General features: G+C 35.7%; 122 protein-coding genes and 2 pseudogenes (2 of these 124 only partly in view). 114 read left to right on the top strand and 10 right to left on the bottom strand.

Annotation, left to right across the window (positions count from 1 at the left end; genetic code table 11):
* From yqiS to B2C77_RS10745, 9 genes are all read left to right on the top strand, one after another.
* Positions 1-895, top strand: the 3' portion of a protein-coding gene (gene yqiS / locus B2C77_RS10705) for a phosphate butyryltransferase (protein ID WP_077703594.1). The gene continues 32 nt to the left of window position 1, outside the view; 895 of the gene's 927 nt are visible here — the last part of the coding sequence; its start codon lies off the left edge, out of view; it ends in the stop codon at positions 893-895.
* A complete protein-coding gene (locus B2C77_RS10710; RefSeq protein WP_077703595.1) occupies positions 895-1,989 on the top strand; it encodes a Leu/Phe/Val dehydrogenase in 1,095 nt (364 codons plus the stop codon). The genes yqiS and B2C77_RS10710 overlap by 1 nt, the downstream gene beginning before the upstream one ends.
* Positions 1,990-2,076: 87 nt before the next feature.
* Complete coding sequence (gene buk / locus B2C77_RS10715) at positions 2,077-3,165, top strand: butyrate kinase (protein ID WP_077703596.1); 1,089 nt, start codon at positions 2,077-2,079, stop codon at positions 3,163-3,165.
* A 14-nt stretch (positions 3,166-3,179) separates the two neighbouring features.
* On the top strand, positions 3,180-4,601 hold the full coding sequence (gene lpdA, locus B2C77_RS10720) for a dihydrolipoyl dehydrogenase (RefSeq protein ID WP_077703597.1): 1,422 nt from the start codon (positions 3,180-3,182) through the stop codon (positions 4,599-4,601).
* A 24-nt stretch (positions 4,602-4,625) separates the two neighbouring features.
* Positions 4,626-5,618 carry a thiamine pyrophosphate-dependent dehydrogenase E1 component subunit alpha gene (locus B2C77_RS10725; protein ID WP_077703598.1) on the top strand — a complete coding sequence of 331 codons (993 nt, stop codon included), beginning with the start codon at positions 4,626-4,628 and terminating at the stop codon, positions 5,616-5,618.
* Positions 5,619-5,633: 15 nt separating this feature from the next.
* A complete protein-coding gene (locus B2C77_RS10730) occupies positions 5,634-6,617 on the top strand; it encodes an alpha-ketoacid dehydrogenase subunit beta (RefSeq protein ID WP_077703599.1) in 984 nt (327 codons plus the stop codon).
* Between the two features lie 22 nt (positions 6,618-6,639).
* On the top strand, positions 6,640-7,899 hold the full coding sequence (locus B2C77_RS10735; protein ID WP_077703600.1) for a dihydrolipoamide acetyltransferase family protein: 1,260 nt from the start codon (positions 6,640-6,642) through the stop codon (positions 7,897-7,899).
* Positions 7,900-8,230: 331 nt separating this feature from the next.
* On the top strand, positions 8,231-8,662 hold the full coding sequence (locus B2C77_RS10740; RefSeq protein ID WP_077703601.1) for a BrxA/BrxB family bacilliredoxin: 432 nt from the start codon (positions 8,231-8,233) through the stop codon (positions 8,660-8,662).
* Between the two features lie 144 nt (positions 8,663-8,806).
* Positions 8,807-9,784 (top strand): aromatic acid exporter family protein, encoded by a 978-nt coding sequence (locus tag B2C77_RS10745; protein ID WP_077703602.1) that lies wholly within the window; start codon positions 8,807-8,809, stop codon positions 9,782-9,784.
* 230 nt (positions 9,785-10,014) lie between these two features.
* Here the strand turns inward: B2C77_RS10745 and prli42 are convergent, their stop codons facing one another.
* The gene (gene prli42, locus B2C77_RS21425) at positions 10,015-10,122 is read right to left on the bottom strand and encodes a stressosome-associated protein Prli42 (protein ID WP_116277013.1); all 108 of its coding nucleotides are present in this window, start codon (positions 10,120-10,122) and stop codon (positions 10,015-10,017) included.
* A gap of 452 nt (positions 10,123-10,574) precedes the next feature.
* Between prli42 and mce the strand changes: the two genes are divergently transcribed.
* The 9 genes and pseudogenes from mce to B2C77_RS10770 all read left to right on the top strand — a co-directional run bounded on the left by mce (position 10,575) and on the right by B2C77_RS10770 (position 15,422).
* A complete protein-coding gene (mce, locus tag B2C77_RS10750; RefSeq protein WP_077703603.1) occupies positions 10,575-11,015 on the top strand; it encodes a methylmalonyl-CoA epimerase in 441 nt (146 codons plus the stop codon).
* A gap of 217 nt (positions 11,016-11,232) precedes the next feature.
* Positions 11,233-11,307, top strand: a complete 75-nt coding sequence (locus tag B2C77_RS22080) for a hypothetical protein (protein WP_254844038.1) — start codon at positions 11,233-11,235, stop codon at positions 11,305-11,307.
* 56 nt (positions 11,308-11,363) lie between these two features.
* Entirely contained in the window at positions 11,364-11,672 is a 309-nt protein-coding gene (locus tag B2C77_RS22085) for a carboxyl transferase domain-containing protein (RefSeq protein ID WP_254844039.1), read from the top strand.
* Positions 11,669-11,818, top strand: coding sequence for a hypothetical protein (locus tag B2C77_RS22090; protein ID WP_254843967.1), 150 nt, complete (start codon positions 11,669-11,671; stop codon positions 11,816-11,818). The genes B2C77_RS22085 and B2C77_RS22090 overlap by 4 nt, the downstream gene beginning before the upstream one ends.
* Positions 11,819-11,832: 14 nt before the next feature.
* Positions 11,833-12,048: a carboxyl transferase domain-containing protein gene (locus B2C77_RS22095; RefSeq protein WP_254843968.1), complete on the top strand. Its 216-nt coding sequence runs from the start codon at positions 11,833-11,835 to the stop codon at positions 12,046-12,048.
* 179 nt (positions 12,049-12,227) lie between these two features.
* Positions 12,228-12,386: pseudogene (locus B2C77_RS22100) on the top strand (carboxyl transferase domain-containing protein); the annotation flags it as partial.
* A gap of 123 nt (positions 12,387-12,509) precedes the next feature.
* Positions 12,510-13,631: a M20/M25/M40 family metallo-hydrolase gene (locus B2C77_RS10760; protein ID WP_077703604.1), complete on the top strand. Its 1,122-nt coding sequence runs from the start codon at positions 12,510-12,512 to the stop codon at positions 13,629-13,631.
* Positions 13,632-13,705: 74 nt separating this feature from the next.
* Complete coding sequence (locus B2C77_RS10765; protein ID WP_077703605.1) at positions 13,706-14,968, top strand: DNA polymerase IV; 1,263 nt, start codon at positions 13,706-13,708, stop codon at positions 14,966-14,968.
* Positions 14,969-15,113: 145 nt separating this feature from the next.
* Positions 15,114-15,422 (top strand): hypothetical protein, encoded by a 309-nt coding sequence (locus B2C77_RS10770; RefSeq protein ID WP_077703606.1) that lies wholly within the window; start codon positions 15,114-15,116, stop codon positions 15,420-15,422.
* Positions 15,423-15,601: 179 nt separating this feature from the next.
* Here the strand turns inward: B2C77_RS10770 and B2C77_RS10775 are convergent, their stop codons facing one another.
* The 3 genes from B2C77_RS10775 to B2C77_RS10785 all read right to left on the bottom strand — a co-directional run bounded on the left by B2C77_RS10775 (position 15,602) and on the right by B2C77_RS10785 (position 18,935).
* Positions 15,602-16,912: an aldehyde dehydrogenase gene (locus B2C77_RS10775; RefSeq protein ID WP_414930275.1), complete on the bottom strand. Its 1,311-nt coding sequence runs from the start codon at positions 16,910-16,912 to the stop codon at positions 15,602-15,604.
* Between the two features lie 73 nt (positions 16,913-16,985).
* Complete coding sequence (rnz, locus tag B2C77_RS10780) at positions 16,986-17,903, bottom strand: ribonuclease Z (RefSeq protein ID WP_077703608.1); 918 nt, start codon at positions 17,901-17,903, stop codon at positions 16,986-16,988.
* A gap of 294 nt (positions 17,904-18,197) precedes the next feature.
* Positions 18,198-18,935 carry a glycerophosphodiester phosphodiesterase gene (locus tag B2C77_RS10785; protein WP_077703609.1) on the bottom strand — a complete coding sequence of 246 codons (738 nt, stop codon included), beginning with the start codon at positions 18,933-18,935 and terminating at the stop codon, positions 18,198-18,200.
* Positions 18,936-19,587: 652 nt separating this feature from the next.
* Between B2C77_RS10785 and B2C77_RS10790 the strand changes: the two genes are divergently transcribed.
* The 3 genes from B2C77_RS10790 to B2C77_RS10800 are packed head-to-tail and all read left to right on the top strand — an operon-like array spanning position 19,588 to position 21,687.
* Positions 19,588-20,571 carry an MBL fold metallo-hydrolase gene (locus B2C77_RS10790; RefSeq protein WP_077703610.1) on the top strand — a complete coding sequence of 328 codons (984 nt, stop codon included), beginning with the start codon at positions 19,588-19,590 and terminating at the stop codon, positions 20,569-20,571.
* The gene (locus B2C77_RS10795; protein WP_331805253.1) at positions 20,564-21,346 is read left to right on the top strand and encodes an SDR family NAD(P)-dependent oxidoreductase; all 783 of its coding nucleotides are present in this window, start codon (positions 20,564-20,566) and stop codon (positions 21,344-21,346) included. The genes B2C77_RS10790 and B2C77_RS10795 overlap by 8 nt, the downstream gene beginning before the upstream one ends.
* An 11-nt stretch (positions 21,347-21,357) precedes the next feature.
* Entirely contained in the window at positions 21,358-21,687 is a 330-nt protein-coding gene (locus tag B2C77_RS10800) for an iron-sulfur cluster biosynthesis family protein (RefSeq protein WP_077703612.1), read from the top strand.
* Positions 21,688-21,902: 215 nt separating this feature from the next.
* Here the strand turns inward: B2C77_RS10800 and B2C77_RS10805 are convergent, their stop codons facing one another.
* Positions 21,903-22,820: an aldo/keto reductase gene (locus B2C77_RS10805; RefSeq protein ID WP_077703613.1), complete on the bottom strand. Its 918-nt coding sequence runs from the start codon at positions 22,818-22,820 to the stop codon at positions 21,903-21,905.
* Positions 22,821-23,085: 265 nt separating this feature from the next.
* Between B2C77_RS10805 and B2C77_RS10810 the strand changes: the two genes are divergently transcribed.
* The 21 genes from B2C77_RS10810 (at position 23,086) to B2C77_RS10905 (ending at position 41,209) form a co-directional block, all read left to right on the top strand.
* Positions 23,086-23,631: an NUDIX hydrolase gene (locus B2C77_RS10810; protein ID WP_077703614.1), complete on the top strand. Its 546-nt coding sequence runs from the start codon at positions 23,086-23,088 to the stop codon at positions 23,629-23,631.
* On the top strand, positions 23,632-24,795 hold the full coding sequence (locus B2C77_RS10815) for an endonuclease Q family protein (protein WP_077703615.1): 1,164 nt from the start codon (positions 23,632-23,634) through the stop codon (positions 24,793-24,795).
* A gap of 209 nt (positions 24,796-25,004) precedes the next feature.
* Positions 25,005-25,640, top strand: coding sequence for a stage II sporulation protein M (gene spoIIM / locus B2C77_RS10820; protein ID WP_077703616.1), 636 nt, complete (start codon positions 25,005-25,007; stop codon positions 25,638-25,640).
* A 112-nt stretch (positions 25,641-25,752) separates the two neighbouring features.
* The gene (fur, locus tag B2C77_RS10825) at positions 25,753-26,211 is read left to right on the top strand and encodes a ferric iron uptake transcriptional regulator (protein ID WP_073004277.1); all 459 of its coding nucleotides are present in this window, start codon (positions 25,753-25,755) and stop codon (positions 26,209-26,211) included.
* Between the two features lie 392 nt (positions 26,212-26,603).
* Entirely contained in the window at positions 26,604-26,810 is a 207-nt protein-coding gene (locus tag B2C77_RS10830; protein ID WP_077703617.1) for a DUF4227 family protein, read from the top strand.
* A 4-nt stretch (positions 26,811-26,814) separates the two neighbouring features.
* Positions 26,815-27,708, top strand: coding sequence for a site-specific tyrosine recombinase XerD (gene xerD, locus B2C77_RS10835; protein WP_077703618.1), 894 nt, complete (start codon positions 26,815-26,817; stop codon positions 27,706-27,708).
* A gap of 93 nt (positions 27,709-27,801) precedes the next feature.
* A complete protein-coding gene (gene deoB / locus B2C77_RS10840) occupies positions 27,802-28,977 on the top strand; it encodes a phosphopentomutase (RefSeq protein WP_101933897.1) in 1,176 nt (391 codons plus the stop codon).
* 22 nt (positions 28,978-28,999) lie between these two features.
* Positions 29,000-29,830 carry a purine-nucleoside phosphorylase gene (locus tag B2C77_RS10845; protein WP_077703620.1) on the top strand — a complete coding sequence of 277 codons (831 nt, stop codon included), beginning with the start codon at positions 29,000-29,002 and terminating at the stop codon, positions 29,828-29,830.
* Between the two features lie 5 nt (positions 29,831-29,835).
* Complete coding sequence (locus B2C77_RS10850) at positions 29,836-31,143, top strand: pyrimidine-nucleoside phosphorylase (protein WP_077703621.1); 1,308 nt, start codon at positions 29,836-29,838, stop codon at positions 31,141-31,143.
* A 466-nt stretch (positions 31,144-31,609) separates the two neighbouring features.
* Positions 31,610-32,785 (top strand): D-alanyl-D-alanine carboxypeptidase family protein, encoded by a 1,176-nt coding sequence (locus tag B2C77_RS10855; RefSeq protein WP_077703622.1) that lies wholly within the window; start codon positions 31,610-31,612, stop codon positions 32,783-32,785.
* A 112-nt stretch (positions 32,786-32,897) separates the two neighbouring features.
* A complete protein-coding gene (gene spoIIAA, locus B2C77_RS10860; protein WP_073004264.1) occupies positions 32,898-33,251 on the top strand; it encodes an anti-sigma F factor antagonist in 354 nt (117 codons plus the stop codon).
* Complete coding sequence (spoIIAB, locus tag B2C77_RS10865) at positions 33,248-33,691, top strand: anti-sigma F factor (protein WP_073004262.1); 444 nt, start codon at positions 33,248-33,250, stop codon at positions 33,689-33,691. Before spoIIAA ends, spoIIAB begins: the two co-directional genes overlap by 4 nt.
* 12 nt (positions 33,692-33,703) lie before the next feature.
* Entirely contained in the window at positions 33,704-34,459 is a 756-nt protein-coding gene (sigF, locus tag B2C77_RS10870; RefSeq protein WP_077703623.1) for an RNA polymerase sporulation sigma factor SigF, read from the top strand.
* 72 nt (positions 34,460-34,531) lie between these two features.
* On the top strand, positions 34,532-34,699 hold the full coding sequence (locus B2C77_RS21675) for a hypothetical protein (protein ID WP_176087317.1): 168 nt from the start codon (positions 34,532-34,534) through the stop codon (positions 34,697-34,699).
* Between the two features lie 61 nt (positions 34,700-34,760).
* Complete coding sequence (locus B2C77_RS10875; protein ID WP_077703624.1) at positions 34,761-35,423, top strand: stage V sporulation protein AA; 663 nt, start codon at positions 34,761-34,763, stop codon at positions 35,421-35,423.
* Positions 35,395-35,823, top strand: coding sequence for a stage V sporulation protein AB (locus B2C77_RS10880; protein ID WP_077703625.1), 429 nt, complete (start codon positions 35,395-35,397; stop codon positions 35,821-35,823). Before B2C77_RS10875 ends, B2C77_RS10880 begins: the two co-directional genes overlap by 29 nt.
* A 188-nt stretch (positions 35,824-36,011) precedes the next feature.
* Positions 36,012-37,487 (top strand): spore germination protein, encoded by a 1,476-nt coding sequence (locus tag B2C77_RS10885; RefSeq protein ID WP_077703626.1) that lies wholly within the window; start codon positions 36,012-36,014, stop codon positions 37,485-37,487.
* A gap of 315 nt (positions 37,488-37,802) precedes the next feature.
* A complete protein-coding gene (lysA, locus tag B2C77_RS10890) occupies positions 37,803-39,110 on the top strand; it encodes a diaminopimelate decarboxylase (protein WP_077703627.1) in 1,308 nt (435 codons plus the stop codon).
* Positions 39,111-39,183: 73 nt separating this feature from the next.
* Entirely contained in the window at positions 39,184-39,621 is a 438-nt protein-coding gene (locus B2C77_RS10895) for a peptidylprolyl isomerase (protein WP_077703628.1), read from the top strand.
* Between the two features lie 312 nt (positions 39,622-39,933).
* On the top strand, positions 39,934-40,389 hold the full coding sequence (locus B2C77_RS10900) for a site-2 protease family protein (protein ID WP_077703629.1): 456 nt from the start codon (positions 39,934-39,936) through the stop codon (positions 40,387-40,389).
* A 454-nt stretch (positions 40,390-40,843) separates the two neighbouring features.
* Positions 40,844-41,209 (top strand): GNAT family N-acetyltransferase, encoded by a 366-nt coding sequence (locus tag B2C77_RS10905; protein WP_077703630.1) that lies wholly within the window; start codon positions 40,844-40,846, stop codon positions 41,207-41,209.
* A gap of 78 nt (positions 41,210-41,287) precedes the next feature.
* Here B2C77_RS10905 and B2C77_RS10910 read toward each other — a convergent pair whose 3' ends face one another.
* Entirely contained in the window at positions 41,288-41,377 is a 90-nt protein-coding gene (locus B2C77_RS10910; protein WP_021291215.1) for a YjcZ family sporulation protein, read from the bottom strand.
* A 141-nt stretch (positions 41,378-41,518) separates the two neighbouring features.
* Here B2C77_RS10910 and B2C77_RS10915 point away from each other — a divergent pair, with 141 nt between their 5' ends.
* From B2C77_RS10915 to B2C77_RS10975, 13 genes are all read left to right on the top strand, one after another.
* Positions 41,519-42,253: a segregation/condensation protein A gene (locus tag B2C77_RS10915; protein ID WP_077703631.1), complete on the top strand. Its 735-nt coding sequence runs from the start codon at positions 41,519-41,521 to the stop codon at positions 42,251-42,253.
* 2 nt (positions 42,254-42,255) lie between these two features.
* The gene (gene scpB, locus B2C77_RS10920; protein ID WP_077703632.1) at positions 42,256-42,846 is read left to right on the top strand and encodes an SMC-Scp complex subunit ScpB; all 591 of its coding nucleotides are present in this window, start codon (positions 42,256-42,258) and stop codon (positions 42,844-42,846) included.
* Between the two features lie 222 nt (positions 42,847-43,068).
* Positions 43,069-44,178: a D-alanyl-D-alanine carboxypeptidase family protein gene (locus tag B2C77_RS10925; protein ID WP_077703633.1), complete on the top strand. Its 1,110-nt coding sequence runs from the start codon at positions 43,069-43,071 to the stop codon at positions 44,176-44,178.
* A complete protein-coding gene (locus B2C77_RS10930; protein WP_077703634.1) occupies positions 44,172-44,762 on the top strand; it encodes a nucleoside recognition domain-containing protein in 591 nt (196 codons plus the stop codon). Before B2C77_RS10925 ends, B2C77_RS10930 begins: the two co-directional genes overlap by 7 nt.
* Complete coding sequence (locus B2C77_RS10935; protein ID WP_077703635.1) at positions 44,762-45,292, top strand: spore maturation protein; 531 nt, start codon at positions 44,762-44,764, stop codon at positions 45,290-45,292. Before B2C77_RS10930 ends, B2C77_RS10935 begins: the two co-directional genes overlap by 1 nt.
* A 408-nt stretch (positions 45,293-45,700) precedes the next feature.
* Entirely contained in the window at positions 45,701-46,438 is a 738-nt protein-coding gene (locus B2C77_RS10940) for a pseudouridine synthase (protein ID WP_077703636.1), read from the top strand.
* A gap of 61 nt (positions 46,439-46,499) precedes the next feature.
* Positions 46,500-47,072 carry a thiol-disulfide oxidoreductase ResA gene (resA, locus tag B2C77_RS10945; protein ID WP_077706888.1) on the top strand — a complete coding sequence of 191 codons (573 nt, stop codon included), beginning with the start codon at positions 46,500-46,502 and terminating at the stop codon, positions 47,070-47,072.
* Between the two features lie 31 nt (positions 47,073-47,103).
* Positions 47,104-48,747, top strand: a complete 1,644-nt coding sequence (gene resB / locus B2C77_RS10950; protein ID WP_077703637.1) for a cytochrome c biogenesis ResB family protein — start codon at positions 47,104-47,106, stop codon at positions 48,745-48,747.
* 171 nt (positions 48,748-48,918) lie between these two features.
* Positions 48,919-50,109 carry a c-type cytochrome biogenesis protein CcsB gene (gene ccsB, locus B2C77_RS10955; protein WP_077703638.1) on the top strand — a complete coding sequence of 397 codons (1,191 nt, stop codon included), beginning with the start codon at positions 48,919-48,921 and terminating at the stop codon, positions 50,107-50,109.
* Positions 50,110-50,310: 201 nt separating this feature from the next.
* The gene (locus tag B2C77_RS10960; RefSeq protein WP_073004232.1) at positions 50,311-51,027 is read left to right on the top strand and encodes a response regulator transcription factor; all 717 of its coding nucleotides are present in this window, start codon (positions 50,311-50,313) and stop codon (positions 51,025-51,027) included.
* Entirely contained in the window at positions 51,027-52,784 is a 1,758-nt protein-coding gene (locus tag B2C77_RS10965; protein WP_077703639.1) for an ATP-binding protein, read from the top strand. Before B2C77_RS10960 ends, B2C77_RS10965 begins: the two co-directional genes overlap by 1 nt.
* 172 nt (positions 52,785-52,956) lie before the next feature.
* Positions 52,957-53,391: a DUF4430 domain-containing protein gene (locus B2C77_RS10970; RefSeq protein WP_077703640.1), complete on the top strand. Its 435-nt coding sequence runs from the start codon at positions 52,957-52,959 to the stop codon at positions 53,389-53,391.
* Between the two features lie 8 nt (positions 53,392-53,399).
* Complete coding sequence (locus tag B2C77_RS10975) at positions 53,400-53,942, top strand: DUF6580 family putative transport protein (RefSeq protein ID WP_077703641.1); 543 nt, start codon at positions 53,400-53,402, stop codon at positions 53,940-53,942.
* A 49-nt stretch (positions 53,943-53,991) separates the two neighbouring features.
* Here the strand turns inward: B2C77_RS10975 and ltrA are convergent, their stop codons facing one another.
* Positions 53,992-55,380 carry a group II intron reverse transcriptase/maturase gene (gene ltrA, locus B2C77_RS10980; protein ID WP_077701832.1) on the bottom strand — a complete coding sequence of 463 codons (1,389 nt, stop codon included), beginning with the start codon at positions 55,378-55,380 and terminating at the stop codon, positions 53,992-53,994.
* A 526-nt stretch (positions 55,381-55,906) separates the two neighbouring features.
* Positions 55,907-56,131: a ferredoxin gene (locus B2C77_RS10985; RefSeq protein ID WP_077703642.1), complete on the bottom strand. Its 225-nt coding sequence runs from the start codon at positions 56,129-56,131 to the stop codon at positions 55,907-55,909.
* A gap of 267 nt (positions 56,132-56,398) precedes the next feature.
* On the opposite strand from B2C77_RS10985, the gene B2C77_RS10990 reads away from it, so the two are divergent.
* From B2C77_RS10990 to B2C77_RS11215, 46 genes and pseudogenes are all read left to right on the top strand, one after another.
* Entirely contained in the window at positions 56,399-57,445 is a 1,047-nt protein-coding gene (locus B2C77_RS10990) for a YpbB family protein (protein ID WP_141130716.1), read from the top strand.
* Position 57,446: 1 nt separating this feature from the next.
* Entirely contained in the window at positions 57,447-59,000 is a 1,554-nt protein-coding gene (locus B2C77_RS10995; RefSeq protein WP_101933900.1) for a RecQ family ATP-dependent DNA helicase, read from the top strand.
* Positions 58,987-59,571 (top strand): CPBP family intramembrane glutamic endopeptidase, encoded by a 585-nt coding sequence (locus B2C77_RS11000; protein ID WP_077703645.1) that lies wholly within the window; start codon positions 58,987-58,989, stop codon positions 59,569-59,571. Before B2C77_RS10995 ends, B2C77_RS11000 begins: the two co-directional genes overlap by 14 nt.
* Positions 59,568-59,927 (top strand): hypothetical protein, encoded by a 360-nt coding sequence (locus B2C77_RS11005; RefSeq protein WP_077703646.1) that lies wholly within the window; start codon positions 59,568-59,570, stop codon positions 59,925-59,927. The genes B2C77_RS11000 and B2C77_RS11005 overlap by 4 nt, the downstream gene beginning before the upstream one ends.
* A 203-nt stretch (positions 59,928-60,130) precedes the next feature.
* Positions 60,131-60,709 carry a genetic competence negative regulator gene (locus B2C77_RS11010; protein ID WP_077703647.1) on the top strand — a complete coding sequence of 193 codons (579 nt, stop codon included), beginning with the start codon at positions 60,131-60,133 and terminating at the stop codon, positions 60,707-60,709.
* A 429-nt stretch (positions 60,710-61,138) separates the two neighbouring features.
* Positions 61,139-62,419: a Glu/Leu/Phe/Val family dehydrogenase gene (locus B2C77_RS11015; RefSeq protein WP_077703648.1), complete on the top strand. Its 1,281-nt coding sequence runs from the start codon at positions 61,139-61,141 to the stop codon at positions 62,417-62,419.
* Positions 62,420-62,650: 231 nt separating this feature from the next.
* Positions 62,651-63,616 carry a YpdA family putative bacillithiol disulfide reductase gene (locus B2C77_RS11020; RefSeq protein ID WP_077703649.1) on the top strand — a complete coding sequence of 322 codons (966 nt, stop codon included), beginning with the start codon at positions 62,651-62,653 and terminating at the stop codon, positions 63,614-63,616.
* A gap of 193 nt (positions 63,617-63,809) precedes the next feature.
* Positions 63,810-64,784 (top strand): asparaginase, encoded by a 975-nt coding sequence (locus B2C77_RS11025; protein WP_254843969.1) that lies wholly within the window; start codon positions 63,810-63,812, stop codon positions 64,782-64,784.
* A 171-nt stretch (positions 64,785-64,955) separates the two neighbouring features.
* The gene (gene prsW / locus B2C77_RS11030) at positions 64,956-65,645 is read left to right on the top strand and encodes a glutamic-type intramembrane protease PrsW (RefSeq protein ID WP_073004202.1); all 690 of its coding nucleotides are present in this window, start codon (positions 64,956-64,958) and stop codon (positions 65,643-65,645) included.
* Between the two features lie 178 nt (positions 65,646-65,823).
* Entirely contained in the window at positions 65,824-66,657 is an 834-nt protein-coding gene (sleB, locus tag B2C77_RS11035; protein WP_101933902.1) for a spore cortex-lytic enzyme, read from the top strand.
* A 16-nt stretch (positions 66,658-66,673) separates the two neighbouring features.
* Positions 66,674-68,014, top strand: coding sequence for a germination protein YpeB (gene ypeB, locus B2C77_RS11040; protein ID WP_077703651.1), 1,341 nt, complete (start codon positions 66,674-66,676; stop codon positions 68,012-68,014).
* Between the two features lie 120 nt (positions 68,015-68,134).
* Complete coding sequence (locus tag B2C77_RS11045; protein WP_176087318.1) at positions 68,135-68,806, top strand: flagellar brake protein; 672 nt, start codon at positions 68,135-68,137, stop codon at positions 68,804-68,806.
* A gap of 281 nt (positions 68,807-69,087) precedes the next feature.
* Entirely contained in the window at positions 69,088-69,756 is a 669-nt protein-coding gene (gene cmk / locus B2C77_RS11050; protein ID WP_077703653.1) for a (d)CMP kinase, read from the top strand.
* A gap of 17 nt (positions 69,757-69,773) precedes the next feature.
* The gene (locus tag B2C77_RS11055) at positions 69,774-70,358 is read left to right on the top strand and encodes a lysophospholipid acyltransferase family protein (protein ID WP_077703654.1); all 585 of its coding nucleotides are present in this window, start codon (positions 69,774-69,776) and stop codon (positions 70,356-70,358) included.
* A gap of 162 nt (positions 70,359-70,520) precedes the next feature.
* Entirely contained in the window at positions 70,521-71,657 is a 1,137-nt protein-coding gene (gene rpsA / locus B2C77_RS11060; protein WP_077703655.1) for a 30S ribosomal protein S1, read from the top strand.
* Between the two features lie 384 nt (positions 71,658-72,041).
* Complete coding sequence (locus B2C77_RS11065; RefSeq protein ID WP_077703656.1) at positions 72,042-72,926, top strand: YIEGIA family protein; 885 nt, start codon at positions 72,042-72,044, stop codon at positions 72,924-72,926.
* Between the two features lie 92 nt (positions 72,927-73,018).
* Entirely contained in the window at positions 73,019-73,204 is a 186-nt protein-coding gene (locus B2C77_RS11070) for a capping complex subunit for YIEGIA (protein ID WP_073004188.1), read from the top strand.
* 414 nt (positions 73,205-73,618) lie between these two features.
* The gene (gene der, locus B2C77_RS11075; RefSeq protein WP_077703657.1) at positions 73,619-74,929 is read left to right on the top strand and encodes a ribosome biogenesis GTPase Der; all 1,311 of its coding nucleotides are present in this window, start codon (positions 73,619-73,621) and stop codon (positions 74,927-74,929) included.
* A 13-nt stretch (positions 74,930-74,942) separates the two neighbouring features.
* Positions 74,943-75,980 carry an NAD(P)H-dependent glycerol-3-phosphate dehydrogenase gene (locus B2C77_RS11080; protein WP_077703658.1) on the top strand — a complete coding sequence of 346 codons (1,038 nt, stop codon included), beginning with the start codon at positions 74,943-74,945 and terminating at the stop codon, positions 75,978-75,980.
* Positions 75,981-76,041: 61 nt separating this feature from the next.
* On the top strand, positions 76,042-76,302 hold the full coding sequence (locus B2C77_RS11085) for a stage VI sporulation protein F (RefSeq protein WP_073004182.1): 261 nt from the start codon (positions 76,042-76,044) through the stop codon (positions 76,300-76,302).
* Positions 76,303-76,533: 231 nt separating this feature from the next.
* Entirely contained in the window at positions 76,534-76,731 is a 198-nt protein-coding gene (locus B2C77_RS11090; protein ID WP_077703659.1) for a DUF2768 domain-containing protein, read from the top strand.
* A gap of 17 nt (positions 76,732-76,748) precedes the next feature.
* Positions 76,749-77,477 carry a YphF family lipoprotein gene (locus B2C77_RS11095; RefSeq protein ID WP_077703660.1) on the top strand — a complete coding sequence of 243 codons (729 nt, stop codon included), beginning with the start codon at positions 76,749-76,751 and terminating at the stop codon, positions 77,475-77,477.
* A 304-nt stretch (positions 77,478-77,781) separates the two neighbouring features.
* A complete protein-coding gene (gene spoIVA / locus B2C77_RS11100) occupies positions 77,782-79,260 on the top strand; it encodes a stage IV sporulation protein A (protein ID WP_073004177.1) in 1,479 nt (492 codons plus the stop codon).
* A 591-nt stretch (positions 79,261-79,851) separates the two neighbouring features.
* Positions 79,852-80,124, top strand: a complete 273-nt coding sequence (locus B2C77_RS11105) for an HU family DNA-binding protein (protein WP_077703661.1) — start codon at positions 79,852-79,854, stop codon at positions 80,122-80,124.
* Between the two features lie 189 nt (positions 80,125-80,313).
* Positions 80,314-80,538, top strand: coding sequence for a trp RNA-binding attenuation protein MtrB (gene mtrB, locus B2C77_RS11110; protein WP_077703662.1), 225 nt, complete (start codon positions 80,314-80,316; stop codon positions 80,536-80,538).
* A 246-nt stretch (positions 80,539-80,784) separates the two neighbouring features.
* Positions 80,785-81,561 carry a heptaprenyl diphosphate synthase component 1 gene (locus B2C77_RS11115; protein WP_077703663.1) on the top strand — a complete coding sequence of 259 codons (777 nt, stop codon included), beginning with the start codon at positions 80,785-80,787 and terminating at the stop codon, positions 81,559-81,561.
* Positions 81,562-81,564: 3 nt separating this feature from the next.
* Positions 81,565-82,281 carry a demethylmenaquinone methyltransferase gene (locus B2C77_RS11120; RefSeq protein ID WP_077703664.1) on the top strand — a complete coding sequence of 239 codons (717 nt, stop codon included), beginning with the start codon at positions 81,565-81,567 and terminating at the stop codon, positions 82,279-82,281.
* A gap of 26 nt (positions 82,282-82,307) precedes the next feature.
* Positions 82,308-83,279 (top strand): heptaprenyl diphosphate synthase component II, encoded by a 972-nt coding sequence (hepT, locus tag B2C77_RS11125; protein WP_077703665.1) that lies wholly within the window; start codon positions 82,308-82,310, stop codon positions 83,277-83,279.
* Between the two features lie 73 nt (positions 83,280-83,352).
* Complete coding sequence (gene ndk / locus B2C77_RS11130) at positions 83,353-83,799, top strand: nucleoside-diphosphate kinase (protein ID WP_077703666.1); 447 nt, start codon at positions 83,353-83,355, stop codon at positions 83,797-83,799.
* A gap of 139 nt (positions 83,800-83,938) precedes the next feature.
* Positions 83,939-84,712, top strand: coding sequence for a CheR family methyltransferase (locus B2C77_RS11135; protein WP_101933904.1), 774 nt, complete (start codon positions 83,939-83,941; stop codon positions 84,710-84,712).
* A gap of 323 nt (positions 84,713-85,035) precedes the next feature.
* A complete protein-coding gene (aroC, locus tag B2C77_RS11140) occupies positions 85,036-86,205 on the top strand; it encodes a chorismate synthase (protein ID WP_077703667.1) in 1,170 nt (389 codons plus the stop codon).
* Positions 86,206-87,279: a 3-dehydroquinate synthase gene (gene aroB, locus B2C77_RS11145; RefSeq protein WP_077703668.1), complete on the top strand. Its 1,074-nt coding sequence runs from the start codon at positions 86,206-86,208 to the stop codon at positions 87,277-87,279. It abuts the gene before it with no gap.
* Positions 87,276-87,656, top strand: coding sequence for a chorismate mutase (gene aroH, locus B2C77_RS11150; RefSeq protein ID WP_073004162.1), 381 nt, complete (start codon positions 87,276-87,278; stop codon positions 87,654-87,656). Before aroB ends, aroH begins: the two co-directional genes overlap by 4 nt.
* Positions 87,657-87,658: 2 nt before the next feature.
* On the top strand, positions 87,659-88,750 hold the full coding sequence (hisC, locus tag B2C77_RS11155; RefSeq protein WP_077703669.1) for a histidinol-phosphate transaminase: 1,092 nt from the start codon (positions 87,659-87,661) through the stop codon (positions 88,748-88,750).
* Between the two features lie 12 nt (positions 88,751-88,762).
* Positions 88,763-89,863 (top strand): prephenate dehydrogenase, encoded by a 1,101-nt coding sequence (locus B2C77_RS11160; RefSeq protein WP_077703670.1) that lies wholly within the window; start codon positions 88,763-88,765, stop codon positions 89,861-89,863.
* 24 nt (positions 89,864-89,887) lie between these two features.
* Positions 89,888-91,177, top strand: a complete 1,290-nt coding sequence (gene aroA / locus B2C77_RS11165) for a 3-phosphoshikimate 1-carboxyvinyltransferase (protein WP_077703671.1) — start codon at positions 89,888-89,890, stop codon at positions 91,175-91,177.
* Positions 91,178-91,626: 449 nt separating this feature from the next.
* Positions 91,627-92,895, top strand: coding sequence for a tetratricopeptide repeat protein (locus tag B2C77_RS11170; protein ID WP_077703672.1), 1,269 nt, complete (start codon positions 91,627-91,629; stop codon positions 92,893-92,895).
* A gap of 102 nt (positions 92,896-92,997) precedes the next feature.
* On the top strand, positions 92,998-93,570 hold the full coding sequence (locus B2C77_RS11175; protein WP_077706890.1) for a ReoY family proteolytic degradation factor: 573 nt from the start codon (positions 92,998-93,000) through the stop codon (positions 93,568-93,570).
* Positions 93,571-93,654: 84 nt separating this feature from the next.
* Positions 93,655-94,113, top strand: coding sequence for a DUF2487 family protein (locus tag B2C77_RS11180; RefSeq protein WP_077703673.1), 459 nt, complete (start codon positions 93,655-93,657; stop codon positions 94,111-94,113).
* 133 nt (positions 94,114-94,246) lie between these two features.
* Positions 94,247-94,759 carry a QcrA and Rieske domain-containing protein gene (locus B2C77_RS11185; RefSeq protein WP_077703674.1) on the top strand — a complete coding sequence of 171 codons (513 nt, stop codon included), beginning with the start codon at positions 94,247-94,249 and terminating at the stop codon, positions 94,757-94,759.
* A gap of 6 nt (positions 94,760-94,765) precedes the next feature.
* Positions 94,766-95,440, top strand: coding sequence for a menaquinol-cytochrome c reductase cytochrome b subunit (qcrB, locus tag B2C77_RS11190; RefSeq protein ID WP_077703675.1), 675 nt, complete (start codon positions 94,766-94,768; stop codon positions 95,438-95,440).
* 15 nt (positions 95,441-95,455) lie between these two features.
* Positions 95,456-96,238, top strand: coding sequence for a menaquinol-cytochrome c reductase cytochrome b/c subunit (locus B2C77_RS11195; RefSeq protein WP_077703676.1), 783 nt, complete (start codon positions 95,456-95,458; stop codon positions 96,236-96,238).
* Positions 96,239-96,423: 185 nt separating this feature from the next.
* Complete coding sequence (gene lhaT, locus B2C77_RS11200) at positions 96,424-97,014, top strand: lipoprotein heptaprenylglyceryl N-acetyltransferase LhaT (protein WP_077703677.1); 591 nt, start codon at positions 96,424-96,426, stop codon at positions 97,012-97,014.
* Between the two features lie 137 nt (positions 97,015-97,151).
* Complete coding sequence (locus B2C77_RS11205) at positions 97,152-97,415, top strand: sporulation protein YpjB (protein ID WP_237342729.1); 264 nt, start codon at positions 97,152-97,154, stop codon at positions 97,413-97,415.
* Positions 97,416-97,459: 44 nt separating this feature from the next.
* On the top strand, positions 97,460-98,146 hold the full coding sequence (locus B2C77_RS11210; RefSeq protein WP_077703679.1) for a zinc metallopeptidase: 687 nt from the start codon (positions 97,460-97,462) through the stop codon (positions 98,144-98,146).
* Positions 98,147-98,330: 184 nt separating this feature from the next.
* Positions 98,331-99,548, top strand: a pseudogene (locus tag B2C77_RS11215) (ISL3 family transposase).
* A gap of 126 nt (positions 99,549-99,674) precedes the next feature.
* On the opposite strand, the gene B2C77_RS11220 reads toward B2C77_RS11215, so the two are convergent.
* Both B2C77_RS11220 and B2C77_RS11225 read right to left on the bottom strand, forming a co-directional pair.
* Positions 99,675-100,544, bottom strand: coding sequence for a YitT family protein (locus B2C77_RS11220; protein ID WP_077703680.1), 870 nt, complete (start codon positions 100,542-100,544; stop codon positions 99,675-99,677).
* Between the two features lie 444 nt (positions 100,545-100,988).
* Positions 100,989-102,182, bottom strand: a complete 1,194-nt coding sequence (locus B2C77_RS11225) for an IS256 family transposase (RefSeq protein WP_077701822.1) — start codon at positions 102,180-102,182, stop codon at positions 100,989-100,991.
* A 322-nt stretch (positions 102,183-102,504) separates the two neighbouring features.
* On the opposite strand from B2C77_RS11225, the gene B2C77_RS11230 reads away from it, so the two are divergent.
* The 13 genes from B2C77_RS11230 to nth form a co-directional block, all read left to right on the top strand.
* Positions 102,505-102,849 carry a nucleotide pyrophosphohydrolase gene (locus B2C77_RS11230; RefSeq protein ID WP_077703681.1) on the top strand — a complete coding sequence of 115 codons (345 nt, stop codon included), beginning with the start codon at positions 102,505-102,507 and terminating at the stop codon, positions 102,847-102,849.
* Positions 102,850-102,863: 14 nt separating this feature from the next.
* Positions 102,864-103,661, top strand: coding sequence for a 4-hydroxy-tetrahydrodipicolinate reductase (gene dapB, locus B2C77_RS11235; protein ID WP_077703682.1), 798 nt, complete (start codon positions 102,864-102,866; stop codon positions 103,659-103,661).
* A 14-nt stretch (positions 103,662-103,675) separates the two neighbouring features.
* Complete coding sequence (gene mgsA, locus B2C77_RS11240) at positions 103,676-104,095, top strand: methylglyoxal synthase (RefSeq protein ID WP_077703683.1); 420 nt, start codon at positions 103,676-103,678, stop codon at positions 104,093-104,095.
* A complete protein-coding gene (gene bshA, locus B2C77_RS11245; RefSeq protein ID WP_077703684.1) occupies positions 104,092-105,219 on the top strand; it encodes an N-acetyl-alpha-D-glucosaminyl L-malate synthase BshA in 1,128 nt (375 codons plus the stop codon). Before mgsA ends, bshA begins: the two co-directional genes overlap by 4 nt.
* A gap of 15 nt (positions 105,220-105,234) precedes the next feature.
* Positions 105,235-106,437: a CCA tRNA nucleotidyltransferase gene (locus B2C77_RS11250; protein ID WP_077703685.1), complete on the top strand. Its 1,203-nt coding sequence runs from the start codon at positions 105,235-105,237 to the stop codon at positions 106,435-106,437.
* A complete protein-coding gene (locus tag B2C77_RS11255) occupies positions 106,413-107,417 on the top strand; it encodes a biotin--[acetyl-CoA-carboxylase] ligase (RefSeq protein WP_077703686.1) in 1,005 nt (334 codons plus the stop codon). The genes B2C77_RS11250 and B2C77_RS11255 overlap by 25 nt, the downstream gene beginning before the upstream one ends.
* A 35-nt stretch (positions 107,418-107,452) precedes the next feature.
* Entirely contained in the window at positions 107,453-110,248 is a 2,796-nt protein-coding gene (gene dinG, locus B2C77_RS11260; RefSeq protein ID WP_077703687.1) for an ATP-dependent DNA helicase DinG, read from the top strand.
* A 345-nt stretch (positions 110,249-110,593) separates the two neighbouring features.
* Positions 110,594-110,761 carry a YpmA family protein gene (locus B2C77_RS11265; protein ID WP_073004117.1) on the top strand — a complete coding sequence of 56 codons (168 nt, stop codon included), beginning with the start codon at positions 110,594-110,596 and terminating at the stop codon, positions 110,759-110,761.
* Positions 110,724-111,257 (top strand): cell wall elongation regulator TseB-like domain-containing protein, encoded by a 534-nt coding sequence (locus tag B2C77_RS11270; RefSeq protein ID WP_141130717.1) that lies wholly within the window; start codon positions 110,724-110,726, stop codon positions 111,255-111,257. Before B2C77_RS11265 ends, B2C77_RS11270 begins: the two co-directional genes overlap by 38 nt.
* A gap of 14 nt (positions 111,258-111,271) precedes the next feature.
* Positions 111,272-112,459 carry a pyridoxal phosphate-dependent aminotransferase gene (locus tag B2C77_RS11275; RefSeq protein WP_077703689.1) on the top strand — a complete coding sequence of 396 codons (1,188 nt, stop codon included), beginning with the start codon at positions 111,272-111,274 and terminating at the stop codon, positions 112,457-112,459.
* Positions 112,460-112,530: 71 nt separating this feature from the next.
* On the top strand, positions 112,531-113,823 hold the full coding sequence (gene asnS, locus B2C77_RS11280) for an asparagine--tRNA ligase (protein ID WP_077703690.1): 1,293 nt from the start codon (positions 112,531-112,533) through the stop codon (positions 113,821-113,823).
* A 213-nt stretch (positions 113,824-114,036) separates the two neighbouring features.
* A complete protein-coding gene (locus B2C77_RS11285; protein WP_176087319.1) occupies positions 114,037-114,744 on the top strand; it encodes a DnaD domain-containing protein in 708 nt (235 codons plus the stop codon).
* A 2-nt stretch (positions 114,745-114,746) separates the two neighbouring features.
* A protein-coding gene (gene nth / locus B2C77_RS11290; RefSeq protein ID WP_077703691.1) for an endonuclease III crosses the window boundary here: on the top strand, positions 114,747-115,343 show its 5' portion. 66 nt of this gene lie beyond the right edge of the window; the window shows 597 of its 663 coding nt (coding positions 1-597); it begins with the start codon at positions 114,747-114,749; the stop codon falls past the right edge of the window.

Below are 115,343 nucleotides of genomic sequence, written 5' to 3' on the forward strand. Positions count from 1 at the left end.
TAAAAATAAAGAAGGAAATATTGTTTCCATTGCAAATGCTGAAGATGAAGGTATATTACAAGTTGTAAAAATAGCTCTTGAAGAAAATCTTTGCCAATTTTTACTTGTTGGAGATGAAGAGAAAATCAAGGAAAAAGCAAAACGAATAGGGCTACATTTATCCAATTATAAAGAAAAAGTCTCTATTCAACATGCAGCCGATTTAATTGCGATTGCACATTTAAGCGTTAAAGCAGTAAGCCGAAAGCAAGCGGATATATTAATGAAAGGAAACATCTCAACAAAAGATGTTTTGCAAGCAGTTCTTGATAAAGAGTATGGATTGCGAACTGGAAAAATTTTATCACACACTGCAGTCTTTGAAGTTCCAAGTCAAGAAAAACTTGTGATATTAACAGATGCAGCAATGAATATTGCTCCAGATATGCAACAAAAAGTGACTATTATTGAAAATGCAGTACAAGTTGCACAAAGTATTGGGATAGAGGTACCAAAAGTAGCTGCTCTAGCGCCGGTAGAGAAAGTGAATCTTAGCATGCAGTCTACGATGGATGCTGCTATACTCACGCAAATGCAACGAAGAGGGCAAATAAAAAACTGTTTTATTGATGGACCTTTAGCATTTGATAATGCTGTTTCAGAGCGAGCAGCAGCTCAAAAAGGTATTTCATCAGAAGTTGCAGGAAATGCAGATATTCTTCTCGCCCCCTCCATTGAAGTGGGCAATGCTTTATATAAATCATTTATTTATTATGCACAAGCAAAAGTAGCTGCCCTTATTTGCGGAGCTAAAGCACCGATTATTTTAACGTCACGAGCAGATACTGTTGAAAACAAATTATATTCGCTATCACTAGCGATTATGACAACTAATCCAAATAGGAGGAGATCTTAATGGAACTATTTCGCTACATGGAACAAGATGATTATGAACAAGTCGTTTTTTGTCAAGATAAGAATTCTGGGTTGAAAGCAATTATTGTCATCCACGATACAACTTTAGGCCCTGCTTTAGGTGGAACAAGAATGTGGACCTATGAAACAGAAGCGGATGCTCTTGAAGATGCGCTTCGTTTAGCTAAAGGAATGACTTATAAGAATGCTGCAGCCGGACTAAACTTAGGTGGCGGGAAAACGGTTATCATTGGTGATCCGAAACAAGATAAAAACCCTGAAATGTTTCGTGCTTTTGGTCGTTATATCCAAGGTTTGAATGGAAGGTATATTACAGCAGAGGATGTAGGTACAACCGTGCAAGATATGGATACCATCCATATGGAAACCGATTTTGTGACGGGCATCTCACCTGAATCAGGGTCTTCCGGAAACCCTTCTCCAGTAACTGGTTATGGTGTATATAAAGGCATGAAAGCTGCTGTTAAAGAAGCATTTGGTGATGATTCTTTAACAGGAAAGACAGTTGCAGTTCAAGGTATAGGTAATGTCGCTTATGCTCTTTGTGAACATCTACATAAAGAAGGAGCTAATTTAGTAGTAACAGATATTAATGAACAAGCTGTGCAAAGAGCAGTAGAAGCTTTCAATGCAAAAGCAGTTAAACCGGATGCAATTTATGATGTGGATTGTGATATTTATGCACCTTGTGCACTTGGAGCCACGATAAATGATGACACTATTCCAAGAATAAAAGCAAAAGTTATTGCTGGATCAGCTAATAATCAATTGAAAGAGTCACGACATGGTGATATGATTCACAAGCAAGGGGTTGTTTATGCACCAGACTATGTCATTAACTCTGGCGGAGTTATTAATGTTGCTGATGAATTACAAGGATATAATTACGATCGGGCTATGAAGAAGGTAGAAACTATATATGACAGCTTGCTAAAAGTATTTGCCATCGCTAGACGAGATAATATACCTACTTACTTAGCTGCAAATCGAATGGCTGAAGAAAGAATTAAATCTGAAAATCGTTCTAGGAGTCAATTTTTGTTAAATGGTCATCATATTTTAAGTAGAAGATAAATAGAAGCCATTCGTGTTTGCTTTTGCACGGATGGCTACAAAGTAAAAAGCTATTTGCAAACCACAAATTGTGGAGGGGGATATGTATTGCAAGAAATCTTTAGAACGCTTGTTATCAATCCAGGTTCTACATCAACGAAGATAGGTGTGTTTGATAATGAGGGATGCGTTTTTGAAACAACTATTCGCCATTCTGTTGATGAATTACAGGGGTTTATATCTATTAGTGAACAAAAATCCTTTCGTAAAAATGTAATATTAGAACAACTTGATTATGAAGGGATTAGTGTTTCTAAATTGGATGCTGTTTGTGCAAGAGGTGGATTAATTCGACCAATTGCAGGCGGAACATATGAAGTAAATGGAGCGATGATTATTGATTTAGAAAGAGGGTATAACGGGCATCATGCCTCCAACTTAGGTGGTATCATCGCAAATGAAATTGCTTCTTCCCTTCATATACCAGCATATATTGTAGATCCCGTCGTAGTAGACGAACTTGCTGAAATAGCCCGTTTTTCTGGTATACCTGAACTTCCTAGAAAAAGTATTTTTCACGCACTTAATCAAAAAGCCGTTGCTAGACGAGTAGCTAAACAACTTGGTGGCGTATACGAGAAAATGAATTTTATTGTGACACATATGGGTGGCGGTATTACGGTAGGTTCCCATCATCATGGTAGAGTAATTGATGTTAACAATGGTTTACATGGAGAAGGTCCTTTTTCTCCAGAGAGAGCAGGTACTGTTCCTGTTGGTGACTTAGTATCGATGTGCTTTTCAGGCCAATATTACTTAGAAGAAATCATGCGTAAAATTGTTGGTAACGGCGGGTTAATGGGCTATTTACTAACAAGTGATGCAATGGAAGTTGAACGACGAATTTCTCAGGGAGATTCGTATGCTAAAAAAGTATATGAAGCAATGGCTTATCAAGTCGCTAAAGAAATTGCTGCTTTAAGTGCTGTATTAAAAGGGAATGTAGATGCCATTGTATTAACAGGTGGCCTTGCTCATGGTAAGACCTTTACAGATATGATTGTGGAGCGTGTAGACTGGATAGCCGATACAATTGTTTATCCTGGTGAGGATGAATTACAGGCATTAAACGAAGGGGCGTTGCGTGTTTTACGTGGAGAAGAACAAGCAAAGATTTATGATAATAAAACTGGATAAAAGGAGTGAATGGATTGGCAACAGAATATGATTTAGTTGTACTTGGAGGAGGAACTGGCGGTTATGTAGCAGCTATTCGCGCTTCCCAACTTGGAATGAAAGTAGCTGTTGTAGAAAAGCGAGAACTAGGTGGCACTTGTTTACATCGTGGTTGTATTCCTTCAAAATCATTTTTACGAAGTGCTGAAGTATATAGACAAACGAAACAGGCAGCTTTTTATGGAATAGAAACCGAAGCAGCTACATTGAAGTTTCCTTTAGTACAAGAACGAAAACAAAAAATCGTTGACCAGTTGCATCAAGGTGTCAAGGGATTAATGAAGAAAGGGAAAATTGATACGTATTATGGCCATGGTCGTATTTTAGGACCAAGTATTTTTTCACCTATGGCTGGAACGATATCGATTGAACATGGGGACGGGCAAGAAAATACCATGCTAATTCCTAAAAATGTGTTAGTTGCTACAGGTTCGGAACCGAAAACTTTACCGGGGTTAAAAGTAGACCACTCGTTTGTAATGACTTCTGATGAAGCGTTGAATTTAACAGAATTGCCCAATTCGATCCTTATTGTTGGCGGAGGTGTAATTGGTATTGAATGGGCATCGATGTTGGCGGATTTTGATGTAAATGTTACCGTTATTGAATACGCGAAGCAAATATTACCTACAGAAGATGAAGCAGTTGCTAAAGAAGTACAAAAATTATTAAAGAAAAAAGGCGTAACCTTTGTAACAGAAGCAAAAGTATTGGCAGATACCGTTGATAAAGGAGAGCTAGTTCGTTTAGAAGCTGAAATTAATGGGGAAAAGCAGTCATTTCAAGCAGAGAAAATACTTGTCTCTGTTGGACGTAAAGCGAATATAACAAATATTGGTTTAGAAAATACCGATATTGTTGTGGACGAAGATGTTATTCAAACAAATGCATTTTATCAAACGAAAGAATCGCATATATATGCAATTGGTGACGTAATTGGTGGCATGCAATTAGCTCATGTTGCTTCACATGAAGGAATGGTTGCTGTAGAACATATGGCAGACCAATCGCCATTGCCAATTAATTATTTGCAAGTTCCTACTTGTATTTACTCCAATCCTGAAGTAGCTCGTGTTGGCTTAACAGAGCAACAAGCAATAGAAAAAGGGTATGACGTGAAGGTTGGTACGTTTCCTTTTCAGGCAGTTGGTAAAGCGCTCGTTTACGGAGAAACAGATGGATTTGTAAAAATAGTTGCTGATAAACAAAATGATGATTTATTAGGGGTTCATATGGTTGGCCCACATGTGACCGATATGATTTCTGAAGCGGGGTTAGCTAAAGTGCTGGATGCTACTCCTTGGGAAATTGCTCATGCTATTCATCCACACCCTACTTTGTCGGAAGTTATTGGTGAGGCTGCGCTTGCGGTAGATGGAAAACAAATACACGGATAAGGATTTTAAAGGAGGGGACGTTGTATGTCAAAAAAAGACTATAAAGCTTTAGGGCTTACTGAAGAGCAAGTTTTAGATATTTATCGCACCATGTTGCTTGCTCGAAAAATAGATGAAAGAATGTGGTTACTTAATCGCGCTGGGAAAATTCCTTTTGTTATTTCTTGTCAAGGACAGGAGGCAGCCCAAGTTGGAGCCGCTTTTGCCTTAAACCGGGAAAAAGATTATGTGGCTCCATATTATCGAGACATGGGAGTGGTGTTGGCGTTTGGTATGACAACAACGGATTTAATGCTATCTGGTTTTGCTAAAGCGGAAGATCCAAATTCTGGTGGAAGACAAATGCCTGGGCATTTTGGTCAAAAGAAAAATCGTATACTAACGGGTTCTTCACCTGTAACGACACAACTTCCACATGCAGTTGGCGTTGCACTTGCTGCAAAAATGAAGCATGACCCCGTTGTTTCGTTTGTAACATTAGGAGAAGGTTCATCCAACCAAGGTGACTTCCATGAAGGGTTGAATTTTGCAGGTGTACATAAGCTTCCTGTTATTACAATGGTAGAAAATAATAAATATGCCATCTCCGTCCCACTGGAAAAGCAAATTGCGAGTAAGACCGTAGCTGAACGAGCACAATCATACGGAATGCCGGGAATTACTGTGGATGGGAATGATCCCTTAGCAGTTTATGATGCTGTCAAACAAGCGCATGAACGAGCGTTGCAGGGAGAAGGACCAACATTAATAGAAGCTGTTTCTTATCGGTTAACTGCTCACTCTAGTGATGATGATGATCGACTATATCGAGAAAGTGATGAAGTAGAGGAAGCAAAGAAAAAAGATGCGATTATTACATTTGCGAAGTATTTAAAGGATGTTGGCGTATTAACAGATGAAATTGAGAAAGAAATGAATGAAGTCATTCAACAAGAAGTAAATGATGCTACAGATTACGCAGAAAATGCTGCTTACGCAAAACCAGAAGAAACATTAAAATTTGTATATGAAGAGTAAGGAGGGGGAAATACAATGCCAGTAATGTCCTATATTCAAGCAATAACCACTGCTTTACGAGAAGAAATGCAACGAGATGAAAACGTGTTTGTCTTAGGAGAAGATGTTGGAAAAAAAGGCGGAGTTTTTCGTGCCACGGATGGACTGTATGAAACATTTGGAGAAGCTCGAGTTTTGGATACGCCACTTGCAGAATCAGCTATTGCCGGAGTTGGCATAGGAGCAGCGATGTATGGCATACGCCCTGTAGCAGAAATGCAGTTTGCAGACTTCATTATGCCAGCAGTAAATCAAATTATTTCTGAAGCAGCTAAAATACGCTATCGCTCTAATAATGATTGGCATGCGCCAATAACGATTCGCGCTCCGTATGGTGGTGGAGTCCATGGCGCTTTATATCACTCCCAATCCGTAGAGGCTGTATTTGCTAATCAACCAGGCTTGAAAATTGTTATGCCATCCACACCTTATGATGTGAAGGGATTACTTAAGTCAGCAATACGCGATAATGATCCAGTGCTCTTTTTTGAACATAAACGCGCATACCGCTTATTAAAAGAGGAGGTACCAGAAGACGATTATGTACTTCCTATTGGAAAAGCAGATATTAAGAGGGAGGGGTCTGACATTACCGTCATTACATACGGTCTTTGTGTCCATTTTGCTTTACAAGCAGCAGAAAAAATAGCAGAAGATGGAATTAGTGCACATGTGTTAGATTTACGAACCGTATATCCTTTGGATCAAGCGGCTATTATTGAAGCTGCAAAGAAAACTGGTAAAGTGCTATTAATTACAGAAGACAATAAAGAAGGCAGTATTATTGGTGAAGTTGCAGCGATCATTGCTGAAAATTGTTTATTTGATTTAGATGCTCCTGTACAACGGCTAGCAGGTCCTGACGTTCCATCCATGCCATATGCACCGACGATGGAAAAGTTCTTTATGATAAATCCTGATAAAGTAGAAAAAGCCATGCGTGAATTAGCGGAATTTTAAATAGCTGATAGGAGGATAAATAATGGCAATAGAAAAAATTAATATGCCCCAGTTAGGTGAGAGTGTAACGGAAGGCACCATCAGTTCTTGGCTCGTACAGGCTGGGGATGAAGTAAACAAATATGATCCGATTGCTGAGGTTCTAACAGATAAAGTAAATGCTGAAGTCCCATCTTCTTATAGTGGAAAGATTAAAGAAATAGTTGCTCAAGAAGGCGACACAATTGAAGTTGGAGAACTAATGTGTTATATCGACACTGGTGATGAACCAGGATCAAAACAGGAACAGCGTAGTAGTTCACCTACTGAAGCTGTTGAACATAAAGAAACGGAAGCTAGTTCAGATCAATCTATGAAAAAACGCTATTCTCCTGCTGTGCTACGTTTAGCTCAAGAACACGATATTGATTTGGAACAAGTGACAGGTTCAGGGAAAGCAGGAAGAATCACTAGAAAAGATGTGGAGAAGATTATTGCGTCTGGTAAAATTCCTGAACCAAGTAAAGTTGCATTTCAAACGGAAGAACAAGTGTCACCAAAGGAAGTTAAACCATTGAATAAATCGGTATCTGGAACTTATCCTGGCGATGTAGAAATTCCTGTTACTGGAGTACGCAAAGTAATTGCACAAAATATGGTACGTTCTACACAAGAAATACCGCATGCTTGGATGACGGTGGAAGTAGATGTGACGGATTTAGTAACTTACAGAAACAAGGTTAAAGACACGTTTAAAACAAGAGAAGGTTACGGACTAACTTTTTTCGCCTTTTTTGTCAAAGCTGTAGCTCAAGCTTTAAAAGAATTCCCGCAATTAAATAGTACGTGGGCGGAAGATAAGATTATTCAACGTAAGGATGTTAATATTTCGATCGCTGTAGCAAAAGAGCAAGAATTGTTTGTTCCAGTGATCCATCATGCTGATGATAAAAGCATTAAAGGCATTGCAAAACAAATTCACGAATTAGCTGTTAAGGCGCGAACGGGAAAACTAACTGCTGATGATATGAAAGGTGGGACTTTTACTGTTAATAATACGGGGTCATTTGGTTCCATTCATTCTATGGGTGTAATTAACCATCCACAAGCAGCTATTTTACAAGTGGAGTCCATAGTAAAACGTCCAGTAATTGTTAATGATATGTTTGCTGCTAGAAACATGGTGAATTTATCTTTATCTCTGGATCATAGGATATTAGATGGATTGATTTGCGGTCAATTTTTAGCTCGAGTAAAAGCTATATTAGAACAAATGAACGAACATACTATGAATGTCTATTAGCGCAAAACTTAAAGCCTATAAAGGCATTTCGTATAATTTTTCTTCAATCAATGGGGCTTTGGTCCCTCAAAAAAGGTTAATCATCCATAGGTAGGCCCAAGACCTCTTACGAAAAAGGGAATTAGGTGCTGTTATCTTGCTCTCCTCTTACTGAAGTAGGGGTCTTGTTATATGCGGGATAAAGCAATATTTAACTGTATGTAACAGGATGGCAATTATAACTATATCTTGGTATAGCATACGTTCAAATGTGTTTTATTGAAATATTCCTTTAATGCTGTTATTCTAACAACAAGGTTAAGTATCATTATAATAAGGGGTTTGATTGGTAATGGATTTTAATATATTTATGAATGATGTTGTAAATGCTGCAAGAGAAGATATAAGAGAAGCAGGGTATGAAGAGCTCACAACACCAGAGGCTGTTGATGAGGCGTTGTCTCGAAAAGGAACAACCCTCGTTATGGTTAATTCCGTATGCGGTTGTGCAGGAGGTATTGCTAGACCTGCGGCTGCAAATGCAGTTCATTATGATAAACGACCTGACCATTTAGTAACCGTATTTGCAGGTCAGGATAAAGAAGCTACGGAAAGGGCAAGAACATATTTTGAAGGATATTCACCATCTTCTCCTTCCTTTGCGTTCCTGAAGGATGGGAAAATAGTAACGATGTTGGAGCGTCATGATATTGAAGGTCATAATGCTATTGATGTAATTGGCAACTTGCAACAAATTTTTGAACAACATTGTGAAGAAGTTTAAACGAAATTATGAGAAAAAGGGCTGTCGCTATATAATAGGTCAGCCCATTTTTTCGTATCCTTCAAAATAGTTTCGTTCTTGTTCTTTCCTCAATGAAGTAAAACTCTTACTTAGAAAGGAATTAATTTTAAAGGAGAATGACGTTTGAAGATTGGGTATCGAACAATTAAAACAGCTATCGGAACTCCAATTGCTATATGGGTTGCGCAATTGTTAGGTGTAACAAACTTTGTTTCCGCTGGTATTTTAACCATTTTATGTATTCAGCCATCAAGAAAACAATCCTTCTTAAGTGCATGGAACAGATTCTTGGCTTGTATTATCGCATCTGTTTTTTCCATCATTTTCTTTTATTATATTGGTTATCACCCATTAGTTCTTGGACTATTGTTTTTGATTTTTATTCCAATAACTGTAATTTTTAATATTACGCAAGGTATAGCTACCAGCTCCGTTATCATCTTAAATTTATATGGAGCAAATTATTTAGATATAAACTTTTTAGTGGATCAATTTCTATTAATTGTTATAGGCATTGGAACTGGGCTCGTAATGAATCTATATATGCCAAGTTTAGACCGGAAATTAAAGGAGAAACAACAAGACTTAGAGGAAAATTTTCAATTTGTTTTATATGAAATTGCTCTCTATGTACGGAATAAAAATATTGATTGGGATGGAAAAGAAATTAAGAGAATCGGAGAAATTCTGGACGAGACAAACGATTTAGTCGAACGGGATAAGGAAAATCATCTATTACGAAGCAAACATATTTATCGAGACTATTTCAAAATGCGCACACGTCAATTTGAATTATTACAAAGGATGCTACCATTAGTTACAAGGCTACCAAAAAAGGACACTATTTCGGAAAAAATAGCTGATTTTTTTGAGGATTTGTCAAAGGCTGTCCATCCTGGAAACACAGCAATTATCTATCTAGAACGATTAGAAAATCTACGCAAAGAGTTTGATGAGGAAGAACTTCCTTGTTCCAAAGAGGAATTTGAGACAAGGGCAAACCTCTTCCGTTTGTTGCATGATATTGAAGATTATTTGATTGTGAAGATGAAATATAAAGAAAGTGATGTTGTTAAAAAAAAGAAGCAATTGGAAACTTAAGGTTTAATAGCAGCAAGTGTTATAATATCGTTTACAATTTTTGATTTTAATATCTTACAGAAAGCATTAACGAATGTTCACACTTCATGGTAAACGATACTTTGAATGTCTTATGTGCAACTCCTTATTAGATTTAGTCTCTATTTTTAGCTAAGAAAGGAAGAAATATAATGAAAAATAACAAAGACCTCCTTTACAGAGGGGGTCTTTGTATATTAATTAATAGAATCTTATATAAACATCATAAGTCCTGTTGTTATAGTGGAGAGAAGCATCGCTATAATCATAATATAGACAACAATTTTTGTTCTGCGTTGACGCTTAGATTGTCGGGACATTTGTGATCCTCCTTACAATTTGAAATTCTATTTATACTGAACATAAGGTTCCGTAAGATTTCCACTACAAAATTTTCAATATTTCTAAAATACAGTGGATTTAAATAAATCCATTCAACAATGGAAACAAACTTATTTACTATAATAGGTGTCCATATTATAATTTTCATGTTTATTTACTTTATTTTACCTTGAAATAGATGTTTGGACAAGTATTGTAAAATAATTTTCTACAATGTGTCATACTGAAAATATTATCCCTGCTTTCTGTTAATCATTTGTTTTTCCTAAGCATGTATTATAAAGTAAATCTTTTTGAGTATTTTAGGAAATAGTCAAAAGTACGGTAACCCTAAAATTTGTATTTTTCAATAGTGGAATTAAAAACGTGGTCTGTATAAGGAAAATGATAAATATGCATGATAGAAACGAAAAATTAGAGGAGGAAGATCATGTCTGAATATTTATCTAAGCCAAAACAAATTGCGCATATTGGCATTGCTGTACGTTCAATTAACAATGTATTACCTTTTTATACACAAATATTAGGATTACAAGTTACAAGGCGTGAATTATTAGAAAGGGAGCTCGTTTCCATTGCCTTTTTACCTATTGGAGAAAGCTACTTAGAATTGATGGAACCATTGAGTCAAAAGTCTACTATTTTTCAGTTTATTGAGAGATATGGTGAAGGCGTTCATCATGTGGCATTGGGTGTTAACCAACTATCTAATCGTATACAAAAATGCAAACAGCACCACATTCCTTTAGTGGATGATTACCCAAGGAAGGGAGCGTGGGATAACTACGTCGCATTTATACACCCTAAAGCAGCAAACGGCGTTTTGTTTGAACTTTGTGAAAGGAGGACAACCACAAAAGGATATGTATGATAAGTTGAACGAGTTGTTGAAAAACGACGCCAGATGAAATTAGGGGTGGGAAACAAACAACATGAAAAAGGAAAACTAGCAGCCCGTGAACATATTGCTTATTTGTTGAATTATATCTGTTCAAAAAACAATGTGCGACGTCCATGCAGACTAAGAAAGTGTATATGGTGACGGAGTAGTAACAGGTTATGGTAAAATAAATAGAGAGCCTGTTTACATTTATGCACAACATTTTACTGTAATGGATGGAACACTTGGGGAGATGCATGGTAAAAAATTGCTGCCCTGTTAGAATTAGCTGGTCAAAATGATCCAATCCTTGGTTTAATTGAATCAGGGGGAGCGTACATTCAAGAAGGTGTAGCTGCTTTAAATGGTTATGGTCAAGTTTTTTGTAGAAATGTTCGATATTCAGGTGTTATTCCACAAAATTCCGTCATCTTAGGCCCAAGCGCAGGTAGAACTGTCTATTCACCAGCAATAACAGATTTTGTTATTATGGTGCAAGGTACATCACATTGTTTATTACAGGACCGAAAATTATGGAGCAAGTTACGGGAGAAAAGGTTACTCAATAACAACTTGGTGGAGCATATATTTACAATTCCAAAAGTAGGAGTGCAAACTTCCTTGCTAAAACCAAAAAAGAAGCATTGAATATAGTACGCCAACTCTTTTTTTATCTTCCTACAGATGATGACGATCCTAAGACACCGTATTACTATGAATTAGGTAAAGAAAGTGATTTAATAAAATTAGGCTCTGGTCACATCAAAACGCCTTACGGTATGAAACAATTGTAGATGAAACTAGTTTTTTGGAAGTACATGCATATTTTTTTAGAAACATCGTAGTTAGTTTTACGACTATTGCAGGAATAAAGGTTGGCCTCGTTGCCAATCAACCTAAATATGTAGCTAGAAGTCTGGATTTAGATACCAGCAATAAAGCTGCTCGGTTTATTCGTTTTTATGATGCATTCCAAATTTCGCTTGTGACATTTGTAGATGAAACTGTTTTTTTCCTGGAGTAAAACAAGAGCATGATGGTAGTATTAGACATGGGGCAAAATTATCATAATTATGCCGAAGCAACAGTACCCAAAATCACTGTTAGTATACGGAAAACTTATGGGGCACATATGTTGCTTTAAATAGTAAATCTTTTGGTGCAGATATGGTCTATGCATAGCCAAATGCTGAAATAGCAGTGATGGGTGCAGAAGGTGCGGTGTCTATCTTATATGCTAAGGAACTTGCACAAAGTAAAGACCCATTGTCACTTATGAACGAAAAAATCTCTACATACAAAAAAAGATTTGCGACACCTTATGAAGCGGCAGAAGTAGGTTTAGTAGATGATGTGATTGACCCAAGAGAAACCCAAAGTAAAATTATTCAAGCTTTGGAGATACTAAACATAAGCAAGAATCATTTCCAGTTAAAAACATGGAAATATCCCACTATGAAGAGACAAATAAAAAGGATGATTAAAATGGTGAATGAGAAGCGTTTAGTTGAAGAATTTTTAGAACTTGTACAAACTGATTCAGAAACAGGCAACGAAGGAAAAATTGCATCTGTTTTAAAAAGTAAATTTGAAGCACTAGGTATTGAAGTCATGGAAGATGATAGCAAATCTACGACAGGTCATGGTGCAGGAAACCTAATCTGTAATTGGAAAGGGGATATTGCTAACGCTGAGACCATTTACTTTACTTCTCATATGGATACAGTTGTACCTGGTGAAAAGATTAAACCAGTCATCAAAGAAGGATGGATTACTTCAGATGGCACAACTATTTTAGGTGCTGATGATAAAGTTGGTTTGGCTGCGATTCTTGAAACAGTTCGCGTCTTTAATGAACAAAAAATAAGTCATGGTGACATTCAATTTATAATAACAGTTGGCGAAGAATCTGGATTAGTAGGAGCAAAAGCTTTAAATACCTCTTTATTACAAGCAAATTATGGATATGCATTAGACAGTAACGGTAATGTGGGAGATATTATAGTGGCTGCACCAACGCAAGCGAAGCTCCATGCAACTATAAAAGGTAAAACAGCTCATGCGGGTGTAGCACCAGAAAAAGGGATATCTGCAATTACGTTAGCGGCAAAAGCAATTGCTAAAATGCCATTAGGAAGAATTGATGAGGAAACAACTGCAAACATAGGTCGTTTTGAAGGCGGAAAGCAAACAAATATTGTAGTAGACCATGTAGAAATTTTAGCAGAGGCTAGATCTCTCGTTCCAGAAAAGATGGAAGCGCAAGTTCAGAAAATGAAAGAAGCTTTTGAACAAACGGCAAAAGAACTTGGTGGAGAAGCAGAAGTTATTGTTAAAGTGATGTACCCTGGTTTTAAGCAAAAAGCTGGAGATAAAGTGGTAGAAGTAGCTAGAAAAGCTGCTCAAACGCTTGGAATCGAAAGTCAATTACTTCAAAGTGGTGGAGGTAGCGATGCCAATGTCATTTCAGGGTATGGTATACCAACAGTTAATTTAGCTGTCGGATATGAAGAAATTCATACGACGAATGAACGGATGAAAGTAGAAGACTTGGTGAAAGTTACAGAACTCGTGATAGCAATTATTCAGGAAGCAGCTAAAAATTAAAGCGAACTCCCCTCTAAGAACTATACTTGGAGGGGATAATAGTATAGTATTTACTTCATAAGGGAGTAATCAGAATGAATAAGGGTACCGAGAAACAAAGAAGAATTATTTTCCATGTCGATATGAATAGCTTTTATGCTTCCGTGGAGATGGCTTATGATCCTAGCCTTAAAGGAAAGCCGTTAGCTATTGCTGGTAATCCTGAGGAAAGAAAAGGGATCGTGGTGACGAGTAGTTATGAAGCTCGAGCCAAAGGAGTTAAAACAACAATGAACGTATGGCAAGCAAAAAAATTATGTCCTGATTTGCTTGTAATGCGACCTAATTTTTCACGGTATCGAGCAGCTTCTAAGGCGGTATTTAAAATATTTTCTGAGTATACTACAATCGTACAGCCTGTATCTATTGATGAAGGTTTTATGGATGTTACAGAAATTGCAAAGGATATTCACGCTGTTGATCTAGCTCAAGAAATACAACAACGAATATTGAGGGAACTTGATTTACCAAGTAGTATTGGCATTGCGCCTAATAAATTTCTAGCTAAAATGGCTTCAGATATGAAAAAACCTTTAGGTTTAACCGTGCTAAGAAAGCGCGAATTACCTACTAAATTGTGGCCGATGCCAGTTGGAGAAATGTATGGGGTTGGCGAAAAAACTGCTACTAAGTTAAATAAAGCAGGCATTTATACTATTGGAGATTTAGCAAAAAAGGATGTATATCATTTAAAACAATTCCTTGGAATAAATGGTGAGCGATTACAAAACAGGGCAAATGGTGTAGATAAGCGTCCTGTCGATCCAAATGCAATATATGATTTTAAAAGTATCGGTAACTCTAAAACACTTCCTTCTGACACTACGGATGACGAAGAAATATATACTTTACTAAAAGAATTAGCGAATAAAGTAGAACAGAGAATGAAACGAAAAAAAACCGTAGGAAAGAGTGTACAGTTAACGATTCGTTATCATGATCGGCGCACGATTACTCGTAGTAAAAAGCTACGTTATTATGTACATGGTGCAAAAGATATTTTAACAGAGGTATATGACCTGCTACAAAAACATTGGAATATGGAACCTATTCGTTTGCTAGGAATAACGATAGCTGACTTAGAAGAAGGGCAACAAATTGCAAAACAGTTGGATTTATTTACGTATCAAAATGAGGCAGGAAAAGAGAAATTATACGATGCAATTGATTATTTGACCAGTAAATACGGTAAAAACCCGTTTATTCATATAGAAGATATTGACTCCATAGATGCACAGCAACCAACAACAAGCTTTCAAAAAGATTTTCTAGACGATTATAAAAACGACAGAAATTAATAGTGATAGCCATATTAAAAAAGATATATGTTCAAGGAGGGCATCCCTCCTCTTTTGAAAGGTAATTGCGATAAAAATATTCTATATAAGAAAAGAGTGTTTCATTAACTTATTGTATTTCGAATTCGAGAGGGGGAGAGGAAAAGTGAATAAAAAGTGGAGCGTGTTGACCTATTTTACACTTTCCGTTATCGGGCTTATGCTTATTTACTTTATCGGTTCTTATTATTTAATACATACTAGCTCACATTCATCTGCGGAAGTGGTAGACAAATACGTCAAAAACAATAACTATTTTATTTCGGTTGAAATAGAAGAGAATCAAATCATTGATATAATAGTAGAAAGCAAATCAACATGGGATTTAATAAAGGAGAAAGCAAACTATCAAATCACTTACTCTTGGTATGGTAATGAAGTTCCTAAATTGCATGATATTGCAAACTATTCGTAAACCAATATTAATTTACGATATTAATATTATGTAAACAAATAAGACTGAAGATCATTCAGGGGAGGAGAAGCACCCCTCCTGAATACAAGTTCACTACATGAAATCAATCCCTCATAAATAAACATGAGGATTGTTGGAGTGTTTATTCACTTGCACAATGAAAATCTAATTTTATACGCTTATTTCATGATTTTTTTCAAAATGCTATCGGATATTTTTCCGCCTGGATAACGAAACGGTACATCAAATTTGGTGGATTGTTTCATAATGCTTTTTTTATGAGAAAATGTATCAAAACTGAACTTACCGTGATAAGCTCCCATTCCGCTCTCACCAACGCCACCAAAAGGAAGATGTGGATTCGCCAAATGCAGAACGGTATCATTAATACTACCACCACCAAAAGATAAGTATTGCATGATTTGCTGCTGTGTGTGCCCATTTTCTCCAAAATAATATAAAGCTAATGGTTTTTCTTGTTTACGTATGACGCTCACTGCCTCTTCAATTTCTTCAAACGTTAATATAGGCAAAATAGGGCCAAAAATCTCTTCTTGCATCACAGAATCTTCCCACGTGATTTTATCTAGAAGGGTTGGTTCTATTTTTAATGTTAGCGGATCCGTCGCACCGCCGTGTAAAATGGAACCGTTAGCAAGGAATTTAGATAGGCGATTAAAATGTTTTTCATTAATTATTCGGATATAGTCTTTATTATTTAATGGGGTCCGTCCATAGAAACTGCGAATATATTTTTTCATGGATTTAATTAATTTAAATTTTACTTTCTCATGTACATACAAATAATCTGGAGCTACACAAGTTTGTCCTGCGTTGGTAAATTTCCCCCATGCAATTCTTTTAGCTGCTAGGTTAATATTTGCGTCTTTATCAACAATGACAGGGCTTTTACCACCAAGTTCTAATGTAACAGGTGTTAGATGCTTACTCGCTTTCTGCATTATAATTCTACCGATAGCGGTACTTCCTGTGAAAAAAATGTAATCAAAGCGTTGTTGCAATAATTCTTGAGCAGTCTCCTTTTCACCTTCTACAACTGTTAAGAAAGAAGGGTCAAAATAATTATCAATCATTTTTCTTAATAATGCTGATGTTGCTTTTGCTTCTTCCGAAGGCTTAATGATGACACAGTTTCCTGCGGCTAAAGCACCGATTGCAGGAGCCAGAGCTAGTTGTAATGGATAATTCCAAGGTGAAATTACTAAACAAACACCGAATGGCTCCTTCAATATATAATTTTTTGTACCTTTATGCGTAATTGGTGCAGCTACTTTAATTGGTTCCATCCAATTTTGTAATTGTTTTAGAGTATGATCAATCTCCATATATAAAAAGCCTAATTCAGTTGTTAATGTTTCATGTTTGGATTTATTTAAGTCTGCTTTTAATGCTTGATAGATACTTGCTTCATTTTCCTTTAACATTGATTTTACTTTTTGTAATTGTTGCTTACGAACGCTATAATCCATCGTGTTTCCATTTAAAAAAAACGTACGTTGATCAGCAACAAGCTGTGGTATGTCGATCAATGAAAGCACTCCTTTATGTAATGGTAAACTTTGAAAAATCATTAGCCAATTCTGTATTAGGAAATATTTCTCGGGCTTCCTGTAAAAGTTGCTCGTTTTCTTTTTGTTGATACCTTGACGAAATATGTGTAATTATTAGACGTTTACAATTGCTTTCCTTGGCTAATTGAGCAGCCTGTAACGTTGTGGAATGATAGTAACGGTGGGCAAGGTTTTGCTTGTCTTTGCCAAATGTCGCTTCATGAATAAGTAAATCTGCATGATTAGCAAGCTTTCTGTGAAGCTTAGAAAACCTTGTATCACCGATTACAGATATAATCCTTCCTCGTTTTGGTTCACCAACCACATCCTTACGATAAATAGTTCCAATATCGGGTACTATTACGTACTCATTTTTTTTAATTTCCTTATAGATAGGACCAGGTTCAATACCCATTTTCTTTAGTTTGTGAACAAGTAACTCACCTGGCTTATCTCTTTCAACAACTCGATAACCAAAGCATGGTATACCATGATCTAATGACTGAACATATATTTGAAAATGCTCTGTTTCAATGATCATTTGATCCGTTACTTCCACGAATGATAACGGATAAGACAAGTGTGTCTCACTCAAGGTTAGACTTGTTTCAATATATTGTTTTAAACCTTTTGGGCCATAGACAGTTACAGGATTGTTTCCCCCTTGAAAAGAACGGCTACTTAAAAAACCTGGTAAACCATAAATGTGATCGCCATGCATATGCGTAATAAATATCTTATTAACTTTGCGTGGCTTGATATTCGTTTGCAAGATCTGGTGTTGTGTTGCTTCTCCACAATCAAATAACCAAACACTATTCTGTTCTTGTAGTAATGATAACGCGATAGCAGAAACATTTCTTTCTTTGGAGGGAACGCCAGCTCCAGTACCTAGAAAAACTACTTCCATTATTATTCCTCCATATTCCTTAAATGACCCACTATAGATATTATACTGCATTTATAATAGCTTTTGTCTAGAATAGCATTTTTTTCTTCATCATGCAGTAGGAAAGAATATCAAGATATTTTTTAAAGCTATCGGACTTGAATGAGAACTGAGTGGAAAGTTAATACCTTGTCTCTTCTGTAATTAACAGTAAATTAATTTGTATGCGTATTCAAGGCATCTGGATTGTATAGCCATTATACACTCGTTGTTATATTCACGAGCTTTTGAAGCGTCGTTTGCAACTATAAAGGATTAACGATTGTACAACAAATCACGATAGTAGAATGCCTGATCAGGTACGTCTGTAAACATTCCGTCCACACCATATTGAATAGATCGAATAATGTGGGCCGGGCGGTTTACAGTATAAAGTCTTAGTTTTACGTTTTGTTCATAAGCGGAGGCTACGATTTTTGGTGTGATCAACTTATATTTTAGGTGTAATGCACTAGCACCTAATTCCTTTGCAACATGTATAGGATAGCGATATCGCCGCGATGTTAATAGCGCTATTTCAATGTTTTTTCTATAATTTAACAGTTTAACCACGCTATTCGTATTGAAAGTCGATATGGTTGTTCTATTCGTTAGTTGATAAGCAGAAATATACTCATAAACGATTGCCTCTATATGATGGTATGCCACTTTATTATTTTTTAGTTCAATATTTAAATACAAAGGCTTATGCTTCGCCCATGTTAAAAAGTCTTCTAAAGTTGGAATAGGAGTATGGGCATAATTAGGCGAAAACCAACTCCCTGCGTCTAGCTGACATAGTTCATGGTAAGTATAATCTTTAATATAACCGCTGCTGTTTGTTGTTCGTTTTACGTTCTCGTCATGAATAAGAACTGGCACTTGGTCTTTTGTTAATTGAACATCTGTTTCAATTCCATCCGCTTGCATTTGAAATGCTAATTCAAAGGCTGGCATCGTATTTTCGGGAGCATAATAACTTGCCCCTCGATGAGCATATAGGGTTGGTTTCACTCTGATTCACCTCGAAATGCATGTATTAAAACATTTTTACATTTGAATAAGGATTATTCAAATGTTTTTAGTAACATGCTACCATTATTTTACTTCCTCATTACCTTATACGTTTATGTTTAACATAAAATACATGATAGGTGTAATACTATGATAAAGTTTCTAACGTAATAGGGTCAAATGTGAATTGTTCATTAATAGTTACTTAACGTATGCAACTAGTTACATTTCATTTCAGCATTATAGAAATGATAGAACTACAGCTTTCCGCATAGAAGCTTAGTGATAAGCTTAGCATATCCTAATAAAATGAATGATATGGAACAATAGCTTATGTGGGAAGAAGTGTTTATGTGAATGATCCAAGTTTCCTACATTAAAGAGCATTTAAAGTTTGTCTTTTTCTATTGAACCGGTCGCCTAACAGTGCATTAGATACAATATAAAACAATCGACAATATAGTAGAAAGGAAGTACAATATATGAAGTAAACTCATTATGTTTATTAGTGTTGCAGTGGTTTCACCTAATCACATTTGAATGGATTCAGAATGGAGGTGCCGTTTTTTCTTTCTATTTATTAAAGAGAAAAACTTATGGCATTTTATATTTGAAATAAAAATGAATGATGATTCAGTTGGAGGAATCAAATATGAAAGTAATTGAACATACGATTAGTCAGCTAACATTGCCCACTCCTTTTGCGGTCGGTGATGTGCATGTATACGTTTTAAAAGGAGATATTTTATCTATTGTGGATGCTGGTGTGAAAACGAGACAGGCATGGGAAGCATTGACAACGCAATTAAAGCAAATAGGTTATCGACCATCAGATATAGAGCAGATTATTTTGACCCATCATCATCCTGATCATATCGGTTTAACAGAACAGTTTCCAAATGCACAATATATTGCCGCTGAGCCAAGTGTGAACACTTGGCTCACAAGAGATCAGGAATATTTGGAACATTATAGGCGTTTTTTTGAACAATACTTCGTGGCTAGTGGCATCCCTAAAATATTTTATCAGGCTTTGGATAAGCTTGAGGCAACCATGGATTTTGCAGGGAGAGGAGAAGTTACGACACCGCTAGTAGAAGGTGATCGATTACCTGGACATCCAGAATGGGAAGTAATTGAAACGAAAGGGCATGCGCAAAGCCATCTGTCTTTTTTGCGTGACCGTGATCACCTTTTAATTGGCGGGGATCATCTTTTGGAACATATCTCGTCCAATCCAATAATAGAGCCACCGAAAATAGGCAAAACGATAGAAGATAGACCAAAGCCGATGATACAATATCGGAAGAATCTGCAAAAATGCGTTGATATAAACGTGAACAAAGTGTTACCTGGTCACGGCAAGATCGTAGAGAATCCACAACAGTTGATTCTCTCACGTTTAACAAAGCAGGAGGAGAGAGCAAATATAGTTTATGAATTTTTACAGCAAAGCGTAATGTTAACGCCATTTGAAATTTGTAAAAAGTTATTCCCACACCAATATAAAAAACAAATTGACCTAACTATGTCTGAAACATTCGGACAATTAGATTATTTAGAATCTTTAAGGCGAATTATAAAAAGAAAAAAGGACGGAATCATCGTTTATGAAGCGAACTTCATTAGTGAATAAAAAAATAATTATTACAGGTGCATCAAGCGGTATTGGAGAGAAAGTGGCATGGTATGTTGCTAAGGAGAGAGGTGTCCCTATAATATTAGCTCGCTCACCAGATAAATTGGAGCATTTAAAAGCGGCTATTCTTTACTCATTCCATATTGATAGTCCTATTTATATTGTTGATTTGTTAAATAAGCAGGAGACAAAAAAGGTGATAAATGAAATCATAGAAAACCACGATCCAGTGCATGGTCTCATTAATAATGCTGGTATAGGAATGTTTGCAGAATTGAGTGCAATGAATGAAGGTGATATCGAGTCTATGATTCAATTAAATGTAGCTTCTTTAATTGGTATAACCAAGCAGCTCTTGCCATATTTTCAAAAACAATCCTTAGCACATATCGTTAATATCGCATCTCAAGCAGGGAAAATAGCCACACCAAAAGCTTGCGTATATGCAGCAACCAAACATGCAGTACTTGGCTTTACAAATGGACTGCGCCTGGAGTTGACTGCGAGTAGTAATATTTATGTGACAGCAGTAAATTTAGGGCCTGTAAAAACGAGTTTTCTTCATACAGCTGATCCAACAGGTAGGTATGAGAAAAATGTTGCGCGTTACATGTTGGATCCAGATGATGTTGCAAAAAAAATTGTACAACAATTATTTATTCCAAAAAGAGAAATAAATTTGCCATTTTGGATGGAAATTGGCAGCCGAATCTATCAATTGTTTCCAGCAATATGCGAAAAGCTATTTAAAAGCCAATTCATGAAAAAATAGAGGGAATTCCAATGGAACTAAAAATTACGAATAAAGCTTGGGAAGAGCTACAAGGATTACCGCTAGAATGTTATCCGTATTTATTTTTGTGGTATGATACGGAAGGTTGCGGCTGTGGGGTGAACGGCATACCAACAATTTGTTTAACAAAACAATTGCCATCAAACTATAAGCAAGTATTAAATATGCAAATACCGACTTATATTGAAGAACAACAAGAAATATTTTTTGCAGAACAATTAACTCTGGATTACAATCAAGGTTTATTTCGTCTAAACAGCCCTGAGGAGATTTTGAATCCTTTTATTTCTAGAAAACAATTAACTTCTTTCATAGAATAAATATTCATCGTTGAGTGTCCAAAGAAGGGACTGTTTAAGTAAGAATTCGCTAAAAAAAGCCGTGCTTAATAATTAAGTGCACAAGTTTGCACGCACTATGCAATCACTGAACAATTAACCTAAATGTCCGCTCTTTCAAAATGCAACTGCTGCTGTTTCTTTCACATAATAACAGTTAGCAATTTTAAGAGTGTATTATGGAAAGCTTAAAAATTTTAACGATGTGCCTCGTAAACAAGAGCTTTGGTTATTACTTTTAATCTTTCATAGATATGTTCGGGTAAAGAATGGGTAATATTTTTTGTAACCGATTCTTTTATTTGGTCAATAGAACTTGCGCCAAATACCGCACTAGCAACAGCTGGATGTTTCAAGACATATTGTATTGCAAGCTCATTTATTTTCGCTGAGTTATCGATAGAAGTAAGTTGTTTATAAGTTTGGTGAAGCTCTTCTTTTGAATATCCAAGAAAACCATCTTTTCCTTTTTTATCAATCTGATGAATCCCCTGTGCAGTTAAAATCCCTTTTGCTAAAGGACCTCTTGCTAAAACACTAATTTGATTTTGTAGTAAAAGGTCAAGTGTTTCTTCTTCAGGTCGTCGGTCGAACAAACTATATTGCATCATAACACCGTCTATAGATGATTTTTTTACAAATTCTTTAATAATATTAGGTCGTATCGAGGATATGCCATAAGCTCGAATGAGTCCTTCCTGTTTCAGCTCTTCAAAGGCTTCAATAGTTTCGTCAATTGGGTCTTCAATGGTGCCACCATGTAGCATATAAAAGTCAATATAATCTGTTTGTAGGCGTTGAAGGCTTGCTTTTAGACCATTGAGGATATGTTTCTTAGAAGGGTCCCAAAACCAAGTTTGTTTTACTTTATCAAAATGATTGCCTACTTTTGAAGTAATAATTACTTGGCTTCTCTTCTGTTTGATCGCTTCTCCAACAACTTTTTCATTCTCACCAAAATCATATAAATCAGCTGTGTCTAAATGATTGATACCATTATCAAGCGCATAGTCAATAATATACTTGGCTTTTTGTAAATCTGTTCCTAACGACATGCAGCCTAATGTTAATTCTGAAATGTAAATGGATGATTTTCCAAGTTGGTTTAAATTCATCTTTCTTCTCCTTTGCTGTTACCTTTTTACCACTTACTATAAAGTTTATAATTAGGTATGTTTTATAAAATTATGGAAGCAGCAGTGTAGCTGTCGACTATGTTAGAAATGATGTGTAGTAAGCCATTAACTTCCCAACTTCATATTGGACGTTATAACCTTGCCTAGTAACTCTATTTTATCTACTCATAACCGTTAAAACAAACCATACGTGTGATTTTATGATAAAATAAGGAAAAACGAATCAATAACAAGGGTGATATCAATGAACAAATTTGAAGAGAAAACGATACGTTCCAAGCAAATATTTACAGGAAACATCGTACATTTACAAGTAGATGATGTAAAACTTCCAAATGGTAAAGAGGCGAAAAGAGAGATTATTAAACACCCGGGAGCAGTAGGAATCATTCCTATAACGAAAGATAATAAAATTGTACTAGTGGAACAATTCCGAAAACCTTTAGAAAAATCTATTTTGGAAATTCCTGCTGGCAAATTGGAGCCAGGTGAAGATCCTGAGACTACAGCAATTCGTGAATTAGAAGAAGAGACAGGATATACGACGGAAGAATTATCATTTGTAACTTCATTTTATTCTTCGCCAGGGTTTGCGAACGAATTAATGTATATATATATTACGGATCAGTTGGAGCCGTTAGACGAAAGCGTTGACGGAGATGAGGATGAGTTTATTGAAATCGTCGAATTATCATTAGAAGAAGCCAAACAATACGTAGAAGCAGAACGAATTCACGATGCAAAAACAAATTATGCTATTCTCTATTTACACGCATTAGGATTGAGCTAAATGCTATCCTCGTATACGGCTGACTTACACATCCATATTGGTCGTGACATGTACAATGACCCTGTGAAAATAACGGCTTCTAACCGTCTGACATTACCGGCGATTTTAAAAGAAGCAAGTAGAAATAAAGGAATTGATATGGTAGGTGTGGTAGACTGTCAAGTGCCTGCTGTGTTAAGGGAGTTAAAACAGTTGATAGTTCAAGGGGATGCTAAAGAGTTACAAGAAGGTGGTATTCGATTTGACTCGGTGACGCTTCTATTAGGATCAGAAATTGAGGTGAATGATGCCAAGGGGCAAGGACCGATTCATGTTCTTTGCTATTTTCCCCAAATCCACCAAATGGAGTTATTTTCTGAATGGCTTAGCCATCGGATGAAAAATATTTCCTTAAGCTCGCAACGTTTTTATGGATCTGCTAAAGAATTACAATGGAAAGTAAAAGACTTACAAGGTGTGTTTATTCCCGCGCACATATTTACTCCCTTTAAAAGTTTGTATGGTAAGGGTGTTTTACGAACTTTATCAGAAATACTATCTCCAGATTTAATTGATGGAATGGAGCTAGGTCTAAGTGCTGATACGCAGATGGCCGATCAGATAGAGGAACTGCATTCTTTCACATATCTAACTAACTCTGATGCACATTCTTTAGGGAAGATCGCACGAGAGTATCAGCATATGCAAATGAAACATCCTTCATTTAAAGAGTTTCAATTCGTATTAGCGAACAAAAATGGCAGGAAAATACAGAATAATTACGGAATGAACCCGAAATTAGGTAAATACTATAGAACGGTATGCAGTGAATGCTTAACTTATTTAGCGGTAGAAAAATCTGTTTGCCCTAATTGCCATTCTAAAAAACATATTAAAGGCGTAGCAGACCGAATTGCAGCTTTAAAGGAGGCGGATGAACATTGTAGCTCTCGACCTGACTATACGTATCAAGTTCCATTGGAATACTTGCCGGGTATAGGGAAGAAAACATATGAAAAACTTTTGAAAAGCTTTGGAACAGAGATGCATATTATACATCAAACTACTAGGGAGAAACTTGCTCTTGTAGTATCAGAACAAATAGCACAAGCAATTATTGATATGAGAAATGGGAAATTACATGTTCAAGAAGGAGGCGGAGGTAAATATGGTTTTATTAAGTGAATTGCTAATAGAATTGATAAACCTTCACTCTGCGAATAGGATTTATTATGTAATATAACACGACATCAACTATCTCTTATTAAGTTATTACAAATAGGAAAAGCATATGTAAATGTATAGTTTTTGATAGAAAGTTAATAGAAACATGGTATTTTTGCTTGGTTACCTTCATAGATTTTAATATAGCAGTATTTGAATGGAGGATTCCAATGCAGAAAAATAAAATGCTTCTCATTAATCACGTTAAAGAACATGCAACAATCTATTTATTTATGGTCATTCTATTTTTAACCGGTGTTATATTTGGCGCAATCCTCGTTAATAGTATGAATTTTGTTCAGAAACAAGATTTATTCTTCTATTTAGAACGATTTTTTAAACAGATAACAGATAATGAACTAGCGAATTACGATGAAATTTTCAAAAATAGTTTTTTTTATCATATTAAGTATTTATTGCTTTTATTTGTGTTGGGACTATCTGTTATCGGTTTGCCATTAGTTTGGATCCTAATTTTTCTTAAAGGTTTGGTAATCGGGTTCTCTGTTGGTTTTATGGTTAATCAGCTAGGAATGAATGGCTTGTTGATCGCTACTTTATCCATCGCCCCACAGAACTTTCTTATTATACCTGTATATATTATAGCAGGTAGCTTGGCAATGATTTTTTCTTTAACATTATTGAGTAAATTATTTACTAATAAAATATCACAACCAGTTTTTCAACCTTTTGGAAGATACGTCATATTATTTTCATTGTTGGCTTTTTTTGCTAGTGTTGCTGCTCTTTTGGAAACATTTATTGCAAATGAGGCAATGCAATGGGTTGTTCGGTCATTTTACTAATAATTCATATTATATTATAATTATTATAAATACAATGTGATATGATTTTGCTTTGACACAATTTTCATCCACGCATATAATAAAGATGGGATATGAGGGAGGTAATAGCCCAATGGAACATCGAATTGACCGGATTAAAAAACAACTCCATGCCCAAAGTTATAAGTTAACACCGCAGCGCGAGGCTACTGTCCGTGTTTTATTGGAAAGGGAAGAAGACCATTTGAGTGCGGAAGATGTTTATTTATTAGTAAAAGAAAAAGCCCCAGAAATAGGTTTGGCAACTGTATATCGTACATTGGAATTATTATCGGAATTGAAAATTGTTGATAAAATAAATTTTGGTGATGGTGTTTCTCGTTACGATTTACGAAAAGAAGGTGCAAAACATTCGCATCACCACCTCGTTTGTTCCGAATGTGGTGCAGTTGAAGAAATTGAGGAAGATTTACTTGAAGAGGTTGAAAAAATAGTTCAAAATGAATGGGGATTTCAAGTAAAGGATCACCGACTCACATTCCATGGTGTTTGTAAGCAATGCCAAGCTGTAACAGTAAGTGCTTCTAGTTAAGTTTCATGCTATTATACTAGAAGCACGTATCTTTATTAAATCGTTTATTTCATTGGATAATGGGACCTAGAAAATTTGTATTCGCTTAAATCGATAGGAAACGAACTAAAAAAATAATAACTTACATATGGAAAATCATTTACAAATGGTGATAAAAGCTGTACATTAAAGATAAGACTCTTTGCTAGTTTTTTATTTTAACCCTGCAAGTGACGGTCGTACCTTATTAGGTTAAGAGTTTCAATGTTAGTACAGAAACCAAGTACGACGGAACAAACTGCTATGGTTAAGTTAGGAAACTATTGTTATATGAAGTTTTACTTTAATACGTATATTGCACCTCTATTTCTGCATATCTTTTTTATAAAGGTATTTTTAGAGGAGCAAAATGTATGAGAACAATTCTAATGGATATTGTAAAAGTGTTTTTTTTGTTTGTTGCGTTCACCTTATTATTTTACTATGGTTTACGTGTTATGCATGCTGAATATGAGCACTTTCATCGCTACGCCCCACCTGAAGGCCCTGCTGTGAAAGTATATTCAGAAGAGCATAGTTTTTTTGAACGCATTCATTTATTTTTCCGTTTAGGGGAGTAAAATTATGTTACATGATAGTGCAAAAGATTTTTTTCAGTATCTGCGAATTGAGCGAGGGTTGTCAGATAATACACTTACATCCTACCAAAGAGATATTAACCAATATATTCAATACTTAAAAACAATTGTAGGAAGAAAGAATTGGGAAGAAGTTACACGAACAGATATGACCAAGTTTTTATACAGCTTGAAAGACGATAATAAGTCGTCAGCTACGATATCTCGTCATATTTCTTCACTGCGAGCGTTTCATCAATTTTTAGTTCGTGAGCAAATTGTGACCCATGATGCAAGTTTGCATATTGAAACACCAAAGAAAGAGCGCAAACTACCAGATGTTTTATCTGTCAAAGAAATGGATGCGCTTTTAAACATTCCAGGGACAAGCCCATTACAGGTAAGAAATAAAGCGATGTTTGAACTTCTCTACGCAACAGGATTACGTGTAACTGAAATGATTACTTTAAGAGTTTCTGACTTACATCTCACCATGGGATTTGTGCAGTGTGTAGGCAAAGGGTCGAAAGAGCGTATTGTTCCATTAGGTAATACAGCTATCCATGCAGTGGAGAACTATTTGCAACAAGGAAGAAAGAAGTTAATTAAACGTCATCCTAAGACAGATACTCTATTTGTAAATCAACATGGTAAACCATTGTCACGACAAGGTTTTTGGAAAGTTTTAAAGAAAAGAGCGTTGGAAGCCGGTATAAACAAAACAATTACGCCCCATACATTACGGCACTCTTTTGCTACACATTTATTAGAGAATGGGGCAGATTTACGACTTGTTCAAGAAATGCTGGGACATGTAGATATTTCCACAACACAAATATATACTCATGTAACAAAAACTAGGCTAAAGGATGTTTATACAAGTTATCATCCCAGAGCTTAATTTTTACTTAGTTGTCTGACATCCTACAACATGGAATGTAAACATAGTTTCTCTTATTTTCGGGAACATAACTAATAGAAGGAGGGAATGTCATTGCAAAAATTTAAACGTATTTTTCTTGTAGTAATGGATTCTGTAGGTATTGGAGAGGCGCCAGACGCTGAAATGTTTAATGATAAGGGGGCTGACACCTTAGGACATATTGCAGCACATCGGAATGGACTTCATATGCCGTATATGGGGAGTTTAGGCTTAAGTAATATTAGAGAAATTCAAGGAATTGAGAAAGCGGATTCTCCAAAAGCGCATTATACAAAAATGAAAGAAGCTTCGAATGGAAAAGATACGATGACAGGTCATTGGGAAATAATGGGGCTTCATATTGAACAGCCGTTTCGCACTTTTCCAGAGGGATTTCCAGCTGAACTTATTCAAGAACTGGAGCAACAAACCGGTCATAAAGTAATTGGAAATAAACCAGCGTCTGGTACGAAAATTATTGAAGAACTTGGCGAAGAACATATGGAAACAGGTGCGTTAATTGTATATACTTCGGCAGATTCTGTTTTGCAGATCGCTGCACATGAAGAAATCATTCCAATTGATGAACAGTATCGTATTTGTGAGATAGCACGAAAGCTAACATTAGATGAAAAGTATATGGTTGGTCGTGTGATAGCTCGGCCGTTTATTGGTAAACCAGATGCCTTTGAACGAACTTCAAATCGCCATGACTATGCTTTAAAGCCTTTTGGAAGAACCGTTATGAATGAACTAAAGGATAATCAATACGATGTTATTGCTTTAGGAAAAATCTCTGATATTTATGATGGGGAAGGGGTTACGTTAGCAGTACGTACAAAAGATAATGATGACGGAATGACAAAATTAGTCGAGTCTATGGAAGAAGACTTTAATGGAATCAGCTTTTTAAATTTAGTTGACTTCGATGCAAAGTACGGACATCGTCGTGATCCTGATGGTTATGCCGAAGCTTTGGAAGCTTATGACGTTCGACTTCCAGAAGTACTAGAGAAACTACAGGATAAAGATTTATTAATTATAACCGCTGATCACGGTAATGATCCAACTCACCATGGTACAGACCACACTAGAGAGTTTGTTCCACTACTTGTTTATCATAATGGTATACAAGAAGGAAAAGAGTTACCAATTCGTGAAACTTTTGCTGATATTGGTGCAACCATTGCTGAAAATTTTGAAGTTTCAATGCCAAAACATGGGACAAGCTTCTTAAATAGCATTTAAAAATAGTAGGGGGGAATCGCGTATGAAGCCAGAAGCAATAAAGCAAGCAAGCACATATATACAACAAAAAATAAAACATCAACCTAAAATAGGTTTAATTCTAGGATCAGGGTTAGGCGTGTTAGCGGATGAAATTGAAGATGCAGTAGTTATTCCATATAACGAGATACCACATTTTCCAGTATCAACGGTATCAGGTCATAAAGGGCAATTAGTCTCAGGAATATTAAAAGGAAAACCAGTTATTGCGATGCAAGGACGTTTTCATTATTATGAAGGATACCCAATGCAACAGGTTACCTTTCCTGTTCGTGTTTTCAAAGATCTTGGAATGGAGACTCTTCTTGTTACCAATGCGGCTGGTGGCGTAAATGAACAATTTCACCCTGGAGATCTTATGCTTATTACAGATCATATCAATAACATGGGGGCCAATCCGTTAATTGGCAAGAATGATAATCAATTAGGAGTAAGATTTCCCGATCTGTCGGAAGTGTATAGTAAAAAATTAATTGCACATGCTGAATCTTGCGCTAAAGACATTGGTTTACCAATTCAAAAAGGGGTGTATGTTGGCAATACAGGCCCTTCATATGAAACACCTGCTGAAGTTCGTATGCTTCGAACGTTAGGCGGCGATGCTGTTGGAATGTCGACGGTTCCTGAAGTTATTGTTGCAGCACATGCTGGTATGGAAGTCCTTGGTATTTCTTGCATTTCAAATATGGCAGCAGGTATTCTTGATCAGCCATTAACCCATGATGAAGTAATTGAAACTACAGAACGAGTGAAAGAATCATTTCTGCAATTTGTTAAGCAAGTAATTGAAAAAATTCCGGAAAGGTTAGGTTGATAAACATGCGCATGTATGACATTATTGAAAAAAAACGAGACAATCAAGCTTTAACAAAAGACGAAATTCAATTTTTTATTCAAGGTTATACGAATGAAGAAATTCCTGATTATCAAGTTAGTGCTCTATTAATGGCAATTTATTTTCAAGATATGAATGATCAAGAACGTGCTGAGTTGACCCAAGCTATGGTCGAATCAGGGGATCAGATTGAATTATCTGCTATTGAAGGAATAAAAGTAGATAAGCATTCTACTGGAGGCGTTGGTGATACAACAACGTTAATCCTTGCGCCACTCGTTGCTTCTGTAGGTGTACCGGTAGCTAAAATGAGTGGAAGAGGTCTAGGCCATACAGGTGGTACAATTGATAAATTAGAGTCTGTGCCGGGCTTTCATGTTGAAATATCCAATGATGAATTTATAGAATTAGTTAATAAAAACAAAGTAGCAGTCGTAGGTCAGTCAGGCAATCTTACTCCAGCTGATAAGAAAATTTATGGTTTGAGAGATGTTACGGCAACAGTAAATTCAATACCGCTGATTGCTAGTTCTATTATGAGTAAAAAGATTGCTTCAGGTGCAGATGCTATCGTTCTTGATGTGAAAACGGGCGCTGGGGCTTTTATGAAAGATTTGGATGATGCTAAGGAACTTGCAACGGCTATGGTTACAATAGGAAATAAAGTAGGAAGAAATACGATGGCGGTTATTTCTGATATGAGCCAACCACTGGGTCGAGCAATTGGAAACGCCTTAGAAGTGAAAGAGGCTATTGAAACATTGCAAGGGAAAGGGCCGGAAGATTTAACGGAGCTTTGCTTAACATTAGGAAGCCAAATGGTCGTCTTAGCAGAGGAGGCTGACACAATTGATGAGGCGCGCAAGAAATTAGAAGCAAACCTGCATAATGGCAAGGCATTACAGCAATTTAAGGTTTTTCTTGAATCTCAAGGTGGAGATGCTTCTGTAGTCGATCATTCTGAAACTTTACCCCAAGCATCTTATAAAATAGAACTGCCAGCTAAAAGTTCAGGAAAAATATCTGAAATTGTAGCTGATGACATTGGAACGGCAGCGATGATGCTAGGCGCTGGCAGGGCAACGAAAGATGCAGTTATTGATTTAGCAGTTGGTCTTGTTTTAAATAAGAAGATTGGAGACAGTGTGCTAGAAGGAGAATCTTTACTTACAATCTATGCAAATACAGAAGACGTTAACGATGTTAAAGAGAAGCTTTACAATAGTATTACTATTTCTACAAATGAAATAAAAGCACCAACATTAATTCATGGTATGATTACAGAATCATAAAAGTAGATTTCTTCAGTGGTTTTCTTTCACCTTAACCGGTTTGAAGTTATGCTTATATGCAAGAGTGCTATTTTGCAATCATGATCTTTAGTCTCTAGAGAATGGTAAAAGCTTTCGTTTAATTCTAGATATAAAACAGGTGAAATTTTATACATTTTGACGAAAAACTAGTTTAACAACTTTCCTTAAGTTAGGAAACTATGTCAAGATAGGTGATGGCTCGCTCAATGTGAGCCATTTATTTTTGTGCTATAGGAACGCATAAGATTTTTAGGTTTATAGTATAGGTAAAACGACGACGTTTTATCCCCATAAAGTAAGCATTATAAAGTAAACTTATCTCCAATATTTTGGTATAAAAAATATCTAATTTGGTTAGCCTATATATATGACGTCTGAATAGGAACTAAAGGATCTATAACGGTTAAAAATGGATAAGCTACATAGGAATATTGGAGGGAAAAGAATGAAAAAAACTCTATGCATCATCAGCCTTGTCTGTATTCTCATGGGAAACGCGGTAACTTTCGTAAGTGCTGAAGAAGTGAAAAAAAATAACAATCAAAAGTTAGCTGAAGATGCTAAATCAGCTCTTTTGATGGAGCGTGATACAGGAAAGATATTATTCCATAAAAATGAGCATGAAAAACTACCACCAGCAAGTATGACGAAAATTATGACGCTGTTATTAATCATGGAAGCATTAGATGAAGAAAATTTAAAAATAAACGAACAAGTAAGGGTAAGCGAGCATGCTGCTTCTATGGGAGGGTCGCAAATATTCTTAGAAGCCGGAGAAGAGATGAGTGTTGATGACTTGTTAAAAGGAATTTCTATAGCTTCCGGTAATGATGCTAGTGTAGCTTTAGCAGAACGAATAGCTGGAAGTGAAGATGCTTTTGTAGAGAAAATGAACCAAAAAGTAAAAGAACTTGGATTAAAAAACACAAAATTTCAAAATGTAACAGGGCTTCCTGCTGATGAGCAGTACAGTACAGCTCATGATATGGCTGTGATGTCGAAAGAGTTGCTAAAATATGAAGATATTACTAACTATACCTCCATTTATGAGGATTATTTACGTAAAGGAGAAGATAATGAATTTTGGCTTGTGAATACAAATCGGCTAGTAAAGTTTTATGCAGGTGTTGATGGGCTAAAAACAGGCTATACAAGTGAAGCAAAATATTGTTTGTCAGCTACAGCGGAAAAAGAAGAAATGCGAGTTATTGCAGTAGTTATGGGAGCAAGTTCTTCTAAAGAAAGAAATGAACAAGTTTCTAAAATGCTTGATTATGCATTTAACCATTATCAAACGCAAAAATTATTTGAAAAAGGCGATAAAATAACCGAATTAAACCTAACTAAAGCTGAAAACAAACAAACTGATGTAGTTGCTGCAGAATCTATTAGTACATTATTTGAGCGGGGAGATTCTATTGACAATATTACTACAGAAGTGGTTATGAAAGAAGATATTCAACTTCCTGTTCAAAAAGGAGATTCTGTAGGTGAGCTTATTGTAAAAGATAAAGATAACATTTTATCTAGAAGTAATTTGACTGTTAAAGATACTATTCATGAAGCGACTTTCGGTACTCTTTGGAAGCGTGTATGGCAAAATATGGCGAAAAATGATTAATTATTTCTATTTTGGCAGAACTATTTCTTCTTTTGTCAACAAGCAGGATTTATATTCTAGATTCTCGAACTATAAAAGTATGGCAGTATGAAAGAAGGAGGAGACAAAGGCAATGGGACTTCATTCAACATTTGCTGTTAAAGAGAATGTATTAGTTGTTCGCCTTTCTGGGGAATTAGATCACCATGAAGCAGAACAACTACGTAAAGAATGGAAAGAAGTAATGTGTGAGCATGACATTAAACATGTAGTTTTAAATTTAGAAGCTATGGATTTTATGGATAGTTCTGGACTAGGAGTAGTGTTGGGAAGGTATAAAGAAGTATTACAGTTAGGAGGAGAGATGGTTGTTTGTTCTGTCTCCCCTCCAGTAAGAAGGTTGTTTGAAATGTCGGGATTATTTAAGATTGTTCGATTAGAGGAGAACGAACAATTTGCTTTAGAGACGTTGGGGGTGGCATCGTGAAAAATGAAATGACAGTTACCTTTTCAAGTGTTAGTGAAAATGAATCATTTGCTAGAGTAACCGTAGCTGCTTTTGTAAGTAAGCTCGATCCGACAATGGACGAGCTTACAGAAATTAAAACAGTAGTATCAGAAGCTGTAACCAATTGCATTATTCATGCTTATAATAATGAACCTCATCATGAGGTAACAATAACCTGTGCGTTAATAGATGAACAAGTGGAATTAATTATCAAGGATAACGGAATTGGGATTGATGATATTGACGAAGCACGCCAGCCACTATATACTTCCAAACCTGAGTTAGAGCGATCTGGTATGGGTTTTACAATTATTGAGAACTTTATGGATACTGTCGAGGTTATATCTAATCCTGAACAAGGAACAACTGTACACATGACCAAACAATTAACCAACGCAAAAACGATGTGCTCATCGTGAAAGGCCTTAGCGATGAATGTTAATGTACAAGGGGATAATAGGAGCGATTCATTATCTGATCAGGAAGTAAAAACACTAATTGAAAAAAGTCAGCAAGGGGATAAAGTAGCAAGAGATAAATTAGTGGAAAAAAATATCCGCCTTGTATGGTCGGTTGTACAACGGTTTATAAACAGAGGATATGACCCAGACGATTTGTTTCAAATTGGAAGTATTGGTCTCATTAAATCCATTGATAAGTTTGATTTATCCTATGATGTCCGTTTTTCCACGTATGCTGTGCCAATGATTATTGGTGAAATTCAACGTTTTATTCGGGATGATGGAACTGTGAAAGTTAGTCGGTCATTAAAAGAAACTGGGAACCGGATTCGAAAGAAAAAAGATGAATTAACGAAAAAAAACGGTAGATCACCAACAGTAAATGAATTATCAGAGGCATTGGAAATCTCACCAGAAGAAGTTATCCATGCACAAGAAGCAAGTAGATCGCCACAATCTATTCATGAAACGGTATTTGAAAACGATGGTGACCCGATTACGTTATTAGATCAAATTTCCGATCAAGATACAAAATGGTTTGAAAGGATCACTTTACAAGAGGCTATTCGCGACCTAAGTGAAAGAGAAAGACTCATTGTTTATTTGCGTTATTACAAAGATCAAACACAATCTGAAGTAGCTAAACGTTTAGGTATATCGCAAGTTCAAGTATCTCGATTAGAGAAGAAAATATTAGAAGAGATGAAACTATACATTGATGTTTAAATAAAACTAGTAGTAAGATGATCTCATTTGCCAAATGCGGTAGATGGGATCATTTTTGTACTATAGGAAAATATGAATGAAGGTTTTTTCCGAATTATAAGCGTGCTACTGTTGCAAGAATTGGTAGATGCGAGTTGGATTAGTTTTCGGGGGAAATATAGCCTATTACGAACCTTTGGGCTAAAGAAAATAGTACAAGCAAAAAAGACGGTGATTTCTCAAGTTTTTATAGCAGATTAAATGATAGAAAATCTTTCATTATAAATAACCTGTGTAAATCTTAAGGTTTTAGTAAATACTAATGGTACAAGTATCCGAAGCGTTTGGAGGGAGAAGAGTGCCCAACCAAGTTTATGTAAGAATGAAAAAAAACATGGAATTAACTGAATATCAATTGTTACAACTAAAAGATATTGCAGTGATATCCACAAATGATACAAAGAAAAAGGAAATTGAATATGCACCAATATATCGATTGGGTAAAAAAGATAAAAATATTGTTGTAATTGACAGTTTTTTAGTTATTGAACATTTGAATCGTAATTTTCCAGATCTGGATTTTCAATTAATTGGCCCAAATCAAACAATAATTCGGATTAATAAGCGCAGAAAGTCTCCTTCAGTTCTTATTGCTCTTAGTGTTTGGTTATTAATTTTTGTTGGAACAGCAATGACAATTATGAATTTTCATTATGATGTAAGTATGCAGGAAGTACATCAAAAAGTTCATTTTCTGTTAACTGGAGAGAAAAAAGAATATCCGTTATGGTTGCAAATCCCCTATTCTTTAGGATTAGGAATTGGTATGCTGTTATTCTTTAATCATTGGTTTAATAAACGCTTTAATGAAGAGCCGAGCCCATTAGAAGTAGAAATTTATAATTACCAGCAAGATTTAGATGATTACGTAATTCAATATGAAAATGCGCACAACGATGCTGACCATCCTCACTCATCTTCTTGAAGTTTTGATTGGATTTAGTGCAGGGCTTGCTGTAGGAGCTGGTTATGTAGCGTTTATTACCATTTTAGGAATTGTTCCTAGGCTTATACAATTAAGTAAAACAGAAATGTTTCTACCTATTTATACAGCATGTATTCTTGTGGGAAGCTTATTCGGAACCTACTTATCATTTACGTCTGTAGTTTGGAACAATTCAGTATTTTTTATAGCTGTATGGGGGCTATTACAAGGTATTTTTAATGGAATGCTTGCAGCTGCATTAGCAGAAGTGCTAAATGTATTTCCAATATTATATAAACGGATTGGTATTGAAAAATATTTGTTATGGCTGCTTATGGCAATTGTCTTTGGAAAAATAGCAGGTTCTTTATTCCAGTGGTTATATTTTGTGAAGCATTAAATGCTTACCGCATTTTATGTAAGTTGCTATTCCCATTTCATTTGGATTTCCTAGCAAAGTTAAATGTGCAAGTAAGTTCTGTTACCTGTTTTTATATTCCGTTTTTCTAACCAAGCTCCCTGTAGCTATTTCCTGAGAAACATTCCATCAGCATAATTATTATTGTAATCTAAAAGGGGGCCGTACATATGGTACAACATGATCAAAAAATACCTGTGAATCCTAGAATAAGACATACTGAAAACTATATGAAAACAAGATTAGGAATTGGTGTTTCCTTTGATTTAGGGTTTCGCGAGCTTGTACTATTAAAACGAGATATTCAAATTTATTATGTGACAGGATTATGCGATTCAATTATCATCCAAGACTTATTAAAAGAGCTCGTTAATTTAAATGATCATGAAGCAAATAGTAAAAAGCTTCCAGAAATCATTAAAAACCGCCTTATACATCAACAAGTTGAACAAGTAAAAACAATGGATGAGGCTGTAGATCAGATGCTATCGGGTTTAATTGTTTTATTTATCGACGGAGAGCGATTTGCTTACGTCATAGATGTACGAAATTATCCAGGTAGAACACCTGAAGAACCAGATATTGAACGAGTGGTTCGTGGTTCTAGAGATGGGTATACTGAAAATATTATTGAAAATACAGCTTTGACAAGAAGAAGAATAAGAGATCCGAGATTGCGTAATGAAATGCTGAAAGTAGGAGAACGATCCAAAACGGATGTTTGCTTAAGCTATATTGATGATGTTGCGGATGAAGGGTTGATTCAATTAATTAAAGATAGAATTCAAGATATTGAAGTTGATGGTATTTCAATGGCTGATAAGACAGTTGATGAATTTATTATCGATCGGAAGTGGTACCCTTATCCACTAGTACGTTATACAGAGCGTCCAGATGTTGCGGCAAATCATTTATTAGAAGGACATGTTTTAATCATTGTGGATACTTCACCTAGTGTCATTATTTTACCGACCACATTTTTTCACCATTTACAGCACGCAGAAGAATACCGTCAAACACCAGCAATTGGTACTTTTATTCGTTGGATTCGATTTTTGGCTATCTTTGCATCCATGTATTTACTACCATTATGGCTATTATTTGTCATGGAACCGGATTTATTGCCTAAAGAACTGGCTTTTATTGGTCCGAATGAAGAAGGAAATATCTCAATTCCTGTCCAGATAGTAATGGCTGTCATTGGTATTGAATTCCTTAGAATGGCCGCAATTCACACACCGACACCTTTATCAACCGCAATGGGTTTAATTGCAGCGGTTTTAATTGGGCAAATTGCCATCGATGTTGGGATGTTTAGCCCTGAAGTCATTTTGTATGTCTCTGTTAGTGCTATAGGTGGCTATGTTACTCCCAGTTATGAGTTAAGCGTGTCTAATAAAATAGTGAACATTATATTCGTGGTGGTTACTGGGTTATTTGGATTAGTTGGTTTTATTACCATATTTTTAGCTCACCTCTTATTTTTAATTCACCTTAAATCTTTACGAACACCTTATTTATGGCCATTTATTCCTTTTAATCCACGGGCTATGTTGCACACTTTAATTCGTATCCCTGTACCATATACAAATAGTAGACCAAGCATTGTTCACCCTAAAAACAATTATCGTCAGCCTGAAAAATGATGGTATTATTCAGTAGGAGTTAAGCGTGTCTCCTGCTGAATACGTACTATTATAACCGTAATGATTTGTTAGAAATCTGAAGTTACCAGTTATAATACGTTTTAAATGTTGTAGAAAAATATTACAATCAGCCGTATAACTACAGTTAGATGTATAAGATAAGACCTGAATTTTTAAATAAGTCTCTTTTCATTTATACGTTGATGTGGTAAAGTTTTTAATTATAACTTGCGCTCTAGAAAAGTATAAAATTTTAAGGTTATAGTATAAGCTAAGTTTTTTAATGTTGAAAGGGTTGCGGAGGTTTTTAATGCTATGATAATTGATAATCATCCATTTACAGTAAATAAACAAGGACATTTAGAAATTGGCGGTATAGATAGTGTATCATTGGCAAAAAAATATGGAACACCTTTATATGTTTATGATGTGCAAATGATTCGAAACAACTGTCGCGCTTTTGTAAATACGTTTAAAAAAATGGATATTCCTGCGAAAGTAGCTTATGCTAGCAAGGCATTTTCATCAATTGCTATGTTACAAGTCATGAAGCAAGAGGGAATGTATTTGGATGTGGTATCGGAAGGAGAATTATACACAGCATTACAAGCTGGTTTTCCAACTGAGAAAATTCACCTTCATGGAAATAATAAAAGTATTGCAGAGATTAGGATGGCAATTGAAAATAATATTGGATGTATTGTGGTAGATAACTTTCAAGAAATACAACATATTCGTTCCTTGCTTAAAGATTACAATAAACAAATGGACGTTTTAATGCGAGTAACACCAGGGGTAGAATCTAAAACACATCAGTATATTATGACAGGACATGAAGATTCTAAGTTTGGGTTTAACTTGCAAAACGGACAAGCGGAGGATGCACTTTTAAAGATGATCGATGACCCATATATTTGTTTTCAAGGATTGCATTGCCATATAGGTTCACAAATATTTGAAACAGACCGATTTATATTAGCTACAAATATGTTATTTCAAGCATTAAAAATGTGGAAGCAACAGTATAATTATGTACCTAATGTGTTAAATTTGGGTGGAGGCTATGGAATTCGTTACACAAAGGAGGATGCTCCTATATCTTACGCCCCATTTATAGAAGAATTAGTTTATGAAGTGCAAAAACAAGCAGAATCTTTAGCGATTTCAATGCCAGAAATTTGGATAGAACCTGGTAGAGCAATTGCTGGCAATGCTGGAATTACTTTATATACTATAGGTTCGATGAAAGAAATTCCAGGAATTCGAAATTATATAGCGGTTGACGGGGGTATGACAGATAATCTACGTCCCTCGTTATATCAAGCAAAATATGAAGCGGTGTTAGCAAATAAAGCAGATTGGCTAGTAGAAAAAAATGTATCTATTGCTGGTAAATGTTGCGAATCAGGGGATATGCTTATATGGGATCTACCTTTGCCTGCCGTTTCACAGAATGACATTTTGGCCGTTTTTTCAACGGGGGCTTATGGTTATTCTATGGCAAACCATTACAATCGATTTGCAAAACCCGCAGTGGTTTTTGTGGAAAATGGCAAGGATAAACTCGTTGTCAGACGTGAGACATATAAAGATGTGACCCGCCATGACCTTAGTTTTGAATAAGTAAATTCTTTGCACAGACTTCATTACATGATAAAATGGAGCTTAGTTCTATTACAAAAAGGAGATTTATAGAATGGCTAAAAAAGGGTATATTTTATTGGAAAATGATAATAAAATTGAGTTTGATTTATATGAAGAAGCAGCACCAAATACAGTGGCAAACTTTGAAAAGCTTGCCAATGATGGCTTTTATAATGGATTAACATTTCACCGTGTTATTCCTGGCTTTGTTAGTCAAGGTGGTTGTCCAGTAGGTAACGGAACAGGATCAGCAGGTTATACGATTAAATGTGAAACAGAAGGGAATCCGCATAAACATCAAGAAGGATCTCTTTCAATGGCTCATGCTGGAAAAGATACAGGAAGTTGTCAATTTTTTATTGTCCATGAACCTCAACCACATTTAAATGGCGTTCACACTATATTTGGACAAGTAACTTCAGGAATTCAATTTGCAAAAACAATGCAAAACGGAGATGTGATGAAGGAAGTTAAAGTTTATACGGCTTAATTTTCATTGGTATGTAGTCAGATATCATAGGGGTGACAGAAGTTGTAAACTTTATAGTAAGAGCCCGAAACCAGTTAATAAATTTACTAGATTTTCTGAGTTAATGTACAAATAGTAAAAACGGAGAAATTGTAATTGTATAAGGGTGCCATGCCAAACCGTAAGACGCTTGCTTCAAAGTATAGTTATGCAAGAAGGAAGAGCGGCACCTTCTTTTTACCATTCGTTTTTAATAATTAGTCAGTACGGGCACAAACTAGTGTAGGAGAGAAGCCTGCTAATCAAGGATTCACATGAAACTGAGGTGGAAGTATGGATGTTTTACTGCTTTTTTACCTCCTCGTTTTCGTAGCACCAATTAGTATTTTTTTTCATGAATTTGGACATGCTATAGTTGCTTGGTTTTTACAAGCCGAAAAAGTGGATATATCAATCGGCGCAGGAACTGTAAAAACATTAATGCACGTAGGTAGGTTTCGTATTTCTATTGCTCCGTTGTTTTTTATTGGGGGTTTAGCAACAAGTTATCGGCAACCCGACTATAGCAGATTGGAAAAAATAATTATAACTATTTCTGGCCCTTTATTCAGTGTTTTCATGGCTTTTATATTTTGGAAAATAGATGTCATGACTATCGCGTTTTCTTTTCATCTGTTTGTTTGGTTCAACCTTTGGGTAGGGATCGTAAATTTAATTCCTTTTAAGTGGAAAGGAAAGAAAACAGATGGACATATTATTATGCAACTCCTACGAAATAAAAATATCTAGAAAACTATCTTAAATACTTGCCAAAACCGTATCTTTTCAATGCTAGTTTATTGGGTAAATCTGAACACATATATAAAGTGTAATTATGATGCAATTTAAATTAATTAGTCAACTGTTATGAATTGTAAAGAAAAATAAATGCCTTATGGTAATCTATCCGTGCAGTTGAGCTTTTTTTCTTACGTACATATTTGACAAAACAAGGGAAACGTGTATAAATATAATTACGAGCATTTAGTTTAAAATTCTATATTATATAGTTAATAATTAAATTGTCCGCTTAAAACCAATAGCTTAATTGTGTATTGTTTTATCCTGCTGTAGGGCGTTTTAAACATCCACAACAGGGAGATAAGTTGATTAAGGAGATACAAATACAAACATCTAGTTTGAAATGAAAAACTCCTATTGAATAAATTTCACATACAAGCTATTTTGTTAATGAGGGGTATCTATGTTAATTCGCTTTAAGAAAAATCTAGAAAAAATAGCCATGGGTTTGCTTTCTTTTATGCCTGAAGAAAAAGATGTTAAGAAGCTACAGCAAACCATCAGAGAATATGAAGCTAACCTAGATTGGCATTTGTATTTATGGAAGGAAGAAGATGACGTTCTAGGAGCAATTGGTTTGCGGATTGAAAACGAAAGCAATGCTATCATTCAGCATGTTTCGGTTAATCCTTCACATCGTAATCAAGGGATAGGAAGAAGAATGGTTATTGAGGTTGATAAACTTTACCGTAATAAGTATACAGTATCTACGACAAAAGAAATCCAGGAGTTTTATCAAAGGTGCGATGAAACAAATGATTTTGAATGAAATGTTTAGAAAAAAAGCCAGCCTAAAAGGGCCGGCTTTTATTTTCGTTTGCTGCTTAGCCATGTAGAAGATATTGATTTAGAGCCATGCAGCACCAACAATAATTAATAGTATGAATAGTACGACGATTAACGCGAATCCTCCACCGTAACCATATCCGCCACTCATAATAATATACCTCCTTTTTTGTACTTAGCCTTAAATGTTTCGAATAACATTTATCTTACAGTAATAACGTATGTTAGAAATCAAAATCGTGTATAGGCGTTTGTAATTAATGATATAATTTTTCGGGAAGGAGGTAATAAATTGCAAGCTTACAAGGTGAAATTGGATGCTTTTGAAGGTCCACTTGATTTATTACTTCATTTAATTAATCAATATGAAATTGATATTTATGACATACCCGTTGCGCAAATTACGGAACAGTATATGCAATACATCCATACTATGAAACGGCTAGAGTTAAACATTGCTAGTGAGTACTTAGTTATGGCAGCGACTCTAATAGAAATAAAAAGTCAAATGCTTTTACCAAAACCTGAATTAGATGAAGATGCCGAAGAATATATGGAAGATCCACGAGAAGATCTTATGCAACGATTAATTGAGTATCGAAAGTATAAAGAAGCTGCTTTGCAATTGCAGGTTATAGAAAAAGAGGCAAATCAAATCTATACGAGACCACCTTTATTGTTCGATGAAAGCATATCTAAACATTCAGAAATCGTACAAGGTGAAACATCGGTTTATGATATGTTGGAAGCATTACGTCAAATGTTTGAACGAAAAAAATGGGATGCACCGCTAGAAACTAAAGTTGAAAAATCAGACATACCGATTGAACAGAGAATGGAGGAAGTACTACAGACAGTAAAATCAGCGAAAGAAGGGATTTTGTTTGATCGCTTATTTACAATACAAACTCGCCCTCATATTGTTGTAACATTTATTGCCCTCTTGGAATTAATGAAAAAAAATCAAGTTTATTGTAAACAAGAGAAGCAGTTATCCGAATTATACGTGTTTAGTATGGAGGAATAAAGGTGGAAATAAATAAATTAAAAGCAATTGTAGAAGGTTTGTTGTTTGCTTCAGGGAATGAAGGAATAACAATAAAGCAATTGTCAGATGTTTTGGAAATAACAGAAGCAACGATTGAACTTGTTTTAGACGAATTAAAGCAGGAATATGAAAGCACAGATCGCGGTATACGAATGATGCAAGCGCATGAAGTGTTTCATTTAACAACTAGACCAGAGCATAGTCATTATTACAAGAAATTACTAGAGACACCTCAAACAACAAGGATGTCTCAAGCAGCGTTAGAAACGTTAGCTATTATTGCTTATAATCAACCGATAACACGAACTGAAATTGAGGAAGTACGAGGTGTAAAGAGTGATCGACCAGTACAAACCCTCCTTTCTAGGCTTTTAATTGAGGAAGTTGGGAGGAAAGATACGGTAGGTAAACCGATCTTGTTTGCTACTACAAAAGAGTTTCTTACTTATTTTGGTTTAACATCATTACAAGATTTACCACCTCTACCAGATGCAAATGATGAAGAATTAGAAACAGAAGCAGATTTATTTTTTGAGCGTTTTAATGAACAAATAAATGAAGACCATTCATAATGGAAGTTGGCTAAATGCCAACTTTTTTGCAATATAAAAAAGTAAAATTTTAAAGGTTTATAGTATAAGAAAAATAATAGAGCGAGTGGTTTTTGCATACAAAATGTTTCTTATAAACTAGTGAACATATGGCAATCTTTTTAGGGTCTCCTATAGTGTTTGCATAACTTTTTAGGACATGCATAGATTGTAAAGAGACCAAGATTGGGAGGAACCAAGCGTATGCGATTTGTTTTAGTTGCCATTTGCTCAATAATTTTGTTGACTACTTTATTTCCCGTAAAAGGACATGCTGCACCACAAGTATCTGCAAATCATGCAGTTTTAATGGAACAAAGCACAGGTCGTGTATTGTTTGAAAAACAAGCTTACTCAAAGGCTAACATTGCAAGTATTACAAAAATAATGACTGCTATTATTGCGATTGAGTCTGGTAAGATGCATGAAAAAGCAAAAGCGAGTCGAAAAGCTATTTATACAGAAGGCTCATCGATTTACTTAGAGGAAGGGGAAAAGATGCGTTTAAAAGATCTAGTATATGGATTAATGTTGCGCTCGGGAAACGATGCAGCTGTAGCAATTAGTGAGCATGTTGGAGGGAGTGAAGCTGGTTTTGTTTACTTAATGAACGAAAAAGCTAGTTGGCTAGGTATGAACGATACAAACTTTGCTAACCCACATGGTTTGGATGAAGAAGGTCACTATTCAACCGCATATGATATGGCGACACTAATGCGCTATGCTATGAAAAACCCTACATTTCAAAAGGTAACAGGCGCAACATCTTATTTAGCCGAAACGCGTATATATTCTTGGCAAAATAAAAACAAATTATTAACCCAATATTATGACCATAGTACTGGAGGAAAGACGGGATATACGAAACAAACTGGAAGAACATTGGTTTCTACTGCTGAAAAAGATGATATGAATTTAATAGCAGTAACGTTAAATGCTCCAGATGATTGGAGAGATCATATTACGATGTTTGAGTGGGGTTTTGAAGAATACAATATAGAAACATTGACTAAACCAAAAAGACTTGCTTATCGATTACCTGAAAGTAATGAAGTCTATACCGCTTATATAGATAAAGCAATTCAATACCCATTAACGAAGCAAGAAAAAAGTAAAGTATCTAACCAGCTGTTCATTGATGAGACCATTTCTGATAACAACATAATTGGAAAAAACATATTTTATTTAAATGGCAAAGCCATTGCAACGACAAACGTTTTAAATGAAGCACCGAAATCTGTTAATAAGAAACTATTTTCCAGCAATATTTATCAATTATTTAAGTATATTTCCGGAGTTGATGTGTTATGGTAAACATAATTTGGGTATCTATGGCAGCCATTGGCATTATTTATGCTATGTTAAACGGTACAATGGATCAGGTTAATGAAGCTATTTTCTCTAGCGCAAGTGAAGCTGTTACTTTATCTATTGGACTAATTAGTGTGCTCGTATTTTGGCTCGGAATTATGAAGGTTGCTGAAAAAGCTGGGATTCTATCTGTTTTGGCGAAACTCTTTCGACCGCTTATTGTTAGATTATTTCCAGATATTCCAAAAGATCATCCAGCTATTGGTTACATCCTGTCCAATGTCACTGCAAATATTTTTGGACTAGGTAATGCAGCAACACCTATGGGGATTAAAGCTATGGAGCAAATGAAGCAGTTAAGTGGAAATGACGCTGCTTCTAGATCTATGATTACTTTCTTAGCTTTAAATACATCAAGTCTAACGGTTATCCCAACAACGGTTATTGCTATACGCATGCAATATAACTCTGCATCTCCAACTGAAATTGTTGGGGCAACTATTTTAGCGACGTTCATATCATCATTGGGCGCCATAATAATTGATCGGATTTTTTATCACAAAAGTAAATGGGAGGCAGCATCTTAATGGAACTGGTAACAATAGTGAGCGCATGGCTAGTTCCTTGCTTCATTTTAATTGTTTTAGCTACTGCAACAATTAAAAAAGTGCCAGCTTATGAAGTATTTGTGGAAGGCGGGAAGGAAGGAGTAAAAATGGCTTTTTCCTTGCTTCCTTTTTTAGTCGGTATGATTGTAGCAATAGCTATATTGCGAAGTTCTGGAGCATTAGAGGCGTTTATTGATTTATTGGCGCCAATTTTAACAGCGATCGGAGTGCCGCCAGATATAATTCCACTAGCATTGGTTAGACCGATATCAGGTACAGCAGCACTCGGGATGACAACCGAGTTAATACACACGCATGGTCCAGATTCATTTATAGGTAGGCTAGCATCTGTCATGCAAGGTAGTACAGATACGACACTCTATATTTTAACAATATATTTTGGGGCCATTGGCATTAAGAAGATGAGATATGCTTTAAAAGTTGGTTTATTGGCCGATTTAATCGGAATTATTGCTTCCATTATCATTGTATCCATTCTGTTCGGGTAACACTAGTAATGACAATTGTATTTTTTAGCTTAAATATCTAGGGGTTCTTTGAGACTAGAAGAAAGAGAAAAAGTTGCTTTATCTTATAAAAAAAGATAAGCTTGTCATGAAAACTTGGCGATAAGCCAAGTTTCTTAATTGGGGTGGAATTTTACCGTTCCTGTACTAATTTGTTTGCATGTTTATAATGAATTAGATGCGAGATGAGGATATCAAATAAAATAAAGGCGTAAGATTTGTTATCTAAGCTATTTATTCGTATAGTATAATTGATATTCATTTGTAAGAATCGAATACAAAGGGTAAAATAATTTAGGTGTAGAAGCCTCATTTAATCGAGCTTTAAATTTTTCATAACCGTGATGAAGGCTTAACATATATTGCACATATAAAGGTAATGGTGATAAAATGACAAACACGCAAGAGAGACTGCAAAAAGTGATTGCCCAAAGTGGTGTAACATCAAGAAGAAAAGCAGAACAATTAATTTTAGGTGGAAAGGTAAAGGTAAACCAACAAGTAGTTACAACACTTGGTACGAAAGTAAAACATGATGATTTTATTGAAGTAGACGGTGTTCCTTTGGAAAAAGAGGCTCCTGTTTACTATTTGTTGTACAAACCTCGTGGTGTAATATCCAGTTTAAAAGACGATAAAGGTAGAAAAGTAATTACCGATCTACTAGGTGAAGTAGACGAACGTGTTTTCCCTGTCGGTCGATTAGACTATGATACATCTGGTATATTGATTGTAACAAATGATGGCGCATTTGCTAATTTGCTCATGCATCCCCGATACCAAATAGATAAAGAGTATGTTACAAAAATAAAAGGAATTCCAGAAAAAGCTGACTTGGCAAGGTTGAGAAAAGGAGTTCGATCGGAGCAGGATATATTAAAAGCAGTACAATATCGTATTCTTGAAACGGACAAAAAGAAAAATCATACTATTTTACAACTAACTTTAAGAGAAGGAAAGAATAGACACGTGCGTCGAATGATGGAAGCATTAGGTTATCCAGTTTTAAAGTTAAAGCGTGAAAAATATGGTTTTTTAACTCTTGATGGTCTAAAACCAGGAGAATATCGACCATTAACCCCGAAAGAAGTAAAGCAAATGCGACATTTGGCAGAACAAAATTGTTGAATAATATTCAAAATTTAAATTCTTCCAAAATGCTATAATGGTTGTTGGGAGTTGATTCATGATGAGTTTAGATGAAATAAAACAGAAGAAAAAGAATAAAAAAAGAAATCGCTTTATATTTCGATCTGTTATTTTACTTATACTAGTTGGGGCAGTTGTATTTGCAGTCGTCCAAAATCTGCAAGATGATAAGATTATTTACAATGTTGGCGACAATGCCCCTGATTTTCAACTGGAGCAAATAAACAAATACAACGAACGAGAAACAGTTCGACTTAGCGATTTAGAAGGAAAAGGGGTAATGCTTAATTTTTGGGGAACTTGGTGTAAGCCTTGTGAAGAAGAAATGCCTTACATGCAAAAATTGTACCCACAATATAAAGAAAAAGGGGTCGAAATAGTTGCAGTTAGTCTTGATTCTACAGAACTCGTTGTTCATCGTTTCGTCGATGAATATGACTTAACTTTTCCTATTCCTCACGACAAAGATAGTCAAGTGAGAGACTTATATAAAGTGGGCCCTATTCCAAGCACTGTATTTATTGACCCACAAGGTAAAATTGTAGAGGTAGTAAATGGAGCATTAAGCTTAGAAAGATTAGATGGTTATCTACAAGAAATAACGCCTAAGTAAATGTCTTTTTGTAATGGGGAAGGGGAATGAAATGAATAAAATAAAATGTGAGTGCGGGCATGTTAATCCAGAAGGTACCGTCCTTTGTGAATCTTGTGGTAAACCGATAGAAGAAAATCAACATATTGATGGCAACGACAAGAAGAAATTGTTAAATATGCGATATGATGGTACTGCACGACGCTCCCAAACATATAATAAATCGATTGTTGATAAGGTTTGGAGCTTTTTTTCTTCCGTTAAAGTGGGAATTTGGCTTATTGTCATCGCGCTTATAGCTTCTGCAGTTGGATCCATCTTTCCGCAAGAACAATACATACCTGCAGATGCAGTCTCTAGAGATCCGGCTATTTTTTATGAAGAACGTTATGGAATATTAGGACAAATTTTTTATCAATTAGGCTTCCATAATTTATATAGTTCATGGTGGTATATGGTTTTAATTGCTTTGATAGGTATATCACTCGTTATTTGTAGCCTTGATCGCTTTGTGCCACTTTTTCGTGCATTACGGAATCAAAAAGCAAAGCGACATGCAACATTTTTGCAAAGGCAACGTCTGTTTAGTCAAACAGACCAAGTTGATGAAGAAGATATCGATATTATAAAGCAAAGGTTAAAAAAATTAAGATATAATATTAAAGAGCAAGATGGGCATATCCTTGCTGAAAAGGGTAGATTTTCAAGATGGGGGCCTTATGTAAACCATATTGGGTTGATTATTATTTTGCTTGCCGCTTTATTAAGGCAAACTTCGGTTTTTTATATGGATGAATATATCTGGATTCGTGAAGGGGAGCAAAAAGTGATCCCCGGTACGGAACAACAGTACTACATTGAAAATAAAGATTTTGTCTTGGAAAATTATGACCCGGAAGATGAGTTGTACAAAGATGCTTTAGAACAAGAAGGTGCGCCTGTTGCAAGTAATTACCAAACCAATGCGGTTATTTATAAAGCGATGGAACCAGAAGTAACTGGTGCAGAACCAGAATTAAAGAAAATTGAAGAAGGCAATATTCGGTTAAACGAACCATTAAATTTTGACGACTATGCAGTGTATCAAATGGGGTATCAGCAAAATGAATTTTCTAGCATGTCATTTAAAATTCATGAAACAAATGATCGGGAAGAAAAATCATTAGGAGATTTTACTGTTGATTTAACTTCTCCTAAATCGGAGTATGAGCTTGATAGTGGATTTAAAGTAGAAATTAACAATTATTATCCGGATTATTTTTTGGATGATAATGGAGAGCCTGCTTCAGAGACAGATTACCCTAGAAATCCAGCGTTCGTGATGATGATTTATCCGCCAGATGGAAGTGAACCAGAAGTGAGCTTTTTAGGAATTGGCAAAAACATAGATGCGACTGGAGAAAATGACTATAATATAGGAATTACAAACTTTGAACTTCGTGATGTTAGCGGGTTAAGTATACGTCGCGATTACTCTTTACCATACTTTATCGTTGGCGCTATTATCTTTATGATCGGTGTTATTCAGGGAATGTATTGGCACCATAGAAGAATTTGGGTTCGTCCTCAAAATGGTGGAATTCTATTAGCCGCTCATACGAATAAAAACTGGTATGGTGTGAAAAAGGATATTGAAAAAATCGTTGATGGGACACATATTCAAATGGTAATCGATCAACAAGAGCTGGATAAATAAAAGTATAATTTATTATGTTAAGCTTCTAAGTCCGGCAACATTAGTACAATAGACTTATAGAGTATAATGCTGGACGAAATGTTCCTTACACTACATCCCATTTGTTCAGGGCAAAGATTTAAATGGAAGACATCTGTTGGTTCACGTTTTCATTTCATTAGGAGGGGTTTCATGAATAACTTAATTGAATTAAGTAGTACACTTCTATACACTGCTTTCTTTCTCTATTTAGTTGCAACTTTATTTTTTTCATTTACAATAGGGAGTAAGAGAAAATCAGATGGCAAAGCTGCTAAAATAGGAATTACATTGGCTATCATTGGTTTTTCCACCCAACTAGGCTACTTTATAACAAGGTGGATAGGGAGTGGGCATGCTCCTGTCAGTAACTTATTTGAATATATGACATTCTTTGGTATGGCAACAGTATTGGGATTCATTATCTTGTATTTTATTTATAAAATAACGGTACTGGGATTATTTGCATTGCCAGTCGCTTTAATTATTATTGCTTATGCAAGTATGTTTCCAACTGAGGTATCCCCTCTAGTCCCATCGTTGCAAAGTCATTGGTTATACATTCATGTTACTACAGTGTCTCTATCACAAGGAATTTTAACCATTAGCTTTGTCGCTGGATTAATCTATTTAATTCGGCAAATAGACCAATCAAAGACAACAAAACGAACGACTTGGTTGGAAATAACACTTTATTCGTTAATTCTCTTTGTTGGATTTATACTAGCAACAACTTTATTCAATGTCATGAATTATCAAGCTGTTTTTGAGTATCCTAATAATGCCGGAACTGGCACGATAGAAACAGAATATCATATGCCAGCAATTGCTGCACCAACAGACGGAACATTACTAACAGATAAAGTTATGAATCCTTGGTTTGAAATTCCGGAATGGATGCATGGCGCAGATGCTGGACGAAAATTTAATACATTATTATGGTCATTTATTTTTGGTACTGGCCTTTATATACTGTTAAGGCTCGTATTCAGAAAGAGACTGGGTGCTACGATTCAGCCATTACTTCAGAAAACGAATCCTGATTTATTAGATGAAATTACGTATCGTTCCGTAGCGATTGGTTTTCCTTTATTTACCTTGGGAGGTCTTATATTTGCTGCTATTTGGGCAGAAGAAGCCTGGGGAAGATTTTGGGGCTGGGATCCTAAAGAAGTTTGGGCACTAATTACATGGTTTTTCTATGCTGCCTTTCTACATCTACGTTTGTCAAGAGGTTGGCATGGCGAAAAATCTGCTTGGCTCGCTGCGGTCGGTTTTGCGATAATTATGTTTAATTTAATTGTTGTAAACCTTGTTTTAGCTGGTTTACATTCCTATGCTTAAGTAACTAATCGCAAGGCATCATTATGGTCATAGTGGTGCCTTTTCTTTATTTATGTTATTATTAGATGGTTTTTAGTATAGTGTTATGTAAGGAAATACTACAGTTTGTCTAGCCTTTTTATTATCCAAGTTTTCTTTATACATTTCAAACAACTTAGTTTATACTCTTATTAGCAAGATAGGATACAAGGGGGAACAAAAATGGACAAAGAGTCAAAAGTGTTAGTAGTCGATGATGAAGAAAGAATTCGAAGACTACTACGTATGTATATGGAACGAGACGGTTTTCTCGTTGAAGAAGCAGAGAATGGAGCAGATGCTTTAAAGCTTGCTCTTGATAACCATTACGATGTAATTTTACTTGATATTATGATGCCAGAGATGGATGGCGTTGAGGTTTGTCAAGAATTACGAAAAGAAAAAGATACGCCTGTTATTATGTTAACAGCAAAAGGTGAAGAAGCTAATCGTGTACAAGGTTTTGAAATTGGTGTAGATGATTACATCGTGAAGCCCTTTAGTCCTAGAGAAGTAGTGTTGCGAGTTAAAGCCTTGCTTCGCCGTGTTTCAAGTGCAACATTTCAGGAAACGGATACAACTGCGAAGAATGTTTTGGTTTTTCCTCATTTAACCATTGATCATGACGCGCACCGTGTTACTGCGGATGGAGAAGAAGTGAGCTTAACACCAAAAGAATATGAATTATTATGTTTTTTAGCAAAATCACCGGATAAAGTGTTTAACCGCGAGCATTTGTTAAAAGAAGTATGGCAATATGAATTTTTTGGAGATTTGCGAACGGTGGATACACATGTTAAAAGGCTTCGTGAAAAGTTGAACCAAGTATCTCAAGAAGCTGCGAAAATGATTGTCACTGTTTGGGGCGTTGGCTATAAGTTCGAGGTGGATGAAGACTAATGTTTTGGCGGAGTGTAGTAGGTAAACTAGCAATAACGATTCTATTGCTAGTTTCTTTCGTGTTATTTATCTTAACTATTTTACTTTTACAGTTTTTTGAAGATTTCCATATTCAGGAAGCAGAGCAGGATATGTTACAAACAGCTGAAAAAATTTCAATGCTTGTGGATACTCATGATGAAAATGAAATTATTGAAGAAACAACTGAGCGCGTTAAAGACCCAGCTAGCCGAGTAGCCATTGTTTCAGGTGATGGTGATTTATGGGTTTCTAATAGCGAGGATGATCAATTATCCAAGCTAGAATTAGACTGGCTAAAGCAAGAGGAACTCTCTTCTGTTCTTACTAACAATGTTCAAGTACGTAAGCAAATGAAGTTACCTGGTACTGAACGAGAGGCGATGATTGTAGGCGTTCCTATGAACCATCAAGATGGAGCTATTTATGTGTATCAGTCACTGAATGTTATTGATCAAACAAAAGCAGAAACGACTAAAATTATTTTTCTTGCTGCAGGTATTGCTATTGTTTTGACTACAATATTTGCGTTTTTTCTATCCACGCGTATCACCTCTCCACTTATTAAAATGAGGGAAGCTGCTTTCGATTTAGCTAGAGGTGAATTTAATACGAAAGTGCCTATTTTAACCCATGATGAAATAGGAGAACTAGCTTTAGCGTTTAATCGTATGGGAAGACAATTGAAATTTCATTTAAATGCACTAAGACAGGAAAAAGAGCAACTATCTAGTATTGTTAGTTCAATGGCAGATGGTGTAATAACTTTAAATCGTTCAGGAGACATGATTGTTACCAATGCCCCAGCAGATCGATTTATTGAAGATTGGTATTATGAGAATAATCTTCCATACCGTGCTGAAGATCGAAAATTACCACATGAATTAAAAACCATTTTACAAGAAGTCATTGATGGCGAGACGGAAGCTATGCATGAACTTAGCCTACAAGGTAGAAATTGGGTGATGGTGATGACACCTTTATATGATCAAGCCTACGTTCGCGGAGCAGTTGCGGTCATTAGAGATATGACAGAGGAAAGAAGAATGGATAAGCTACGTCAAGATTTTATTGCTAATGTTTCTCATGAATTAAGAACACCAATTTCCATGCTCCAAGGTTATAGTGAAGCAATTGTCGATGATATTGCAGAGACCAAGGAAGACAAAAATGAATTAGCCCAGATTATTCATGAAGAATCGCTTCGTATGGGGCGACTAGTCAACGAATTATTAGACTTAGCTAGAATGGAAGCAGGCCATATTCACCTGAATACAGAAGAAGTGAAGGTTGGACCATATGTAGAACGAATTTATAAAAAATTTCAAGGGCTGGCTAATGAGAATAAAATATCTTTACATCTAGATAAGTCGATTTACGAAGCGACTGCCGTATTCGATCCAGATCGAATTGAACAAGTGTTTACAAATCTCATTGACAACGCTATTCGTCATACTAGTAAAGAAGGTTATGTAAATATAAGAGTGATCAATGATAGTGAGGCTTTCCAAGTAGAAATACAAGATAGTGGAAGTGGAATCCCAGAAGAAGACCTTCCATTTGTCTTTGAACGCTTTTACAAAGCTGATAAGTCAAGGACAAGAGATAAAAAGAAAAAAGGTACTGGACTAGGACTTGCCATTGCTAAAAATATTATTGACGCTCATCAAGGTACGATCAATGTAAATAGTAAGTTGAATCAAGGGACAGCGTTTTATCTCCGTATACCAAGGCTATAAGATTGCAAGTAGCATGTTATATCCTGGATGAAACGTGCTGTAAGCTACCACTTTAAGAATTAGAGGGATTGAAGTTTCACTTTATATTAATCGTACGATTTTATCCCACTGTTTTAAACAAGTATTTATGATATCATAAATGAAAAATTGGAATTAGAAAGGATGTTACTTTATGAAACAATGGTTATTTCGATTTGGTTCATTTCTGGTCGCTATTGCTCTATTAGTAGGGTGTGGAAACGATGATTCAGGAACTACTGCCCCATCAAGCAATCAACCTTCTGAAAATCAAGTTACACAGGAAGAACAAGCAGCAGAAACAGTATTGATTACAATATCTAAAGACGATGGTGCGGAATACTTACATGAAAAAGAGATACCCATTGAACAAGGCGATACTTTAATGGATGTAATGGAAGAAAATTTTTATGTTGAAACGGAACAGAATGGAGAATTTATTACCTCGATTGAACGTTTATCAGCAAAAGAAGGTGAGAAAAAAGGGTGGATTTATACCGTGAATGGTGAGATGCCAAATGTTGGTGCTGCAGAATATGAATTAAAGCCAGGTGATAAAGTAGTTTTTGATTTTCAAGCTTGGGAATGAGCATATAAATGAACACCTATAAATTAACGCTTATTGCGTTACTAGCGGCACTTGCAGTTGTTGGAAGGTATTGGTTTGCTTTTTTACCAAATGTGCAACCAGTTACGGCAATAATTATTATTACAGGGGTAATCTTAGGGTCGGGGAGCGCATTATTGTTAACAGTTATTGTTGTCTTTGTATCCAATATGCTACTTGGCATGGGAATATGGGCGGTTTGGCAAGCCATCTCATGGGGAGTGATAGGCATTATCAGTGGTTGGATAGGTAAATTTTTTTCACGACCACCGTTTTTGCTGTTGTTAATCTTTACTGTTTTTAGCGGTTATTTTTATGGCTTTATTATCTCGCTGACTACATATCAAATGACTGGTGCATTTTGGCCATATTACATAAGTGGATTACCATTTGATACAAATCATGCTATTGGCAACGCTGTTTTTTTAGTGCTCTTTTATCCTCTTATCGCATATTTAATGGAAAAATATGCGTTACACCGTTTTACAGTAAAAGATACTGACTGGAATCGAGTAGAGGGAAAAGTTAAGTAACTTTACGCCCCTCTCACACCACCGTACGTACCGTTCGGTATACGGCGGTTCAATAGTTTGAGTGTACGAACTGGTATTGTAGAGCGATGTCTTTATATCCTCTCGATGCCAGTTCTTTATCTGTTAATGAACGATGGAGTACATAACTACTGGATATAACCCAGTAGCCCTTTCTTGTATTCGACCATTCATAAGCTTTATGTTTATCGATACCTAAGCGAATTAGATTTTTCCTTTTTGTGCGTGGGTTTTTCCACTGCTTCCAGAGATATTGTCTAATTCTTCGCTTCAACCATCCATTGAGATTCTTTATAAATCCTTTCATTTCCCCTATGCCATAGTAGTTTATCCAACCTGTCATAAGTTGTTGGATTTCTTTAAGAATCACTTCGAGATGTCGTCCACGATTGCGTTTGGTGATCCGCTTGAGTTTCCTTTTGACGGTCACTTTCGCTTTATTATGCGGACGAATTTTGACACCCTTCTTCGTAGCTAATAAGCAGAAGCCAAGAAACTTACGTTTCAAAGGACTTCCAACCGCACTCTTTTCTCGGTTAACAGTTAAACTCAGATCCTTCTCAAGAAAGTTCGTTATATTATCCATTACCCGATATCCTGCTCTCCTGCTTTTCACATAGATATTACAGTCGTCCGCATAGCGGACGAATCTGTGACCACGCTTTTCTAATCGTTGGTCTAATTCATTCAGATAAATATTACTGAGTAACGGCGATAAGTTTCCACCTTGCGGCGTTCCTTCTTCCGATTTCTCAAAGATACCGTTTATCATAATTCCACTCAATAAATACTGTCTTACCAAGCGAAGCACGCGCTTATCATCTATCTGTTTTTCCACGAAATACATCAGTTTGTCATGATTTACCGTATCGAAGTAGGATTTCATATCCAAATCCACCACATATTTGTACCCTTGTTCGTAGTATGACTTTGCCCGTATGATGGCTTGATGTGCACTACGTTTTGGACGAAACCCAAAACTATTATCGGAGAACTTTGGTTCAAATATTGGTTGGAGCACTTGGTTAATCGCTTGTTGAAGCATCCGGTCGATGACTGTCGGAATCCCCAGTTTTCTCTTTCCACCGTCTGGTTTCGGGATTTCAACCCGCAGGACGGGTTGCGGTTTGTATTTTTCTTGATATAACTGGAGTAATAGTTCCTCTTTATGTTCCTTCAAGTATGGAAGTAGTTGGTCGCACGTCATACCGTCTACACCGGCTGCCCCCTTATTTCTGACGACTTGAAGGTAAGCTTGATTGAGATTGTTCCTTGACAGGATTCTTTCAAACAGATTGGATACACCATTTTGATTGTTCTTTTCACCATGTAAGCCACTATGCGCTTCGACATACCCTTCATGTTCCACACTATCTCTCTGCCGATAGCCAGATTCTCCTGTTTTCTGCAGTTGTCGCACCTTACACACCTCCTAGAGCTTTCAAAACGACTATTGTTCGGTCCTTCATGTTTCGTCAAGTAACATTACTATGACCTCTGCTGACTTCTTGTGATTCACCAAGACGTCATCGTCTTGGTTGTGCTGGTTTGTTATCATTCAACTCCCACTGCACCCTCACAAGACCTCCCCCGGTAAGAGCGAAAACTTTCCTCCCATGTAACTGCTAGATTTACTGTATAGGTTTCGGGCAGTATTGGACTTCAGTTTGTTAGGCAACCTTATCCGACCTAATTCAGCCTTCTATCTAGTTTCTGTTCGTCAGTTCAGGAGTTTGCGTCCGACTTCCTTCAGCCACTACCTCGCGATAGCCACCTTGTCTTTCGCTAACAGTTCCTACTGCCATGCCTGTAGTGGACTTTCACCACCAAGTTTTCGCCCATGCAGGGCGCACATAATAACTTGTAGAGAATCTTTTGATTTTCTACAAGTTTTTTTATGCTATAGGAATGTATAAAAAACTTAACGTTGATAGCATAAGTAATCACTAAAATGGCTGTTTAGAAACTTTCACAGAACCTGTGGGGCACTCTTCGTATGCATCAAACATTGCATCAACTAGATCATCTTCAACAGGTGTAACTCCTAGATTGTTATCTTTTAAAAAATAAGCAATACAATCATCGTCATAATCATATAAATCTGGTGCTGAAATACCACAAGCTCCACAGGCAATACATGTTTCTCTATCAACTTTGGTATAATAACACATTTTTCAAGTCTCCTTTAAGAGCATAGTAGTACATTCTTAGAATATTCATGTAACTTATAAATCCACCTATATAAGTTTATACTTAAAAAAATGAAAATTCAATGCTGTAATGTGCTTCAAATGCTATAATATAATAAATAGTTTTTGCATTAGTTACTATGTGTTCTAGCTGAACGTAATAATATAAATTTCACAGTTTATATCTTAGCTTGAAATTAAAAACTAAAGAGTAGATGGGGCTGAGAACGATTGATATTGAAAGGGATTATGCTAAGTAGTATCCATAGATTAAAAGGAGAACGATCCACATCAGCAACTTACTATATTATAGCAGGTAGAAAATCGATTCAAACGGTACAAGATATACATATGTATGGGTTAAAGCAATTTTATTCAATATATCCAAAGCTCATAAAATCTTATTTTGATAAAGTAATTTATGAGTTGAAAAAAGAACAATTGATTCAAATTACAGATGGTAATGAAGAAACTTATATACTTTCGTCTATAGGGCTTCAGTGGTTAGAAGATCATAAATTAATATTACCCCTTTCTTATTACTCTGGGATGCAAAATGGAGAAAGTAGTCGTGTATTTTGGCCACGATTAAAATTACTGATTCAAACAATTACGAACGTACATAAAAATGAATTTCATTTTATACCAGTTGTCGAAGATAAAGCAATTGAAGCTTGGGTAAAGCTTTATTATCAACGAATTAAGCTTGACACTTCGTCGTTTTTACAACAATTATACGAAGAATTACTGCAGGTTTTACAAAATCTTCCTACTTATATGGCAGAAATTTTTGTAGATCGACTCACAAGCTTTAAAAATTATGGAAAAAGCGTTCATCAGCTAGCTAGTAGTCATCATTTAACTACAATCGATTTAGAATTAACTTTAACAGCAGCTATGCACCGAATCCTTGATATCATTCAGTCATATAAACAAACTTACTCATTATTGAATGATATCATACAAACAACGGAACCTCGTCGTTTGTCAAATACAGCTATAACTACCTATCAACATTTGCGTGGAGGTTTTTCCATTGAGGAGATTGCCAAGAGGAGAAAATTAAGGATGAATACGATCTATGACCACGTAGTAGAAATTGCACTGCATGATTCTGCGTTCCCAATAGATAATTATGTATCAAAGTGTGATCAAGAAATTATCATTCGGGCATATAACGAAGTGGAGGTCTACAAACTTAAGCTAATAAAGCAAAAAGTACCAGAGCATATTACCTATTTTCAAATTCGTTTAGTTTTAACAATGGTAACCAACACGCAGAAGGTAGGTGATTAGAGTGGAGCAGCCTGTAGATTATTTGGAACAAAATTTAAACCAATTTTTTGGTTATACGTCCTTTCGTCGTGGACAACGAGAAATAATAGAAGATGTTATAGCAGGAAAAAATGTAATTGGTGTGTTGCCAACTGGATCAGGAAAATCAATCTGTTATCAATTGCCTGCAATGTTGCAAGATGGGATAACTATTGTTGTATCACCACTTATTTCATTAATGATGGATCAAGTAAAGCAATTAAAAGCAAAGCATTGGAAGCAAGTAGCAGCAATAAACAGTTTTATGGATCGAAAAGAACGAGAACAAGTATTACAAACATTACATACGTATCGTTTAATTTATGTATCCCCAGAGCTTCTACAACAGGAAATGTTACAAAATAAATTAAAAACATTGAAAGTAAGCTTGTTTGTTATTGATGAAGCTCATTGTATCTCACAGTGGGGACATGAATTCAGGCCTGATTATATGCGTTTACAGCACATTATTACATACTGTAACTATCCACCTATACTAGCGCTCAGTGCTACAGCAACAGCTAAAGTACAAACTGATATTATTCAGTCGTTAGGAAATTCACCTTTTAAAAAACATGTTTATCCCATAGATCGGAGCAATATTGCCCTTTGCATTCAAAAAGTAGACGATGAACATGATAAAATGACAGTATTAACGGCTATTTTCAAGAAATACCATGTACCTGCTTTAATTTATTTCTCAAGCCGTCAAAAAGCGGAAGAAATAGCTGTATTGTTGGCTGAAAGAATTAACCGGCGTGTTGCAGTGTATCATGGGGGAATGGAGCAATATGACCGTATTTCTATTCAGCAACAGTTTATGAACGATCAAATTGACGTGGTTTGTTGTACGAGTGCTTTCGGTATGGGTATTAATAAGGCAGACATCCGGTTAATTATCCATTATCACTTAACAACACAATTGGAAAGTTATATTCAGGAGATTGGTAGAGCAGGAAGAGATGGGAAAGCAAGTGTGAGTGTTTTGCTTTACTGCAGGAAAGATATACATCTACCTAAGTTTATTATTCGTCGCGAACTTCCAGAAATAGATGAATTGGACGCCGTTTTCCAAAAGTTAAAGCAATGGCATGACCAAAAAAACCATTTGCCTTTACAGGAAGAAGAATTATCTGAGCAGCTAGGTATCTCTAGTCAACAGTGGCGATTGATACGTTATCAATTGGAAAGGTATGCAATTATAAGGCAAAGCAATATTTACTTTCATATCGACACTTGGAATAAAGCTTATCAATATATTAGCAACTATATTGAAAAAAGAAACAAAGCAAAAAAATCAAGGTTGAATCAAGTACTAAATTGGATTCACCAAACCGAATGTTTGAGAAAACATTTATATAAAGAATTTACGCCATCATTATTATCTCCTGCTACTGATCAATGTTGTAGTAATTGTGGTTTTTTGTGGGAAAACTGGGATCCTGTACAAAAGAAAACACCGTTTTGTATGAACTATTCCTGGCAGGAAAAACTAAAGCAAAAATTACTCATTGGGGATACTTATGAAACAAATTGATTATATTAAACGAATGGATAGTGCTGAGTTGCGGAAGCAAATGATTATTTCACAATCGATTCTAATCTTATTTAGCGTTGGCGGGAGTCTTTTGTTCTTTGAATCCTTTTTCGTTTGCTGGAAGGAAATGTTTTTTTGGAATACAGAAGAAATAATTTATTATGGAATTTTGCCAGGTTTTATCATTGTAACGATTGATTTGTTCTTAACGTACACGTTACCCGCTAAATATTACGATGATGGTGGAATAAATGAAAAATTGTTTGCTAACCAGCCTGTTTGGTTTATTGTTACTATTTCCATTTTAGTTGCTCTGTCTGAAGAGATGTTGTTTCGAGGCGTTATTCAGACTACTTTTGGTTATTGGGTGGCAAGTATTCTATTTGCACTTGTACATTTTCGCTATTTAAGAAAGCCTGTATTACTTGTATCCGTGTTGCTTGTTAGTTTTTATTTGGGATATTTATTCCGTATAACGGACAACTTAGTAGTTACAATTACAGCGCATTTTATCGTTGATGTTTTATTAGGCTTTTTCATTCGATTTAAAAGAGAGGTGTGGGTGCGATGAACACAGAACACAACCCAACAAGAGATCAAGCAAAACAATTACGACGCAAAGTTCAAGAAATAAATGAAGCGGAAAGTAATACTATGGAACAAGTACCAGATTCCATACAGGAGATGGATACAGATATTTTGAATTTACCACCAAGGAAAGAGATTCATCAGCAAAAAAAGCAAACTACCCGATTAAAAATAAGTAATCCTACGCAAAGATTCTTATTCATTGTTTTTTTTATCCTACTTATCATCGTTGGTGCTTATTTTATTATAGGCGATAAGTTGTTTACTACCATTTCAATTTATAGCTTTTATTTCGAAGGTGCTATAAAAAGTTATCTTATACCTCATTTATATTTGTAATTTAAATGTAATTGAAATTGTTCAACAATTGTATTTGTAGCATATAGTATAATAAGAAAATCAGTAAATACCCACTTAAACTTTTAATTCGTTCCATCTTTTTATGCTGTCCTGTCACGGAACGCACAATTCTTTTACCATGGAGAGATGTTTTTACGAATAAATGATTTATTTAATGATAGATGTTTAAAGGAGGTTACAATATGCGAATTGAGAGAGTGTCTAATAACCAATTTACAATCTTTTTGACATTTGATGATTTAATTGAAAGAGGCTTTACAAAAGATGACTTATGGTATGATGGTTCAAATGTTCGGAAATTGTTTAGCGATATGATGTATGAAGCCAGTTCTGAATTAGGCTTTGAACTAGAAGGGGCACTGCTTGTACAAGTGCATTTAATGCAAGCGCAAGGTATGCATGTTATTGTAACGCAAAAATTAGAAGATGTGGACTTTGATGATGAATTTGTGGAAATGAAGGTCACTCTTGATGAAAATAAAAAACTGTTGTTTTCTTTTTGTGATTTGGAAGCTGTTATTGGTGTTGCGTCTTCTTTAGCTTCGATGAATATTACTGGCGGAAAAATATATTACATGGACCCTTATTATTATATGTTGTTAAATGATACGGAGTTAAATGGTGCGAATCGAGAAGATGTCATAGCTGTTTTATCTGAATTTGCTAATCCAAGCATTGTTACTACTTATCGTTTACAAGAATACGGAAAATTGATATTCGCTACCGATGCAGTAAAACAAATTCGTGCTCTATTTGCATAAATCGATATTTTTACCTAAAAAAAGATTATGGACTAGCACCTTGTATAATAAAATGTTACGATATCTATTGGGATAAATCTTGTATTCAGACTAAAGCATATATTTTTTAAAGTTAATGTAATAGGAGAAGCAGAAATTGCGAGTAATTATATTGCATATTTACAACGAAAGTGTATACTAATGTCTGAGTACAGCTATTAGCGCATGTTCACTAAAGCGGAAAAAGGACCATTTGTTTATGGAAAACTTTTTGGTAGGGGTTATAGTAAAAAATTCAAAAGAACAGTAAAGATTTGTTCTACAGTATCTAACTTCAACATGTTTAATCATTTGCTTGCCATACGGAGAAAAGTTCCATTGTTCTTTTCCATAAGCTTTTGAACATCCTCTGTCAATAAATTATTTAGAGATATACTAGGAGGTAAATTCATGGTAGCCGATAACGCAGCAGATTCTACCAAAGAAGTAAATGAAAAAATGGATGTATTAAGTTCAACACGAGCTGTTGTAAAAACTGCATTGGAGAAACTGGGTTACCCTGAGGAAGTCTTTGAACTATTCAAAGACCCTGTTCGGATGATGACAGTCCGTATTCCAGTGCGCATGGATGATGGATCCATTAAAGTATTTACTGGGTACCGCGCTCAACACAATGATGCTGTTGGTCCGACAAAGGGCGGTGTAAGATTCCATCCAGATGTCACTGAAAAAGAAGTGAAAGCATTATCTATTTGGATGAGTTTAAAGGCGGGCATTGTCAACCTACCTTATGGTGGGGGAAAAGGTGGTATTATTTGTGATCCTCGTGAAATGTCATTTCGGGAGTTAGAAGGACTTAGTAGAGGGTATGTACGTGCAATTAGTCAAATTGTAGGGCCAACAAAAGATATACCCGCACCAGACGTTTTTACTAATTCACAGATTATGGCTTGGATGATGGATGAGTATAGCCGCATTGACGAATTCAACAGTCCAGGTTTTATTACTGGTAAGCCAATAGTTCTTGGTGGATCACATGGAAGAGAATCTGCAACTGCAAAGGGTGTAACAATTTGCATTAATGAAGCTGCTAAAAAGAAAGGGCTTGATGTAAAGGGAGCGAGAGTAATCGTTCAAGGGTTTGGAAATGCAGGAAGTTTCCTATCAAAGTTTTTGCACGATGCAGGAGCTAAGGTAGTAGGTATTTCCGATGCTTACGGCGGTCTTTACGATTCAGAAGGACTAGATATTGATTATTTATTAGATCGCAGGGATAGCTTTGGAACCGTCACCAAACTTTTTAACAATACGATTACAAACAAGGAATTGTTAGAAATGGATTGTGATATTCTTGTACCTGCAGCGGTTGAGAATCAAATCACAGACGAAAACGCTTACAAGATTAAGGCTAGTATTGTAGTTGAAGCTGCTAATGGACCGACTACAATGGAAGCAACCAAAATTCTAACAGAACGTGGCATCTTGTTAGTACCAGATGTGCTAGCTTCTGCTGGAGGAGTCACCGTATCTTATTTTGAATGGGTGCAAAATAATCAAGGCTATTATTGGTCAGAAGAAGAAATAGATGTTAAGCTTCATGAAACAATGATTAAAGCATTCAATTCAATCTATAACACTGCTGAAACGAGACGTGTGGATATGCGTTTGGCTGCTTATATGATTGGAGTTCGAAAGATGGCTGAAGCGTCCAGATTCCGCGGTTGGGTTTAAATCGCAGTACGATGTTAGGCATAACAAATGACGAAAAAACTCTTATCTTGTATAGTTGGATAAGAGTTTTTTCTCTATAAACTTATAATATTGTGTTCAGACAGGGGGGATTTCCTGTGGTGAGGGGATTTTTGATAGTTCATTTTTAATCTACTTTTGTTAACCATTATTACAACATTTCAATACATAAAAATAAGTATAATTGCAAAATAGAAAGAAGGGTTTTATGCTATGCAACAAGAAAAAGTGATTGTCATTGGTGGAGGACCATGCGGAATGTCTGCCGCAATTGAATTGCAAAATCTAGGTATACAACCATTAATTATCGAAAAGGGAAATATTGTAGATGCTATTTATCATTACCCTACACATCAAACATTCTTTAGTTCAAGTGATAGATTGGAAATTGGGGACGTTGCTTTCATTACAGAAGAGCATAAACCAGTACGTAATCAAGCACTTTCTTATTATCGTGCTGTAGCACAACGTAAACAGTTGAGAATTCATACATTTGAGCAAGTAACAAAAGTGGAACGAATGGATGATGATTTCCGTGTTGTTACGACAAAACAAGCATATAAAGCAAAGCAAGTAGTGATAGCTACTGGTTATTATGGACAGCCAAATATGATGGGTATACCTGGCGAGGAACTTCCTAAAGTATCACATTATTTCAAAGAAGCTCACCCATACTTTCGTAAAAATGTAGCGGTTATTGGTGGAAAAAACTCAGCTGTAGATGCAGCAATGGAGCTTCACAAAGCTGGTGCGCATGTTACGGTACTCTATCGCGGGAGTAAATATTCAGATAGTATAAAGCCGTGGATACTACCTGAGTTTGATTCGCTTGTAAGAAAAGAAAAAGTAAATATGATTTTTAATGCACATATATGTGAAATCACTCATAATTCATTAATTTACGAAGTCAATCAACAAGCATATCGTTTGTCAAATGACTTTGTATTTGCAATGACAGGCTATCATCCTGATTTTTCATTACTTACTTCCACAGGTATAGAAGTGAATGATACGACAGGTGTGCCCAACTATGATGAAATAACATATGAAACAAATATATCTGGCGTTTACATTGCTGGAGTGGTAGCTGCTGGATTTAATAATAACAAAATTTTTATTGAAAATGGGCGTTTTCATGGAGAAGCAATTGCTCAGTCTATTTCATCAAAATTAAACTAACGCAATTGTTCACTCTGTTTTCATTCATTTTTAATACTGCTCTTAAAGGTCATTTTCTAAGCATTCACTTTAGCTCGTTCTTCCGTTCTGTGTAAACATTTCACCCGAAAAGTTATATGTTTTCTTGTAAGAAATAAGATGAAAATGCTACTATTAGATTAATTAGAATATGCTAGATTGTAGGTGTAAATCATTGAAAAATAAAAAGGTGATACTAATTGCTACTGGAGGCACCATCGCAAGCGAAAAAAAGGAAGATACTGGGCTGTTGCAATCTGGTGTCATCTCAGGTGAAGAGATTGTTCAGTACTGTGATATACCTAAACATATTGACTTACAAGTCGAATCCATGCTACAAAAAGCCAGCATGCATCTTTCGTTTGACGATTTATTAGCTATAAAAGAACGAATAGATCTGCATTTAGCGAATGATCAAGTTTCAGGTGTTGTTATTACCCAAGGAACAGATACATTAGAAGAAACTTCTTATTTTATGAACTTAATTACAAATCATGAAAAGCCTATTGTGTTTACAGGTTCACAGCGATCACCGAGAGCAGTTGGAACAGATGCTTTTATTAATATTAAACATGCTGTTTTAACTGCGTCTAGTAAGGATTTATACAATGTTGGTGTTGTTGTCGTATTTAATGAAAGAATATTTCATTCTCGTTATGTAAAAAAAGAGCATGCTTCCAATGTACAGGGGTTTAATTCGTTTGGTTTTGGATACTTAGGAATTATAGATAACGAATCTGTACATATATTTCAAAAACCGATTGGAAATGAGTACTATAAATTGACAAATATGATACCTGAAGTTGACATTATTAAATGTTATATGCAAGCAGACGACAAATATATCCGAGCAGCTAGAGAAGCTAAGGTAGATGGCATTATTTTAGAAGGTGTTGGTAGAGGGCAAGTATCGCCTGGAATGATGACCGAAATTAAACGTTGTGTTAAATTAGGAATCATTGTAGTTATTACAACTTCTGCAGTTGAAGGTGAAGTATACACCACGTATGATTATAAGGGAAGTACCTTTGATTTAAAACAAGCTGGTGTTATTTTGGGAAGAGATTATGACAGTAAAAAAGCTCGTATAAAATTAATGGTTGGATTAGCTAGTGAACAGAGAGATATAACTGCATTGTTTGCTGTTTAATCCCAAATTAATCATATTCATATCATTTGTGTGAGCACTTATATATTTAGTGGTGTAATTTGTATAGACCGTGCTAGTTTTATTGAAATAGAGCTTACTAATTGAATTTAAATGAATGATATTTGCTCACACATGATATAGGTTTACTAACGGGAAAGGATAGGGGGAGCTATGTTTTCTATATTATCTGCTGGTGTTGCGCCAGCTTTGGCTTTAATGTCATTTTTTTATTTAAAAGACCGTTTCTCTGAACCAATAACTCTAATTGCGAGAAACTTTATTTTTGGAATGTTGTTAGTTTTCCCTATCATGTTTATACAATATGTTTTTCAAGCAGAAGGTATTATTAATCATCCAGTTAGTGAATCGTTTTTGCTTGTTGGGCTCTTAGAGGAATTCTTTAAATGGTTTATTTTCATGTACGCTATTTATCATCATGCTGAATTTGATGCGCATTATGATGGTATTGTATATGCTGTTGCTATAAGTCTTGGTTTTGCAACATTAGAAAATATTTTATACTTATTTACTAACGGAATTAATTATGCCTTTATTCGGGCTTTCTTCCCTGTATCTTCACATGCTTTATTTGGTGTAATTATGGGCTATTACTTTGGAAAAGCTAAAATATATTCTTTACATAAACGCCGCAATATTTTCTTAGCATTTTTTATACCGTATGTACTACACGCCATATATCACTATATTCTTACAATAGTTTCTAGTAATTGGGTTGTTGTTTTAGTACCATTCATGATTTTTTTATGGGTTATCGCATTACATAGAATGAAAATTGCTAATCTGTCACCACATGCTTTACGTAAAACTTGCGAAAAAAAGAAAGAAAACCATGCAATTTAACGATAGATTAAAGTAAACATTGAACCTTTATCCATTAAGTGATAGAGGTTTTTTGTTGTTCATGAATTCTTGCTATCCTTTTATTTAGTTGATTTCCAGATATAAAGTATCAGATGAATAAAATGATTATTATAACGGAAACTAACAGCACAAAACCTTGAATAGCAGGAGGAAGTGTATGATGGAGAAAAAACTGACAATTATATTATGCCTTATCAGTTTTTTATTTCTTGGAATGAATGTAATACAGACGGAAAAAACAGCGCATGCATTTAGTTCTCAAGTAATTCAACATGGCGCTGTTGGTGATGATGTAATTGAATTACAAGCAAGATTACAATATTTAGGTTTTTATAACGGACAGATAGATGGTGTATTTGGATGGGGGACGTATTGGGCATTACGCAATTTCCAATATGAGTTTGGGCTTGGGATAGACGGATTAGCTGGGCAAGATACTAAACAAAAACTTACAAAGGCCAGTGAATATGATGAAAACTATGTAAAGCAACAAATTAATCAAGGCAAAAAATTCACGCATTATGGTGGCGAAAAGAGAAATAAAGAATCTACTAGTAAGAACAAAGGTGAAACAAATAATAATCAAGGGCAGGGCGATCAAGGAAGTAACACTGCTGTCAATGTACCGCAAGGGTACTCACAAAACGACATACAGTTAATGGCAAATGCTGTTCATGGAGAAGCAAGAGGAGAACCTTATGTAGGCCAAGTAGCTGTAGCAGCCGTTATTCTAAATCGGGTAGAGAGTGCTACATTTCCAAATACTGTATCCGGTGTTATTTTTGAACCACGCGCTTTTACCGCTGTTGCAGATGGACAAATTTGGTTAACACCTAATGAGACTGCGAAGGAAGCAGTGTTAGACGCTATTAACGGTTGGGATCCATCTGGAAATGCAATATATTATTTTAATCCAGATACTGCAACATCAGGCTGGATTTGGACAAGACCACAAATTAAAAAAATCGGAAAGCATATATTTGCGAAATAGAAAGGTGTGAAAGGATATGATCCGCTGGATACTAATTGCCGTACTTGCTATAGGCGTTATAGGAACAGGGTTTTGGGGGTATCAGGAGCATCAAGAAAAAAACGCGGTTCTCATTCAAGCTGAAAACACATATCAGCGAGCATTTCATGATTTAACCTACAGAGTTGACGTATTAAACGATAAGATTGGCTCTGCTTTAGCTATGAACTCTAATCAACAATTATCACCGCAACTTGTTGAAATTTGGCGAATTACTTCGGAAGCATTATCTGATGTTGGGCAATTACCACTAGGATTATTACCATTTAATAAGACAGAAGAATTTTTAGCTGATATTGGGGAGTTTACCTACCGTACGGCAGTGCGTGATTTAAAAAAAGAACCATTATCAGCTCAGGAAACAAAAGCTTTAGAAAAGCTATACAAGCAATCGGGTGAAATTAAAGATGAGCTAAGAAAAGTTCAACATACAACACTAGAAAACAACTTACGCTGGATGGACGTGCAGCTTGCTTTAGCTAATGAAGATCAGCAGATGGATAATACGATAATTGATGGTTTTAAAACGGTAGAGAAAAAAGTGGATGGGTTTACTGAAGGAGGCGGTAATGCATCTACATCAAATAAAACAGTACGAGACCACGAATTTAAATTTTTAACAGGCAATCAAATGACAAAAGAGAATGCTCTTACAAAAGCGAGCAATCTTTTAGGCGTAAAAGATAAAGATAAACTTCGAATTACTGAAAGCGGAAAGGGAGCAGAGGTCCCTGTATATAGTATTTCCTATCAAAATGGGGAAGAAAGTGGCTATTTAGATTTATCTCAAAAAGGTGGCCATCCATTTACCCTATTAATTAATAGGCCTATAAAACAAAAGAAGATCAGTTTAAATGCAGCTATGAGGAAAGCAGAAAAATATTTAAAAAAGAACCAATTTGAAGATATGACTGTTTTCCAAAGCGCTCAGTATGGAGATATCGGAGCATTTTCTTTCTTATATAATAAAGCCGGTATCCGCTATTATTCCGATGCGTTAGAGGTCAAAGTAGCATTAGATAATGGAGAAATACTCGGTCTAACAGCTATTGATTACTTTATGAATCATGGTGACAGGGAAAAAGTTGAACCTAAAATCAGTGTAGATGAAGCAAGAGAAATGGTTAATCCAAATGTTGATATTCAAGAAGAATATTTAGCTGTTATTGACAATGATCTTGGTGAAGAAGTGTTAACATATGAATTTTTAGGAACCATGGGAAATGAAACATACCGTATTTTTATCAATGCTATTGATGGACGAGAAGAACAAATAGAAAAATTAAGTGGTTCAGAAGTTAATTATGCTAGAGGTTGACAAAATATGTCTTCCTCTTTTTTTATTTTTCTGCAATAATAGGCATAAAGAACTATGCAAATAGACCGCTATTACGCCTAAATATACAATACGAGGAGTGTTATAATGAAAATAGGAACGATGTTTCAATTAGAAGTCATGCAATCCAAAAAAAAAGGAAGTGATAAGGCAAACCAATACCGGTGTAAATTAATTGATAAAAATGAGCAATATATTTTTATTGATTTTCCTGTAAATATAAAGTCAAAAAAAACAGCTGTCTTTGCAAAAGGAACGGTATTTGAAGTCACTTTTGTTGGAGATGATGAAGTGATTTATAAATTTCGTTCTAAATTAATAACCAAAATAAAAGGTAAGATTCCTTCTTTAGCAATTCAAAAACCTGACAACGTTCATCGTATTCAGCGACGAAATTTTATCCGAGTGGAAACAGCTGTTGATGTTGCGGTACATTCAGACCAAAACCTTTTCCCACCGTTTATTACACTAACCAATGATGTTGGTGCCGGAGGTTTGTCTTTAATCGTACCTAAAAACCAGTCTATTCTTGGGGAAATAGCAGAATTATGGTTAGTTTTACCAATGTCTAAAGGGGCTTTTTTGTACCCAAATATACGTGCCAAGCTTGTGCATCAAGAGAAGGAAAATAACAAAATTACTATAGCCTCTTTTCAATTTTTAACATTAGATACTAAAATGGAGCAATTTTTGATACGATTTTGTTTTGAAAAGCAACGAGAAGCAAGAAAAAAACAGCTATTTGATCAATCTTATGGCATAATAAAAAAATAAGCTTGGAATGGACCATTTTAAAATGAATATGTTATTATTTAGTAGGGCTTGTTCAAAATATGTATAAACAGATAATCTTTTCTAATATACAAGATGATGGATGAATTTAGATTTCTAGTATAAGCATGTGCCGTAAAGGTCTTGGCGATAATTCTTCTTTCTTAAACTAGGAACATTGACATGCTATTATTGGTGCATTTTTTTATTATAATTATTCACATATACTTGGCATAGCCAAGTTTTTTCAGGATAAATGTATTGGAGAGGAATAGGTACCATTTATGAAGAGATTAATAACTATTGCCATTGATGGACCTGCAGCAGCAGGAAAAAGTACTGTAGCAAAAATTGTAGCTGAGAAGCTATCATGTATTTACATTGATACAGGAGCAATGTATCGAGCACTTACTTGGAAAGCGTTGAAGAATTCTGTTAATGTTAATAACGAAGAGGCGCTTATTGAATTATTAGAGAGCACTGATATCATGTTAAAGCAAAATAGCCGTGGGCAACTTGTTTTTGTCGATGAGGAAGACGTAACCTATGATATTCGATCAAATGAAGTAACAAATAACGTATCATATGTTGCAAAACATCCTAAGATTAGAGAAGAAATGGTACGTCGTCAACAAATGCTTGCTAAACATCGAGGAGTTGTAATGGATGGACGTGATATTGGAACGCATGTACTTCCTAATGCAGATATAAAAATATTTTTAATTGCTTCTGTTGAAGAAAGAGCGAAAAGAAGATATGAAGAAAATATTAAAAAAGGAATTCATGCTGACTTGAACGAACTAAAAAAAGAAATAGAACAAAGAGATGAGATCGATTCAAAACGAGAAGCATCGCCGTTAATAAAAGCAAAGGACGCCATTGAAATTGATACAACTTCTTTGTCCATTCAAGAAGTTGCGGAACGCATACTCCTCATAGCGAAAGACATTTAGTAGGAGGAGAATAAAGAATGAACTTGTATCGTATAGCAAAATGGGTTGTCTCTATTATTTTTTATCCACTTTTTCGTATTCAAGTAATCGGGAAAGAAAATGTCCCTAAAACAGGCCCTGTTATCATTTGTTCCAATCATATTTCTAATTATGATCCTCCAGTCGTGGGAATCACTTCTCCAAGAAGTATTTATTTTATGGCTAAAGGGGAGTTGTTTGATAATCCTTTACTAGGGAAATTATTAATAGGTATTCAGGCTTTTCCAGTAAAACGGGGCATGAGTGATCGAAATGCTTTAAGGAAAGGGTTGCAAATTTTAAAAGAAGGCCATACACTAGGGTTATTTCCAGAAGGAACAAGAAGTAGGACTGGAGAATTAAGTAAGCCACTTGCTGGGGCTGGTTTTTTTGCTTTACGCTCCAATGCAACTATTGTTCCTTGTGCCATTATCGGTAATTATAAACCATTTAAACAGTTAAAGGTTATCTATGGAAAACCTATCCCTATGGACGAATGTCGAAAAACAAAAAAAGCAACCGCTCAAGAAACAGCAGATTTGATTATGGAAGAAATTCAAAAATTATTAGATCTTAATAAATAAAACTACATTACTTGACAAATAATTATAATTGTTAGAAGTTATAAAAAAGGAATATTATTTTACTGCATTTATTTTAGATTATTTTTAGTTGGTAGAAAGCTTAAGTAGCTTATTACATAAAAGTTATTTGGGATTTCATAAGATTTTAGGAGGGCTATGGATATGAATGAAGAAGCAAACAATGAACAAATCAATGTAGCTGTAGGAGATACAGTAACCGGAACAGCAGTAAAAGTGGAAGATAAACAAGTACTCGTTGATTTCGGATACAAAACGGAAGGGATTTTACCAATCGGTGAACTTTCCAATCTTCATATTGAAGCTGCTAGTGACGTTGTAAGTGAAGGAGACACATTGACATTAAAAGTAAAGAAAGTCGAAGAAGATGATGTTATCTTATCCAAAAAAGCTGTAGATGCTGAGAAAGCTTGGAAGGATCTTCAAGAGAAGTTTGAAAGTGGAGAAGTTTTTGAGACGCAAGTAAAAGAAGTTGTCAATGGCGGTTTAGTTGTTGACGTCGGACTACGTGGGTTTATCCCAGCTTCTTTAGTAGAGACATATTATGTTGAAGACTTTAATAATTATAAGGATAAAACACTTACAGTTAAAGTAGTTGATCTTGTTCGTGATCAAAATAGAGTTATTCTATCTCATAAAGCTGTTGAAGAAGAAAAATTACAAGAAAAGAAACAGTCATTGCTTAAATCATTAGAACCAGGACAAGTTATCCAAGGCACCGTACAACGTATTACTGACTTTGGGGTCTTTGTGGATATTGGTGGAGTAGACGGTTTAGTTCATATTTCACAATTAGCTCATGAGCATGTGAAACATCCCTCTGATGTTGTACAAGAAGGTGACAGCATAGAAGTAGAAGTTTTGTCTGTAGATCCAGATAGTGAGAGAATCTCTCTATCGAGAAAAAATGCCTTACCTGGTCCTTGGTCTGGAATTGGGACACGTATTTCTCAAGGAGATGTGTTAGATGGAACAGTAAAACGTTTAGTAAACTTTGGTGCTTTTGTCGAAATTGAGCCAGGAGTAGAAGGTTTAGTTCATATTTCACAAATCGCCACACGTCATATTGGTACACCACAGGAAGTTCTTGAACCTGGACAACCGGTGAAAGTAAAAGTACTTGATGTTAATGAAAAAGAAGAACGCATCTCTTTAAGTATTAGAGAATTAGAACAAGAACAAGAAGAAAAAGAATATAGTCAATATGAAAAAGACGATGACCAATCTGGTTTTCATATAAGCGATTTTATTGGTGATAAATTAGATAAATATAAACAATAAATAACAAATGTCTGTAGTAACATATAAACTAGTTAAAAAGACGCTTTCTATCTATGGAAGCGTCTTTTTAATGAGATTACTTAAATTGGTCAATATGTCATTACGCCTGCTTAGAATAAATTTTAACTTCCAATTACTGCAAAAAAAGTTTTCCTCCAAATAAAGTACTCACCTAAAAATCTACGCGCTTTGCCGACCGTTTTTATAGTCCTCATTAGTTTTTTTCTCTGTACTGTTTATATAGTAAAACAATAAATTTGTGACATACTAACCATGTATATCGTTTTAATATTGATCGATTCGGATTTTAGAGATCACTCTCATGGGATGAAAATATAGAGAACTTAATCGCTTATATACGGGAAAACTACTGGAGGAAAGCTAATGAATGAGTATACGATGCCAATTTTATTTGGAGTAATCATTGGAACTTTAGCACGTATTTTAATGTTAAGAACCGATTATAGGCAATATCCTACTTATTTACATGGAAAAGTGATTCACGTGTCTTTAGGTTTTATTGCTGCCTCACTAGGCTCTGTTGCCATTCCAGCCATTATGGAGTTAGAATTTACGGCGGTTACATTTTTGACTGTTGCTGCAACGCAATTTAGGGAAGTAAGAAATATGGAAAGAAACACACTAACGGAAGTTGATAGTTTTGAATTAGTACCAAGGGGAAAGACTTATATTGAGGGTATCGCTATTTCGTTTGAAAGTAGGAATTACTTAGTTATTTTTACTTCCTTTATAACTACATTAACATTTATTATATTTAATGTTTATGTAGCATTATTTGCAGCGATATGCTCTGTTACTGTTTCAATGATTTTAATGAGCGGTAAAACAATGAAAAATATTGTACAAATAGATCATCACCCACTCCATTTCAAGGGTGCTGGTTTATATGTGGACAATATTTATATTATGAATATTGGTTTACCTGAAAGACAGGAAGAAATTTTAAAATACGGTTTAGGCTTTGTTCTCACCCCTAATAATATTAATACCATAACTACAATTGCGAATTTGGGACAACGACAAGCCATCTTGCACGACGTTTCCGTAACTTTAGGCGTATTTAGAGATTCAGGAACTCCAGCACTGACTCCGTTAATTAAGCGGGATTTAGATGATGGACGAATTGGAATATTTATACTACCACAAATAAGAGATGTTAAAAAAGCAAAAAAAGTTATTGGATCTGTCCCCATACTGGAAAGCGCCATACGCATGCCATCTGAATCCGCTTTTACAAGAAAAACTTGACACTTATCGCCCAACTCTTTATGGCGAAAGAACGCTACCGTTATTGCTTATACTATTAACTCCAAAAAGTACATCGAAAGGGAGACGAATAAATGGAAATAGAAAAGGCTATATTAGCTGTCATTACAACAAATTCTTCCATTGTTGAAGGTGGCGCACCAATTTTCATCTGTGAAACTCGAAAAGAAGCAGAGGATATATCTGCTAATTTAGAAGCAATTACGGACGGGATTGCTCATGAATTAAGTGAAGAGTTATTTATTATCGTAAAACATTGATAGGCTATTATTATAATTGTGCGTATGCTTTACTTTTGCTATGATAGAGATTGTTCAAACTAGTTGGCAAAAAGATACAACCGATTTGTAGGGCAAGGACTTAGAGTAAGAAACTTATTACATAAACGTTGGTTTATGAATTAGTCTTACATAGAAGGTGCTGTAACAGTCCTATTTCGAAAAATGAAGAATTGTTCTACAACAATTTAAAGTAAGGGATGAAAATACCTCAACCTTATATGTACAAAGACCTTTAAATTTCACCTTGGTTATGGAAAATTTGCAGGAAATAAGAAAAGGCGACTATTGAATGAAGTTTTACTATAACTACAAATCAACCGTTTGCCAAAAAGTTAAAACAAACATAAAAAATTAAAAACGCAAAAAAGATGTGAAAGAAAGGGTGTTCCTTTCATGAGGAAAGCAACAGTAGCAATAGTAGGAAGACCAAATGTTGGAAAATCAACTATTTTTAATAGATTAGTTGGCGAGCGCATATCCATTGTTGAAGATATTCCTGGGGTGACAAGGGATAGGATTTATGCTGAAGCGGAATGGCTTACTACCCGTTTTAATCTTATTGATACAGGAGGGATTGAAGTTGGAGACGAGCCACTTTTAGTGAAAATGCGCCAGCAGGCTGAAGTAGCAATTGATGAAGCAGATGTCATTATTTTTTTAGTAAATGGCAGAGAAGGTATTACCGCTGCAGATGAAGAAGTTGCAAAATTGCTATATAAATCAAACAAGCCTGTTGTTTTAGGGGTTAATAAAGTCGATAATCCAGAAATGAGAGAAACAATTTATGAATACTATGCACTAGGGTTTGGTGAACCATTTCCAATCTCAGGGTCCCACGGATTAGGGTTAGGAGATTTATTGGATGAAGTGGTAAGCCATTTCCCCGAATTGGATATGAGTGAAAAAGATGAAGATACAATTTATTTCAGTGTTATCGGACGTCCAAATGTTGGTAAATCTTCATTAGTGAACGCGCTACTCAATGAAGAGCGTGTAATCGTTAGTGATATTGAAGGAACAACAAGAGACGCCGTCGATACAAAACTGCATAGAGATAACCAAGATTATGTTATTATTGATACAGCTGGAATGAGAAAACGTGGGAAAGTCTATGAAACGACAGAAAAGTATAGCGTGTTACGCGCATTAAAAGCGATTGATCGCTCGGATGTTGTGTTAGTTTTAATTGATGCAGAAACAGGCATACGTGAACAGGATAAACGCATTGCAGGTTATGCACATGAAGCTGGTAGGGCAGTAGTTATTGTAGTTAATAAATGGGATACGATTACAAGTAATGAAAAAGCAATGAAAGAATTTGAAGAACAAGTGCGAGCTCATTTTCAATATTTAGACTATGCGCCTATTGTATTTTTATCGGCTAAAACAAAAAAGCGCCTGCATACATTACTTCCTGCTATACAATTGGCCAGTGAAAATCATACGAAGCGAGTGCCAACAAATGTGTTAAATGATGTTGTTATGGATGCCCTTGCTATGAACCCGACACCAACTGTAAAAGGGAAAAGATTAAAGGTACTATATGCTACACAAGTGAATGTAAAACCTCCACGTTTTGTTATCTTTGTGAATGAACCAGAACTTGTTCATTTTTCTTTTGCCAGGTTTGTAGAAAATAGAATTAGAGAAGCTTTTGGCTTTGTAGGTACACCTATTAAAATAATTGCGAGAAAAAGACAATAAAGGAGAAGATAAGATGGCAAGAGTAGCTGTATTAGGAGCTGGAAGTTGGGGAACAGCTTTAAGTATCGTACTAGCTGATAATGGACATGATGTGCGCCTATGGACACATCGACCTGAGCAAGCAAAAAAAATAAATAAAACAAAAAGAAATGAGCAATATTTAGATACAGACATACCAGCATCTGTTATCGCTTATTCTGATTTGAAGCAAGCAATTCAAGATGCAGTTGCGATTGTTTTTGTAGTACCTACAAAGGCAATCCGTGAGGTCGCAAAGCAGTTAGATCATCTAGTGGAACCAGATACAACAATTATCCATGCTTCAAAAGGGATTGAACCTGTTACTTTAAAACGTGTTTCACAGATGATTAGTGAAGAATTATCTAAGTTTACGGAAGAAGAAATAGTTGTTCTTTCCGGCCCAAGTCATGCAGAAGAAGTGGCTCTGCGACAACCAACAACGGTAACTGTTTCTTCCATTGAACCAAAACATGCAAAAATTGCACAAGATTTGTTTATAAATGAATCATTTCGCGTTTATACTAGCCCGGATGTATTAGGAATTGAGTTCGGCGGCGCTCTAAAGAATATTATCGCCTTAGGGGCGGGAATTTCTGATGGTCTAGGTTATGGTGATAATGCAAAAGCAGCTTTGATGACAAGAGGACTTGCTGAAATAGCTAGATTAGGCACATCATTAGGAGCCAACCCTTTAAGCTTTCTCGGTTTACCAGGAGTTGGCGATTTAATTGTTACTTGCACAAGTGCGCATAGCAGAAACTGGCGTGCTGGAAACTTATTAGGAAAAGGGCATAAATTAGACGATGTTCTTGAGCAAATGGGGATGGTGGTCGAAGGTGTAAGGACTGTTCAGGCAGCTTATCAATTTGCAAAAGAACAGCAGGTTGAAATGCCAATAACAGAAGGTATTTTTCAATTGTTATTTGAAGATAAATCACCAAAAGATGTTGTTGGCCAATTGATGAATCGAAACAAACGACAAGAAATGGACGACCTCGCCCAATTATTGATGGAAAGGTATTCGCAATAACATGAAAAGCCCTACCTGCATATACTGTGGTTGAGTTTACTAAGAGCAGGGAGGCGAGTTCGTGAATAATTTTCAAAAAGGACTTTTTGACAAAATTCAACAAAAATCAAGCATTAATCCAGATGATGTTTACAAAGTGGCTGATTCTGTGAAACATGCAGACTTTTCGGATGAAAGAACCGTACGTAAGCTTGTTCGCCAATTAAGCAAACTAGCGAATAAACCTATCTCCAAAGAAAAAGAAGACAAAATTGTTCAGTCTATTGTAAAAAATGATATGCCCATGGATATGAATTCACTAAATAAAATGTTTAAAAAATAAACGTTCTTGGGCAAGTGAGGATACAATCCTCCTCATTTACGCATAGAATAAATCGCACAAGCATTCATGGATAGAGTTGCTGTGGATAATTATTTAGTCATACCGGGATGGAGAAAGCCCCCTTCATTCCGGATTTTATTATGGTTTTATAAGTCTTTTATCACGTATGTCAGGGGTTTATGTTATAATACTTGTTGCAATGAAGATTTGTATTCAAGGGGTGGATAAATCGTGTCACAAGCAATGCTGAAAATGTATATATCATTTGCGGGTATGGCTCTTTTGCTCGTTGCAATCGGCCTTATTTTATTGGCAAGGTATAAACTTAAAGGGTGGTTAGCGGGAGTAGTGTCGTTACTCGCATACGTATCATTAATTTTTGGAAGTCTTATTATCTTTTATATTGTATTTAGCGGCCCATCGGCTTAGTATAAGGGGGGTTGATCATGTATACTACATATGGAAAAATAGCCATTTTTATATTATTTACTATCCTGTTAAGCGGCTGCTTATATCCCGATAATGAATTATCAAAAAATCAGGTTCCCAATGAAGATCAATTAGAAGCAGTCCAATCTGCAGTAGAACAATATCGAGAACAAGAGGGCGGTCTTGTGCCAATTCGAACAAAAGACAACGAAACACCTATTTTTCAAAAATATTTGGTCGATTTTCCTAAATTAAAGGAAGCCAATGTATTAACGGAAATTCCTGCTAATGCTTTTGAAAATGGTGGTGTTTACCAATATGCTTTAATCACACCAGAAAAAAAACCACGGGTAAAACTAATTGATTTACGCATATCTGAAGCAATACGTAGTGTAAATATAAAATTGGATATATATCGAGATGAACATATGTATCCACCATTTAAAGAAGAAATAGCAGATGGGATTTATACGATTGATTATGAAAAACTTGGTTTGGAAAACCCGCCTACTGTTGTAAGTCCATATTCTAAAGAAAACTTACCAATTGTGATGAATACGGAAGGCGAACTCTATGTAGACTACCGAATTGATTTGAATCAAGCATTGAAAACGGAAAAACATAAGTACGAAAATGGGGATGATATTCGCTATCTGTTAGCTAATAGTACTCCTTTTGTTCCAGCGTACTCTCTCCCTTATACTATAAAGAATGGGGAACCTGTATTTTTACAAGAAAATAAATAAAAAGTATCATATTCGAACCCTTGAAACAATATATTGTTTCAAGGGTTTTTGATCGTAGCCACTTTAATAAAAAATTGCTATTACAGAATAGTTGCATAACGTGAAACATACAGTTCATAAGATTATTACTATTTGAAGAACATATGACATCACGCCGTTCCATCGCTAGAATGCGATGGCCAAGTTTTTCTAAACTTTTACACATGAATAAGGCATATTTTGATAGGACAACATCATAGACTTGTAATGTCAATTATTCATAGTTTGTGCGTAAAAATGAAATCGGAGATCGGGAGGGGATCTTTTGGAAAGAGTAGATATTTTTAATGATATTTCTAAACGGACAAATGGAGATATTTACTTAGGTATCGTAGGAGCGGTTCGTACAGGAAAATCAACATTTATTAAAAAATTCATGGAACAAGTTGTACTGCCGAACATGGAGGAGGAAAGCGAGAGAGCTCGTGCACTTGATGAATTGCCTCAAAGTGCTGCCGGAAAAACAATTATGACTACAGAGCCTAAATTTGTACCTAATCAAGCGGTTTCCGTTCATGTCGATGAAGGTTTAGACGTAAACATTCGTCTAGTGGATTGCGTTGGGTACGCCGTTGAGGGAGCAAAAGGGTTTGAAGACGAAAATGGACCAAGAATGATTCACACCCCTTGGTACGAAGAAGCAATACCTTTTCACGATGCAGCAGAAATTGGAACAAGAAAAGTAATTCAAGAGCATTCAACAATTGGGGTTATTGTAACTGCTGATGGTTCGTTTGGAGAAATTAATCGACATGAATATGTGGATGCCGAAGCGAGGGTTGTTGATGAATTAAAAGAAGTAGGAAAGCCTTTTATCATGGTGCTTAATTCCCAGCGACCTAGCAGTCAAGAAACAGAGTTGTTACGCCAAGATTTAGTCGATAAATATGATATACCTGTTATAGCCATGAGTATTGAATCTATGACAGAACATGATGTTACCAATGTTTTGCGTGAGGCATTATACGAATTTCCAGTTTTAGAAGTTAATGTGAATTTACCAAGCTGGGTAATGGTGCTAAAAGAAAATCACTGGTTAAGAAGAGAATATCAAGAAGCCATTCAAGAGACTGTAAAAAACATTAAACGCTTGCGTGATGTGGATCAAATTGTTGGTGAATTTGCGGTTTATGAACATATTGAACAAGCAAAATTAGCCGATATGGAAATGGGGGAAGGGATAGCGGAAATTGACCTCCATGCACCTGACTATTTATATGACGAAATATTAAAAGAAATTGTAGGTGAAGAAATTAGAGGCAAAGATCATTTATTACAGCTCATGCAAGATTTTGCTCATGCGAAAAGAGAATATGATCAAGTATCTGGCGCGTTACAAATGGTCAAGCAAACAGGCTATGGAATTGCAGCTCCGGCTTTAGAGGATATGATTTTGGATGAGCCTGAAATTATTCGTCAAGGCTCTCGGTTCGGTGTTCGCTTAAAAGCTGTCGCTCCTTCCATTCACATGATCAAAGTGGAAGTTGAATCCGAATTTTCACCAATTATAGGAACGGAAAAGCAGAGTGAAGAGCTAGTGCGTTATTTAATGCAAGACTTTGAAGAGGATCCACTATCCATATGGGAGTCAGATATCTTTGGACGTTCCCTAAGCTCAATAGTAAGAGAAGGTATACAAGCAAAAATTGCACTTATGCCTGAAAACGCACGTTACAAATTAAAGGATACACTAGAACGAATCATAAACGAAGGTTCCGGTGGTCTAATAGCTATTATATTATAGCAGCTGTATGTAGCTGCTTTTATTTTTGAGGAATGATGGACAAGATATGTAAAACAACGTTCAATCATGATTTTTGACAAAACGAACTAAAGTGACTTAAGCTTTGGCGTTATATCGCTAAAAAATTATTGATATATGTTTTTATATGCTCGTGTACGATTAGCGAGCATTTTTGTGTTGAGAATCTCTTTAGTAAAAGAAAAAAAGCAACTAAGCTTCCATATTTTTTAGTTGTTTTTAGCCAACTATATAAATTAATTAAAAAACTTCATTGGAAACGGCAGGATATTTGCTCATTGTGTCGTATAACTTTAATATAGCCGAAGTATTGCTAAACATGATTCTAATAAGCTTTCTGCGCTAAATGTAAAATTGCACCATATAATCCATGAAAACTTATGAAAACCGAAGAAAATAATAAAAATTAGGTGGAAACTGTTGAATTTTGTTGCAAACTCGGTTAATATAAGCCATGTCACATTACTATTATGTGGCATGAAGTATAAAAACTGGCAAAAAGGTGAACAAATGAAGATAGTTGTTTAATTTGTTCCAATGTCGATTGATGATAAATGGGAGGAGGTGAATGTCATGAACAAAACAGACCTAATTAATGCTGTAGCTGAAAAAAGCGATCTTTCTAAAAAAGATGCTACGAAAGCAGTAGATGCAGTATTCGAATCTGTCATGGATTCACTTAAAAATGGTGAAAAAGTACAATTAATTGGATTCGGTAACTTTGAAGTACGTGAACGCTCTGCTCGTAAAGGTCGTAATCCTCAAACAGGAGAAGAGATCGAAATTCCAGCAAGCAAAGTTCCTGCATTCAAGCCAGGTAAAGCCCTAAAAGATAGTGTAAAATAATTATTTTACATAGGGCCTAAGGATACGCGATTTGCGTATCCTTTTTTACACTATAAGAAAATATAAATCATTATGGCGGAAGCTGTAATTTTTCTTATACTATAAACCTTAAACCACATACTTGCTTATAGCATAACAATCTACACATTGTTTTAAAATATTTATTCTTAGAAAGGAAAGGTTGAAGAAATGGATAAGTCAGGTGTTTCATCCGATTTTTTTGTTATCAAAGCACTGGAAGATGGTGTACAAGTAATTGGATTAACCAGAGGAAATGATACGCGTTTCCATCATTCAGAAAAACTTGATCAAGGAGAAATTATGATCGCCCAGTTTACAGAGCATACCTCAGCGGTTAAAGTAAGAGGTAAAGCTTTAGTTCAAACAAGTCACGGTGAGATTGAGAATGAGTAAAATTAGAATGGGTGAACAAATGACAGATGTTTTTCTACTTTACTACTTCTGTCTATTAGCTTAAGTTTCATCATCCATTCCCTTCACATTCATCTCATTCGCAAATTAATTATCCCTATGCTAAGTAATATTACATTCATGGGGTATCTCATCTGCTTTTCTAGAATGTTTGATTATTGATTAGACTTAAAATATGCTATAATAGCAAAAGCGAGTAGAATGGATGAAGGGTTCAGGTGATTTTCTTTGAATAGGTCAGCAAAGGACATACACTATGTAAAAACAGAGATAGAGAAGAAAATAAAGCATTCCTATTTGGAAAAATATATTGACAAGCCCACTATCGATGAGGAGAAATTGTTTTTATTAATGGAAATGATGAATCATAGTTCCTTACCTGAGTCCCATAAACAAAGATATATTGTTACAACTATGCTTGTACAGATGGCTTTAGATACACATGACAAAGTTCCAAGTTTAACTTCACCCAATGAAAACGAAGACGTCAAGTTACAGAAACAATTGCATGTACTTGCTGGAGATTATTATAGTGGTCTTTATTATTTAGTGCTAGCCGAAATCAGTGATTTTGGATTTATTCGGCTACTCGCTTCCACAATTAAAGAAATTAACGAGTATAAAATGAAACTCTATTATAATGAAATAGACTCTTTGCAGGAGTATATGCTTATTCGTAATCTTATTGATACACGTTTACTCGTACAAGTGGCCTCATTTTTGAATATTTCTATGATGGGAAAGATTGTGGAAAAATGGCTTTTGGTTATTAAGCTGATAAATGATATTGAACATTTTAACGCAAGAAAGATGCAGGTACATTCTTGGGTGAATAGTTTTTTCGATAAAGGTGAATTAAGCAAACAGCTGACAGCATTATTGCAACAACTAGAAGATGAAGTGCGCAAGATCTCGTCTATTTATTCTAGCTTATCAAACTACTTAGAAACAGAAATTACTTCTATAAAAAAAGCTTACGTATCTATTATGGGGGAAGAAGGTTAAACTATGACATATCCATCTAAAGAAGAACGTGTTCATCATGTTTTTGAAAAAATATATTCAAAATACGATTCGATGAATTCCATTATTTCATTCCAACGCCATAAAACATGGAGAAAAGATGTTATGAAGCGTATGAACGTACAGATGGGTTCAAGGGCATTAGATGTATGTTGTGGAACGGGAGATTGGGCGTTGGTAATGGCAGAAGAGATTGGAGCTAAAGGTGAAGTTACAGGTCTTGATTTTAGTGAAAATATGCTTTCCATTGCGAAACAGAAACAGCGAAAATTAGAATTAGAACATGTAGATTTCATACAAGGTAATGCAATGCAACTACCTTTTCAAGATAATAGCTTTGATTATGTAACTATCGGTTTTGGCTTACGGAATGTACAAGATTATATGACAGTGTTAAAAGAAATGTACCGTGTTGTAAAACCAGGTGGGAAAGTAGTTTGTTTAGAAACATCACAACCTACTATACCCATTTATCGACAATTATATCGTTTTTATTTCCAATATATTATGCCATTGCTTGGGAAATTAATTGCCAAAAGCAAACAAGAGTATGCATGGTTAAATGAGTCTGCTAAAGATTTTCCTGATAAAAACCGTTTAAAACAAATGTTTATGGAAGCTGGATTTACTAATATTCAAGTGAAGAGCTATACTGGTGGGGTTGCAGCCATGCATATGGGCGAGAAAGAACCGAATAGTTAATAAAGCGAAAATTAAAGGTGACATGAATGAAATTAGCTAAAGCTTATGGATATTTAAAAAAAGACCTAAATGAAATTGAACAAACGATTAATGAAGTTGTACAGGCTAAACACCCTGTTTTAAGAAAAGCTTCTACCCAGTTACTTCAAGCAGGTGGAAAACGGATCCGTCCGGTATTTGTGTTACTATCAGGACAAATGGGTACCTATGACTTAGAACGGCTTAAAATTGTCGCTGTGTCATTAGAACTTATTCATACTGCTACATTGGTTCACGATGATGTAATTGATGATGCTGATATTAGAAGAGGTATGCCAACAATTAGACAGACGTATGGTAATCGTGTTGCCATGTATGCAGGCGACTATATTTTAGCACGAGCTTTAGAAGAAATTACACTCTTGCAAGATGCGAAAATACATCATCTACTTTCTAAAACGATTGTTGAAGTGTGTAAAGGTGAAATTGAACAAATTAAAGATAAATTTGATTCGAGTCAGGGATTACGCAATTATTTGCGACGAATTAAGCGTAAAACAGCTTTACTAATAGCTACGAGTTGTAAGCTAGGTGCCATTGCTTCTGGGTTACCAGAAATGGAAGCCCATAAATTATATCTTTATGGATACAATATCGGTATGTCCTATCAAATCATCGATGATATTTTGGATTTTACAGGTTCTGAAAAGGAGCTAGGAAAACCTGCAGGAAATGATTTATTACAAGGAAACTTAACATTGCCTGTATTTTTAGCGATGAGAAAACCTGCTTTAAAAGATAAAGTCATTCAAGGATTACAAGCTCCTTCTGAAATTCGTGAGAAGCATATGAAAGAAATTGTTGAAGATATAAAAAGTACAAACGCTATTGACGACTCTTATCAAATTAGCAATCGGTATTTAGAAAAAGCACTGCGACAATTAGAAGGCTTTTCTGATAGTCGTGCAAAACAAACTTTACTTCAAATTGGAAAATATATTGGCAAGCGTCGTACTTAATTTGTCTTTTTTACATAGTTTTGATAGAATTTTATCGGTGAGACAAATTACATAAGGTGAGGGGTTTTGTGACATGGAAAAGACTTTTTTGATGGTGAAACCGGATGGTGTTCAACGTAATTTAATTGGCGATATTATAAGACGATTTGAAGCGAAAGGTTTCAAACTAGTTGGTGCAAAGTTGATGACTATTTCAGCGCAATTAGCTGAGCAGCATTATGCAGAGCATAAAGAACGTCCTTTTTTTGGAGAACTGGTTGATTTCATTACATCTGGTCCAGCTTTTGCTATGGCTTGGGAAGGAGAAAATGTAATCGCAACCGCAAGAGAAATGATGGGTAAAACTAATCCTATAGAAGCATTGCCTGGAACAATCCGTGGAGACTATGGTATGACTGTTGGGAAGAATATTATACACGGCTCTGATTCTGTTGAAAGTGCTAAACGAGAGCTTTCTTTATTCTTCAAAGATGAAGAACTCATTGATTATTCCAAGCAAGATGCAATTTGGATCTACTAACATAGCAAGGCTTAAAGTTGCCGCGAGGATGATATTGTGCCTCGCGGTAATTTATACGACAGAAAAGTATAAGCAAAACGACGGCTTTATCACCATAGACTGAAGGTAGACCGGTGATCATTGAAAGAGGGAGAAATTATTGGAAAAGGATTATAATCAGTTTATAGATAAAATAAAAATAAAATTAGGCATTGATTTACAACTTTATAAAGAAACACAAATGAAACGAAGACTCACATCTCTTAGAAATAAACGGGGATATAAAGACTTTTATAGTTATTATCGTGCACTAGATAAAGATCAAGCATTACTAAACGAATTTGTGGATCGATTAACAATAAATGTATCTGAATTTTATCGTAATCCCAAACGTTGGGAAGTTTTACAAACTAAAGTTATGCCAGCATTGGTGAAAAAACCTTCGTTTACAATTTGGAGTGCAGCATGCTCTACAGGAGAAGAGCCGTACAGTCTTGCCATTATGCTATCAGAGCATTTTCCTAGAGCTTCCTATCGAATTATGGCAACAGATATAGATGAAGCTGCTTTAAGCAAGGCCAAGCAAGGCATTTATCAAAAACAGGCTTTAAAAGAATTACCAGCAAAATCTATTCAAAAGTATTTCACGAATCAACATGGACTATATCATCTATCTCCTAATATAAAAGAGCAAGTTACGTTTCGCAAGCATAATTTACTAGCTGATACATATCCAAATAATGTTGACTTAATCATATGTCGAAATGTTCTCATCTATTTTACTGATGAAGCAAAAGAAAGCGTTTATCAACGTTTTAGTGAATCCTTAAATACAAATGGTGTTTTATTTGTCGGTAGCACGGAACAAATATTTCACCCAGAAAAATATCAATTACGTTTATTAGACACATTCTTTTATCAAAAAATGGAATGATGTTTTATGAAATTTAAAGAACGAGAAATTTACAAGTACGAACCCCATTTTAAATCAATAGAATAACCATACATAGCTTGTAGAGATCTAGGTCCACTACGAGCTTTTTTACTTTCAAAAAGTATATAATGGTGGCATATAGTATAAGTAAGTATAAGGTAAGTTTCTAATACATGGTTAAGGTTAAAAAAATGATCGTGATTCTTTAAAATAATGGTAGCGCTTCATTTAACTAATTCTTTGTTTTTTTCAGTTTTTATTATCACAAACATGGTAAGGTATGGTATAGTAATTAGAAAAATTCTATAAAAGGAGAATGTAACGTGCGCTATTTAACAGCAGGGGAATCACATGGGAAACAATTAACTACGATTGTTGAAGGAGTTCCTGCCCAAATGCCATTATTAACAGAAGATATTAATCAGTCCCTTTCTCGTAGACAAAAAGGACACGGGCGGGGAAAGCGAATGCAAATTGAAAAAGACCTTGTAGACATTACGAGTGGTGTGAGGCATGGTAAAACATTAGGATCACCTATTTCTTTAGTTGTACATAATGATGACTTCAAACATTGGGAAGACATTATGGGCGCAGATCCAATAGAAACAGATCAAAAAATTCGTAGAACTATAACAAGGCCAAGACCTGGGCATGCCGATCTTAATGGTGCTCTTAAGTATGGACATCGAGACATAAGGAATATATTAGAACGTTCATCAGCCCGAGAAACAGCCGCACGAGTAGCTGCAGGGGCTATCGCAAAAACGTTGCTTAAGCATTTGGGTATTGAAATCGTTGGTTATGTGAAGGAAATTGCAGGTATTGTTGCAGAAGACCAAGAACAACTTTCTGTACGAGGAAGACAGCAAATAGCTGATGGGTCACCCGTTCGCGTTTTGGATAAACAAGTGGAAGGGCCTATGATACAGGCAATTGACGATGCAAAACAAGTTGGAGACTCAATCGGAGGAGTTTGTGAAGTTTATGTGGAAGGAATGCCAGCAGGTGTTGGTTCTTACGTCCATTATGATCGCAAATTGGATAGTAGAATAGCTGGAAGTGTAGTAAGCATAAATGCTTTTAAAGGGGTCGAATTTGGAATTGGTTTTGAAGCGGCAAAACGGAATGGTAGTCAAGTCCATGATGAGATTGCTTGGAATGAAGAGAAGGGGTATTACCGAACTACGAATCGCCTTGGGGGGTTTGAAGGTGGTATGACAACAGGAATGCCGATCGTGGTTAAAGGAGTAATGAAACCTATACCTACATTAATGAAACGACCACTTACGAGCGTAGATATCGATACAAAAGAACCGTTTAAAGCGACGGTTGAAAGATCTGATGCTTGTGCAGTTCCTGCCGCTTCAGTTGTTATGGAGCATGTTGTTGCATTCGAGCTAGCAAAAGCTTTAACAGAGCAATTTACAAATGATCAATTTGCAAAGTTAAAAGAAGCGATTGAAGCATATCGTGAAGAAATCAGGTGTTTTTAAATGGAAGAACTAAACATTCAAGCAAGTACACACGCTTATTCTATCGTTATTGGAGAAGGCATCCGAAATCAAATTACGGATTACTTCACTAATAGTTATTCATCTATTTGGGTGATAACAGATGAGAATGTAGCTAAATTATATTTGGGAGACGTATTAGAAACACTCTCAGATTTTCATGTCCACCACACAATATTACCTGCTGGAGAACAGACGAAAAGTATAGATTACTATAATCAATTAATGACAGAAGCAATTGAGTATGGATTAGACCGTCATTCTTTGTTAATTGCTTTAGGTGGAGGGGTTATTGGTGATTTAGCAGGTTTTGTAGCAGCTACTTATATGCGTGGCATTGACTATATCCAAATGCCGACAACAATATTAGCGCATGATAGTAGTGTTGGTGGAAAAGTAGCTATTAACCATCCGTTGGGGAAAAACTTGATTGGTAGCTTTTATGCACCGCAAGGAGTTTTTTATGATATTGAGACGCTAATTACGTTAAATGATCGGGAAATCCGCTCTGGATACGCAGAATTAGTAAAAGAAGCACTCATTTCTGATGAAGCTATATATCGATCCATTTTAACTACAAATTTACAAAATTTACCACCATCTATAACACAAGAGCATATTTGTTCAGGGATTCAAATTAAAGCACAAGTAGTAGAACAAGATGAAAAAGAAAATGGAATGCGAAAGTATTTGAACCTTGGCCATACGTTGGGTCATGCTTTGGAAGCTCATTTAGGATATGGATCTATTGCACATGGTGAGGCGGTTGCTATAGGTTTGCTATTTGCACTACATGTTAGCGAATCAGTTTTTGATACGACATTGCCTTTTTTACAACTAAAGCAATGGTTAGAAACAAACCACTACCCGCTTCATTCCCTAACTGGAGATCAACAAACTATATTAGCTAAAATGAAAAACGATAAAAAAAATAAACAACATCGTATTCAAATGGTGTTGCTAGAACAAGTTGGTAAACCAATTATAAAGCAGATGACGGATGAAGATATGCTTTCCTACTTATCTTCTTTTAAAAGAAAGTTGGTGAATAAGTGACTAGAGGCATACGGGGTGCAACGACGGTAGCTGTTAATGCAGCCGATGTAATTATAAATAATACAAAAAACTTAATTGAGGAAATGATCAAGAAAAATAATGTATTACCAGAAGATGTTTCTCATGTTTTTATATCTGTAACAAAAGACATTACTGCAACCTTTCCAGCTAAAGGTTTGCGTGAGTTATCGGGTTGGACATATGTTCCAGTAATGTGTATGACAGAAATAGATGTGCCGAATAGTTTAGAGCTTTGTATACGTGTAATGATGGTTGTAAATACAGAACTAGAACAATCAAATATTCACCATGTCTTTCAAAATGAAGCTATTCATTTGCGCCCTGATTTAGCAAAATGGAATAAGGAGGATAAATAAAAATGAAAGCAAAATCTTCGTTAAAGCAGATTGCACCATATCAACAAGGAAAGCAAATTCAAGATATTAAGAGGCAATACCAAATAGATAGAATTGTGAAATTATCTTCAAATGAAAATCCATATGGTTATGCAGATACAGTTAGACAGTTTTTAGCTTCTTATGAGCCTGCGTTTGATATTTATCCAGATGGCCATACAGCACAACTCCGCAAAGATTTAGCTTATAAATTAAAAGTAAGTGAGTCAGAAATAATTTTTGGGAGTGGCTCTGAAGAAATTGTTCAAATGATTTGCCGAGCTTATTTATTTCAAGGAGTTAACACAGTGATGGCTACACCAACTTTCCCTCAATATAAGCATAACGCAATAATTGAAGGAGCAAAAATAAAGGAGATACCAACTATAGAAGGCCACCATGATTTAAATGGTATGCTTGAAGCTATCGATCAAGATACAAATGTTATCTGGCTTTGTTCTCCTAATAATCCAACTGGTACTCCAATAACCAAGCAGGATTTTATTGCTTTTATGGATACGTGTCCACAACATGTTTTAGTCGTATTAGATGAGGCATATTATGAGTATTTAGACGAAACGAAAGACCTTCATGCAATGGAACAGATTCAAAAATACAACAATCTTATAATTTTACGAACTTTTTCAAAGGCATACGGACTTGCGGGATTGCGTATTGGGTATGGGGTTGCAAATAAGCAGATCATTAATCAATTAAACGTTGTACGTGGACCTTTCAATACAACTTCCATCGCTCAGCAAATCGCACAAATTGCACTTGCTGATGAAGCTTTTATTGAAGAAACAAGGCAGCAAAACTTAAAAGTAAAGCTCGATTTCCAAGCATTCTTGGATAGGATAGGCTGGCATTATTACCCTTCTGAAACAAATTTCATGCTTGTTTCTACACCTACTAGTGGAACAAAAGTGTTTGATTATTTAATCCAACATGGGTTTATCGTTCGCCCTGGTGAGCTGTTGGGAATACCAAATACTTTTCGATTTACGTTAGGGTTACAGGATGATATGTATCGCATGCAGGAATTACTTTCACTCTATCAGCACCAAAACAGCTAAGGAGATGTATATGTGAAGCGAAAAATAGCTATAGCAGGTCTTGGTCTTATCGGCGCGTCGATAGCAAAAGCATTAAAAACAATAGCTGATAATTATGTAATTGGTTATGATATTGACTTAGAGACATTACAATACGCCAAGACCCATGGTATCATTGACGAAGCAAAAACAGACTTTACAACCACAGTATGTCAAGTTGACTATCTTATTTTGGCAGCCCCAATATCTAAGTCAATTGAATTACTAGCAGCTTTAGATGAAATACAATTATCCCAAAAGTTAATCGTTTCTGATGTTTCTTCCGTGAAACAATCCATGATAACAGCGGCTAATCAGTTACAAAATATGGACATATCTTTTGTTGGTGGACACCCAATGGCAGGTTCCCATAAAAAAGGGGTGCAGGCTGCAAAAGCGCATCTATTTGAAAACGCAATTTATGTATTGACTCCCACGACGCGTAGTAAAGAGTGTGATGTTCAATCATTAAAAAGGCTTCTTGAACCGACACGTAGCAAATTTCTCATACTAGATGCGAAGGAACACGATGAAATGACTGGTGTGATTTCTCATTTCCCGCATTTAATTGCATCTTCACTCGTTCACCAGGCAAAGCATTGGGAACAGACGCACGCTTATTTACCTAACCTTGCTGCAGGTGGATTTCGCGATATTACAAGAATTGCATCTAGCAACCCTACACTTTGGCAGGATATCTTTTATCATAATCGAAAGAAAATGTCGCTGTTTTTAGAAGAATGGATTACAGAAATGAAACATGTAAAAAATTTAGTTGAAGAAAATAATAAGCAAGAGATGATTACGTATTTAGAAACAGCTAAACGGTACCGTGATGGTTTAGGTACGAAAGATAAAGGAGCCATTCCTTCATATTACGATTTGTATGTAGATATTCAAGATCAAACAGGGGCTTTAGCCCATGTAACAAAACTGTTGGCAGATAATAACATTAGCATAAATAATATTCAAATATTAGAAATTAGGGAAGGGATAATGGGAGCTCTTAGGTTAAGTTTTGCAACTGAAAAACTCCAAAAAATAAGTGCACACACCCTAAATGAATCGGGTTATGAAACGATGATCGAAAAATAATGTTTGATAAAGGATGATAGAAAGTTGAAAGAACGAATATTACAACCGATAGGCAACCCTTTACAAGGGGAGATAGAAGTACCAGGTGATAAATCGATCTCACACCGATCCATTATGTTTGGCTCACTAGCTCATGGGACTACAATTGTGGAACATTTTTTAAACAGTGAAGATTGTTTGCGTACAGTAAATATTTTTCGGTCTATGGGTGTTTCTATTGAACAGAAAGAATCCAGTTTAACTATTTACGGAGAAGGTCCACAATCATTTACTGAGCCAGTTGAGCCTCTTTATTTAGGTAATTCTGGTACGACGGCAAGACTAATACTAGGTATCTTAGCAGGCTTACCTCTTTTTACTACTTTTTATGGAGATCGTTCGTTAACAAAACGCCCTATGAATCGCGTTGTTGAACCACTTCGTCTAATGGGAGCAAGCATTACAGGGTGCTCACAAGGAAACTATCTCCCTTTAGCTGTAGAAGGGAAAACATTGCAAGCCATTCATTATCATTTACCTGTAAAAAGCGCGCAAGTTAAATCAGCTGTTCTTTTAGCTGGTTTATTTGCAAACGGAACTACTACTGTTACTGAAATATCACCTACAAGAAATCATACAGAATCAATGTTACAAGCTTTTGGTGTGGAATTGTTAAATAACGGTTTAGATATTTCCGTTCGTGGACAACAAACATTAACAGCTACAGATATTTACGTTCCCGGTGATATTTCATCTGCAGCGTTCTTTCTCGTTGCAGCTGCTATCGTTCCAGGTAGTCAATTAAAACTATTACATGTTGGGTTGAATGAAACGCGTACAGGAATCATTGACGTTTTACAAGCAATGGGAGCTGACATAACCATTGAGAGGGAAGAAACAAAAGGTGGTGAACGTATTGGTGACATTCATATTCGTTACAAGGAGTTAACAGCAACAATTATTGAAGGAGATATGATTCCAAGACTCATAGATGAGATACCGATCATCGCTTTATTAGCTACTCAAGCTGAAGGAACGACAGTAATTAAGGATGCTGCAGAACTTCGTGTCAAAGAAACGGATCGCATTCACGCTGTGACAGAAACACTTACTAATTTAGGGGCAAAAGTCGAAGAAAAAGAGGATGGGCTACTAATTCATGGACGATCGAAACTGCACGGCAATAGAATTGAATCCTATCATGATCACCGAATGGCTATGATGGCATCTATTGCATCTTTGATCACCACAAGTGAAGTCGTAATTAATGACATAACTCCAATTGCAACATCTTACCCAACTTTTTATGCAGATTTAAAATCAGTGAGCGAATAATTTCTAAAAAGAGGTCATGACAAAACTACATCAGCGATCAAGCTAACGAACAATAAAAGCCCATTATTTACGCTGCGAAGCCAAATTATGTAGTCTTTATCCCAAGATGCCCCATGGAAGTTTTTTACAAGATAAACATGTCTATAGTACAAACAAGCCGAACTATTTTATAATTTAATGGTTCGGCTTGCTGCTATTTGGATGTTTATCAAGCTCATCTGGCGAATATTGGAATGATAATGAGGAAACGTTAGTATATAGAGGGTGTATAAGATTTTTTTGGTTTATGGTATAAGAAAAACTACGGTTATCGTTAGAAAGACTTTGGAGATAGCCAAGTTTTTCTAAGGTGTTAACCTTTAAAATGATTGGCTATGCGTTTATTTTGAACATCTGCTCGTTTTCCGTTATGATAAAGACCTGATGAACGTGAAGAAAGGAAGTTCAATGTGGAAACAATTATGGAAGCTGTTCGTTTAATGGAAGCCCAGCACGCAGAAAAAGCGGTAGAATTATTGGAAAACTATTTACCAATGGCTGATGACGAAGAGCGATACACAATAGCAGAATTGTATTTGCAATGGGGCTACTTACACGAAGCAAAAGCTATTTTTCAAGATTTAATACATCAATTTCCTGCTGAAGGAGAACTAAAAGTGGCTCTTGCAGATATTTATACGGAATTGGAAGATGACGAAGCTGCTATCCAACTGTTAAATGATATTGATGAAGAAGATCCTGCTTACCTACAAACATTGATTCAATTAGCAGATCTTTATCAAGCGCAAGGGCTTTTTGAAGTATCTGAACAAAAGTTATTAATGGCTAAACGATTTGATCCTAATGAACCAATTATTGATTTTGCTTTAGGAGAATTATATTTTTCAACAGCAGATTATGTAAAAGCCACTACTTATTATGAAAATATTTTGCCTAAGATGAAAGAAATTGCTCATGTATCGATAACAGATCGCCTAGCTGAAGCGTATGCCGAATCTGGAGAGTTTGAATTAGCTTTAACTTACTATCAAGATGAAGATAGTGAAAATCCCGATACGTTGTTTAAATATGGTTTTACTGCTTACCAAACTGGAAGAAAAGACATTGCGAGAAAAGCGTGGGAACATGTCATGGAGATTGATATGTATTACCATACAGTGTATTATCATCTTGCTTCTCTTTATGAGGAAGAGGGGATATATGAGAAAGCATATGAAATTAGTCAAAAAGGACTTCATGTAGATGCTTTTAATAAAGATTTATTTTTGTTAGCTGGGAAAATTGCTCATCAACTTGGAGAAGATGAAAAAAGTGAACAGCATGTTCGAGAAGCTATAGCAATGGATCCTGATTTTAAAGAAGCAGTGCTATTTTTAATTGAATTACTAAAAAATAATGCTGATTTTAAAGGAATTGTTGACTTGGTTAGCGAAATAATGAATACAGGTGCAGAGGATCCTTTGTATAATTGGGAACTAGCCCGCGCTTATAATGAATTGGAAGTATATAATGATGCATTAAAACACTATCAAACTGCATATAATAATCTCAAAGACGATAGTGACTTTTTAAAAGAATATGGCTATTTCTTAACAGAAGAGGGGAGGATAAAAGAGGCGATACCTGTATTTACTGCATACCTTGAGCAACAACCAATAGATGATGAAGTAAATGAATTTCTATTTCGCTTAAAGCAATCTGATCGTGAAGAGCCGTAAGTGCATGACTTTTTGATTGAACAACTTCTTAGACTTATTTAAATGGACTCGTGGTACACCAAATTATCCATGAAAAGAGGTTGTAAAGGAGAGTGAGAAATGGTGCATACTCCAGTATCTGTAGAAGATAAAAAAAGTTTTATTCGATGGTTTTTAAATCATTACCAGCTAAAAAAGCGAGAGAGCGTATGGATTTTAAATTATTTAATGAATCACGATGAAATACTTCACCATCTTCATTTTGTTAGAGAGGCGAAATTCTGTCCACGGGGAATTATTATGACAAGTCAATGCTCAAGTGAAACAGCCTTTCGTTTTTATAAAAATCAACTCGTAACAACAGATGCAGAGAAATCGTTTCATGACATTCGCTTGAATAAAACAGAAGCTCTGTACCTTCAGTTAAATTTTAAAAGATCATACCGAAGTGCATTATATATTGCGGTATTAGAGGAAAACCCATTTATACCAAATGACTATTTCATAACTGCTCAGGACAAAGAAGTTGCACAGCAGCTGCTAGATCAATCTCGATACGAATTTCAAAGAAGTTTTTTAAATGAGCAAATTGATCAAGCCTTGGACTGTATGAATGAAGAAGCTTTCTTAAAATTAACAAAAGAACTTCAAATGTTGGAAGAGAACTTTTTAAATCAACCAAAATTGCTAAAGTGATAGGTTGATTTTTTTTGTGAAGATAGATAAGATTTAAATAAATATATTTAAAATTTTGCAGAGTAAGAAAGGCTGGGCAGAGCGATGAAATGGAAAAAAACAGACATAACTCAGTATACAGAGGCAAAAGAATACATTGATACGGTTCTAATTCCATTAATGCCTTTTGAAATGGAAAGTGATACGCATTTAGACGTAAACGCTTTTCAATACGAATGGACGATGTTACTTGTAAATGAGTTAGAAAAAGAACTTACAGGACGGATGATGTTATTACCACCTTATGTTTATAGAAAACCTATCATCCAAGAACAAGAACTTACAAGAATTGATTCCTGGGCTAAAGAAATAAAAAAGCAACCTTTTAATCATGTGTTTTTTCTAACTTTAGATGGTGGATGGAAAAAGCATGAAGAAGCTCTTCCTGGAACACTACTCTGGTTGCCTGGAATGAAGTCAGGTGACTTACATTCTGCAGACATGTACAGATTTATTCGTGATCAAGTGGAGCAAATGAGCGAGTTAATTCAATCTTATTGGTAATAAGAAGAAAAAAGTTTTTTTGGGAAAAAGGAATAATGATTGACCGGACAAACAGTTTACGCTATCATGGTTATGTCCTAGTAATGTGAATATCTGTATTGTCCGTGATTATTGTATAAGAGGGGGGAAAATCATGAGCGATAAAAAGCAGCAAGTATCCCGTAGACAGTTCTTGAACTATACGTTAACTGGGGTTGGTGGTTTTATGGCAGCAGGAATGCTGGCGCCAATGTTGCGAATGGCAGTTGATCCAGTGTTAAAAGAATCGGGGCAGGGGGACATGGCAAATGTCGGCTTATCTGTTGATGACATTACTACCGAGCCACAAAAAGTAGATTGGAAGATCACACAAGTTGATGGCTGGTACGAGTCAGAAGTAAACCGTTCCGCTTGGGTTTTTAAGGATGAAAATGGCGATATTCAGGCCTTTTCCCCAATTTGTAAACACTTGGGTTGTGTCGTATCCTGGGGAGGAAGTGATGAATATCCTGAACAGTTTTTTTGCCCGTGTCATGATGGACGTTACTACAAAGATGGAACAAACGTACCAGGAACACCACCTTTACAGCCGTTGGATGTTTATGAATTAGAAGTAAGAGATGGAATCTTATTTTTAGGTGATGCAGTACCAAGAGAGGGGGCGTAATAGTATATGCTACAAAAAATTTATGACTGGATTGATGAGCGTGCTGATATTACGCCTATCTGGCGGGATATTGCAGACCATGAAGTTCCAGAGCATGTAAATCCAGCACATCATTTTTCCGCATTTGTTTATTGCTTTGGTGGTTTAACCTTTTTTGTGGTTGTTATTCAAATTTTATCTGGAATGTTTTTAACGATGTATTATGTTCCAGATATCGAAAATGCATGGAGATCCGTTTATTACTTGCAAACGGAAGTAGCACATGGGCAGATTGTTCGTGGTATGCACCATTGGGGCGCTAGTGTTGTTATTGTCATGTTGTTATTACATACACTACGAGTGTTTTTCCAAGGAGCTTATAAAAAGCCACGTGAACTGAATTGGATTGTTGGTGTTTTGATTTTCTTTATCATGCTTGGCTTAGGGTTTACCGGGTATTTATTACCGTGGGACAACAAAGCGTTTTTCGCTACACAAGTTGGGTTGGAAATTTCACAACAAGTTCCATTTGTTGGCGAAGAGTTGAAAACGCTATTAGCGGGTGATGAAAAAATCGTTGGTGCGCAAACACTGACTAGATTCTTCGCAATTCATGTGTTCTTCTTGCCTGGGGCACTCTTTGCATTATTAGCAGTACATTTTATTTTAATCCGTAGACAAGGAATTTCAGGACCATTATAAAAAGGAGGGGAAAGCATGCATAAGGGTAAAGGTATGAAATTCGTCGGTGATTCACGCATCACTGCCGATAGAAAACCAAATGTACCAAAGGATTATTCCGAATATCCTGGAAGAACAGAAGCTTTCTGGCCCAACTTTTTATTAAAAGAATGGTTAGTAGGTGCTGTGTTTTTAGTGGGATTTTTATGTCTGACACTAGCCCATCCTTCTCCATTAGAAGGTATGGCTGATCCAACGAATGCATCTTATATTCCATTGCCGGATTGGTACTTCTTGTTCTTGTACGAACTGTTAAAATATGAATTTGCTAGTGGAGATTATACATTGATGGGAATTCTTGTTTTACCTGGAATTGCATTCGGTGCATTATTGTTAGCACCGTTTTTAGACAAAGGTCCCGGAAGAAGACCACATCAACGTCCGATTTCTGTTGGGATGATGCTACTTGCTTTAGCTTCTGTAATTTGGCTAACGTACGAATCTGCAGCCAATGTAGATTGGGAATCAAGGGCAGAAACTAACAAACCAGTACCTCCTGGTGAACAGGCAGAGATTGATACAGAAGACCCAGGTTACGCCGTTTATGAGAACAGTTGCTTATCTTGTCATGGCGATAATTTACAAGGGGGTGCGGCTGGTCCGTCACTCATCGGTATTGATAAATCTGCTGAAGAAATTGCTACAATTGCTACAGAGGGAATTAACTCCATGCCACCGGATCAGTTCACAGGTACAGATGAAGAACTACAACAATTGGTTGATTTTATCGTATCCGTGAATGAGGAGTCTGGTGAATAGAGTAATCCAATTGCACCTTTGCCAATACTATTGGCGAAGGTGCTTCTTCATTTTTTATACTATGGAGATTTGTTATAAGAAAAGCTACAGCTTCTCAATAAAGCTCGGTTTCTCTAAAAAATTATCTCCTTGCATACTTACTAGGCTAAACATATTTCATATTCTGTTAGAAAGGGGTTGACAACTTGTTTAAATACTTATTACTTGATAAACGGTTTTTATGCTTATTAATTATTATTAATTTAGCTGGCACTATATATGGTTATATGTGGTATGGTTCACAATTATCACAAACAGCATCCATTTTTTTAATTTTTGTTCCTGATAGTCCAACGGCCAGTTTATTTTTCACTATATTTTTATTGTTTTTTATCTTTGATAAACATCTTCCTTACATAGAAGCATTAGCAGTAATTACTTTATTTAAGTATGGTATATGGGCTGTTGTCATGAACTTCCTTACTTTGCTTGTGGAGGGATCGTTAAGTTGGCAAGGATATATGTTATTGGCCTCGCATGGTGCTATGGCCATTCAAGGGCTGCTTTATATGCCTTATTATCAATTATGCTTACGTCATATTGTGTTTGCAGCTATTTGGACGTTACATAACGATGTGATTGATTACGTTTTTGAGCAAATGCCAGTTTATTCCTCACTCTCCTCTTATATGAACGAAATAGGCTATTTTACATTCTGGTTAAGTCTTTTATCAATAGGCATTACATATTATTTTACCATTCGAGTTAGGAGAATACCCATTCTTAATGGTAAATAACTGCATTTTACTTGTACGATAATACTAAAATTCTGTAATACAAAAAAAGCAAAATTAAAATGAAAAGATCTACTTTTGTTATATCATATAAGACCGCTTCATACATTAGTATTAGACGAAAAAATGGGGTGGTCTCTATGAATAAGAATAGGCATCAATTCGTGTTTACTTTTGGGATGACCATAGGGATATACATATATGTTAATATTTTCATGTCTGAAGCAGTACACGCCAATGTCTCTAGCTGGGCACAACCAGTCACGGAACAGAAAGGCCAATTATTTCCGTTTATATGGATTTTGGTTATTGTAGGTGGGTGTATCGGCATTACATTAACTTATGTAAGTTGGAGAAAATATAAAGGTGAGAAGAAAAGCAAACAAGACAAAACAGTTGACTAACGCCTTGTTTTTGACTAAAATTGACCTTAGAAGGAGGGATGCGTATGTTTGGTGGTTTTGGCGGTTACTTAATTTATGTAGCTTTATTGCTTCTTATCCCAATGTGGGCAAGTGCAAGAGTAAAAAGTACGTATAAAAAATATATGAAAGTACCAACTTCTTCGTATATGACTGGTGCACAAGTAGCACGTCGTATTCTTGATGAAAATAGTTTATACGATGTAACGATAGAAGAAACTAAAGGTATGCTCTCTGATCATTACGATCCAAGAAAAAAAGTTGTACGGCTTTCTAGCGATAATTACCATGGGCATTCTATGGCGGCTTCTGCTGTTGCAGCCCATGAAGTCGGACATGCTATTCAAGATGCAGAAAATTACGCTTTTCTTCGCTTTCGTAGCGCACTTGTTCCAGCAGCTAACTTCGGCTCCAATTTTGGAATGATTTTTATACTAATTGGATTTGTGATCGGAATGAGCCAATTGTATTTGCTAGGTATCGTTCTATTTGCTGCAGCTGTTTTATTCCAATTGGTTACATTACCAGTAGAGTTCGATGCGTCTAATCGGGCGATGGCTCAATTAGTATCTTCAGGCGTAATTCGAAATAATGAAGAGCGAAAGACGAAAAAAGTTCTGAATGCAGCTGCGATGACTTATGTAGCAGCAGCGTTAGTCGCGTTAGCAGAACTATTACGATTTATTTTGATGTTTGTTGCTAGTGACGAATAAAGTTTAAAGGTTATCAGCGGTGGTTTTTACTACCGCTGATTTTTTAGGTATGCTATTTGTTTTTTGGCTCTATGCTAAATGTTGAGGTTTCCACACAATTTGCGCATAAAAATATACACGCAAACATCCAATTCTTTTATACTTGAATTGACTAGAAACAAGAAAAGATTGGAGTTGCGTGCAAATGAATTTTACCATAAAAATGCCTGGTCTTGAAGATGTATGGATTACAAAAGTGGAGGAAATGGAAGGTGGTATTGCGCTTCATGTAGAAATGCCTGTCAAGGTACACAAGTGTCCCAGCTGTGGAAAGAGAACCAAGAAAGTTCATGATTATCGGATCCAAAAGATCAAACATTTAAAGTGGTTTGAACGATTAACTTATCTCTTCTACAAAAAACGCCGCTATGCCTGTTCGTGCTGCGGGAAACGATTTGCGGAGGAGAATCCTTTTGTTCATCGATATCAACGGCTTTCTATGGAATGGAATCGGGCGGTATCCGTTCGGATAGTGCAAGCGAAGACTTTTAAGGAAACAGCCAAGCAGTTTGGCGTCTCCGTATCGACCGTCATGCGCAGATTTGACCGTTTGGCCGTAAAGGAAATGTCAGAGGTTCAAGAATTGCCAAAGGTGATTGCCATCGATGAATACAAGGGAGATACAAAGGCAGGAAAATATCAATTGATTATTGCTGATGGAGAGACCAAGGAACCGATTGATATTTTGCCAAATCGAAAAAAGAAGACCATAAAGGACTATCTTCAAAAACATGGAACCAATGTGGATGTGGTCATTATGGACATGAGTCCTTCTTTTAAGGCAGCTGTCCAAAAGGCGCTGGGGAAACCGGTTATTGTAGCCGATCGTTTTCATTTTTGTCGTTATATCTATTGGGCTCTTGACGGGGTCAGAAGAAGAATCCAGTCTGATTGGAATGATTATGACCGTAAAAAATGTAAAAGAATGCGCTATGTGTTTTACAAAGACAGTGCAAAGCTGACCGAAAAGGACCGCTGGTATTTGGACAGGTACCTTGGGATGGACGAAGAACTTCGCAGGGCTTACGAGTTGAAAGAGTTCTACTGCCTTTGGTTGAAGCAATCCAAGGAAAATGGACAGGCTAGGATCAAAAAAACCAAGCGAGGATTAATGGATTTTTACAAGAAGGTAGAACAAGAGGGTCTCCCTGAATTTGAGAAGGCTATCCGTACATTCAAGAACTGGTAGACAGAGGTATTAAACAGCTTTTTATTTGATTACTCAAATGGCTTTCTGGAGGGAATTAATAACCTAACGAAAGTCATGAAGAGGAACGCCTTTGGATTTAGGAACTTCCTAAGGGCAAGGGCAAGAATACTTCTTTTACATAAGTATAAAAAAATTGGAAGTCATGTTGGGTAGGGAGATTCCATCTCACTCCACCCCAACTTTTGACATAGAACCTGTTTTTTACACTATAGGGAAGCTTGTAATTTTAAAGTTTATTGTAAACATGTGTGAACCATTATATTTGATTAGGCTATTCCACTAATTTTGAATAGGGTTTTTATTTTCATCCAATGTAAAGCCTTCACCTGCTACATCATGGACGGTATTAACAGCTACGAAAGCATGGGGATCAATAGACTCAATAATATTTTTCAAACGTACAATTTCATTTCTAGCTACAACACAGTACAGTACATCTCGTTTTTCTCCTGAATAGCTTCCTCTTCCTTCTAATACCGTAACACCCCGATCCATCTTCTTGAGAATGTTTGCAGCAATTTCCTCACTTTGGTTCGAAATAATAGTGGCTCCTTTAGCTGAATAAGCACCTTCTTGAATAAAATCGATAACTCTTGCTCCAATATAAACAGTAACCAATGTATACATTCCTTGCTTTAAATCCAAGATGGCAAACACAGAAGTTATAATAACCATAAAGTCAAATAAAAACATGGTTTTGCCAATACTCCATCCTAAATATTTATTAGCAAGTCTAGCGATGATGTCAACACCACCAGTTGTTCCTCCATATCTAAAAATAACCCCTAACCCAACACCGATAAAAATACCCGCAAACAGCGCTACTAAGGTCATGTCCGATTCAAGGTGGATTGCAAAAGGTTTCATTTGAAAAACACTTAAAAACAATGACACAGCAGCAGTACCAATAATACTATAGATGAACGTAATTCTACCTAAGAAACGCCACCCAATTAAGAACATAGGCACATTTAGTATGATGTTCGAGATAGCTGGATCAAAATCCCATAAAAAATAAAGCAATAGGGTTATCCCGGTAAATCCTCCTTCTCCTAAATTATGTTGCATATTAAAATGAACGATTCCAAAAGAAAATATTGCTGCGCCTAACAGTATAAATAAGACATTTTTAATATGTAATTGAAACAAAAAGATTCCCTCCTTAGTGAGCAAGACTTTTCCAGTAGTTTAGCTTCTTTTAGTATAAATAAATTATTCACAAAGTAAAATAATTGTCTTTTAAGTTTATTAAATATGTAATTAAATTCTAAGTATAAATGAAGGCTAGGCTTATGCTACATATAATAGTCTTTGGGTGTGTCAATAATTTTGTGTAAATCCCCTTTTGTAGATGTTAACTCTGAATAAATAATCAGGAAATCTCTATAGCCACAGCGTTAGCTGCTTGTCCTTGACCTTGTGCCTCTTCTTTGTGATTCGCTGTGTTGGGCATAGGGGACCCTGCCAGCGAGAGTATAGAAGAGTACGGTCGTGGTACCATAAAAAAGCGGGTGGAGCCTTATGTGGCTATATTTTCTGCACCCGCCAGTAGATATACACCACGACCGTAAACAAGGTCAAGGATGGCGGGTTCTAAGTCCCATTTTCCAGAGATTCGAACAAGGCAACTAATTCAGATTTTGCCTGATCAAAGCCTCGATGGCAGCGCATGCTGAATTTATGATTATACTCTAGAAATCGCGTGACAAGAAAACGTTCTAAAGCCTCCTTGTTTGGAAACTGCTCTTTTCGTTTGACGTATCTCTTTATTTCTTTATTGAAGGCTTCAATTAAATTTGTCGAATAGATACTCCGTCGAATAGAGGCAGGGAACTCATAAAATGTTAATAATTGTTCATTTTTTACAACTGCGTCAATGACACGTGGATATGTCTTTTCCCATTTGCTTTGAAACTGTTCTAACGCTTGTAGGGCTTCTTTTTTGTCTATGGCATGATAAACCGTTTTAAAGTCACTAAGTATCTCTGCACGGTCTTTGACACGAACCTTCTTAGCAATATTGCGGGCAACATGGACACAGCACACCTGATGCTTTGCTTTAGGATAGACACGGTGAATAGCATCTGTCATGCCAGTTAGACCGTCTGAGATGAAGAGCAGAACGTCTGCAACACCACGCTGATATAGTTCCTGCATCAATTCTTCCCATACGTGTGCGGATTCTGTTGGTGCAATAGTAAAGTCTAATACTTCTTTTATGCCGTCTTCCGTGATCCCAATTGCAATATATACAGACTCTTTCTCTACCGTGTTACGACGGATAGGGATTTGAGTAGCATCTAAGTAAATGCATGCGTAACGGTTTTCTAATTTACGTTCATGAAATGCTTGTACATCTTCTGCTACCAATTTTGTTAAGTTAGATACGGTCTGTTTGGTGTAATGATGTCCGTACATTCGTTCGATTAGATGTGCGATTTCATCTGTTGTGATTCCCTTTTCATAAAGGTGAATAACAAACTGTTCCAGCGTGTCATTAGAACGCTTATATGGAGCCACTGTTTGTTGTTGAAATTCTCCGTTCCTATCCCTTGGTATACGAAGTTGTAGCTCACCGTACTCCGTCTTAAAAGTACGGTCATAAAACCCATTACGAGAGTTACCTGAATGAACTCCCTTGCGTTCATACGGTTCGTAATCCAGAAATACAGTTAATTCATGCTTTAGTAATTGGTTAATAGCTTCTTCTAGATGACGGCGAAAAACTTCTTCAATATCTTGTTTTTTTGCTAGTGCTTCAATTAAATCTGTAGTAAGATGGTTCATAGGGAAGACCTCTTTTCTGTGAATTTTGTGTGCTAACTTTATTCTACAAAAAGGGTCTTCCTTTTTCTATGAACTTGTTTAATTGGTATTTCTATTTACACAAAATATTTTACACTCTCTAGTCTTTCTCTTGAACTTTTAATACTACTCCATTTGCCTTATAATGAAATAGTAAAGAAAAACAAAAGTTATTGAACTGTATTTTCTCTAATTTTAATTATTTTTGCTCCGTAAACGATTGATCCATGATAAATCATTTGTCAAAATGTGATGGATTCGCTAACATGGTAATATTAATAATGTGGATAAAAGGAAGAGATGGATGGAAAAGACTATATACACGACAAAAGAAATTCAAGAGCGAGTAGACCAATATATCGGGCAATTTAAAGAAGGTTATTTTTCCCCTTTAAGTTTAATGGCTCGCTTAACAGAGGAAACAGGTGAATTAGCCAGAGAGGTTAATCATTATTATGGAGAAAAGCCTAAAAAGAAAACAGAAAAGGAAAAAAGTATGGAAGAAGAGCTCGGGGATATCATTTTTGTGCTTACATGCTTTGCTAATTCATTAAATATTGACCTATCTGATTCTTTTCATAGAGCTATAACAAAAATTGAAACAAGGGACAAAGATCGTTGGACGAAGAAAGACGACTTACATCAATAGAGGAGAGTTAGAGTATGACAATTAATGTTGTAATTGCAGGCCCAAGAGGTAAAATGGGGTCAGAAGCAGTGAAAATGGTAGAAAACGAAACAAATTTCCGTTTAGTTGCGTGTATTGACCATAAAAATAATGGCAGAACGTTAGATGCGATTTTTCCAGAAGTGGAACGTTCTATTCCAATCTATGATGATGCTACTAAATGCTTCGAAAACCATAAAGATGCAGATGTTTTAATTGAGTTATCTGTACCCCAAGCAGGCTACAAACACACAAGATCTGCACTAGAACATCATGTTCGTCCAGTTGTAGGAACAACAGGTTTTACGGAAGTACAATTAAAGGAATTAGACGAATTTGCACAACAAAATAATATGGGATGTATGATCATTCCCAATTTTGCCCTTGGAGCAGTATTAATGATGAAATTTGCTAAAATGGCCGCTACTTACTTTCCAGATGTGGATATCATAGAAAAGCACCATGATCAAAAATTAGATGCACCATCTGGAACAGCTATTAAAACGGCTGAATTAATTAGCGAAAGCCGCAAGGTGAAAACACAAGGCCATCCAAAGGAAGAAGAGACTATTCCAGGAGCAAGAGGTGCCGATTTAGATGGAATAAAGCTTCATAGCGTTCGGCTACCAGGATTAGTGGCACATCAAGAAGTTATCTTTGGAAGTCCTGGACAAACATTAACGATAAAACATGATTCCATGGATCGCTCTTCCTTTATGGATGGTGTAAAACTTTGTGTGAATAAAGTGATGGAAGTAAAAGGATTGATATACGGGCTAGATACTATCTTGTAAAGGCGGGGATACAGATGAATATTGCTTTAATAGCTCATGATAAAATGAAACAAGATATGGTGAATTTTACAACAGCATATCAATATGTTTTATCGGAACATCATTTATATGCAACAGGAACTACAGGGAGTAAGATTCGCAAAGCAACAGGAATGGATGTGCATTTGTTTCAATCGGGTCCCTTGGGTGGCGACCAGCAAATTGGTGCAACGATTGCAAATAATGAAATGGATATGGTGATCTTTTTCCGTGACCCTTTGACTGCACAGCCTCATGAACCAGATATTAGTGCTTTAATGCGCTTATGTGACGTTTATCATATACCGCTTGCTACAAACATAGCAGCTTCTGAGATTTTTATCCGTGGGTTGGAGAACGGTGACTTTCAATGGCGTGACATTGTCAAACAGAAAAAGGGAAAAGAAAAAGCATGAAAAAAATCGGAATAACATGTTATCCTAGTGTAGGTGGGTCTGGAATTATTGCGACGGAATTAGGAATGTTACTCGCTGAAAAAGGAAATGAAGTTCACTTCATAACTTCCAGTTTACCATTTCGCCTAAATCATATTAATCCAAGAATTTATTTTCATGAAGTTGAATTAAGTCACTACCCTGTTTTTCAGTATCCACCGTATGATTTAGCATTAGCTGCTAAAATGGCTGAAGTAATCAATCGGGAAAAGTTGGATATACTACATGTCCACTATGCAATGCCACATGCTATTAGCGCCCTTTTAGCACGAGATATTGCAGAACATAAAGTAAAGATTGTAACAACCTTACATGGAACAGATATTACTGTTTTAGCGATTGATGATATTTTTAAAAACATGATTACCCATGCAATCAATCAATCAGATGCTGTAACAGCAGTTTCAAACCATCTAGCCAGTCATACGAAACAACTTCTTAAAATAAAACAAGATATACAAGTTATTTATAATTTTGTAAATGAACAAGAGTACTACCCAAAACGGTTAGAGTTTATCAAACAGCAATATGACATTAAGTCAAATGAAAAAGTGATTGTTCATATTTCTAATTTTCGTAAGGTAAAACGATTGCCTGATATTATACGTACATTTTACCTTATACATCAACAAGTAGATAGTAAATTATTACTTATCGGCGACGGTCCAGAGTGTGGAACAGCTATGAATTTAGTAAAGGAATTAAAGTTACAGCAGAACGTTCTATTTTTAGGTAAGCAAAAAAATATAAGTGAGCTTTTACGTATCAGTGATTTAAAGTTATTGCTATCAGAAAAGGAAAGCTTTGGTCTTGTTTTGTTGGAAGCGATGGCCTGCGGTGTACCATGTGTTGGCACAAATGTTGGTGGTATACCCGAAGTAATTGATCATAATAAGACAGGGTTTATTGCTGATTTAGGAGACACAGATCAAGCAGCAACGTATGCTATTGAAATATTAACGAACCAGACATTGTGGAATAGCTTTTCAAACAATGCTGTTAAAAGAGTAGAAACTCATTTTCATTCGAAGCAAAGTGTAAAGCAGTATGAGCAATTATATGACTGTTTACTTACGAGCTTATAGAAATTGGTGATAATTATGTTAGCAGAACCTTTCCAAAAAGCTAAGCCAATAGTAGAAAAAATAAAAGCTCATGGATATAATGTTTATTTTGTAGGAGGGTGTGTCAGAGATTTTCTGCTTCATCGTCCTATTGAGGATATTGATATAGCTACATCAGCAAAACCAATTGAGCTACAAAATTTGTTTTCTTCCGTGATACCAGTTGGAATAGAACATGGAACAGTTATTATTCGCCATCAAAATGAGTCTTATGAAGTAACCACTTTTCGAATTGACGGAAAATATACGGATCAACGTCATCCAGATGATGTTACCTATGTAGATAACATCGAAAAAGATTTAGAAAGAAGAGACTTTACGATAAATGCATTGGCAATGGATTTAAAAGGGAACATTATTGATCTGTTTGCTGGTAGATCTGATTTACATAATCATGTGATTCGTACAGTAGGAAACGGGGAGGAAAGATTTAGGGAAGACCCGTTACGAATCATTCGTGCACTTCGTTTCAGCAGTCAATTAGGATTTACTGTTCATCCGGATACGATCGAACACATTCGAAAAGTAAAGCATGAAATGAAGGGGTTAGCAGTAGAACGAATTACAAGAGAGTTTACCAAGCTATTCGCTGGTGATTATGTACGACATGGATTAACATATTTAAAGGATTTGGAGATTTACGAATACTTACCTGTATTTGATCAACACCACTCATTAATTTTACGGATTCCAAGAAATATAAAGCCTTTACCGCTTTTTCACGAAGTATTGGTGCTTTTTCATTTTTTGGATCGCACAATACCGCTTTTAACATGGGTAAAAGCATGGAAATGCTCAAATAAACAAAAAAATGCTGCCATGAACCTAACTAAACAATTAGATGAATTACAAGCAAATGACTTAACCCCTTGGCTTGTTTATCAATTACCACGAGCTTTGTATAATAGCTTTATTCGGCTAACAAATTGTTTACATTCTAAAAAAAATATCACAATGGAACAGTTATTACAAATAGAACAAACATTACCGATTGCATCTAGATCAGACATAAAATTAAGTGGCCAAGATATTATCGATCTTTTTCCGGCCTTTAAACAAGGTCCATGGATACAACAACTGTTAAATAAACTGGAGCGAAAAGTTGTTGCAGGACAGTTGCCAAATGATTACTATAAGTTAAAGGAATGGATAAAATGGAATCCACCCGCAATCAATTAATCCAATTACTTGCTAAGAATAACGAAGAATATATATCTGGACAAGTGCTTTCAGAACAATTAAACATATCTCGCAGTGCTATTTGGAAGCATATGAAAGAGTTAGAGAAAGATGGTTACGTCATAGAAGCAAAGTCGAAGCGAGGCTACCGCATTGTAAGCTATCCAGAAAAAATATCTGAGAACACCGTACAGTGGGGGTTACAAACGAATTGGCTAGGTCAGAAAGTGATTCATCGTGAAGTGACTAGTTCTACTCAAATTATTGCCCATAAAGTTGCTAAAGAACAGAAAGGACATGGCACTATAGTTATTGCAGATGAACAGGTTTCTGGTAGAGGAAGAATGAATCGAAACTGGCATTCTAAAAAAGGCGATGGCATGTGGATGAGCATGATCTTACAACCACCCTTACCACCATACCTTGCTCCACAATTAACATTATTAACTGCTGTGGCGTTAACCGAAACTATTGAAAAGTTAACTGGATTAACGCCACGTATTAAGTGGCCTAACGACATCCTCTTTGATAATGAAAAAAAATGTGCAGGTATTTTAACAGAACTACAAGCTGAACAGGATAGAATCCAGTATGTTATCATTGGGGTTGGGTTAAATATTAACCAACAAAAGAATGATTGGCCAGAGGATGTGCAAAAAAGAGCAACATCATTACAAATTGAAACTGGGAAACAATGGGCGATTAGAAAAATTATACAATATTTCTTGAGCAGTTTCGAAAATCTTTATGATGAATATATGAAGCAGGGCTTTTTAGCTGTGAAAACGAAATGGGAGTCATACGGATTTAAAATAGGGGATTGGATCACCATCCGTCAATTGGATAAGACTCGACAAGCTGTATTTTATGGTCTGGCTGACGATGGTGCACTGTTAATAAAAAATGAGGCTGGTGATGTAGAACGGTTATATTCAGGGGAAATTGACTGGTTTCATGAGTCTAATAAGAATCATGAATAAATAAAATAGTTATTTAAAAGAAGGGAGGGACTAACGTGCAACGCTATGTTGTGATCGATTTAGAAACAACTGGAAATACTCCAGCTAAAACAGACAAAATTATTGAGGTAGGTATCGTAGTTATTGAGCAAGATACGATTGTAGATAGTTATTCTACCTTACTACATCCAAACAAAGAAATTCCAGCATTTATAACAAATTTAACAGGTATTTCAAATGAAGATGTAGCCGATGCACCATTATTTGAAAATATAGCAGATGAAGTAACTGCTATGTTTGAAAATAGTTACTTGATCGCACATAATGTCCCATTTGACCTCGGCTTTTTAAATGAAGAATTGACTAAAAGCAATCGAAAAAAGCTAAAGAATCCAGTGCTTGATACAGTAGAATTAGCAAGAATATTATTTCCAAGTGCACCAAGCTTTAAATTAAACCAGCTAACTGATTATTTACAAATCAACCATGAAAACCCGCATCGCGCGCTTTCAGATGCATTTGTAACCGCGAAGCTATTTTTAAAGCTAAAAGAAAAACTAGCTTCTTTACCGTATGAGACCCTAGAGCAATTGCTACGTTTGGAAAAATGGTTAAAGTCAGATGCATATGCTTTATTTAACTATTATAAAGAGCAAAATGTATTTGTAGAAAAAAATGATGAAATTGCTATATATCAAGGTCTTGCCTATCGCTGTATGAATAATCTAGAAAAGGAAGATAACGTTATAGATCTTTCTTTCGGAGATTATCTAGACTCGATTTATGAATCAAATGGTAGCTTAGAAAAAAACTTGTCTTTTTATGAAAAACGTGCAGGGCAACGAGAAATGTCCGAAATGATCTTAGATGCATTTCAAACGAGACAGCATGCGTTGATTGAAGCTGAAACAGGAACAGGAAAATCACTGGCATACCTGCTTCCAGCAATATATGATGCTGTTTCTACACATAAACGAGTAGTCATTAGTACATACACTACGCAGTTACAAACTCAATTATTAGAGGAAGAAATTCCATTAATTCGTAGGTTAATTCCTTTCCCTTTCCGCGTAGCACTGCTTAAAGGGAAAGGGCATTATATTAGTTTGGAAAAATTGCACCAAGAGTTGTTGGAGCCTCTCCAGATTAACTACGACATCGCTCTTACCGTAGCAATGCTTTTAGTTTGGTTAACAGAAACGGAAACGGGTGACATTGACGATATCCAGTTGCCTTCTAGTGGATATTTGTTTTTTCGACGCATATCTGCAGACATGGAAGAAGGTGTTGATCCATCTTCGCAGTGGTTTTATAGATCGCACTATCAGTACGCAAAAAAACGAGCCCAGCAAGCTCATATTGTTATTACTAATCATGCATTATTATGTACAGATATTTTTCATCCTTCTTCTTTACTACCAGTATACGAAAGAGCAATAATTGATGAAGCACATCACTTTGAGGCAACCGTATCGAAGCATTATGGATTGAAACTTGATTATATGCATATGCATTATACTTTTAATCAATTAGGGCGAACAGATGAGCAGAAATTGGTCCATACCATTTTATCTCATTACCCATCAGAACTTTCAAAAGAGACTAAGGTTTTGTGGAATAAACTGCTTGATGATACTCGTTATGAAACGGATGATTTGTTTCGTTACTTGTTTCAATATGTTTCCAAGGTACGTAAAGGAGACAAATCGTTTAGTGATATAGGTAGAACGCAGTATCGCTTTGAAGCGAATAAAGAAGATCAAAACAAATGGACAGTAATTAAGGAAATGGTATCAAGGGTTTGCTTACATTTACGTGACTTAGTACATGGATTAGTAATGATTGAAGCAGAGTTACGAGTTAATCAACTTCATCAGGAAGATAAAGAGAAACTTTTGGCTAGTGCTGAACGGCTACAAGTATTTATTGATCAATTAGAACAATTTTTCCTTGTAGAAGATAGCGTACAGGAAGTAAAATGGATGGAGATAGAGGCATACGGAGCAAAAAATGCAGTTTACCTATACAGTGAACCAACAGATATTGCTAATTTACTAACAGACGTATTTTTTTCAGTTAAAGAAAGTATCGTTTTAACAAGCGCTACATTAACAATGGAGAATTCATTTCAATATATTATGGAGCGTCTAGGCTTACAAACAGAGAATCCTTTAACGAAGAAAATTGTTTCTCCATTTTCGTATGCCGATCAAGTACAATTAATGGTGCCAAATGATTTTCCAACAATCACTTCAGGACACATTGATGATTTTATTCATGCAACCTGTGAAGCGGTATTATCTTTGGCAGAAATCACCAACGGTAGGATGCTGGTTTTATTTACATCGTACGATATGCTACGACGTTCACATTCTTTACTAAAAGAGTTAATGGAGAATGAAACGTATGCCCTTATTGCACAAGGAATCTCAAGTGGTAGTAGAGAACGTTTAAAAAAGAACTTCCAAACGTTTGATCGAGCGATTCTTCTAGGAACCAGTTCATTTTGGGAAGGTGTAGATATTCCTGGCGAAGATTTATCGTGTCTTGTAATTGTTCGTCTACCGTTTCAACCACCTGATCATCCAGTGCTTGAAGCAAAATCAAATTTTTTAAAAGAGCAAGGCAAAAATCCATTTATGCAATATGCCTTACCTAATGCTGTTATTCGGTTTAAACAAGGCTTTGGGAGATTAATCCGATCTAGCAGTGATCGAGGAATTGTGTTTATTTGTGATGCTCGAATTGTAACAGCTCGCTATGGGAAATATTTTATTCGCTCTATTCCTAAAGTGCCATTATTTTTTGACACAACACATGATTTAATGATTAGAGCTGAAAAATGGTTTTAAATATGGATAAATGAAGCTTTTATATCCTAGCTCCAATTAAAGAACTTCATGTGAATAAAAAAACTGATGCTAAAAAGCATCAGTTACAAGTAAAGTGGTGTGGGTTGAATAATTATTTGCTCAAATAATTTAAAAACAAAACACATTTGCTGTAAAGCTTGTTATACTATATTTATGTTCTGTTTTATTTATTTAAGCATACACATATTTTTTGCTAAAAAAAGCAGGCTATGTCTAGCAGAACTTGATAAGACAAGAAACTTTAACCGTAAAAGGAATAGAGTATTTTGCATTTCATACCAACCAACATAATTTCAATAATGGCTATACAGGGAGGTCAAAATTATGGATGAATTAACCACTTTAGCGACTGTACAAATTGGATATTCCTCCGAGTTATACAAAATAGTAGACCTATGCAATAAAACTTTAAAAGAACAAAACCTAATATTTGGTTTAGCATTGGATGATAAAGATGAAGAACAAGCGATCTTTACTATATATCGGTCCTAAATGGATAAGATGGACATTATCCATTCTCTTTTTATTGACGGTGGCTTGCGGTGTCTATTTTATTTATTTATACAATGATTTACTTGAAAGTAAAACGGCAGGATACGAAGAAACAAAGCAGCAGCTACTGAAGGCTGAAACTTTAGCTGAAATTGATAAAATAGAAACATTTCATGGAAAAGAAGCCTACCATGTTGCGTATGGAAAAGACAAAAATGAACAAAGTAAACTTGTTTTTTATCCCTTAAAAGGGAAACAAAAACAACTGATAACTGTAAATCAAGCTGACATTGTAAGTAAATCAGAAATGAAAGAGCAGTGGAAACAGGAATGTAATCAATGTGAGTTTATACGTATCAGCCCTGCACTCTTAGATGGAAAAGAATTTTGGGAACTGACTTATATAGATGACTCAAATCGATACGTTTTTGATTATTTAGATATGCATAATGGTTCGCGATATGAACAAATGCGCTTTAAAAGTATGTTTAAATAGAAAGGTGATAAAAAGTGGAATTAGCAAACAGAGTAAAAACATTAACCCCCTCATCTACATTAGCTATTACAGCGAAAGCAAAAGAATTAAAACAACAAGGTCATGACGTTATCGCTTTAGGAGCTGGAGAACCTGACTTTAATACACCTGAGCCTATATTGCGTGCGGCTGAAAAAGCAATGAATGAAGGCAAAACAAAATATACGCCTTCTGGAGGGATTGTGGAACTAAAGCAAGCCATTGTGAACAAATTTCAAAAAGATAATCAACTTGAATATACAAAAGAGCAAATTATCGTTACTACTGGAGCCAAGCATGCATTATACACACTTTTTCAAGTGTTGCTAAATGAAGGGGATGAGGTTATTATCCCAACTCCGTATTGGGTTAGTTACCCAGAGCAAGTAAAGCTTGCTGGTGGAACTCCTGTTTTTATTCCTGCTAAAGAAGAAAACCAATTTAAATTAACGCCACAGGAATTAGAAGCGGCTATTACGAGTAAAACGAAAGCAATCATTATTAATTCACCTAGTAACCCGACTGGTATGATGTATAATAAAGATGAATTAAAGCAGTTGGGAGATATTTGTTTAAAGCACGATTTGTTAATTGTATCCGATGAGATTTATGAAAAGCTAATTTATTCTGGCGAAGACCATGTATCTATAGCACAATTATCACCAGAGTTAAAAGCCCAAACAGTTATTATTAATGGTGTATCTAAATCCCATTCCATGACTGGTTGGAGAATTGGTTATGCTGTTGGACCAAATGAAATTATTAAAGCAATGACAAGTCTTGCTTCACATTCTACATCAAACCCAACGTCAATTGCTCAGTACGCAGCATTAGCCGCTTATCAAATGGACGATTCCTTTAATGAAGAAATGAAGGGTGTTTTTTCACATCGTTTGGAAAGTTTATATCAACTGCTAACGGAGATACCAGGAGTGAGCTGTGTAAAGCCTGAAGGGGCATTTTATTTATTTCCAAATGTGAAAGAAGCAGTACGTAAAAGTGGCTTTAGTAATGTAGATGATTGGGCAAAGGCGCTATTGGAAAAAGAAAAAGTAGCTCTTATTCCTGGATCTGGATTTGGTGCGCCTAATAATGTACGTTTATCCTATGCCACATCTATGGAAGCACTGGAAGAAGCAGCAAAAAGAATTAAACATTTTATTTTACACTATAAGAAAGCATAAAATCTTAATCTTATAATGTAAAGACAACAATAATTTTCGTTATAAGTGAACACGTATTAGGAGGAGTTCTTTTGAAAACGACAATCTCGCAGGCACCAAGATATAATGAAGAAACAGTTACGATTGGAGCTTGGCTCACAAATAAACGTTCAAGTGGAAAAATTGCATTTCTACAATTACGTGATGGCACTGGATTTATGCAAGGTGTTGTTGTAAAAAATGATGTGAGCGAAGAAGCATTCCAATTAGCTAAAAATATCACACAAGAATCATCGATGTATATTACTGGTAAAATTGTCGAAGATACACGCTCACCATTTGGATACGAAATGCAAGTGAGTGATATTGAATTAATTCATGAAGCTCATGATTACCCGATTACACCGAAAGAGCATGGTACAGAGTTTCTAATGGATCATCGCCATTTATGGTTACGATCTAAACGTCAACATGCTGTTATGAAAATACGCAATGAAATTATACATGCGACTTATCAATTTTTTAATGATAAAGGCTATGTTAAAATTGATCCGCCTATTTTAACAGGATCCTCAGCAGAAGGAACAACTGAATTATTCCATACGAAATACTTCGATGAAGAAGCTTATTTATCACAAAGTGGGCAATTATATATGGAAGCAGCGGCAATGGCATTTGGAAAAGTATTTTCTTTTGGACCAACCTTCCGTGCAGAAAAATCCAAAACACGTCGACATTTAATTGAATTTTGGATGATAGAACCAGAAATGGCTTTTGTGGAGCATGAAGAAAGCCTTGAAATCCAAGAAAATTATGTAAGCTTTATCGTTCAAAGTGTGCTTGCAAATTGTAAGTTGGAATTGCAAACATTAGATCGTGATATTTCAAGCTTAGAAAAAGTACAAGCACCGTTTCCTCGGATAACTTATGATGAAGCAGTTGCACTGTTAAAAGAAAAAGGTTTTACCGACATAGAATGGGGTGAAGATTTTGGGGCTCCCCATGAAACAGCTATCGCTGAAAGCTTTGATAAACCAGTATTTATTACGAATTACCCTATAGGAATAAAAGCATTCTATATGAAGCCACATCCAGAAAGAGATGATGTCGTATTATGTGCAGATCTCATTGCACCAGAAGGGTATGGAGAAATTATTGGTGGTTCTCAACGAATTGATGATTTGCAATTAATGGAAGAGCGTTATAAAGAACATGGATTAACAGGTGAAGCGTATCAATGGTATTTAGAACTAAGAAAATATGGTAGTGTACCACATTCTGGCTTCGGCCTAGGATTGGAAAGAACGGTAGCTTGGCTTGCGGGTGTTGATCATGTTCGCGAGACTATCCCGTTTCCACGTCTACTAAATCGGCTCTATCCATAATTATTATGTAATTTAGCTTAAAAATATAGGGTGCTTTAAGGCTTCTATATCTATCTTAATAAGTGAAAATTAGTGAATGCAACAAGTCAGAAATAAACGCCGATTGGTTCATGTTCTAAAAGAAGTATCTCAAGCTTTATACAAAACTTAGAAAATAACCTATCCCTTGCTAGAACAGGCAAGGGATTCATTTATCATGTAAAAGAAAAGGAGATGTTCGTCATTAAAAAGCAATCATTCTCCATTCAGTATCTTTTAACCAATCAAATGCTCATTCCAAAGGATCTATTAACTTCCTATGTATCTATAGGGCTAGATGAAAAAGAAGTTATGTTGTTATTACAATTACAACGATTTATGTTAGAAGGAATTGATTTTCCTACTCCAGATCAATTAACGACTTATGTAACGATGAAAGAACAAGAGTGTGCACTTTTATTACGTGGCCTTGTTCAAAAAGGAATGCTGACTATTGTACAGCAAGAAGAAAATGATGGAAAAATTAAAGAAGCTTACGATTTAAATCCTCTATGGGATAAATTATTTAAGATGGAAGAAGATACGAAACAGGATTCAGATACATCTGACGGGACTATTTTTATTTTGTTTGAACAAGAATTCGGCAGACCATTATCCCCTTTTGAAATTGAAATGATTAATGCGTGGCTAGATGAGGATCAAATTGCTCCATCGTTAATTAAAGCAGCTTTACGTGAATCCGTGTTAATGGGAAAGTTAAATTTTAAATATATTGATCGTATTTTACGCGAATGGAAGAAAAAAGGGATCCATAGTGTAGAACAAGCTAGAATGTCTAGTAAACAATTTCATGCCAGACAGAATGCTTCAAGATCAGAAGGTAGTTCACAAAGTACTCGTAACAGTTCTTTTTATTATAATTGGCTGGAAGGGGAGGATTAGCGATGCTGACGCAAAAACAAATTCGCTTTTGCTTGGATGAAATGAAAAAAATGTTTCCTTACGCCCAATGTGAATTAACCCATAAAAACCCATTTGAATTAGTAATTGCAGTGCTGTTATCTGCACAGTGTACAGATAACTTAGTTAATAAGGTTACAAGACCGCTGTTTCAAAAATATAAAGCACCTGAAGATTATTTAGCCGTACCTTTAGAAGAGCTTCAAGAAGATATTAAATCTATTGGTTTATACCGAAATAAAGCAAAAAATATTCGTAAGCTTTGTGCGATGTTGATAGAGGATTATGGAGGAATCGTTCCAAAATCAAAAACAGAATTAATGAAATTAGCAGGGGTAGGTAGAAAAACAGCTAATGTCGTTGCCTCTGTAGCGTTTGATAAGCCGGCAATTGCGGTCGATACACATGTAGAACGCGTCTCAAAACGACTTGGTATATGTAGGTGGAAAGATTCGGTCACGGAAGTGGAAGAAACTTTAATGCGAAAAATTCCAAAGTCAGAGTGGAGTGAAACGCATCACCGCATGATTTTTTTTGGTCGATATCATTGTAAAGCAAGAAATCCGAACTGTATGGAATGT

Source organism: Virgibacillus dokdonensis, from assembly GCF_900166595.1.
In the GTDB taxonomy this organism is placed as follows: Bacteria; Bacillota; Bacilli; order Bacillales; family Amphibacillaceae; genus Virgibacillus; species Virgibacillus dokdonensis.

Coding starts and splice junctions, on each gene's coding strand:
- B2C77_RS10765 (WP_077703605.1), top strand. CDS start 13,706: ATGAATAAGGGTACCGAGAAACAAAGAAGAATTATTTTCCATGTCGAT.
- B2C77_RS10800 (WP_077703612.1), top strand. CDS start 21,358: ATGGAACTAAAAATTACGAATAAAGCTTGGGAAGAGCTACAAGGATTA.
- ccsB (WP_077703638.1), top strand. CDS start 48,919: ATGAATAACTTAATTGAATTAAGTAGTACACTTCTATACACTGCTTTC.
- B2C77_RS10760 (WP_077703604.1), top strand. CDS start 12,510: ATGGTGAATGAGAAGCGTTTAGTTGAAGAATTTTTAGAACTTGTACAA.
- hepT (WP_077703665.1), top strand. CDS start 82,308: ATGAAATTAGCTAAAGCTTATGGATATTTAAAAAAAGACCTAAATGAA.
- B2C77_RS11055 (WP_077703654.1), top strand. CDS start 69,774: ATGAACTTGTATCGTATAGCAAAATGGGTTGTCTCTATTATTTTTTAT.
- B2C77_RS10855 (WP_077703622.1), top strand. CDS start 31,610: ATGAAAAAAACTCTATGCATCATCAGCCTTGTCTGTATTCTCATGGGA.
- mgsA (WP_077703683.1), top strand. CDS start 103,676: ATGAATATTGCTTTAATAGCTCATGATAAAATGAAACAAGATATGGTG.
- B2C77_RS10985 (WP_077703642.1), bottom strand. CDS start 56,131: ATGTGTTATTATACCAAAGTTGATAGAGAAACATGTATTGCCTGTGGA.
- B2C77_RS11000 (WP_077703645.1), top strand. CDS start 58,987: ATGAAACAAATTGATTATATTAAACGAATGGATAGTGCTGAGTTGCGG.
- mtrB (WP_077703662.1), top strand. CDS start 80,314: ATGGATAAGTCAGGTGTTTCATCCGATTTTTTTGTTATCAAAGCACTG.
- prsW (WP_073004202.1), top strand. CDS start 64,956: ATGTTTTCTATATTATCTGCTGGTGTTGCGCCAGCTTTGGCTTTAATG.
- B2C77_RS10815 (WP_077703615.1), top strand. CDS start 23,632: ATGCTATCCTCGTATACGGCTGACTTACACATCCATATTGGTCGTGAC.
- B2C77_RS10725 (WP_077703598.1), top strand. CDS start 4,626: ATGTCAAAAAAAGACTATAAAGCTTTAGGGCTTACTGAAGAGCAAGTT.
- bshA (WP_077703684.1), top strand. CDS start 104,092: ATGAAAAAAATCGGAATAACATGTTATCCTAGTGTAGGTGGGTCTGGA.
- B2C77_RS10895 (WP_077703628.1), top strand. CDS start 39,184: ATGGCTAAAAAAGGGTATATTTTATTGGAAAATGATAATAAAATTGAG.
- spoIIM (WP_077703616.1), top strand. CDS start 25,005: ATGCAGAAAAATAAAATGCTTCTCATTAATCACGTTAAAGAACATGCA.
- B2C77_RS10900 (WP_077703629.1), top strand. CDS start 39,934: ATGGATGTTTTACTGCTTTTTTACCTCCTCGTTTTCGTAGCACCAATT.
- ypeB (WP_077703651.1), top strand. CDS start 66,674: ATGATCCGCTGGATACTAATTGCCGTACTTGCTATAGGCGTTATAGGA.
- B2C77_RS10790 (WP_077703610.1), top strand. CDS start 19,588: ATGAAAGTAATTGAACATACGATTAGTCAGCTAACATTGCCCACTCCT.
- B2C77_RS10960 (WP_073004232.1), top strand. CDS start 50,311: ATGGACAAAGAGTCAAAAGTGTTAGTAGTCGATGATGAAGAAAGAATT.
- B2C77_RS10845 (WP_077703620.1), top strand. CDS start 29,000: ATGAAGCCAGAAGCAATAAAGCAAGCAAGCACATATATACAACAAAAA.
- B2C77_RS10905 (WP_077703630.1), top strand. CDS start 40,844: ATGTTAATTCGCTTTAAGAAAAATCTAGAAAAAATAGCCATGGGTTTG.
- B2C77_RS11185 (WP_077703674.1), top strand. CDS start 94,247: ATGAGCGATAAAAAGCAGCAAGTATCCCGTAGACAGTTCTTGAACTAT.
- rpsA (WP_077703655.1), top strand. CDS start 70,521: ATGAATGAAGAAGCAAACAATGAACAAATCAATGTAGCTGTAGGAGAT.
- B2C77_RS11015 (WP_077703648.1), top strand. CDS start 61,139: ATGGTAGCCGATAACGCAGCAGATTCTACCAAAGAAGTAAATGAAAAA.
- B2C77_RS10710 (WP_077703595.1), top strand. CDS start 895: ATGGAACTATTTCGCTACATGGAACAAGATGATTATGAACAAGTCGTT.
- B2C77_RS10875 (WP_077703624.1), top strand. CDS start 34,761: ATGGTACAAGTATCCGAAGCGTTTGGAGGGAGAAGAGTGCCCAACCAA.
- B2C77_RS10885 (WP_077703626.1), top strand. CDS start 36,012: ATGGTACAACATGATCAAAAAATACCTGTGAATCCTAGAATAAGACAT.
- B2C77_RS10925 (WP_077703633.1), top strand. CDS start 43,069: ATGCGATTTGTTTTAGTTGCCATTTGCTCAATAATTTTGTTGACTACT.
- B2C77_RS11255 (WP_077703686.1), top strand. CDS start 106,413: ATGGAATCCACCCGCAATCAATTAATCCAATTACTTGCTAAGAATAAC.
- der (WP_077703657.1), top strand. CDS start 73,619: ATGAGGAAAGCAACAGTAGCAATAGTAGGAAGACCAAATGTTGGAAAA.
- B2C77_RS11095 (WP_077703660.1), top strand. CDS start 76,749: ATGTATACTACATATGGAAAAATAGCCATTTTTATATTATTTACTATC.
- B2C77_RS11265 (WP_073004117.1), top strand. CDS start 110,594: ATGGATGAATTAACCACTTTAGCGACTGTACAAATTGGATATTCCTCC.
- B2C77_RS11180 (WP_077703673.1), top strand. CDS start 93,655: ATGAAATGGAAAAAAACAGACATAACTCAGTATACAGAGGCAAAAGAA.
- B2C77_RS10990 (WP_141130716.1), top strand. CDS start 56,399: ATGCTAAGTAGTATCCATAGATTAAAAGGAGAACGATCCACATCAGCA.
- lysA (WP_077703627.1), top strand. CDS start 37,803: ATGATAATTGATAATCATCCATTTACAGTAAATAAACAAGGACATTTA.
- B2C77_RS10930 (WP_077703634.1), top strand. CDS start 44,172: ATGGTAAACATAATTTGGGTATCTATGGCAGCCATTGGCATTATTTAT.
- resA (WP_077706888.1), top strand. CDS start 46,500: ATGAGTTTAGATGAAATAAAACAGAAGAAAAAGAATAAAAAAAGAAAT.
- B2C77_RS11120 (WP_077703664.1), top strand. CDS start 81,565: ATGACATATCCATCTAAAGAAGAACGTGTTCATCATGTTTTTGAAAAA.
- dapB (WP_077703682.1), top strand. CDS start 102,864: ATGACAATTAATGTTGTAATTGCAGGCCCAAGAGGTAAAATGGGGTCA.
- mce (WP_077703603.1), top strand. CDS start 10,575: ATGTCTGAATATTTATCTAAGCCAAAACAAATTGCGCATATTGGCATT.
- B2C77_RS11285 (WP_176087319.1), top strand. CDS start 114,037: ATGTTCGTCATTAAAAAGCAATCATTCTCCATTCAGTATCTTTTAACC.
- cmk (WP_077703653.1), top strand. CDS start 69,088: ATGAAGAGATTAATAACTATTGCCATTGATGGACCTGCAGCAGCAGGA.
- B2C77_RS10935 (WP_077703635.1), top strand. CDS start 44,762: ATGGAACTGGTAACAATAGTGAGCGCATGGCTAGTTCCTTGCTTCATT.
- B2C77_RS11010 (WP_077703647.1), top strand. CDS start 60,131: ATGCGAATTGAGAGAGTGTCTAATAACCAATTTACAATCTTTTTGACA.
- B2C77_RS21675 (WP_176087317.1), top strand. CDS start 34,532: ATGAATGAAGGTTTTTTCCGAATTATAAGCGTGCTACTGTTGCAAGAA.
- sleB (WP_101933902.1), top strand. CDS start 65,824: ATGATGGAGAAAAAACTGACAATTATATTATGCCTTATCAGTTTTTTA.
- B2C77_RS11080 (WP_077703658.1), top strand. CDS start 74,943: ATGGCAAGAGTAGCTGTATTAGGAGCTGGAAGTTGGGGAACAGCTTTA.
- aroB (WP_077703668.1), top strand. CDS start 86,206: ATGGAAGAACTAAACATTCAAGCAAGTACACACGCTTATTCTATCGTT.
- B2C77_RS11105 (WP_077703661.1), top strand. CDS start 79,852: ATGAACAAAACAGACCTAATTAATGCTGTAGCTGAAAAAAGCGATCTT.
- B2C77_RS10805 (WP_077703613.1), bottom strand. CDS start 22,820: ATGAATTTAAACCAACTTGGAAAATCATCCATTTACATTTCAGAATTA.
- qcrB (WP_077703675.1), top strand. CDS start 94,766: ATGCTACAAAAAATTTATGACTGGATTGATGAGCGTGCTGATATTACG.
- hisC (WP_077703669.1), top strand. CDS start 87,659: ATGAAAGCAAAATCTTCGTTAAAGCAGATTGCACCATATCAACAAGGA.
- B2C77_RS11225 (WP_077701822.1), bottom strand. CDS start 102,182: ATGAACCATCTTACTACAGATTTAATTGAAGCACTAGCAAAAAAACAA.
- B2C77_RS11065 (WP_077703656.1), top strand. CDS start 72,042: ATGAATGAGTATACGATGCCAATTTTATTTGGAGTAATCATTGGAACT.
- B2C77_RS10965 (WP_077703639.1), top strand. CDS start 51,027: ATGTTTTGGCGGAGTGTAGTAGGTAAACTAGCAATAACGATTCTATTG.
- resB (WP_077703637.1), top strand. CDS start 47,104: ATGAATAAAATAAAATGTGAGTGCGGGCATGTTAATCCAGAAGGTACC.
- B2C77_RS11005 (WP_077703646.1), top strand. CDS start 59,568: ATGAACACAGAACACAACCCAACAAGAGATCAAGCAAAACAATTACGA.
- B2C77_RS10775 (WP_414930275.1), bottom strand. CDS start 16,912: ATGGATTATAGCGTTCGTAAGCAACAATTACAAAAAGTAAAATCAATG.
- B2C77_RS11070 (WP_073004188.1), top strand. CDS start 73,019: ATGGAAATAGAAAAGGCTATATTAGCTGTCATTACAACAAATTCTTCC.
- ndk (WP_077703666.1), top strand. CDS start 83,353: ATGGAAAAGACTTTTTTGATGGTGAAACCGGATGGTGTTCAACGTAAT.
- B2C77_RS10970 (WP_077703640.1), top strand. CDS start 52,957: ATGAAACAATGGTTATTTCGATTTGGTTCATTTCTGGTCGCTATTGCT.
- B2C77_RS10735 (WP_077703600.1), top strand. CDS start 6,640: ATGGCAATAGAAAAAATTAATATGCCCCAGTTAGGTGAGAGTGTAACG.
- B2C77_RS10850 (WP_077703621.1), top strand. CDS start 29,836: ATGCGCATGTATGACATTATTGAAAAAAAACGAGACAATCAAGCTTTA.
- sigF (WP_077703623.1), top strand. CDS start 33,704: ATGAATGTTAATGTACAAGGGGATAATAGGAGCGATTCATTATCTGAT.
- B2C77_RS10810 (WP_077703614.1), top strand. CDS start 23,086: ATGAACAAATTTGAAGAGAAAACGATACGTTCCAAGCAAATATTTACA.
- B2C77_RS11250 (WP_077703685.1), top strand. CDS start 105,235: ATGTTAGCAGAACCTTTCCAAAAAGCTAAGCCAATAGTAGAAAAAATA.
- prli42 (WP_116277013.1), bottom strand. CDS start 10,122: ATGTCCCGACAATCTAAGCGTCAACGCAGAACAAAAATTGTTGTCTAT.
- B2C77_RS10880 (WP_077703625.1), top strand. CDS start 35,395: ATGCTGACCATCCTCACTCATCTTCTTGAAGTTTTGATTGGATTTAGT.
- B2C77_RS11270 (WP_141130717.1), top strand. CDS start 110,724: ATGAAGAACAAGCGATCTTTACTATATATCGGTCCTAAATGGATAAGA.
- B2C77_RS11210 (WP_077703679.1), top strand. CDS start 97,460: ATGTTTGGTGGTTTTGGCGGTTACTTAATTTATGTAGCTTTATTGCTT.
- B2C77_RS10975 (WP_077703641.1), top strand. CDS start 53,400: ATGAACACCTATAAATTAACGCTTATTGCGTTACTAGCGGCACTTGCA.
- B2C77_RS11230 (WP_077703681.1), top strand. CDS start 102,505: ATGGAAAAGACTATATACACGACAAAAGAAATTCAAGAGCGAGTAGAC.
- B2C77_RS11205 (WP_237342729.1), top strand. CDS start 97,152: ATGAATAAGAATAGGCATCAATTCGTGTTTACTTTTGGGATGACCATA.
- B2C77_RS10740 (WP_077703601.1), top strand. CDS start 8,231: ATGGATTTTAATATATTTATGAATGATGTTGTAAATGCTGCAAGAGAA.
- B2C77_RS11045 (WP_176087318.1), top strand. CDS start 68,135: ATGTTTCAATTAGAAGTCATGCAATCCAAAAAAAAAGGAAGTGATAAG.
- B2C77_RS11195 (WP_077703676.1), top strand. CDS start 95,456: ATGCATAAGGGTAAAGGTATGAAATTCGTCGGTGATTCACGCATCACT.
- B2C77_RS10730 (WP_077703599.1), top strand. CDS start 5,634: ATGCCAGTAATGTCCTATATTCAAGCAATAACCACTGCTTTACGAGAA.
- B2C77_RS11020 (WP_077703649.1), top strand. CDS start 62,651: ATGCAACAAGAAAAAGTGATTGTCATTGGTGGAGGACCATGCGGAATG.
- rnz (WP_077703608.1), bottom strand. CDS start 17,903: ATGGAAGTAGTTTTTCTAGGTACTGGAGCTGGCGTTCCCTCCAAAGAA.
- xerD (WP_077703618.1), top strand. CDS start 26,815: ATGTTACATGATAGTGCAAAAGATTTTTTTCAGTATCTGCGAATTGAG.
- B2C77_RS10910 (WP_021291215.1), bottom strand. CDS start 41,377: ATGAGTGGCGGATATGGTTACGGTGGAGGATTCGCGTTAATCGTCGTA.
- B2C77_RS10940 (WP_077703636.1), top strand. CDS start 45,701: ATGACAAACACGCAAGAGAGACTGCAAAAAGTGATTGCCCAAAGTGGT.
- fur (WP_073004277.1), top strand. CDS start 25,753: ATGGAACATCGAATTGACCGGATTAAAAAACAACTCCATGCCCAAAGT.
- spoIIAA (WP_073004264.1), top strand. CDS start 32,898: ATGGGACTTCATTCAACATTTGCTGTTAAAGAGAATGTATTAGTTGTT.
- B2C77_RS10830 (WP_077703617.1), top strand. CDS start 26,604: ATGAGAACAATTCTAATGGATATTGTAAAAGTGTTTTTTTTGTTTGTT.